The sequence below is a fragment of the Undibacterium sp. Ji83W genome, assembly GCF_049340385.1.
In the GTDB taxonomy this organism is placed as follows: domain Bacteria; phylum Pseudomonadota; class Gammaproteobacteria; order Burkholderiales; family Burkholderiaceae_D; genus Undibacterium.
Genome location: NZ_JBMPOZ010000004.1, coordinates 1 through 115,343 on the forward strand (window position 1 = coordinate 1; position 115,343 = coordinate 115,343).

General features: G+C 49.6%; 102 protein-coding genes and 2 pseudogenes (1 of these 104 running past the window's edge). 51 read left to right on the forward strand and 53 right to left on the reverse strand.

What is annotated here, in order from left to right:
• Positions 1 to 245 precede the first annotated feature (245 nt).
• Together ACO0LD_RS09070 and ACO0LD_RS09075 are read left to right on the forward strand one after the other, a co-directional pair.
• Positions 246 to 1,025 carry a metallophosphoesterase gene (locus ACO0LD_RS09070; protein ID WP_423005917.1) on the forward strand — a complete coding sequence of 260 codons (780 nt, stop codon included), beginning with the start codon at positions 246 to 248 and terminating at the stop codon, positions 1,023 to 1,025.
• 183 nt (positions 1,026 to 1,208) lie between these two features.
• Positions 1,209 to 1,397, forward strand: a complete 189-nt coding sequence (locus ACO0LD_RS09075) for a hypothetical protein (RefSeq protein ID WP_423005919.1) — start codon at positions 1,209 to 1,211, stop codon at positions 1,395 to 1,397.
• Between the two features lie 154 nt (positions 1,398 to 1,551).
• Here the strand turns inward: ACO0LD_RS09075 and ACO0LD_RS09080 are convergent, their stop codons facing one another.
• The 4 genes from ACO0LD_RS09080 to ACO0LD_RS09095 form a co-directional block, all read right to left on the reverse strand.
• Complete coding sequence (locus ACO0LD_RS09080; RefSeq protein ID WP_423005921.1) at positions 1,552 to 2,223, reverse strand: hypothetical protein; 672 nt, start codon at positions 2,221 to 2,223, stop codon at positions 1,552 to 1,554.
• 24 nt (positions 2,224 to 2,247) lie between these two features.
• Positions 2,248 to 2,622, reverse strand: a complete 375-nt coding sequence (locus ACO0LD_RS09085) for a helix-turn-helix domain-containing protein (protein ID WP_423005923.1) — start codon at positions 2,620 to 2,622, stop codon at positions 2,248 to 2,250.
• A gap of 299 nt (positions 2,623 to 2,921) precedes the next feature.
• The gene (locus ACO0LD_RS09090; RefSeq protein ID WP_423005925.1) at positions 2,922 to 3,371 is read right to left on the reverse strand and encodes a hypothetical protein; all 450 of its coding nucleotides are present in this window, start codon (positions 3,369 to 3,371) and stop codon (positions 2,922 to 2,924) included.
• 88 nt (positions 3,372 to 3,459) lie between these two features.
• Positions 3,460 to 3,822, reverse strand: coding sequence for a hypothetical protein (locus tag ACO0LD_RS09095; RefSeq protein WP_423005927.1), 363 nt, complete (start codon positions 3,820 to 3,822; stop codon positions 3,460 to 3,462).
• A gap of 177 nt (positions 3,823 to 3,999) precedes the next feature.
• Between ACO0LD_RS09095 and ACO0LD_RS09100 the strand changes: the two genes are divergently transcribed.
• Positions 4,000 to 4,371: a helix-turn-helix domain-containing protein gene (locus tag ACO0LD_RS09100; protein ID WP_423005929.1), complete on the forward strand. Its 372-nt coding sequence runs from the start codon at positions 4,000 to 4,002 to the stop codon at positions 4,369 to 4,371.
• Positions 4,372 to 4,373: 2 nt separating this feature from the next.
• On the opposite strand, the gene ACO0LD_RS09105 is transcribed toward ACO0LD_RS09100, so the two are convergent.
• Positions 4,374 to 4,829, reverse strand: coding sequence for an HAD domain-containing protein (locus ACO0LD_RS09105; protein WP_423005931.1), 456 nt, complete (start codon positions 4,827 to 4,829; stop codon positions 4,374 to 4,376).
• Between the two features lie 555 nt (positions 4,830 to 5,384).
• On the opposite strand from ACO0LD_RS09105, the gene ACO0LD_RS09110 reads away from it, so the two are divergent.
• Together ACO0LD_RS09110 and ACO0LD_RS09115 are read left to right on the forward strand one after the other, a co-directional pair.
• A complete protein-coding gene (locus tag ACO0LD_RS09110; protein ID WP_423005933.1) occupies positions 5,385 to 6,164 on the forward strand; it encodes a Hachiman antiphage defense system protein HamA in 780 nt (259 codons plus the stop codon).
• Positions 6,148 to 9,660: a DEAD/DEAH box helicase gene (locus ACO0LD_RS09115; RefSeq protein ID WP_423005935.1), complete on the forward strand. Its 3,513-nt coding sequence runs from the start codon at positions 6,148 to 6,150 to the stop codon at positions 9,658 to 9,660. Before ACO0LD_RS09110 ends, ACO0LD_RS09115 begins: the two co-directional genes overlap by 17 nt.
• Positions 9,661 to 9,802: 142 nt before the next feature.
• On the opposite strand, the gene ACO0LD_RS09120 is transcribed toward ACO0LD_RS09115, so the two are convergent.
• The 3 genes and pseudogenes from ACO0LD_RS09120 to ACO0LD_RS09130 all read right to left on the reverse strand — a co-directional run bounded on the left by ACO0LD_RS09120 (position 9,803) and on the right by ACO0LD_RS09130 (position 12,287).
• Complete coding sequence (locus ACO0LD_RS09120) at positions 9,803 to 11,155, reverse strand: helix-turn-helix domain-containing protein (RefSeq protein WP_423005937.1); 1,353 nt, start codon at positions 11,153 to 11,155, stop codon at positions 9,803 to 9,805.
• 78 nt (positions 11,156 to 11,233) lie between these two features.
• Positions 11,234 to 11,554 carry a hypothetical protein gene (locus ACO0LD_RS09125; protein WP_423005939.1) on the reverse strand — a complete coding sequence of 107 codons (321 nt, stop codon included), beginning with the start codon at positions 11,552 to 11,554 and terminating at the stop codon, positions 11,234 to 11,236.
• A gap of 30 nt (positions 11,555 to 11,584) precedes the next feature.
• Positions 11,585 to 12,287 (reverse strand): annotated as a pseudogene (locus ACO0LD_RS09130) (DNA/RNA non-specific endonuclease).
• A gap of 582 nt (positions 12,288 to 12,869) precedes the next feature.
• Here ACO0LD_RS09130 and ACO0LD_RS09135 point away from each other — a divergent pair.
• The 3 genes from ACO0LD_RS09135 to ACO0LD_RS09145 all read left to right on the forward strand — a co-directional run bounded on the left by ACO0LD_RS09135 (position 12,870) and on the right by ACO0LD_RS09145 (position 15,112).
• Entirely contained in the window at positions 12,870 to 13,901 is a 1,032-nt protein-coding gene (locus ACO0LD_RS09135; RefSeq protein WP_423005941.1) for a hypothetical protein, read from the forward strand.
• Between the two features lie 141 nt (positions 13,902 to 14,042).
• The gene (locus ACO0LD_RS09140; protein ID WP_423005943.1) at positions 14,043 to 14,336 is read left to right on the forward strand and encodes a hypothetical protein; all 294 of its coding nucleotides are present in this window, start codon (positions 14,043 to 14,045) and stop codon (positions 14,334 to 14,336) included.
• On the forward strand, positions 14,333 to 15,112 hold the full coding sequence (locus ACO0LD_RS09145; protein ID WP_423005945.1) for a hypothetical protein: 780 nt from the start codon (positions 14,333 to 14,335) through the stop codon (positions 15,110 to 15,112). Before ACO0LD_RS09140 ends, ACO0LD_RS09145 begins: the two co-directional genes overlap by 4 nt.
• Before the next feature lie 146 nt (positions 15,113 to 15,258).
• Here the strand turns inward: ACO0LD_RS09145 and ACO0LD_RS09150 are convergent, their stop codons facing one another.
• Positions 15,259 to 16,389 carry a DUF3800 domain-containing protein gene (locus ACO0LD_RS09150; protein ID WP_423005947.1) on the reverse strand — a complete coding sequence of 377 codons (1,131 nt, stop codon included), beginning with the start codon at positions 16,387 to 16,389 and terminating at the stop codon, positions 15,259 to 15,261.
• A 472-nt stretch (positions 16,390 to 16,861) separates the two neighbouring features.
• Between ACO0LD_RS09150 and ACO0LD_RS09155 the strand changes: the two genes are divergently transcribed.
• The 3 genes from ACO0LD_RS09155 (at position 16,862) to ACO0LD_RS09165 (ending at position 24,304) form a co-directional block, all read left to right on the forward strand.
• Positions 16,862 to 17,413, forward strand: coding sequence for a hypothetical protein (locus tag ACO0LD_RS09155; RefSeq protein WP_423005949.1), 552 nt, complete (start codon positions 16,862 to 16,864; stop codon positions 17,411 to 17,413).
• Positions 17,414 to 17,742: 329 nt separating this feature from the next.
• The gene (locus ACO0LD_RS09160) at positions 17,743 to 22,107 is read left to right on the forward strand and encodes a hypothetical protein (protein WP_423005951.1); all 4,365 of its coding nucleotides are present in this window, start codon (positions 17,743 to 17,745) and stop codon (positions 22,105 to 22,107) included.
• A 163-nt stretch (positions 22,108 to 22,270) separates the two neighbouring features.
• Positions 22,271 to 24,304, forward strand: coding sequence for a hypothetical protein (locus tag ACO0LD_RS09165; protein WP_423005953.1), 2,034 nt, complete (start codon positions 22,271 to 22,273; stop codon positions 24,302 to 24,304).
• Between the two features lie 239 nt (positions 24,305 to 24,543).
• On the opposite strand, the gene ACO0LD_RS09170 is transcribed toward ACO0LD_RS09165, so the two are convergent.
• From ACO0LD_RS09170 to ACO0LD_RS09205, 8 genes are all read right to left on the reverse strand, one after another.
• On the reverse strand, positions 24,544 to 25,269 hold the full coding sequence (locus ACO0LD_RS09170) for a hypothetical protein (RefSeq protein WP_423005955.1): 726 nt from the start codon (positions 25,267 to 25,269) through the stop codon (positions 24,544 to 24,546).
• Between the two features lie 16 nt (positions 25,270 to 25,285).
• On the reverse strand, positions 25,286 to 26,374 hold the full coding sequence (locus ACO0LD_RS09175; protein WP_423005957.1) for a hypothetical protein: 1,089 nt from the start codon (positions 26,372 to 26,374) through the stop codon (positions 25,286 to 25,288).
• A complete protein-coding gene (locus tag ACO0LD_RS09180) occupies positions 26,374 to 28,626 on the reverse strand; it encodes a sensor histidine kinase (RefSeq protein ID WP_423005959.1) in 2,253 nt (750 codons plus the stop codon). The genes ACO0LD_RS09175 and ACO0LD_RS09180 overlap by 1 nt, the downstream gene beginning before the upstream one ends.
• The gene (locus tag ACO0LD_RS09185; RefSeq protein WP_423005961.1) at positions 28,623 to 30,020 is read right to left on the reverse strand and encodes an Eco57I restriction-modification methylase domain-containing protein; all 1,398 of its coding nucleotides are present in this window, start codon (positions 30,018 to 30,020) and stop codon (positions 28,623 to 28,625) included. The genes ACO0LD_RS09180 and ACO0LD_RS09185 overlap by 4 nt, the downstream gene beginning before the upstream one ends.
• A gap of 863 nt (positions 30,021 to 30,883) precedes the next feature.
• On the reverse strand, positions 30,884 to 32,491 hold the full coding sequence (locus tag ACO0LD_RS09190; RefSeq protein WP_423005963.1) for a TniQ family protein: 1,608 nt from the start codon (positions 32,489 to 32,491) through the stop codon (positions 30,884 to 30,886).
• Positions 32,492 to 32,500: 9 nt separating this feature from the next.
• Positions 32,501 to 33,409 (reverse strand): TniB family NTP-binding protein, encoded by a 909-nt coding sequence (locus ACO0LD_RS09195; protein ID WP_423005965.1) that lies wholly within the window; start codon positions 33,407 to 33,409, stop codon positions 32,501 to 32,503.
• Between the two features lies 1 nt (position 33,410).
• Positions 33,411 to 35,345: a transposase gene (locus ACO0LD_RS09200; protein WP_423005967.1), complete on the reverse strand. Its 1,935-nt coding sequence runs from the start codon at positions 35,343 to 35,345 to the stop codon at positions 33,411 to 33,413.
• A complete protein-coding gene (locus ACO0LD_RS09205; protein WP_423005969.1) occupies positions 35,332 to 36,021 on the reverse strand; it encodes a Tn7 transposase TnsA N-terminal domain-containing protein in 690 nt (229 codons plus the stop codon). The genes ACO0LD_RS09200 and ACO0LD_RS09205 overlap by 14 nt, the downstream gene beginning before the upstream one ends.
• A gap of 146 nt (positions 36,022 to 36,167) precedes the next feature.
• Here ACO0LD_RS09205 and ACO0LD_RS09210 point away from each other — a divergent pair.
• The 4 genes and pseudogenes from ACO0LD_RS09210 to ACO0LD_RS09225 all read left to right on the forward strand — a co-directional run.
• Positions 36,168 to 36,572, forward strand: a pseudogene (locus ACO0LD_RS09210) (ATP-binding protein); the annotation flags it as partial.
• A gap of 80 nt (positions 36,573 to 36,652) precedes the next feature.
• Positions 36,653 to 37,336, forward strand: coding sequence for a DUF2076 family protein (locus ACO0LD_RS09215; RefSeq protein WP_423005971.1), 684 nt, complete (start codon positions 36,653 to 36,655; stop codon positions 37,334 to 37,336).
• Between the two features lie 312 nt (positions 37,337 to 37,648).
• Complete coding sequence (locus ACO0LD_RS09220; RefSeq protein ID WP_423005973.1) at positions 37,649 to 39,301, forward strand: DUF1800 domain-containing protein; 1,653 nt, start codon at positions 37,649 to 37,651, stop codon at positions 39,299 to 39,301.
• Between the two features lie 52 nt (positions 39,302 to 39,353).
• Positions 39,354 to 40,556, forward strand: coding sequence for a DUF1501 domain-containing protein (locus ACO0LD_RS09225; RefSeq protein WP_423005975.1), 1,203 nt, complete (start codon positions 39,354 to 39,356; stop codon positions 40,554 to 40,556).
• Here the strand turns inward: ACO0LD_RS09225 and ACO0LD_RS09230 are convergent.
• Positions 40,528 to 42,771: an ATP-binding protein gene (locus ACO0LD_RS09230; RefSeq protein WP_423005977.1), complete on the reverse strand. Its 2,244-nt coding sequence runs from the start codon at positions 42,769 to 42,771 to the stop codon at positions 40,528 to 40,530. The two genes, ACO0LD_RS09225 and ACO0LD_RS09230, sit on opposite strands and share 29 nt — an antisense overlap.
• A 537-nt stretch (positions 42,772 to 43,308) precedes the next feature.
• Between ACO0LD_RS09230 and ACO0LD_RS09235 the strand changes: the two genes are divergently transcribed.
• A complete protein-coding gene (locus ACO0LD_RS09235) occupies positions 43,309 to 43,569 on the forward strand; it encodes a DUF1161 domain-containing protein (protein WP_423005979.1) in 261 nt (86 codons plus the stop codon).
• Positions 43,570 to 43,646: 77 nt separating this feature from the next.
• Here ACO0LD_RS09235 and ACO0LD_RS09240 read toward each other — a convergent pair whose 3' ends face one another.
• Both ACO0LD_RS09240 and ACO0LD_RS09245 read right to left on the reverse strand, forming a co-directional pair.
• A complete protein-coding gene (locus ACO0LD_RS09240) occupies positions 43,647 to 44,126 on the reverse strand; it encodes a GNAT family N-acetyltransferase (protein ID WP_423005981.1) in 480 nt (159 codons plus the stop codon).
• A 17-nt stretch (positions 44,127 to 44,143) separates the two neighbouring features.
• Positions 44,144 to 44,482, reverse strand: a complete 339-nt coding sequence (locus tag ACO0LD_RS09245) for a hypothetical protein (RefSeq protein ID WP_423005983.1) — start codon at positions 44,480 to 44,482, stop codon at positions 44,144 to 44,146.
• A 272-nt stretch (positions 44,483 to 44,754) separates the two neighbouring features.
• On the opposite strand from ACO0LD_RS09245, the gene ACO0LD_RS09250 reads away from it, so the two are divergent.
• The 10 genes from ACO0LD_RS09250 (at position 44,755) to ACO0LD_RS09295 (ending at position 54,563) form a co-directional block, all read left to right on the forward strand.
• Entirely contained in the window at positions 44,755 to 45,270 is a 516-nt protein-coding gene (locus ACO0LD_RS09250) for a hypothetical protein (protein ID WP_423005985.1), read from the forward strand.
• 136 nt (positions 45,271 to 45,406) lie between these two features.
• On the forward strand, positions 45,407 to 45,751 hold the full coding sequence (locus ACO0LD_RS09255) for a DUF1840 domain-containing protein (protein ID WP_423005987.1): 345 nt from the start codon (positions 45,407 to 45,409) through the stop codon (positions 45,749 to 45,751).
• Between the two features lie 4 nt (positions 45,752 to 45,755).
• On the forward strand, positions 45,756 to 46,649 hold the full coding sequence (locus ACO0LD_RS09260) for a lysophospholipase (protein WP_423005989.1): 894 nt from the start codon (positions 45,756 to 45,758) through the stop codon (positions 46,647 to 46,649).
• A gap of 188 nt (positions 46,650 to 46,837) precedes the next feature.
• The gene (gene rsmB / locus ACO0LD_RS09265) at positions 46,838 to 48,280 is read left to right on the forward strand and encodes a 16S rRNA (cytosine(967)-C(5))-methyltransferase RsmB (protein ID WP_423005991.1); all 1,443 of its coding nucleotides are present in this window, start codon (positions 46,838 to 46,840) and stop codon (positions 48,278 to 48,280) included.
• 56 nt (positions 48,281 to 48,336) lie between these two features.
• Positions 48,337 to 48,924 (forward strand): DUF4390 domain-containing protein, encoded by a 588-nt coding sequence (locus ACO0LD_RS09270; protein WP_423005993.1) that lies wholly within the window; start codon positions 48,337 to 48,339, stop codon positions 48,922 to 48,924.
• A 41-nt stretch (positions 48,925 to 48,965) separates the two neighbouring features.
• Positions 48,966 to 51,353, forward strand: a complete 2,388-nt coding sequence (locus ACO0LD_RS09275; RefSeq protein WP_423005995.1) for an ATP-binding protein — start codon at positions 48,966 to 48,968, stop codon at positions 51,351 to 51,353.
• 216 nt (positions 51,354 to 51,569) lie between these two features.
• Complete coding sequence (locus ACO0LD_RS09280; RefSeq protein WP_423005997.1) at positions 51,570 to 52,292, forward strand: response regulator; 723 nt, start codon at positions 51,570 to 51,572, stop codon at positions 52,290 to 52,292.
• Between the two features lie 22 nt (positions 52,293 to 52,314).
• Complete coding sequence (locus tag ACO0LD_RS09285) at positions 52,315 to 52,698, forward strand: GTPase (RefSeq protein WP_423005999.1); 384 nt, start codon at positions 52,315 to 52,317, stop codon at positions 52,696 to 52,698.
• A gap of 281 nt (positions 52,699 to 52,979) precedes the next feature.
• Positions 52,980 to 53,237, forward strand: a complete 258-nt coding sequence (locus ACO0LD_RS09290) for a BTH_I0359 family protein (RefSeq protein WP_423006001.1) — start codon at positions 52,980 to 52,982, stop codon at positions 53,235 to 53,237.
• A gap of 297 nt (positions 53,238 to 53,534) precedes the next feature.
• A complete protein-coding gene (locus ACO0LD_RS09295) occupies positions 53,535 to 54,563 on the forward strand; it encodes an adenosine deaminase (RefSeq protein WP_423006003.1) in 1,029 nt (342 codons plus the stop codon).
• Between the two features lie 76 nt (positions 54,564 to 54,639).
• Here the strand turns inward: ACO0LD_RS09295 and ACO0LD_RS09300 are convergent, their stop codons facing one another.
• Complete coding sequence (locus ACO0LD_RS09300) at positions 54,640 to 55,386, reverse strand: SDR family oxidoreductase (RefSeq protein ID WP_423006005.1); 747 nt, start codon at positions 55,384 to 55,386, stop codon at positions 54,640 to 54,642.
• Between the two features lie 104 nt (positions 55,387 to 55,490).
• Here ACO0LD_RS09300 and ACO0LD_RS09305 point away from each other — a divergent pair, with 104 nt between their 5' ends.
• Positions 55,491 to 56,405 (forward strand): cupin domain-containing protein, encoded by a 915-nt coding sequence (locus ACO0LD_RS09305; protein ID WP_423006007.1) that lies wholly within the window; start codon positions 55,491 to 55,493, stop codon positions 56,403 to 56,405.
• A gap of 31 nt (positions 56,406 to 56,436) precedes the next feature.
• Here the strand turns inward: ACO0LD_RS09305 and ACO0LD_RS09310 are convergent, their stop codons facing one another.
• The gene (locus ACO0LD_RS09310) at positions 56,437 to 57,603 is read right to left on the reverse strand and encodes an NAD(P)/FAD-dependent oxidoreductase (protein ID WP_423006009.1); all 1,167 of its coding nucleotides are present in this window, start codon (positions 57,601 to 57,603) and stop codon (positions 56,437 to 56,439) included.
• A gap of 17 nt (positions 57,604 to 57,620) precedes the next feature.
• The gene (locus ACO0LD_RS09315) at positions 57,621 to 58,640 is read right to left on the reverse strand and encodes a GlxA family transcriptional regulator (RefSeq protein WP_423006011.1); all 1,020 of its coding nucleotides are present in this window, start codon (positions 58,638 to 58,640) and stop codon (positions 57,621 to 57,623) included.
• Positions 58,641 to 58,775: 135 nt separating this feature from the next.
• Here ACO0LD_RS09315 and ACO0LD_RS09320 point away from each other — a divergent pair, with 135 nt between their 5' ends.
• The 6 genes from ACO0LD_RS09320 to ACO0LD_RS09345 all read left to right on the forward strand — a co-directional run bounded on the left by ACO0LD_RS09320 (position 58,776) and on the right by ACO0LD_RS09345 (position 62,443).
• On the forward strand, positions 58,776 to 59,042 hold the full coding sequence (locus ACO0LD_RS09320; protein WP_423006013.1) for a tautomerase family protein: 267 nt from the start codon (positions 58,776 to 58,778) through the stop codon (positions 59,040 to 59,042).
• Positions 59,039 to 59,470, forward strand: coding sequence for an MAPEG family protein (locus ACO0LD_RS09325; protein WP_423006015.1), 432 nt, complete (start codon positions 59,039 to 59,041; stop codon positions 59,468 to 59,470). The genes ACO0LD_RS09320 and ACO0LD_RS09325 overlap by 4 nt, the downstream gene beginning before the upstream one ends.
• 49 nt (positions 59,471 to 59,519) lie before the next feature.
• Entirely contained in the window at positions 59,520 to 60,101 is a 582-nt protein-coding gene (locus ACO0LD_RS09330) for a gamma carbonic anhydrase family protein (protein WP_423006017.1), read from the forward strand.
• Positions 60,102 to 60,243: 142 nt separating this feature from the next.
• Positions 60,244 to 61,398 (forward strand): HDOD domain-containing protein, encoded by a 1,155-nt coding sequence (locus tag ACO0LD_RS09335; RefSeq protein ID WP_423006019.1) that lies wholly within the window; start codon positions 60,244 to 60,246, stop codon positions 61,396 to 61,398.
• A 206-nt stretch (positions 61,399 to 61,604) separates the two neighbouring features.
• Positions 61,605 to 62,141: a DUF6985 domain-containing protein gene (locus tag ACO0LD_RS09340; RefSeq protein ID WP_423006021.1), complete on the forward strand. Its 537-nt coding sequence runs from the start codon at positions 61,605 to 61,607 to the stop codon at positions 62,139 to 62,141.
• Entirely contained in the window at positions 62,141 to 62,443 is a 303-nt protein-coding gene (locus ACO0LD_RS09345) for a hypothetical protein (protein WP_423006023.1), read from the forward strand. The genes ACO0LD_RS09340 and ACO0LD_RS09345 overlap by 1 nt, the downstream gene beginning before the upstream one ends.
• Positions 62,444 to 62,653: 210 nt before the next feature.
• Here the strand turns inward: ACO0LD_RS09345 and ACO0LD_RS09350 are convergent, their stop codons facing one another.
• The 6 genes from ACO0LD_RS09350 to puuE form a co-directional block, all read right to left on the reverse strand.
• Positions 62,654 to 63,187, reverse strand: coding sequence for a NuoB/complex I 20 kDa subunit family protein (locus ACO0LD_RS09350; RefSeq protein WP_423006025.1), 534 nt, complete (start codon positions 63,185 to 63,187; stop codon positions 62,654 to 62,656).
• Between the two features lie 106 nt (positions 63,188 to 63,293).
• Entirely contained in the window at positions 63,294 to 64,190 is an 897-nt protein-coding gene (locus ACO0LD_RS09355; RefSeq protein ID WP_423006027.1) for a lysostaphin resistance A-like protein, read from the reverse strand.
• Positions 64,191 to 64,315: 125 nt separating this feature from the next.
• A complete protein-coding gene (locus ACO0LD_RS09360) occupies positions 64,316 to 64,762 on the reverse strand; it encodes a carboxymuconolactone decarboxylase family protein (RefSeq protein ID WP_423006029.1) in 447 nt (148 codons plus the stop codon).
• A 98-nt stretch (positions 64,763 to 64,860) separates the two neighbouring features.
• A complete protein-coding gene (gene sigJ / locus ACO0LD_RS09365) occupies positions 64,861 to 65,802 on the reverse strand; it encodes an RNA polymerase sigma factor SigJ (RefSeq protein WP_423006031.1) in 942 nt (313 codons plus the stop codon).
• Between the two features lie 72 nt (positions 65,803 to 65,874).
• A complete protein-coding gene (locus ACO0LD_RS09370) occupies positions 65,875 to 66,966 on the reverse strand; it encodes a porin (RefSeq protein ID WP_423006488.1) in 1,092 nt (363 codons plus the stop codon).
• A 147-nt stretch (positions 66,967 to 67,113) separates the two neighbouring features.
• On the reverse strand, positions 67,114 to 68,082 hold the full coding sequence (puuE, locus tag ACO0LD_RS09375; protein ID WP_423006033.1) for an allantoinase PuuE: 969 nt from the start codon (positions 68,080 to 68,082) through the stop codon (positions 67,114 to 67,116).
• Positions 68,083 to 68,448: 366 nt separating this feature from the next.
• Between puuE and ACO0LD_RS09380 the strand changes: the two genes are divergently transcribed.
• Positions 68,449 to 69,294 carry a DUF817 domain-containing protein gene (locus ACO0LD_RS09380; protein WP_423006035.1) on the forward strand — a complete coding sequence of 282 codons (846 nt, stop codon included), beginning with the start codon at positions 68,449 to 68,451 and terminating at the stop codon, positions 69,292 to 69,294.
• A 282-nt stretch (positions 69,295 to 69,576) separates the two neighbouring features.
• On the opposite strand, the gene ACO0LD_RS09385 is transcribed toward ACO0LD_RS09380, so the two are convergent.
• On the reverse strand, positions 69,577 to 70,065 hold the full coding sequence (locus ACO0LD_RS09385; protein ID WP_423006037.1) for a GNAT family N-acetyltransferase: 489 nt from the start codon (positions 70,063 to 70,065) through the stop codon (positions 69,577 to 69,579).
• Between the two features lie 671 nt (positions 70,066 to 70,736).
• On the opposite strand from ACO0LD_RS09385, the gene ACO0LD_RS09390 reads away from it, so the two are divergent.
• Positions 70,737 to 72,626 (forward strand): erythromycin esterase family protein, encoded by a 1,890-nt coding sequence (locus tag ACO0LD_RS09390; RefSeq protein WP_423006039.1) that lies wholly within the window; start codon positions 70,737 to 70,739, stop codon positions 72,624 to 72,626.
• A gap of 62 nt (positions 72,627 to 72,688) precedes the next feature.
• Here ACO0LD_RS09390 and ACO0LD_RS09395 read toward each other — a convergent pair whose 3' ends face one another.
• From ACO0LD_RS09395 to ACO0LD_RS09410, 4 genes are read right to left on the reverse strand one after another with little or no spacing between them, the layout of a single operon-like run.
• Positions 72,689 to 73,693, reverse strand: a complete 1,005-nt coding sequence (locus ACO0LD_RS09395; RefSeq protein ID WP_423006041.1) for an ABC transporter ATP-binding protein — start codon at positions 73,691 to 73,693, stop codon at positions 72,689 to 72,691.
• A complete protein-coding gene (locus ACO0LD_RS09400) occupies positions 73,686 to 74,672 on the reverse strand; it encodes an ABC transporter ATP-binding protein (RefSeq protein WP_423006043.1) in 987 nt (328 codons plus the stop codon). Before ACO0LD_RS09400 ends, ACO0LD_RS09395 begins: the two co-directional genes overlap by 8 nt.
• A 12-nt stretch (positions 74,673 to 74,684) precedes the next feature.
• Positions 74,685 to 75,596 carry an ABC transporter permease gene (locus ACO0LD_RS09405; protein ID WP_423006045.1) on the reverse strand — a complete coding sequence of 304 codons (912 nt, stop codon included), beginning with the start codon at positions 75,594 to 75,596 and terminating at the stop codon, positions 74,685 to 74,687.
• Positions 75,597 to 75,601: 5 nt separating this feature from the next.
• Positions 75,602 to 76,579 carry an ABC transporter permease gene (locus ACO0LD_RS09410; RefSeq protein WP_423006047.1) on the reverse strand — a complete coding sequence of 326 codons (978 nt, stop codon included), beginning with the start codon at positions 76,577 to 76,579 and terminating at the stop codon, positions 75,602 to 75,604.
• A gap of 250 nt (positions 76,580 to 76,829) precedes the next feature.
• On the opposite strand from ACO0LD_RS09410, the gene ACO0LD_RS09415 reads away from it, so the two are divergent.
• The 3 genes from ACO0LD_RS09415 to ACO0LD_RS09425 all read left to right on the forward strand — a co-directional run bounded on the left by ACO0LD_RS09415 (position 76,830) and on the right by ACO0LD_RS09425 (position 79,435).
• Positions 76,830 to 77,303 carry a hypothetical protein gene (locus ACO0LD_RS09415; protein ID WP_423006049.1) on the forward strand — a complete coding sequence of 158 codons (474 nt, stop codon included), beginning with the start codon at positions 76,830 to 76,832 and terminating at the stop codon, positions 77,301 to 77,303.
• A 258-nt stretch (positions 77,304 to 77,561) separates the two neighbouring features.
• On the forward strand, positions 77,562 to 78,758 hold the full coding sequence (locus ACO0LD_RS09420) for a M20 aminoacylase family protein (protein ID WP_423006051.1): 1,197 nt from the start codon (positions 77,562 to 77,564) through the stop codon (positions 78,756 to 78,758).
• 95 nt (positions 78,759 to 78,853) lie between these two features.
• The gene (locus ACO0LD_RS09425) at positions 78,854 to 79,435 is read left to right on the forward strand and encodes an ATP-dependent Clp protease proteolytic subunit (protein ID WP_423006053.1); all 582 of its coding nucleotides are present in this window, start codon (positions 78,854 to 78,856) and stop codon (positions 79,433 to 79,435) included.
• 71 nt (positions 79,436 to 79,506) lie between these two features.
• Here the strand turns inward: ACO0LD_RS09425 and ACO0LD_RS09430 are convergent, their stop codons facing one another.
• From ACO0LD_RS09430 to ACO0LD_RS09475, 10 genes are all read right to left on the reverse strand, one after another.
• Complete coding sequence (locus tag ACO0LD_RS09430; RefSeq protein WP_423006055.1) at positions 79,507 to 81,231, reverse strand: methyl-accepting chemotaxis protein; 1,725 nt, start codon at positions 81,229 to 81,231, stop codon at positions 79,507 to 79,509.
• A gap of 93 nt (positions 81,232 to 81,324) precedes the next feature.
• Positions 81,325 to 83,040 (reverse strand): methyl-accepting chemotaxis protein, encoded by a 1,716-nt coding sequence (locus tag ACO0LD_RS09435; protein WP_423006057.1) that lies wholly within the window; start codon positions 83,038 to 83,040, stop codon positions 81,325 to 81,327.
• Positions 83,041 to 83,255: 215 nt separating this feature from the next.
• A complete protein-coding gene (locus tag ACO0LD_RS09440; protein WP_423006059.1) occupies positions 83,256 to 83,669 on the reverse strand; it encodes a hypothetical protein in 414 nt (137 codons plus the stop codon).
• A 12-nt stretch (positions 83,670 to 83,681) separates the two neighbouring features.
• Complete coding sequence (locus ACO0LD_RS09445) at positions 83,682 to 84,875, reverse strand: hypothetical protein (protein ID WP_423006061.1); 1,194 nt, start codon at positions 84,873 to 84,875, stop codon at positions 83,682 to 83,684.
• Between the two features lie 335 nt (positions 84,876 to 85,210).
• Positions 85,211 to 87,433, reverse strand: coding sequence for a TonB-dependent receptor (locus ACO0LD_RS09450; RefSeq protein ID WP_423006063.1), 2,223 nt, complete (start codon positions 87,431 to 87,433; stop codon positions 85,211 to 85,213).
• Between the two features lie 155 nt (positions 87,434 to 87,588).
• Complete coding sequence (locus tag ACO0LD_RS09455; protein WP_423006065.1) at positions 87,589 to 89,010, reverse strand: metallophosphoesterase; 1,422 nt, start codon at positions 89,008 to 89,010, stop codon at positions 87,589 to 87,591.
• Positions 89,011 to 89,025: 15 nt separating this feature from the next.
• Complete coding sequence (locus ACO0LD_RS09460; protein ID WP_423006067.1) at positions 89,026 to 90,171, reverse strand: serine hydrolase domain-containing protein; 1,146 nt, start codon at positions 90,169 to 90,171, stop codon at positions 89,026 to 89,028.
• Positions 90,172 to 90,242: 71 nt separating this feature from the next.
• The gene (locus ACO0LD_RS09465) at positions 90,243 to 90,563 is read right to left on the reverse strand and encodes an AzlD domain-containing protein (protein ID WP_422952498.1); all 321 of its coding nucleotides are present in this window, start codon (positions 90,561 to 90,563) and stop codon (positions 90,243 to 90,245) included.
• On the reverse strand, positions 90,560 to 91,285 hold the full coding sequence (locus ACO0LD_RS09470) for an AzlC family ABC transporter permease (protein WP_423006070.1): 726 nt from the start codon (positions 91,283 to 91,285) through the stop codon (positions 90,560 to 90,562). The genes ACO0LD_RS09465 and ACO0LD_RS09470 overlap by 4 nt, the downstream gene beginning before the upstream one ends.
• Before the next feature lie 604 nt (positions 91,286 to 91,889).
• Positions 91,890 to 92,717 (reverse strand): AraC family transcriptional regulator, encoded by an 828-nt coding sequence (locus ACO0LD_RS09475; protein WP_423006072.1) that lies wholly within the window; start codon positions 92,715 to 92,717, stop codon positions 91,890 to 91,892.
• A gap of 371 nt (positions 92,718 to 93,088) precedes the next feature.
• Here ACO0LD_RS09475 and ACO0LD_RS09480 point away from each other — a divergent pair, with 371 nt between their 5' ends.
• The 7 genes from ACO0LD_RS09480 (at position 93,089) to ACO0LD_RS09510 (ending at position 102,895) form a co-directional block, all read left to right on the forward strand.
• Positions 93,089 to 94,705: an ABC transporter ATP-binding protein gene (locus ACO0LD_RS09480; RefSeq protein ID WP_423006075.1), complete on the forward strand. Its 1,617-nt coding sequence runs from the start codon at positions 93,089 to 93,091 to the stop codon at positions 94,703 to 94,705.
• Positions 94,698 to 95,765: an ABC transporter permease gene (locus ACO0LD_RS09485; protein ID WP_423006077.1), complete on the forward strand. Its 1,068-nt coding sequence runs from the start codon at positions 94,698 to 94,700 to the stop codon at positions 95,763 to 95,765. The genes ACO0LD_RS09480 and ACO0LD_RS09485 overlap by 8 nt, the downstream gene beginning before the upstream one ends.
• Positions 95,766 to 95,771: 6 nt before the next feature.
• The gene (locus ACO0LD_RS09490) at positions 95,772 to 96,692 is read left to right on the forward strand and encodes an ABC transporter permease (protein ID WP_423006079.1); all 921 of its coding nucleotides are present in this window, start codon (positions 95,772 to 95,774) and stop codon (positions 96,690 to 96,692) included.
• 74 nt (positions 96,693 to 96,766) lie between these two features.
• Positions 96,767 to 97,924 carry a BMP family ABC transporter substrate-binding protein gene (locus ACO0LD_RS09495; protein ID WP_423006081.1) on the forward strand — a complete coding sequence of 386 codons (1,158 nt, stop codon included), beginning with the start codon at positions 96,767 to 96,769 and terminating at the stop codon, positions 97,922 to 97,924.
• A 390-nt stretch (positions 97,925 to 98,314) separates the two neighbouring features.
• Positions 98,315 to 100,015, forward strand: a complete 1,701-nt coding sequence (gene kaiC / locus ACO0LD_RS09500; protein ID WP_423006083.1) for a circadian clock protein KaiC — start codon at positions 98,315 to 98,317, stop codon at positions 100,013 to 100,015.
• A gap of 16 nt (positions 100,016 to 100,031) precedes the next feature.
• On the forward strand, positions 100,032 to 100,367 hold the full coding sequence (locus ACO0LD_RS09505) for a circadian clock KaiB family protein (protein ID WP_423006085.1): 336 nt from the start codon (positions 100,032 to 100,034) through the stop codon (positions 100,365 to 100,367).
• 269 nt (positions 100,368 to 100,636) lie between these two features.
• The gene (locus tag ACO0LD_RS09510; protein WP_423006087.1) at positions 100,637 to 102,895 is read left to right on the forward strand and encodes an EAL domain-containing protein; all 2,259 of its coding nucleotides are present in this window, start codon (positions 100,637 to 100,639) and stop codon (positions 102,893 to 102,895) included.
• 8 nt (positions 102,896 to 102,903) lie between these two features.
• On the opposite strand, the gene ACO0LD_RS09515 is transcribed toward ACO0LD_RS09510, so the two are convergent.
• Positions 102,904 to 103,830 carry a LysR family transcriptional regulator gene (locus ACO0LD_RS09515; protein ID WP_423006089.1) on the reverse strand — a complete coding sequence of 309 codons (927 nt, stop codon included), beginning with the start codon at positions 103,828 to 103,830 and terminating at the stop codon, positions 102,904 to 102,906.
• Complete coding sequence (locus tag ACO0LD_RS09520) at positions 103,827 to 104,645, reverse strand: class II glutamine amidotransferase (RefSeq protein ID WP_423006091.1); 819 nt, start codon at positions 104,643 to 104,645, stop codon at positions 103,827 to 103,829. Before ACO0LD_RS09520 ends, ACO0LD_RS09515 begins: the two co-directional genes overlap by 4 nt.
• A 275-nt stretch (positions 104,646 to 104,920) precedes the next feature.
• Here ACO0LD_RS09520 and ACO0LD_RS09525 point away from each other — a divergent pair, with 275 nt between their 5' ends.
• The gene (locus ACO0LD_RS09525; protein ID WP_423006093.1) at positions 104,921 to 105,256 is read left to right on the forward strand and encodes a hypothetical protein; all 336 of its coding nucleotides are present in this window, start codon (positions 104,921 to 104,923) and stop codon (positions 105,254 to 105,256) included.
• A gap of 60 nt (positions 105,257 to 105,316) precedes the next feature.
• Here the strand turns inward: ACO0LD_RS09525 and ACO0LD_RS09530 are convergent, their stop codons facing one another.
• Complete coding sequence (locus ACO0LD_RS09530) at positions 105,317 to 106,024, reverse strand: ArsR/SmtB family transcription factor (RefSeq protein WP_423006095.1); 708 nt, start codon at positions 106,022 to 106,024, stop codon at positions 105,317 to 105,319.
• A 6-nt stretch (positions 106,025 to 106,030) separates the two neighbouring features.
• Between ACO0LD_RS09530 and ACO0LD_RS09535 the strand changes: the two genes are divergently transcribed.
• From ACO0LD_RS09535 to ACO0LD_RS09550, 4 genes are all read left to right on the forward strand, one after another.
• Complete coding sequence (locus tag ACO0LD_RS09535; protein ID WP_423006097.1) at positions 106,031 to 107,305, forward strand: cytochrome P450; 1,275 nt, start codon at positions 106,031 to 106,033, stop codon at positions 107,303 to 107,305.
• Positions 107,302 to 107,646 (forward strand): antibiotic biosynthesis monooxygenase family protein, encoded by a 345-nt coding sequence (locus tag ACO0LD_RS09540; RefSeq protein ID WP_423006099.1) that lies wholly within the window; start codon positions 107,302 to 107,304, stop codon positions 107,644 to 107,646. The genes ACO0LD_RS09535 and ACO0LD_RS09540 overlap by 4 nt, the downstream gene beginning before the upstream one ends.
• A gap of 190 nt (positions 107,647 to 107,836) precedes the next feature.
• Positions 107,837 to 108,541, forward strand: a complete 705-nt coding sequence (locus tag ACO0LD_RS09545; protein WP_423006101.1) for a DUF6058 family natural product biosynthesis protein — start codon at positions 107,837 to 107,839, stop codon at positions 108,539 to 108,541.
• A 94-nt stretch (positions 108,542 to 108,635) separates the two neighbouring features.
• On the forward strand, positions 108,636 to 109,232 hold the full coding sequence (locus ACO0LD_RS09550; RefSeq protein ID WP_423006103.1) for a LysE family translocator: 597 nt from the start codon (positions 108,636 to 108,638) through the stop codon (positions 109,230 to 109,232).
• An 8-nt stretch (positions 109,233 to 109,240) separates the two neighbouring features.
• Here ACO0LD_RS09550 and ACO0LD_RS09555 read toward each other — a convergent pair whose 3' ends face one another.
• The 6 genes from ACO0LD_RS09555 to rpmH form a co-directional block, all read right to left on the reverse strand.
• A complete protein-coding gene (locus ACO0LD_RS09555) occupies positions 109,241 to 110,071 on the reverse strand; it encodes an AraC family transcriptional regulator (RefSeq protein ID WP_423006105.1) in 831 nt (276 codons plus the stop codon).
• 15 nt (positions 110,072 to 110,086) lie between these two features.
• Positions 110,087 to 111,493 (reverse strand): tRNA uridine-5-carboxymethylaminomethyl(34) synthesis GTPase MnmE, encoded by a 1,407-nt coding sequence (gene mnmE, locus ACO0LD_RS09560; RefSeq protein WP_423006107.1) that lies wholly within the window; start codon positions 111,491 to 111,493, stop codon positions 110,087 to 110,089.
• 381 nt (positions 111,494 to 111,874) lie between these two features.
• Positions 111,875 to 113,545, reverse strand: coding sequence for a membrane protein insertase YidC (yidC, locus tag ACO0LD_RS09565; RefSeq protein WP_423006109.1), 1,671 nt, complete (start codon positions 113,543 to 113,545; stop codon positions 111,875 to 111,877).
• A gap of 9 nt (positions 113,546 to 113,554) precedes the next feature.
• Positions 113,555 to 113,851, reverse strand: coding sequence for a membrane protein insertion efficiency factor YidD (gene yidD / locus ACO0LD_RS09570; protein ID WP_162044374.1), 297 nt, complete (start codon positions 113,849 to 113,851; stop codon positions 113,555 to 113,557).
• Between the two features lie 10 nt (positions 113,852 to 113,861).
• On the reverse strand, positions 113,862 to 114,296 hold the full coding sequence (rnpA, locus tag ACO0LD_RS09575; protein ID WP_423006112.1) for a ribonuclease P protein component: 435 nt from the start codon (positions 114,294 to 114,296) through the stop codon (positions 113,862 to 113,864).
• 39 nt (positions 114,297 to 114,335) lie between these two features.
• Positions 114,336 to 114,470 carry a 50S ribosomal protein L34 gene (gene rpmH, locus ACO0LD_RS09580; RefSeq protein ID WP_061535510.1) on the reverse strand — a complete coding sequence of 45 codons (135 nt, stop codon included), beginning with the start codon at positions 114,468 to 114,470 and terminating at the stop codon, positions 114,336 to 114,338.
• 494 nt (positions 114,471 to 114,964) lie between these two features.
• On the opposite strand from rpmH, the gene dnaA reads away from it, so the two are divergent.
• Positions 114,965 to 115,343: the start of a chromosomal replication initiator protein DnaA gene (gene dnaA / locus ACO0LD_RS09585; protein ID WP_423006114.1), read on the forward strand. Its footprint extends 1,016 nt past the window's final position; the window shows 379 of its 1,395 coding nt (coding positions 1-379); the start codon lies at positions 114,965 to 114,967; its stop codon lies beyond the right edge, outside the window.

Sequence of the window (115,343 nt, forward strand, 5' to 3'; positions counted from 1 at the left end):
CGTCTTGGCGTAGCGTTCAAAGCCACCTTCGGCAAAAGTTGTCTGTTTCATGGCATTCGGGATTCAATGAGAATAGGCTTATATTAACGTTTCTAAATCAATACTCGGATACTTAATCAGAGATTCCCTAGATATCTTGAGGGACGCTCAAATAGCGCAATTTATTTTTAACAATCCGGAGTCAGTACTTAATAGAAAATTTTTTCTTAGTCATAATACAGAATCGATAGTTATCAGTAGTTACCATGCGTATTTTGCCTTTATCAGATTTGCACCGAGAGTTGTGGCGTGAAGCAGCGCCAATGATTGTCCCAGCAGCTAGTCGCCCGGATGTGGTTGTATTGGCCGGGGATATTGACACCGGAGCAAAGGCTGTTGAGTGGGCTGCCCAAGTATTTGCCGGAATACCTGTGCTTTATGTCCATGGCAACCACGAGGCATACGGTAAACATCTGGACCATGTACAGGAAGATATTGAAGCTGCATGCGCAGTCGCAGGCAATGTTCATTTCTTGAACTGCAATGAATTTGCACTCGGTAACGTGCGTTTTCTCGGTGCGACTATGTGGACAGACTTCCGGCTATTTGGCGAGGGCGATCGGCAAATAGCCATGCGTGAGGCGGAAGCTGTGATGGTTGACTACAAGCGCATCAGGCTGGCCAGAGAGGGATATCGCAAGCTCAGGTCGGCAGACACGGCAAAATTTCACTCACTGCATAAATCCTGGCTAAAACAAAAACTGGATGAACCCTTTATAGGAAAAACGGTGGTCGTGACACATATGGCTCCCTCCATGAAATCAGTATCTGAACGCTATGCGCAGGACATGGTGTCCGCTTCCTATGCATCAAATCTAGACGAGATTGCTTCACAAGCAGATCTTTGGATACATGGACATATGCATGAATCCTTCGATTATCAGATTGGTGATTGCCGTGTGATTTGCAATCCATGTGGATATAAAACCAGGGCAGGTTCACCAGAAAATACCAACTTCGATCCCGACCTTATCATAGAGTTGTAGGGGTAATTACTTTACTGCGCCAGCCCAGCGCGATCCAATTGTGTAGAGCATTTGGAAGGGAATTGACACCGTTTATGGAGAGTTCGAGGTGAGTCTTTATGTCAACAGGGAGGCTTTCGAATAGGAAACCGACATCGCGGAAATGTTGATTTCGACCGCGACGAGGTTGATCTGAGCCCCTTAATGAAGATGAACCTATCGGCCTTGCAGTCCGCTACCAATAGGCCATGTCCAATAGGCAAGAACGTCTTTGCCGAGAAAGCTTATGGCGTGCTGGGGCCGCAAATCAGTCACCCGCCACCTACTCATGTCTTTGAACTTGATCATGCGATTTTGATTCCAGGCTTGAACGTATCACTCCTGGTAAAATAAATTTGACTTTACTGATCGCTGAACGCCCTGTGGCACGGCCTGACGGATTAGATCCAACTGACCGGACGTTAGTTCTCCGTCGTCGGCTTCATATACTGACGTAACCTCTTCTCGGATGCCATGACTGCGCTCTGCTGCGTCTGAGACAGGGAATTTACATTTTGACTGCATGTGACAAAAGTCCAATCGGATCATTCAACGGAAATTCGGTATGCCAGTTTTGCTGACTGTAAGCGTACCCTGGAAATTCCAGCGATAAAGATGTTTCTCGTTTCAAAATTCTCTTGGTCAACGTGGCAAGAACGTGCAAGTCTTCAACGCCACGGACCTCGATAGGCGCACAAATACTTACGTAACGCGACCAATTTGTCCAAGCGACCGACATGGTCGGCGTAATGATAATGGCATTATCTGGGTCATAAGCAATGCGATTCTTCGTTACACGTAACAGCTCAAAGTAATCATCATCTTTTCTAGGCATGGATGAATATGACACGATTTTCTTTCGCGATTTTCCGACCTTGCGATAATTCGGGTTGTATCCTTCCATAAGATCCGACTTACTTTGATTTTCTGTCTTAGCCAAAGCTCTATAGACACTCTCGTCTACCATACTTTTATATACATAGCGGGGATGTGTCCATGCAACATTTACCCGATAATCGTTAAGAATAAATAAGACGTCGTCCCACCAGGAGAGTTTTTCTGGATTTTCAATATCATATTCGTGGCGAACGATAATACCATTTTCAAAATGCTGGCCACGAGCATTTCTATGGTGAAGCTTGGCTTTTCGTTTTAACTGTTCAATGCGTCTGTTTTTCATTCTTTCTTTGCTCTCAGTATTGCTTTAGATTTGCTCATCACCTGGCTTGTTCTGGACCGCCGTATCGGTTTCGATATGGTTTACCTTCGCCATTCGTCCGCGTGGAATTCGAATCAGAAGCTTTGCATCTTGTAGTCTCCTGCCAAGCTCGTCATTTTTTGCCACCAAGTCGAAATCTTTATCCATGCCTAAGATACGCAGAGCCTGAAGGTATCTGCCAATAGCTATGGAGGCATCTCCCTTTTCAAGTCTATTCAACGTATCGCGTGAGACATTCATGCGCTCGCAAAACAGCACTGTTGAAATGCCTCTGCGTAAGCGAGCCTCCCGCAGCCGCTGCCCAAAGGTTTTTAGCTGTCGTTCAACTGAGGGGAATGGGCGTGGGGTTCTTGTTTTCATGGCCGATAATTTGGACAATATTGCCGCTCTTGTCCATTTAATCGGACATTTTATTGGGCTAGTAGATTTCTGTCGCGTGAAATACTAAGAACGTAATATTGATTTTGCACCGTAACAGCGGCAATGTTACCGTGCAATTTTGATGTTACGTTTAGTTTAATGGAAGCCAATTTTTAGGGAATGATTTTTTTTGCAAGAACAAGGATAAAACAGACTCAACCGCACTTGTTAACTGCAAAGTTAGTATCCTATCTTTGAGCTTATGGTGATCCAATTTCAGTTCATATCTAAGGATTCATCTACATGTACTCGTTTACTGAAAATTGACAATGAACTTCCTGTGCGTCTTCTATATCCAACTTAAGGCTGGCATCAAAAAGTTGCCGGCCATCTTGCAGTTTAAATATTTGCACCCAAGGTTCCTTTTCCCCAAAATTTCCATAAAGAATTTCCGATAGACTGTCCAACTCCCACATTTGAGATTTGTTCAGCCAACTTGGGGAAAGCAAAGAAATTCGGACTAACTGTAACTTCGCATCCCGCTTAATGGTCTGACACATTTCTATCAAGTCAGCAAGGTCGCTAACAATCTTCCGCGACGAAAGCCGCGAGGACTTTCCTTTTTGAATGTACTCTACAAAGTAGTAAGGAGAATTTATTTCCAGATCTACACATCGCCAGTGGTAGACAGAGTGTCCCTCTGAAGCAAAGAAATTTGGCTTCAGATAGGAATTATTGGTGGTAATCATAAATACGTGTTGCGAATTCTGTAAATCGATTTAATTATTCAATTTGTGGTTTCGCCGCCAAATAGCAGGAGCAATTGAAGATACTAGTCTAGTGCTTAGAAGGAGGCTTTCTATTATTTCTTCTTAAAAACCGGATGACCTTTCGCACACCAAGAAAAAGCAAGCCAAAGATAAAAATATTAATGATGGGATTAAACACATTCCCCAGGTTCAGGCCCAAGCCAGGAAACGCTCGCTGAAGAAAATAAATCCCGAGAAGATAGGCCAACGCGATTAAGCAAATCCAACCGAACCCTGTTATTTGGCCACCAGATTCATACATGACGCTGCCACAGATCCTGCATTGGTGTTGGGTCTTTTGGTAGCGTATTTTCCCCAGAAAAAATGGCTGGTAATGCCAAAGATGTGGTGTGCCTTGGTGCTTGCAGTCAGGGCATTCAATTGAGTCCATGTGAACCTCCTTCATCGTTCATTTTCTGACACTGGCTGGAAATCCCAAGTCGCGGACCAACAGAGCACACTAAGTCATTAGCCGATGTAAGTGATTCATCGAATACAGATGTAATTTGTCTTGTTTATAATCGACATATTACATCCTTCTTGTTTGAACGTAAAGAGCAGACCATATTTGTCGACTAAACTACCGGCAAATAATGTCGTGACCAAAAGAAAACCTTCTCAGCTTCCTTCTAGAATCGGCAAAAATGTGGCGACCAAGCGAAAGAACTTGGGGTTGACCCAGGAGCAGCTCGCTGCGCGAGTTGGAGTGGAAGTTGAAACAATCTCACGGCTGGAACGAGGTGTCCATTCGCCATCGCTGGCGATGTTGGAGATTTTGTCGGAGGAATTAAATATTGCTATAGCGGATTTGCTGGAAGAGAAAGCACTGGTGCCAACACCAGAGTCCGAGATAATTGCCACCTACTTGAACAAACTGAAGGTGAAGGACAGATTGTTTCTTACCGATTTCGTGAAGCTATATTTTCAGAGGCATGGCTGAAACTATTTCCGGATAGCTGCCTCAAGTCGCTGTCTCAGGCTCGCAATTGCAGCTTCATCCAGGCCAGTTGATGAATTAGTTTTCATTAAATTTGGCAAGAATGGTTTGTATAAATAAGGTTTGTCGTCGACAGCTATCCATTGTTGCCAAGGCATATCGGAATTTCTGATCCACGCTTCGATCTCCGCATGGCGTTGGTACCCAATTACTTCAAAAATACCCGGGATGTCTCTCCATGACGGCGTGACACCAATGATGCGTGCGCCTATGTCGTGTGAAAAAAACGATTTGAGTTCCGAGAGCGAACGGCTCTCGCGCCAGGTGCTGGAGATAACGATCTTCACTTCAGGGAAATCGCGAAGCATTGCCTCTAGTCGAGGCAAACATGAAAATAATTGAGCCTTGTCATAGCATGGCTCAGAATGTAATACGCCATCAAAATCTAAAAACAAAATCATTTGTTATCGCCGCTGATAAGAAAATATTAGAGCGCGCATCCTACAGTATTCTGACTCACTATGAAGATCACAGAAATGAACTAGGGTACATTGACAAATGCCGCGAAGGCCATTACGTTCGATTTCGGTCCGGTTACTGAAGTAACCCTGCGTTCCAGCATTCTTAACCGTTCGTCCGCATTCCCATTCATAGGTTTTATTCCTCATGTCCGTTCCTGACGTAGAAATACGACGCCACTTCCTCTGACTGGCAGCCGCAACCCTTTTTGCTCTTTGCTGTGCAGCCCCAATTTCGTTTAGGATTCGTAAATTATTGTAAATTTTTCCATCATTTATCAATAGATTAACATTTGTATCACGCCTAACAAGTCATAATCGTTCCATATTTGATGTCACGCAAGTCAAAAAGCAACTTGTTTATCAGCTTCCTCCTGTAATTGGTATTCTGACCAAACGTTCACCGGTCACGGCGCTGTTGAACTGGGCGTCGTTACGACAACAGGAAGCTTGCAAACTGATTCAGTAGCAATCGCATGAATAGGAGAAGGAGTCGGGATGGCGCAGTTCAATGATTGGTGTGTACCAGTAGTTATTCCTGTAGGGCAGCATCACCTACGGGTGCTGACAGGACAAGCAACTACCCTAACAACAGGGATCCAAGCTACTGCTGCCATCGTACCGCATCACTATGTCACCTCTGAGCATGTGGCGCGTGCCCTTGCCCGGCTAGGTAAGTCAGCAGCTGCAGAACTCATCCATGGTATGTTGCCGACCACAAAGCAGCTCCGTTCTGGTGATCTTGGCGAAATCTATGCCACCGAATGGATCGATTCTCAAAGCGGCGGTTACAGCGCGCCCATTAAGCGCCTGCGCTGGAAAGATCATCGCGACATGGCGATGCGCGGCGACGATGTCATAGGTATCCGCCAAGACCCCCAGACCCAGAGTCTTCACTTCCTTAAAACAGAAGCCAAGAGCCGAGCTCAGTTGACTACCCAGGTTCTGACAGAGGCGCGCGCCGGCTTGGATAAGGATGGTGGACGTCCATCTCCGCATGCACTGGCATTTATCTCATCGCGGCTACTTGATTTGGGTAACCTGCCGCTTGCAGATGCGATCGATGATGCTTTGCTTAGACATAACATCCCACTCCAGAACGTCAGACACTTGCTTTTCACATTTTCAGGTAACGCACCAGCTGCAATGCTAACAGCTTCTCTTCAGACTTATTCAGGGCAAATCATGCAGTGGGGGGTGGGTCTGCACGTGACTGATCATGGTGCCTTTATTGAAGCAGTCTACGGCCAAGTGATTGCCAATGCCAACAACCTCTGAAACGATTTCGGCTGCCATCGATGACGCAGCAAGAACAGGCTTTCGGGGGCGACTGATCGCCCGTGGGCAGGCCCGCGCTATTATTTGGCGCGATGGCGTACTTCCTCCAGACGCTCCCAACTTTGACCCTCAACTCAGCTATGACCTACATTCTTATGGCTATTCCCTGCTTGGTCTAGGCTTGCGCCTGCGTGACCTCAACGGAGATCCTGCAAAAGCGCGAATAGCCTTTGAGCAAGCTGCCACCGCACTTGAAGCGGTTATCGCGAAAGGGAGTCGCGACGAAGCAGATCGCGACTTCCATTTCATTATCGCTGCCGCTAGCTACCATTTGGCCCATCTTTCAGCCCGTGCATACTCACTATTGGCCATGGTTGGGGATGATGGGAATTTCGCGCCAACAGAGCGGGTCCTTGCTCAGTTGATGCGACGAAATTTCAGGGGGCTTCAAGCCAGCGTACTAGCCTACCGGGCATCAGGCGAAGGGAGCGACGCACGCATAACGGAAGGAATCCAGTCTAGCTTTGTTCAGATCGAGGCAACACCTGAACTGGCGGAAGATGGCCATGAGTTTCTTTTCCAAAGCCTGGATATCGCACTGGTTGACGCGTTTATGTCGGCCATGGCGCTATTCCTGCTCGCTATTGAGCGAGGTGAGTGGTCTTTGGTTGAGCAGGCACTCGAACGACTACGGACGAACCTGTCGATCTGCAGTGAGATGAATATGCTCCCACAATGGTGGGTGCACCGCATTGCCATTCATCTCCTTACCGACCTTTGGTCAAGTACCTTCCATGTAAGGGTGCCACTTCTACCGACTGGCGGCGAAGCGGCTGACTGGCCAAGACTGCGTGAGCTTTTCATAGCAGTATTGTTGCGTCGTCCTAAGGCAGAGATCGACTTGTGGCCATCCCAGTTGGAAGCAGCCCGGCGCGCAGTTGATCAGTCTGATGATCTGGTCGTTTCTCTGCCGACAAGTGCCGGCAAAACACGTATCGCTGAACTGTGTATTCTGCGCTGCCTGGCAGGCGGTAAACGTGTAGTCTTTGTTACCCCGTTACGTGCGCTGTCCGCTCAGACAGAGATGACGCTGCAACGAACCTTCGGCCCGCTCGGTAAAACGATTTCTGCCTTGTACGGCAGCATTGGGGTCAGCGGTTTGGACGAAGACACAATCCGTGAGCGCGATATCGTTGTCGCCACGCCTGAAAAACTCGACTTTGCGCTCCGTAATGATCCCTCCCTACTAGACAACGTCGGCTTGCTCGTTTTTGACGAGGGGCACATGATAGGCCTCAATGAGCGCGAAATTCGGTACGAAGTTCAGATTCAGCGTCTTCTTCGTCGTGCGGATGCAGACCAACGGCGGATTGTGTGCTTATCCGCAATTCTCCCTGACGGTGACCAACTTGAAGATTTCGCAGGATGGTTACGTCGCGATCGCCCAGGTGGATTGATAAAACATGACTGGCGTCCAACCAGACTAAGATTCGGCGAAGTTGTTTGGCAATCGGGCACCGCCCGATTGAACCTGCGCATAGGCGAAGAACGTCCGTTTGTTCAACGGTTTCTCACTGGTTTCGTACCTTCGACCCGTGTGCCGCCGCAAAGGAGCCGGACCAGGGTTTTTCCTTGTGATCAGCGCGAGCTTTGCCTGGCCACCGCATGGCGCCTTGTCGACGAAGGGCAAACTGTCCTTATCTTTTGCCCTCAACGGAGTAGCGTTGAACCATATGCCGATATGGTCGTCGATTTACATGGACGTGGCGCATTGCGTTCATTGCTTGTCGCTGATCCTACTATCCTTGCTACCGCAATAGCGCTTGGAGAAGAATGGCTAGGAGCTAATAGCCCTATCCTCAAATGCCTGCGTCTGGGTGTAGCGTTGCACCACGGTGCCTTGCCAACCGCTTACCGCAAGGAAGTTGAGAGTCTGTTGCGCAATAATATCCTCAAAGTCACCATTTCGTCACCGACCTTAGCGCAAGGTCTCAATCTCTCGGCCACAGCCGTGGTGATGCATTCACTCTATCGTGCAGGAGAGCGGATCAATATCTCCGAATTCAAGAATGTGATTGGTCGCGCAGGGCGTGCCTATGTAGATGTAGAGGGCGTGGTATTTTTTCCTATGTTCGATAGCAACGCCAGAAAGCTTTGGGCTTGGCACTCGCTGATCACCGATGCTGGGGGTCGAGACATGGAAAGCGGCCTGGTGCAGCTTGTCGGAGCTCTTCTGCAGCGCATGCTTGCCCACATAGGTGGAGATATTAACCAACTTGTCGAATATGTGACCAACAATGCAGTAGCTTGGACTTTCCCTGAAATTGCTAGCGAAACCCCGAAAGCTCGTGAAGTCGCTCTTGCTGACTGGAATCGCTACATCGCAACGCTTGATACGGCGGTGCTTAGTTTGATGGGTGAGAATAATATCTCGGATGAAGAAGTAGAAACGGCGCTTGATAACATTCTTCAGTCTTCGCTATGGCAGCGCCGCCTGCTGCGGCAAAACGGGCAGGTACAGGCAGCTTTTAAAGCAGGTCTTGTTGCAAGAAGCAGGTTTATCTGGAGTCAATCGACTCCTGCCAGCCGACGCGGCTATTTCCTGGCTGGCGTAGGGCTGCAGGCCGGTCAGGCACTCGACGCCATTGCCGCAGTCGTCAACTCACTTCTGATCCAGGCCAATGCTGCCATCCTCGTAGGAGATACTGAATCAGCAGTTAGCCTCATTACAAACATTGCGGAGCTTGTCTTCACTATTGAGCCGTTCATACCAGATCCTTTGCCAACCAACTGGCCAGAAATACTACGCGCATGGCTATTTGGCCAGCAAATCGCTACCCTTGCTTCTGACCAAGAGTCAGAAACGCTGCAGTTTGTAGAGGGAGGATTGGTCTATCGCTTGCCATGGGCAATGGAAGCGATTCGAGTTCGTGCAATAGCGAACGGCGACATCGTATCCGGTCTGCCTTTCCACGAATATGATCTTGGACTAGCCGCGGCTGCCGTGGAGACAGGGACATTGAGTCGTTCCGCCGCTTTCTTGATTCAGGCTGGATTCAGTTCTAGACTGGGCGCTATCAAAGTCGTAACGGATACCGGTGCAAATTTTGTGAAGAGTACTGAACTTAGGATGTGGCTCAGTTCTCTGGTCGTTATTGTGTGGAGTGCACTACCTGATTGGCCAACGCCCGAGACTAAGGCTATGTGGATGGAATTCGTACAGAGCTACGTTCCACGTAGCAGTAGTACTTGGGTAGAACGTCGGCACAGGGCAAGTGTGGTGTGGCGCAACGCCTCACCGCCACCAGGGACGCCAGTGCAAATTCCTCACTCAGACGGAGAACAAATTATTCTCTCTGCAGACGGAGCGACGCTCGGAATATTGCAAGCGCCGCTCAACCTCGGAAGAGTGGGATTGATAAGAGCTCAGGTTGCTCAAAATCTAGGGGAAATTGACATTACGTATTTTGGGCCTGAGGATCTGTTAAGAGTTTGAAACAACCTGCTTGCCGATATCGTGAGGGGCGTACGGCAAGCCCGAAGTGATGCAGCTATACGAAATAGTTTTAAACAAATGCAAAAGATGCAAATGCAGTGCAAATGCGTGACACAAGATTTGAATAGTCACAACTCATTTTTCATCCAAGAACCTTTGTTGGCACGATAACACTCTTCCAGTGGTCTGGCGGTATTTTCTTGTTGCTGGCTCCTATCCTCGCATAGAGATGTTTATCTTGCTGCATAGCCACGGGTTTCTCTACAGCGGGAGGAACTTCAATAATAACGATAAGCCCATTGTCGATTCTTGCATGATTAACATTCAAGACCAATTCTCCATCCACAAGTCCTTTTATCCGGCTTTTAAGTTCTCCAAGGTAGCGTTGTATGGATGCATCCGCTGCCGCATCAGCCCATTTGCAGAGATCCTTATCAATCCCGGTTGGGCTGCAATCGTCATCAATACCGAGATAAATATTTCCACCTTTGGAGTTTGCGAACGCTACTGCTGTGCAAACAATTTCGCCAAGCTTGGTCTTCTGGCGTTCGTTGATGTGTCTCTGCGCAGGGTCAACGAACGGTTTGAATTCCACATGTTGGCCTTCGCCGTCACGAATTGCCTTGCGCATTTGATCAATTAATGCGCGTTCCAATGACCCGAGACTATTCGAAGGAGCTTTGAACCTTGAAAATCTATCTTCTCTGTGGAAATCGTACACTGCTCCATTTTCGTCGATCAAATAATACTCAAGACGATCGTAATCACTAGGGATGTTTAACTCAATCTTTGAGGCCTGTATTAATCCATCTATATGATGGATTAATTTCTCTTCCCAATATGCCCCTTTTATTCTAAATATTCTTGAGCCAACTTCATCTCCATCTATTTCAACAAGAAGTTTGCTATCTTCTAAAAAAACAGAGCGAGATATAAATGCCCTTGATTCTGGAAAAAGGAAATGAATCTCACCGTTTCGTGCGTCACTGCTTCCGTGATATTCCGAAAACGGTAACCAGTCACGGGTTGCCTCTTCAACAGTCGGGTAATATGGCTGATCTGACGCTAACAGGATGGAATTAAAAGATCGTTGATGACTGCATCCAAATGATAGGTTGAATACTGATCCCGCACGAATCATGTAATCATTGTTTACGGGAACCATTTGGTGACAACAATGATTGTTTGTACTACGTGGGACAACAATATCTCCGAATTTTACTTTCTTTCCCTGAGTTTCGGTCGCTAATTTCCAGCATTCAGCAGAGGTCAGATAGCTCTCATAGAGTATGACCTGGCTATATTTTCTGGTTGATAAGCGTTCATCTGGCTCGGTTCCTAGCAAAAAACTTTCAACAACGCAGCACTCCAATTCCCAATGATTATCCACGCGAACCAATACTGCCCGGCATCGAAATATTTGGGTATCATGATTGAGTTGAAATCGATCTAAAAACTCTTTGGGCAAATTTCCATTGGTATATATCGGATCCATTTCTCAAGCTATTCCTTATTCAATAACGGCCCTCTAAATGCCGATGAAAAAGTCAACCGTATCACTAGCCTCTATTGATTACATATACTCTTTTGGCTTAAGTAATACATGCAAACATCGACCACAAAAACATGCAGCTGCAAAAAGCGAAATTGCAGTGACTAACATAAATCCGTTTGCAACAAATTCTTGAAATTTGACGCTTGCAGTCAAAATGCTGTCCGCTCGGGTGCTATCATCAGGTGACGTCAAAAGGCCAAATATAAAGCAGGCAATCGCGACTATGACACTCAATAAAATTGCGCGACGTGATACAGAATACGCTTCACTCACCGGATCACCATGCTCAATTTGAAATAGTACGATAAGGTTAAGAAACCCAGTAATTAGTCGATCCATAAAGCTTCTCCTCTTAAATTCAAACGGAATTCAGTTATTTAAAACAGGAATGAAATCCAAACCGGCTCTTCGGACCAGCTCCGTATAGGCAATTGGTCGTTCAATTTTTACTGTATCTGAGTTTTCTACCCAGTGCGCCCACGCCTTATTAGCGCTCTTGTCATATACCAATTTAAAGAGGTGTGTAGGCACCCAAACCTTATTGAGACCAATCAGAATCAAAGACCGGTCCAGTGATCACATACACGTCACCATGAGCGCGTAAGACGTACTTGCATGTCGCTTTTTCAATATTGGCCCAAGTTTTACGATTATTTTGTAGCGCTTGGGGAACCATGTTGGCAAGAGAAAAACTCAGTGCCATCCCTTCTTCTGTCGCCATGTCGCCGGCAGGTGCCATGTGCCCTCTGTCATAGCCAGAATTTTTGTAATCATCAAGTTCAACTCTCTCCGACCGAGGTAGCCTAGCATCAGCAAAAAAACGATTAGTCCTTTCATTGTCTTTAGCCGCCATGACGGACTCCCGAGTCAGTTTTTCGGCCACATAGACTGGCGTATGAGTTTTCCCAGAATGAAGCACTGCAAAAGAAGAGGAACACAATGCTTTGGTCTTTAAATCCTGCTTATACACAACTGCCGGAGGCTGGCCATTAGCAAAAAATTGGCGACATTCAGAAAACTCCTGGTTCGCGAGAGAAACACGGGCGACTAAAAAAAAGTAGTGGTAAAACATACTTTTTAGAACATAGAAAAAAATGATGTTCGAATAAAATTGACTACTAAATTGCGGCGCCCAATGCGTTCATTGTTTCAGCTTGCCGCTCAAGAGGCAATTTGATTGAACGAGAAAGCAGTTGTGTCAACTCCTCTTCACACAAAAAAATATGATCCCCCGAAGACGAAAGCGCAATTATCAGGTTGTCCGCCAGTCGGCGATAATTAAATTGCTGGACTTGGGACGAATACACCATATTGTCTATTTCTTTTTAATTAAATGCCAACACTCCTCTCGACTATTTGAAGAATAACTTATTAATTGCATTTATTGCAAATAATATCTGAACGACTTTAGTCTATAAATATTGAACAATTTAAAGACCATAACGTGTTGCAGAAAAACATTTATCGTCATAAAATTATTCGGTCACGTTGCGACAATCCAGCTGCGCAGACGTTCATGTCTGTATGGTAAAAAAGCAATTTCACTCCAAAAATTTCTGACAATTTCTTGTTGGTCGTAGGACTTGGTGATGGTGCGAGCAGTAGCGCCATGCGCTTCTTCATTTCTTCGACCCACTATATAAAGGAATTCGTCATGCTGCCAAACCTCAAGGCTGAAGCCCAAGCCCTTAAAAAAATTCTGGAAACCGAATTTGACTTAAAAATATTGTCTCAAGAGTGTCACGACATTGTCGCTCGCATGAAAACTGGAGATGACATCCGTGATTTCAGAAAACAGCTATCCACACTCTCTAATCAAATTTTTGGCAGTAATATAGTTCACATCTGTAATAGTGCTGGCGAGGTTGCCGGCGAAGATGAAATGTGTTGCTTCTTGCAGCGAATATTGAGGTTGAAACACGGGCATTTCAAAAACATATTTTCGGTGGAAGCAAGAGGGTATTACTCCACACTAGGAAACGTGAACGTGCCAAGATGCGCAATCATTCAAGCTGAACCATATGATGATAATGATGTCATAGATGACACTAAACCATTTTTGCACATTCATCACGGTTTGCCACTGAGCAAATTAAATGCTTTTGATGAAGTATTTGTTGCTGACACATATCGAACCGATGAGGCAAGCATAAACATACTCAAATGGTATGTTGAGAACATAAAATTTAAAACCGGCCTCGTTGCGGCTAGCACAAATTTTGGTCTGGCAACGATGTTTCATTCTCAAACAAAATTTTCTGTCATGTACCATCTTGCTGTTGGAAGTAGCTATCGCAGTACCGCCGTGCAGGTTAGCCATGCAATCAATAGCATACGTCGTGATCATCCTGACGCAATAATACTTTGCTGGTTATCAACAACACATCGCGGTGGAAATGCCCGCCAAGCCGTCTTTAAGGAAGCCTCATTTACTCACAAAATAGAAGTTGAAGGGGTGGGATACGTCGAGGACGAGAATCATAGAAAATTTTTTTCTTCTGTTACTACTATTCTGCAGGAAATGCAGGTTCCTATGATTCAGGTGCCGTACCTAGACTCGTTGAATATATTTGCGAATTCCGAAAAAAGAGTCACCACAAAGATGATTCGCATTTGCAACGATGCAACCAGAGAAATTGTCGCGCAATTGAATTCTTTAGGGTTTCCAGCAGAATGTGAGCTTTAGGCTTTGAAATCAGATTACCCGACTCTAATTTGCAGCAGTAGCAGCTTGATCTGGCGATTTCCCGATTTGAAGATGGTTAATGCCAGATCAAATTCAATTAGCTTTGTTAGTCTCCAACAATTTAGTCATTAAGAGGTCCAAATGAAGACAAAGAAATCAAACAAGACACCACCTAAAAAGAAACAAGAGGCTGCCAATTTCATTAAGGTCACAAAAGGTTCACTGACAATAGGCGGCGTAGTTGCCATCGTTATAGCTGCTGTAGTATCGACTATATTGGGCACTATTTACCTTTTACGCCATGAGCAGAGAGAGAACCAAGATCAATCGATGCCTGTCGCACAGTTTTCTGCAACTACATTTGGAAGCAACAGTCCGGTAATTGGTGTGGCAAAAGACGCGTCCATTACTTATGAAACGAAGGATCACAAATGAAATTGCATATTGCCGGGACGGCAGCTTTGACTTTCTGGTACACGTTGTCTTGCAGCGCACAAACTCTCAAATCAATGGGTGACAATTCTCCAGTATTTGCAACAGTTCAAGGTAATGTGGCTATTTCTTACGAAATTGATCAAAGCCATAAATCTTGGATCAGCATCATTCAACCTGCCACTTCCATGAAGCTTAATGCTTTACAGAGACACCAAGACGCACTATTACTCACGCAGAATCCGACAACAGTGAAAATCGCAGGGATTGAGTTTCTGCAATGGTCTGATGACACTGAAAAATTTATGATCATCAGATTCCGTAACATTGGAAAACTGCCTGCCCATAGAGTCGAGTATGGCATTACAAATCAAAAAATTGCCGGTCGAATCAACAAAATCCAGTTCTTGAAAATCCTTCATCAAAAAACTGTCCCGAAAAACTTGAGGCTTTATGACGGCATCGAATCCGGAGAAGATATAATTACCCCTCTCATTAGCATTTCTGACTTGCGGAAATATCTCAATGTCCCGAGAGATTACTGCATAGTTGCACCTCGGGTTCTTGACAGTTCAGATACCTATCCAGTACTTCCCTTTAAGCCGCAAACAGAGCGTCCAGCCATAGATATGCTACTCCCAATAGCATATACATACTGGTCAATCTTTGAGCAGAAATATATTATTAACAGTCCCATCGCTATTGTTGCAGTACAAAGAGATTCACTCGTCCTCCCAGAGCCCGGTGCTAGTGCGTCGTACACCAGATGTATCGACTGACGTAGTCAGTCAACATCCGCGACTCACAATTTGGTAGCGATACAAAATCTGGCAATCACTCCTGAATAAATTCAGAGACACCAAATTTTAACGATAAATTACAGCTATTTATATGATGTGCTATGCGTTTTTTGTGAATTAAAACTTCAAAGAAGATGACTCATTGGTGGCAAGTCATGCATGAAAGCATCATTCTTCCATTGACTGTCCATTGCGGTTGTGCGATGAATAAATGCGTTGCTAACATCATCTGAAGTATCAATTAATTGCCGTAGTAACGCGAAATTAGCGCTTTGTTTTTCGTCCCATAAAATTTTACATTTTAGAAGATCGGATAAAGAATTCTCTTCTACAAAATTTTGATATTTCCCAAGAAAGCCGGTAATTACATCCGCTAATTGGATTCCTGGCTCCGACTTAGAGTCGGAAAAAGAAAATTTAATCTGACTTGAAACATTTTTGAAATTACTACCGTTCAAATTATTTTCAATTTGAAATTCATGGTCGAATATATGAGTTGCATTCTTAAACAGCATTATGGGTCGAATATAAAAACCACTAAAGCTTTTAATTAGCATGCCTTCCTCTTCGTCAACCAAGAAAATCAGTTCTGCTAATTTCTCTGATTTGCGAATTAATTCTTTCAGCATCAGAGTTGAGAGGTTGTCATTTTCTGTGCTGTGGATATCAAGGAAAGCAGCGAGATCCATTATAAAGTCTGCGCTTTTTCCAGGTTGAATGTCAGGATAATGATGTGCCTTCAGCATTGCTAAGAACGCAGAAATATCAAGGTTTGCTACTCTATAAAGTTCATTCTTAAGAGGCTGACGGTATTGTTCATAAATTGCAAACTTCGCTTCAGCTAAGATAGAGTCAATAATGTCTACTATGGCCCAATAAATAATGTTCACACTGGAATAGTGAATAAAGATATCGTTTTCGATAATCCAAGATAAGACTATATTTAACTTGTATGACGACAAGACTTGTTCGAAATCGCCTTTGGCAATATGGGAAAATTTTATCTCGGGCGCATTTAATTGCATACCTAACTTAGAACGCAAAGAGCTGAAATCGGGGATTGATTTACCTTCTTCAAGAACTATTCCGCCAAGTATGAAATTTTTATATTCTGCAACATTGGCACCTGTATTGGTCAGATAAAATTTGCGAATATTATTGGTCTCATCGTAGTAAAAAGTGAATTTCTCGTCCACTCTACGGAGCTGAAACATTCTGACCATCATTTGCCTCTGTTGCTCTAAATTTGTTTTCATGAATATCTTCCGTTCGTAATTGTAAGAAGTTCTAAATATTGAATATTGCCGGAAATCAAACAAAAGATTTGAAATTTATGTCTCACTATTAAGTACCCGAGGGCATGCATTTAATCATTCTTTCAGGTACCGACAGAATCGTATTGATTGGCTAGACTACTATTTACATTCAAAACTAAGGCGATTCAATGAAATCCAATAAACCACATGACCCTCAGCAGATATGCGAATTAATTCTCGTAGAAGACAAACGCTACAACATCGAAAGAAACATTCTACCTAGCGAAAATGAAGTCATAGACCGCTTACTTGCTCGAGGGCAGAATTAAAAGACGCATACAGTGAACTTTATAACAAACTGCACCAATTTCATCCTGCACTAAATGTATTTCTCGGGCTACTTCTCAGCACAGCTGCATTTTGGAACATAGAGAGGATCGCGGAGGCAAGAGCAGCACGAAAAGAATTGAATATGGTCAATAATGAGATCGCAAAGAAAGCCGCAGAATTAGCTGAATTGATGAGGCGTCGTGACGACTTAAACAATACAACTGGTTTTAGTAGTAACACGCATTACAGCATCTGTGACGTAATAAAAATCGCGTCAAGGAATAACTCAAGGTTCGCCGTCTATGTTGAAGAGAAATTAGATATTTTAAGGACTCAATTCGACCTGAAATACTGGCCAACGATAGCTGAATGCGTAGAAGAACTCGCAAACAACGCCGAAGCTGCTAGTCCCAAAGCTTCGGATCGCTTGACTGCGGTTGCCACAGATGCAGTGCGCCCATCCCTAGCAGATTTTGTGAAGGCATTTTTTGAGGCCATCAATGAAAGCACTTCACGCAACTACGGCCATTTTCCCAGTGACTTTAAAGTTACGGATAATTCCCTCGCATCACTTGTAAACTGTTCATTGAATCTTAATCCCGAAGACTTCGTAGACGGTCCATACATCAAGCGGCTTCGTCAACGCCGTAATGAAGGTAAAAAAGAAAAGGGGGACCGACTAGAAATTAGGTAGACCAGATTTGATCGAACACCCACTGTCAGCTAGGTTCGATCACGCTTAAGTCTGCGTCCATCCGGAAACCACCATTCCGTTAGATGAGTCAAGTCCTAAGCTTCATTACAAACGGAATCGTGTGCTGGCGAGTTGCAAACTTAGCGCATATAGACTTGGACAGATCTTTTCCAGCTTGCGTGTGCTCTGCAACTATACATGGATGCACGTTCGGCATCTACTGTAGGGGGTATTGGGGGATGCTTGAAGAATCATCGTTATAATTCCAAGCGCACTTATCACAGTAGCAAAAAAATCTACACAATGGTCATCTCAGCTATTATAAGAGTATGGAAAAATATCTTGACCTAAACCGCAAGTTTGGCCACCTGATCAACTACTCATCGTACGAATTTGACGCGCTGGGCTTGCGAACAAAACGCCTTTCTTGGGAGCAAGTTCTCAAAGGGCGATATTCAGTCATTGTTGGCCGTGCTAACTTCGGTAAAACATCGGAATTCCGTGCGAAAAACCAGGCTTTCCGGGAGAAAGGGAGAGCTTCAATTTTTGTCGCATTGCACAGAGTCTTGAGTGAAAATGTCTTTGTAGATGCGCTGGAGACAGCGGAGAAGGAAGCTTATGATGCCTGGAAACAGAATCGCGGCGAGCTGGTCATTTTTGTCGATTCTCTCGATGAAGTAGCGCTCGCATCGAGAGATGGCATTTCCAGGGCATTGAGAAAGGTATGCAATGCAGTGGGGGCTGGGTCCGACGTCAGATGGGTTCTGTCTGCCAGGCCTGCAGTCCTGACGGACAGCGTTCTGAATCTGCTGCAACAAGAATTGCGCACGACTTTGTTTAAAAAAGGTGAGCAGTCAATCGAAGAAGCGTTTACCGACGAGGAATCGGAAGTTGGCAATGAGCCTCAGGCAAACGACTTCGCCAGAAATAATGGCGTCGGAGAGGCAGATGCAAAGGGTAAAGTCGAGAACAAGATTCTTGAACAGGATCAGTTGAAAATTTACGTGTTGCACCCATTAGACCGAGTTGCCGCTAGCCTTTACCTTCGCGAGCATGTCGGCATGCTCGAACCAAAGGAAACAATTCTGGCAGCCCGACGATATGGGCTGGCTCGTATGATAGATAGCCCAGGCGGACTTGATATCCTGGGGTATATCGACCCTGTTAAAACTCCTCCGCAGTCCCTTACTACGGTATTCGAACAGATTTCGGATGCAATTCAGGAACAGCAAAGAACCGACCCGCGTGAAGCGCTACTTGATGATGCAGAGCCGGAAGCCTTTAAAGAAGCGATTCAACGTCTGGCTGCCGCGTCAATGGTTTGTGGCTTGCCAAACATCGAGCTCTCTGACGCCGCCCTACAGTTTCAACCAGGGGTGCTTTCCGCGCGCCCCATCCTTGCACCAATGCTCCGTGAAGCATCCTTGAAGTACCTACTTGGTTCACGATTCTTTATAGATGCGGGACAGCAACAGGTGAAGCTTTATCCGGACGAGTTGTTCCCGTTCTTGGCTGCGAAGCGCCTTGCTGGCTTGGTGAAATCGCCTAACCATGCCCGGCTATTGCTTGACAATTTTTCCTGGAAGGCGCCGACTGGCGAATGTGGTGTCAATCGCGAGTTCCTAACGTTAGCTGGCTGGCTCTCAGTGTTCAGCACGCATTGCCGTAAGGTGCTGCTCGACACTGAACCTCAGGCAGTGGCGTTCTTCGGTGATTTGCGTTACCCAGGTGTATCCATGCATGACGCTACGACAGCATTAGAGCGGTCGATTAAACGATTGGTAGACGACGGTGATTCACTCGGGCGCAGACACTTCACCTTAACTACAGAGAATTACTGGCAAGGGATGAAGCCCGGTCTTGCACCAGTCCTTGAGCGCCTCTATCAGAAATATAGTAGCGACATCTCCGCTAGAGACGCCCTCCTTGATATTGCTGGCAATGCCGCCTCGGATATTTTCCGCGACACTGTGCTTGATGCTGCGGGACAGGATTATGAAAAACTGCTCGTTGACCAGCTTGGTCTGAATTACATCCTGTCTCTCGGCCAACAGCATGACTTTGACGCCTTAGCTACTGTTTTGCTCAAACAACCGGCACTACCTGAAGATCGTATCGCGACTGTGGTTAGCCATATTGCGTGGCGTTCGCTTAACGCAAAGACCATCGCGCTGTTGGTCGTCCAGCAATTTGAACGCGGGCGCGGAGGGTACTCACTCGACTGGGCATTGACCAGCATGGTCGCGGAAAACGCGAGTGAAGTCGAGCTGTACAGTCTTATTCGTTCACTCACAGTTCATCTCATCAATCGCGAGATCAAGCGTGGGCGAAGTTCCGAAGAATTTAGGTCAGACCAAAAATTTGTTGAGTTAGTGCTGGATTTGCTGGCCGTACTCGTCGAACGTTCAAGCGTAAGTGTGACGAAGACGGTGAGGCTGTGCCTAGTTGTAAACCGATTTATGGTGAAGAACTATTCCGGAAGTGCTGACCTCGCCCAGCTGAATAACTCCCTGCGTGGAAACAAGGTCGTGCGCTTGGCATTTCTTAGAAGTCTGGTTCATCTAACCGATAAGACATCTGCTGGAATTATGGATGGAGTGTTTCAGTATCATTCTTTGTACCCACTGGTCGATGGGGATGAGCTTGAGTTGAATGAACCTAATTTTACGCAATTGGTTGAGCGGTGGAAGAAAAGTGCCGAGAACCAGAGACATAAACCAGGGTCCGCCAGACGAAAAGAACAATTGGTCGACGAAAACTCCAGACGGGTAATGGTCGAGAATCTGGAGGGAATTCGGCAAGGCAATGATGACAAGACGCTTGCGTGGATCGGTCTGCAGCTATCTAGGACGATTCGAGAATCACGATACGGTGAGTGCAATTTTTCCGCGTTCAGAGAAGCTGCGGGTGACCAAATTGCCGATGCTATCTGCACTGGCCTCAGCAAGCTTTGGCGTCAACGAGATCCGCTGTCGAACGAAACCGAGCCGAACTCAACCTTTAACTTAACCGTAGCAGGGTTGCAGGGTCTCTTCCTCGACCTCGGTGACGGTGCCACCTTGCCTGTGTTAGCCAAGGTCGAGGTTCAGCGGGCCATCCGCTATGCGGCATTTGAAATCAGTGGCTACCCAAAGTGGTTCTGGAAGTTGGTCAAAAACTATGGTGAAATTGCAGTTGTGGAGTTGCTGCATATGTTTACTAATTCCGGACGTGGGGCGGTATCTATGGCTCACGCGGAAACTCTAGTTCGGAATCTCGACGATGCGCCTTCCGAAATACAGCGCCGACTTGCTCAAGCGGCTTGGGACTTTGTGCGTCGAACTCCATCAGTCGGGGAGTACACTGTAAAAATGGCGCTTAAAGTTGCCGCAGCCAATGCCGTCATCGAACAGGCCGACCTCGAAAGTGAGGCACTACGCCTAATGGAGAAAGCGTTTGGCGAAGAGATGCCAGCAATAGCAATAGATAATTTCGTATTCAATACAGATGCAGAACAACAGGCTCCACAGCAGAAAATCAATGAGCTCATGCGATTGCGCAACAACGCAGTCACGTGGGGCGGACTTTGGTTGTGCACTTACCCGAGAAGCTTCAGCGAGGCTTGGCAAAATTGGAGTGATGCAAATAAGTGTGATGCTCAGGACTTCATGTTGTCATTAGCGGTGGAACTCGGAGAGGAGCGCGGTGCGCGCTTGATGCAGGTTACTGATAAAGGTAGTGAAGGGTTTGAGGTCCTGAAAAAACTGTATCACTGGACGCATTCGATTATCAAGATTGCAGATGACCCCGAGCGTGAGAGATTTAGAGTTTATTCGCCAACACAGAGGGATCATGCCCAGGCACTCAGGGATGCCATCGTGCCGGCGATATCATATGCAAAGTCAGAGAAAGCGTATCAGATTCTTGAAGAAATCCGGTTGTCTTCCTCAGGCACCACTTCCAAATATTTGCGCTACATGCAGTTCATGATGCGTGAGGAGCAATATCCTCGAAATCAGATCGAGCAACGTGCCTACATTGAATTTGAACGGAACCTCGCATCGAAAGTATCTTCGTACATTAGTTTCGCGATGGCGGTGGAAAATGATTTGTTGACGGTGAAAAGCCAAATCGAAACGGGCGACTTTAGCCTTCGCAGGTTCTTCAATGGCATAAATTTTGATCGAATCAAGACCGACAACGATGGCCTCGCCCTAGAGGATGACTTCCAGTCGCTATTGGGCAGTGAGCTAAATCATGCGAGTCGCGGTAGGTACTCTGTGGCACTCGAATCTGTCCTACCCGGAGGTACGAGGCGCGACGTCTTGTGTCAAATGGACGATTACAAGGCCACCATTGAGCTGAAAATGTCCGAGCGCTGGACGGTCAACGATTACATTGAGGCATTGGAGAGACAGTTGCAGGGCCAGTACATGATGGCCGAGAATTCAAAGATCGGCTTTTTCGTGATTGTCCTGCAGAAGAAAACTAGGACGTGGAAATTACCTGATGGGAAACGAATTGGGTTCAACCTGTTGCTTGAACATCTTCAAAAAAGGGCGCGTGACAAAGAAGCTACAGATAGTGCTCTGTTCCTACGTGTTATTGGGATTGATGCATCTACGAAAGTAGACTTCCGTCAAGAGCACGCTGCGAATGCTGGTTCCGCTAAATACGCCATTGAAAAGGGTAATGAATGGTCTGGGCGTGGGTAAACAAAGGTGAAAAAGGAAGTCTTGCTTCTAAGGTAAGGAGGCAGACTATGTATGTTGCTTTGTGATAACGAAGGCAATAGGACATATTCTCTTAGGTGTAGGTTCCGGAAATCTCCGCCTTAGTAAATATTGATTTCTGTCAATCTCTGTCGTAGGGAATAAGATGAATTTAAGTGAATACAAGAAGCTGGTGGATGAGCATCTCACCACGGCTTCACAAAATATCGGACAGTTTTCTAATTCCCAATTAATTGACGACATCCGCAATTGCTTCTCTCAAGCGAAGTCTAATGAGGCACTAGCTCTTATTCGGAACCTACTTCATCAATTGGCTCTTCAACATCTTTGCGATCAGCAGCCTCTGCAGCCATATCAGAATATTGCCCAGGCATTGCGCACAGCATTAATTTCATATGGGACATCAACAAAAGAGGAGGTTGACTGGCATTCAGGAGTAGGTGCCGCCGTTCGCTATCACTTAAAGGTTCCTCCGAGTCTGCCAGACGATCAGAAACTTTTAGCTGATGCTCGTGCGCAGATTATTTCGAAGTCTGTTCTTGGTCTAAGAGCTTGCGGATATAAGATTCTTCTTAAATCTTCGGGAGAACTGTATATGCCAAAATCAGATGCTGCGCGCTTGCAAGAAGATATTGATGCACTAGCAAAAAAAATTGGTGGCGATGCATTGATGGCTACGGCATTGGCTAATATCGAACCAACATACAGCGCAAAAACAGATCGATTCAATTTAGGGAGAAGTGGGCAACAAGTGCGCCTTGATGCTGTCCCCCAGCTTCCATCGGCATTCCTATTTCAAATGGGACTGAAGTTTTTCCACTGCAAACAAGTCCCTGGCGTTGGACACGCAGAATTTTCTGAGCTCATCAAGTTGCTTTCCTTTGCCGTTGGCATACTCGACTTAGAATCTGACAGTATGTTCGGCCTGATATTCGCTCGACCTGAAGATATTTTAGAAACCACTCGCATTTCGTTGCTGTACGATGCCACTTTTTGCCTTACACAGGCCAAGCCAGCGCATGTGAAAGTTTTTCTCGATTGGCTGCTAACCAATGAGCAGTTTTCTAGTTTGACCTGCGAGGATGGTTTTATATCTTCACAAATTCTATCTACAACCAGGCATATTTTGCAAGAAACACTATCTGGTTGTGTGGGGATTCAAATAATTTCTGCTGAATTGCTAGCAAAGTTGACTGGTTTAGATATACATCTTACAAAACGGTTGCTTACTAACGTGTTCGCCCATCCATATGGCAAAGTGAACGAAAAGCTCATTTTTCCTCTACAAGATAGTAAAGTCGACTCAGCTTTTCGTCCACTTCTTACTGACGCGCAAGGTTCGTTTCTTCGTCTTCCACGCAATATTGCTGCTCGAGCAACCATGAATGCGGCAATAAATTGGTGTCAAAACGCATGGCCTGACAGCGAAGGTTTTCATGAAGCCTTAGGCTTGGCTCTAGAGCCGTTTGTTCGCGATCAATTCAAAGCTCGAGGTGTTAAATTCCAATATGGAGAATATGGTAGTAAATCGGATAAAGGTGAATGTGATCTGGTCATCCAAACTGATTCACATATTGTTTTTTTCGAACTCAAAGGCAAAGTTTTAACCAGGCAATCTAGGTCGGGCGATGTTGTTAAGGCACTTGAGGACTTAGCCGACTCACTTGCCCGACCACAAGCACAGGCTATGGAGCGACATGCCTTCTTAAAAGAACACGGAGCTATGGTTTTAGAATCGGATGAGGGCTCTTCAATCATTGAGCTTGGTTCACGGGAAGTTCTGAAAGTTTCCGTTACCAGAGGAGAGTTGCTAAGTCTTCATGATCGCCCATATCTTCAGCATTACTTAATCGCAGGATGTCAGCTGCGATTTGAAACATTAAATCCAAAAGAGCAAAGGAAACTCGACCCACTTCACAAATGGTTCGACAAATTCAAGGATGCAGCAAAGCGTGCGGGAGAATATGATCTATCAGCTCGATTCCCCTTTAGTAGATGCTGGAGCCTTTCATTATTTCAAGTATTACTTTTATTAGAGCGTACTACGAGCGCGGACACCTTCGTCAAGGAACTTCTTAGAACAGCCTACACGAGCACGCCAACTCGGGATTATTATGCTACCTATGAATATTTATTGTACCTCGACACATTGAAACCATCTGCTAAAGACGTTATCTAGTGGTAAAAACTACGTGACCGAAAGAGTCAAGCGCTAAGCTATACAGGACAATCGCATACAATCTGTTGATATTGCTATGAAAGTCAATCGATTCGTGGTGCGCAAATAGATAGCTTATACTTGGCTCAGTGCGAAAAAAATAGGCGGTGCAATACGGGGAACATGAGATGACTTAACAATTACACGAACAAACGTCGGGATGAAATCAATATCGGCATATCCACAACTTAGGGAGAATTTCACAATGTTGGATACCAATGCCTTGCGCGATAACATGAACGAGCCACTTCAGTAGCTAAACGAGGAATTTTAAATCCCGCACCTCGCATTGAATCACTTTTTGATAAAAGCGCACTAAAAGCATCGCGTTCTTGTTTACCAGAGTCTTTATATAGCAAATGATCAGCACACAGTTGTAAATAAAAGGAAAATACATCCATTTGCGCTGTAGGTAAGCGAACTGTTTTTAATACACCTTTAACGTTGTCCACCACCTCACAATGCACTTGAAAATGCTCAAAAATATTTTCTGAAAATTCACAAAAACTCTTCATTTGCGCATGGAACGCAGGATGCCCAAGTTCATCATGTGCGAAATCATAATGAGCTCCGTACACGTGAAAAAGTTGCTGGCCCGAATATCTGAAATATCCAACTTCTGTCGCGAACGAGTGCGTGTTTAATAGCGTTTTGTCACCCGTTGCGGGTCTGGACACTGTAATTCGTCCGCGTGCTACAACATACAACTCAGTTTTAATATCGTCCGCGCGTTCTGGAAGATTAAAAACTGCCGGCTTAATTTCAAAATTTATCAATCCATTTTGACTATCAAAATCTGGCTGAAATATCTCCCAGCCATCACTCGGCTTAACCAAAGCAGAAGGTTTGAGAATATTCAAGGCGGCAATAACTTCATCCCATTGCGCTACCAATTGCTGCAAAATTTTAGGAATTTCTTTGCTCATATCTATCCGTTGCTGGTTAAATTCCCAAAATGGGAGCCCATTCATCATAGAAGTCACGTTCTATGCGGCTTAGGCGCGCCCCTTGGGGGATCCAGCTGCTCGCACCAATAGAACAATCGGAGCGCTGACAAACAGTACGGCTTGTAAACGGGCACAGAAATCCACCAGCAAGTCCGTCACATCTTTTACAATCGTGCCGGGTGAGTACGACGTCCAAGGATTTTTCCAATATTGCTCGGTTTAACTCACCTTGTGTACTCGCACTAAATTTCTCGTCTAACTTTGAGCTTTCTTGATCTAAAAGATCATCAACTTTTGACAACCAAAAATAATCCTCTAATCCTGAGAACGGTCCGTCATATTTTGTAGCTTCAAAAAAAGTTTGTAGTTTCTCTTTGTCGGTTTCGTCAGTAGCTATATATGCGGATAACGCACGGAGAGAAAGTATTGGTCCAGGATATCGTAGGACTGCGTTGAGCAACAGGTGGCCAGCAATATATCCAAGTAACGTTTTTTTATCCTGTTCAGTTGGGGATTTATTTTCAGGTGCAGTACTCATCACCTTTTCCAAAATCGATGCATTTGTTGCCCCAACACGCACAGCGTATTGAGAAAACTGGCTTTCAAGTTCACGAACGTTCAGCAGCTCAGCTAATAGCGCTGCAGGGCTGCGTCTCGTTTCAAGTACCGAAGGTTTGTTGGCGATTGCTTGACGTATATCACGAAATCCCTTAAACACACTCGCGACAAAATGGGCAGCATTTTCATTCGTGGGAACTCTCAGCTCAAAAAGATTTGGTTCTTTGGGCAAATTACCTGGGTTACCACGTGAAAAATCTCCAACAGGGATATATTTCTGCTGACACCAACCTACAATACTCGATCCAAATAATCCAGTTTGCCCTTGTCTAGTAAGGTCATAGTCGGTAACAACCAAAATTGTTTCATCGGTTACTAACTCTTGAAATTTTTGAGAAGGGTCGTCATCCTTACTCGGTACCCATGTTTTGATTTCAACCTCATCGTTGGTCAGTTCCGCACGCAACTCATCTTCCAACTCTTTCAGGAGAGTTTGATTATCGTCAATTAAGAGTATTGATAACATTAATCTGATCCTTCTAAAGGTAGTCGTAAGTGAACACAAGTTGAAAATCCAGCAGGCGGGTCAACTACTTCCACTTTGCCACCATAGCTTTCTGCCCCTCTTTTTATCAAAGCCATGCCCAAGCCCAATCCAGATCCCAATGGATCTCTGTTTGACGATGTGGTCGTAAAAAGAGGCTCAAACACCCGCTTCCTTAATGAGCTTGGTATTCCTATTCCCGTATCAGCAACCTCCAAGTGATGCCAGTGTTGGTCATTCCAGGCACGAAAAGTAATTTTTCGATCGTCTGCACCAGATTTTGCCGTAACTGCCTTTATCGCGTTTGTGAACAAATTCAGGGCTATTCCGTTGTATAGCGAAACCGGTACTAAAGGTGCCATAAGCTCACCATCAATCCCTATATCAATTTCAATATGCCTGTCTGTAGCATATTTCCCGAAAACACGAATCACTTGCTGTAGCCTCGGGCGCACAGGATAGGGTCTCGTAGGCCGAACAGACGCGCCTTGAATATATCCTTGAGAGTATGTGACGAATTCACGAAGGCTAGCAAGGTGCTCGCTAATGCTATTATGCATTTCTTTCAGGCTTGGATCACTGCGCGTGAGAGTCAGAATTTTTCTTTGAGCTTTTTCCAATTCATTTAGCGCAGTCCCAAATTCGTGCGTCATAAAACCAGCAACAACACCAAGTAAGCTCATAACTTCCAGCGTCTCTTCACGCTGCCGTGCTTGCTCTTGAAATTTTTCCGCTGTGACCTGCGTTTGTGCCAGCGTTTTTACAATACGAACTTTCTCGTCGCGGCTAATATTTGGATTAGCTCGAATTTCGCGAATCGCTTCGTTGGTTTCGTTCTTAAGTGTGTTAAGTAAGCTTTCCTGTTTAGCACGATCCATTTCGAGCTGAAGTTCTCGATCGCTCGCGGCTATCGCTTCCACTGCACCGCGTATTAAATCTGTCAATTGCCGAAAAGTCTCATTGTCGACAAATCCCTCTCGATCAGCTGATGCAATAAGGCCTTCGTCATCGATAAGCGCGTCCTGACTGCGTCTTCCCGCTACTTGTACAACCCCAATCAATTGCTGTGAATACGGCATTCGCAGCATGTAATTTAATTTTGTTGAGTTTCTTGTTTGATCATCCATTGGGAAATGCTTCTTCGCAATAGAAGATCTCGGCTCCCTACTCCTTTTGACAGCATCTGCAGATAAACTTAACCAGTCATCTCCTTCTGTACCATATGGATGAACGCGAAATGTTCTATCAAATACAGCCACTCCTGAGTTTTCTTTGACCCAGGTTTTGGCAATTCGCCCATCAACAGGCATATTGATAAATGTGCCTTTGCGTTGCGGGAAAAATCGAATATCAGCGAAGAGTTTACCAATGTTGCTTTCGTAATTATCTACAATTTTCAAATTTGGTGAGGTTTCACCATTTCTGTAAACTTCAAGAGTCAACAGGTTTTTCTCAAGACTGACTTTTGCTCGCAAAACAAAATGATCTAATATTTCTAGTGATAAATCTCGATTCTCAGCATCAACAGATGGCAAAAATTTGAGTGAAAATCCTGGATCTTCTGGCCTTTTATCATTTCGAGCTTTGGATTTTTTTGCCGCAGTTTTTTGTAGAAGAGCATGAAAAGGTGTAACCACATCAATAGATGCAGTTCGGACCTTATAGTAGTTTATTTGATTTGTGCTTGGCCTCAAACGAGAGATGATAAGGCGCGTTCCATTTGCTACGTTGTCTTCAGCTCGATGTAACCGATATGGAACCTTCACCTTCCCTATGTCTTCATTTTTATCGAATTCTGGCCAATTAAAATTCGCAACCAAATGTGTTTTAAATCCCAAATTTGGATCGTCTGCGATTGACTCAAGACTTAGTTCCCGCCCCAAAAATCTTACAGCAAATCGACCAATCCCTTTTTCGCCAGTAATGACACGCTCATAGATTTTACTATGTCGCTGGGACTCTTTTGAACTAGTACCTATGCGCATCCACCCATTTGTGAAGTTTTCCAATGTCATCCCATGACCATCATCGCTCACAGAAATACGAGATCCGGAAATATGCTCGATGACACATCTAGTCGAATCAGCATCGTAAGAATTTTTAATTAATTCGAGTATGGCAATCTCAGGTTGCTTAACAAGCCTTTCACCCAGCTCTCGAATTACTCGACTTTCAATGGTAAAACCTAACGTTCCTTCTGCAAGTATTTCGGATGCTAGTATAGGCATTGTCATGGCTTTGCAACCTTACCGAATTTGATTGTTTCAATAATCGTGTTTAGCTGATTAATTTCTATTTTCTTCAGCCCATTAGAATGTGGAACAATACTGCCAGACAAATCCATCGATCTCAGGGCCTTTACAAATTGAATGGATTTTCTCTCGGAAAGTCCGTATATCCCACAAACTCCACCTAGAGCACGAACTCCGAACTTATTCAAAACTGTCTTAGGAGAATTCCCAGTAAAGCCCGTAGATATCAGAATTGCGGGAGTATCAGGCATTGTAAATTTCCACCAAATATCTCTTGAAAGACAAGTGCTCGTTTGATACTTGTCTGGTGACACATTATCTAAATAGGCTTGCAAGCGCGAAGATGGCTTCTTGTCTGTGCGAATAAGCCAGCACTTCAAACCAGCCATCTGAAAGTTTTTTCTAAATTCATTCTCGGTTAATGAATTAGCCGTGTCTTTCATGCATTTCAACGATGTAACGCAAGGGACGACATCATCTCCAACACGCAGCCCCATATGAACGCGCTCCCCCTCTGTGAGAGTTAGTACTTCTTGAGTACCAGGGCTAAGTCCCCGCTTAGCATAAGGAGAGCCTTTGGGCAGGGTAGAACGTTTCGAATATGCGATAACGCCAGATTCACCGCCACTTGCGGTTGATAATTTCTCGTAATTTCCTGACGTATTCTGTTCAAAAAATTCCCAAACACCGTCTTTCCGTTTTTTATCAATAATAGTAATTGATGATGTAGTGAGCACTCGGTGGAAAGTATCGTCAAGAAGACGATATACATTAACATTCCAACCCTTCTTTTTGATGTACTCCCTTAGAGCTCTTGATGATGGTCGGGAAACCCATTCGTAAGGAATGACGATAGCAACTAATCCATCATCTGAGGTACTCGCAATAGCCAGGAGAAAAAAATACTGCCAAGCGTTTGAAAGCCCAGAAATAGTTACGCCTGTTCTTTTTGCCAAGGTGGCAGAAACTCGCTGACGCCAGCCTATTGGCAAGTCCTGATTGCGGACATAAGGCGGGTTCCCCAAGCAAATTTGAGCATCGGTGACCTCATCTTGAAACGCACATTGGTTTATTAATTTAGCGTTGACAGGTAATTGAGCCGACTTGCATCGACCAGAGTCAATTTCATATCCAATGTATTCCTCATAAATACCACCGTGAGAAAATCTGCCATCACCAGCTCCAAAATCCACTACTTTCGAAACAGATTTACGGGAGCGTTTTATATGGTCCCAGACTGTCGTCACAATATCAGAAGGAGTATCTACCTGGCAGCGATCCAAATATAGATTGACTGCATCGTTGGAACCCCATTCCTCAGCTAGAAGTTGAAGATTGTTGCAGTTTTCTAATCTGGTCTCTGTTCTAAGATTCATCAGCCATCATTCTTGTTTATCGCCTAAGCAAAATTTATTTTTAATAAGGCATACATATTAACTTTTTTGCTGCTAACTGAAAACAACTCCAACGTATAAATCTATAACCTATGCGTGAATTAGGGTTCTTTAAATTAATTCGAAAACAAATTATTGATCTATATGATTTTTGGCAGCAAGAACACATACTCGGCTCTCTCACCAATTAAGTATGGCCTTGCATTCAAACGGTGTGTTCCGATTTCCCAGATTATTAGTTACACAAAATACTATTATCATAATCACGTATCTAAAGGTGACAAGATGCAGTAAGAAACTTGTATTTCTAGCGATTTCAACACAGGCACTTCTTTAGTCAAATTTAGCAAGCGCAAATGTGCTGTTTTGAAAAAATATTTCTTCAAAAAAATTATTTTAAGCGCAACATGCGCTAATGTTTATTCGAAATAGATAATACCTAAATAATAACAAATAATCTATTATTCCTGCAAAAGAAAAGCCATTTTTGACTCCCTCAATTGTCAGCAGAGAAGGTAATGAAAATAAAGCCGGCTCGCCTCTACTAACATCCAAACTCCCTGATGAATATTCATTAGATGACCGCCATTTCCAAAACATAAATATTTCCAAAAATCTATTGCCTGGCAAAGGACATTGGGTCAGTACGTTCTCCAAAGCGAAATGGCTTATATGTGATCAGTCAACTGTACAGTTGGATTTAGGATGACGTTTTCATATGTTAGAGCTAAATGTGCTCCCATAGGACCACTTTGCAGACACTGTCAGAGACAATTTCTACTACCCCCTCATTATGATTACTTTTTTTGCATATCCTGGGGACTCAATAAGCTCTAATTATTCTTTCATAATCTCAATGCATCGATGCAGGAGGCGACATCTATCAAACCAGCATCTTTCTTTATTTGACCGGCACGGATCCGTACAGATTCGAGGTGTATTGGCATATTCTGTCGAGAAGGGAAAACAATGCGCGGCTGATCAGGTTCAAGTTTGTCCCAGTCATCAATAATGAACCCCAAATACCATATGAGATGTGCTACTGGACTTGAGTAAATTCCGTTTTCAAATAGCTTTGGAACCCCCGCGCTGTCATGAGCTTGATTTCGACATCTGTCTAACGCATGCTCAACATCATCAAATGTCCATTTGCAAATCTCTGCTAATGTGCCCAAGCCAAGCGCCGTCATCAAAACAATAGTCCGGTCCCTGGCCAAACAAAATCGATTTCCTCGCGCCAGAGACGCGTTCTTTATCTGCCGGTCAAACTCCTCAAAAAACAATATCGTTTCTTCCACAGTGTAGATACTTCGCGCAACAGGGATTGTTGCATCAATAGCCTTACCCTCTGTAATTCCGATCGTTTTCTTAACAATGTTTTTTGAGAGCTGCACATCCCGATCTTGAAGGTGATCCCGAATATTAGCGATCTCGTCTCTATTAGTACGATAGCGGAAGCGACACAAAGATTCTCTGACTGCGCGATAAAACCAGTATGGAAGGTATGGCTGATCAATCAGAACGGTTGATTCGCTCAACCCAGCGTCTCTGCAGATACGAGTAAATCTCTCCGGCCAATCTTCCGTCAGCGTCAATGACATGCAGACAGCCTGGTGGCGGCAGCGCAATGGCATATTTTCAAATGGTGGGCGAAACTGGATAGTCAGATTTTCATCAAAGTCGATACCCTCTGATTTCATTGCCTGAATTAACCTCTTGCCCGTTCGAGGGCGAATCAGTAAGCTTACAATTTGACGCCAACCTTCAAAAAAGTGGAATGAATAATTGTGAGGACCTGTGTCAAGGGTAAGCAAATAACCATCTTCGAAGTCCTGCAACAATTTCTCTAGAAGAGAAACATCACAATGTGGATTTGAGGAATATTTCATTCCTTCCGTCTGCGCCAGGTCAAAGCCGCAGTGATAGCACTGAACAGCAGATGTCTCCGAGCGACCTCCAAAATTTTCATAAAAACTACCGATGACCGGCATACCGCATTCAGCACAGTGGTCATTCAAGATCATTTTATGCTTGGGACAAATGGTGCAAAAGGCCAGGCGCCATTGAGTACGAAAATAGGGGATGGGGTCCGTCTTGAGACATTCAGAACAAAACGGCAACCCAGTTTTCACTTTACTTCGTAGATTGCCCGGTGCCGGCAACAGCAAGTTTCCCCATCCCACCCTGGGTAAAGACTTAAAAACTTTACCCTCATATTTCTTAAGAGTCATTCCCTCAATCGCTGCGACGCTACATCCTGTTTTATCAGCTAGGTATTGAATAAATACACTGTTGGGAGCCCGGTCAATATCAGGTTCAATAGTGAATTGCTTTAATTCTCTCACAACCAAAAGTAGCTCTCTGAGCGAGATGCCGTGGTTCAGCGCCACACGACGCAGGTAGGAAGACAATAATTCGTCATCGAGTGGGAGGATACGAAGTGGCCAAACCATTCACAATTATTAAGCAAAATACCTATCTTCAACCTCTTTGGGAATACGCCACCCCATCTTACGGAAAGTGTTTTCGTGGATATACTCATCCCCAGATACGATTGCGTATTCAGATGCGATTTTCAGATAATCAATGATATGCCCAAAAAGACCACCAGTTTCGTCAAAAATACGTTGAACAATCGACTCATTAAGTAAATTAGACTGTTTTTTCAGTGGACAGGTTTCTTGCCATGACTTGATTACTGCCACGACATATTTCAAATCATCTTTATCGTTGATATGCCAACGCTTAAGCTCCAGTCGATGGAAACGATTAGATAATTGGGGGTCGGACGCAAATGCATTACTAGCCTCAGGGATGCCAGCAGCGACAATAGAAATACGAAGGCGGTTTCCTATCAGTTTTATTTGATCTCGCAATTCCCTTTGTTGCCGTCCAGATCCGCGGACAATGTGCTGAATTTCGTCAATAATTAAAATTCTTACACCAATACGTCGATAAACCTTTTCTATCTGCGCCATAAGTCGAGTAGGATTAGCGCCAACAGAAAACGGCGCATTCACAGCAATCAGCATCTCTTGCAGCAACGCCTGGGAAGTTGTAGTTGTTGGGGCATCAAACATCACGACTGGCCGAAAATCTGCGTCCAGCCTGCTGTCAAGTATTGCCGGATGCAATTCAAGAGCAAAGCGATTTAATAAACGCGACTTCCCTGACATTGACTCGCCAATGAGCTGCAAATTAGGCATACGATCAATCCTGGCATGCTGGTATAAGCGTTCCATATGGCTAAGGACAGCGTCCCCGCGCGGGTAAGTATACCAATGGTCTCTTTGAATCAACCTTATTCGGTCTTTGTCTGGGAGAATTGCATCTATGCGAGCACTTTCGCTGGTGAGGTGATTCAATTCCATCTTAAAATTTCCCGCTGACATCAGGCAAATCATTTAAATCAGGCAACTTGAAGCTAGGTGTTTCCACATTCTTGACTTCAACGTCTGCAGTTGTTGTTCTACGTTTTGTATCTCTATGCTTCTGGTCGTTTTTTAAGGCCTTTTTCTTGGACGGTGCTACGGACTTCACATTTTTCGTTTTTTCGATTGCATCTGAAATGATGGCGCGCTGTCTGTTAATCGAGTCATAGACTTCATGTTGAGCTGGCTTAAAAACACCTTTCTTCTGAAGCGTCTTTCTTTCGGCCTTGAACTGAGCTCTTGATGCCACAACTGCCGCAGTATATTTGGAAGGAACCCGGAACCACTTCTTCACTTCAGGATCAAAAAAATAGACTGCACTTATATCTCTGTCGTCAACTTTGAACCGATACAGTGGACTTTTTTTAGGGTTACTCTTATCTCGCCTTCCTAGCCATGGGTACAAGGCATCTGACCAATAAATTCGGCCATCAATGTTAACGCCAGCATTCTGAATCGTCCTTTCTTCTTCCGGCAAAAAATCTATTTTTACGCGCTCAGCGTCTGTTCTTCTGGGTGGCAGGCCTCTAATCATGCCGTCCTTGGGACGCAGAAGTCCATTTTCATAACGCAGTAAAGGAATATCCTTGTCGATGCCGGTATGTTCCGTATGGTGGTATTTGTTAATTTCCTCAAGTAACCAACGTTCCAGTTCGAGCATGGTCATCGATGCTGTCTTTTCAGGATTAAACTCTTTGGCCTTATCTGGCTTGTTTGTTGTAGCACCTGGCAATATCCGGAGCCTCTTTGCAAAAGTGCCTATTAATCGCTCAATATGACCACCGTACTGCGGTTTTGCCACAGGCCGGAACTGATGCTCAATGCCATATTCTTCAAAGGACTTCCTTATCCTTTCCCCCCGAAAATCAGCACCGTTATCAGTGTGGATTATCTTCATCACTCCCCAGACTGGCCATTGGATAGGCACATCTAATTTCCTCAGGAAGTCTTCTTTTGGAAGAATTGCATGGGCGATACAGGCACCAACTGATGTGGCAGAAGGGTGTTCCAATGTCAGGTAATAGCCCACAATTACCCGGCTGAATACATCAATTGCCAGGGTCAACCAGGCGCGATAAATTGGCTCGCGCGTAATATCGTGAACGACGATGACGTCGACAACGGCATGATCAATTTGCACAATCGCCAATGGATACAGGGCACGGATCGTATTTTCATTGGAATGATCAAATCTCGCCTCTGCTGCTTTTCGTCCCTTACGTGCTTTGAACAGTTCTTTTTGATTCGTCCAGTCGACTCTGAGCCGGAATGTACGGATGCAAGGAATTGGCAATCCCTTTGCATTGCAGATCGCCTTTACGGATGCATGGGCTTGAACAATCCCCGGTTCGCTTAGTTTCTCCAGGCCAAAGAGTGCTTCTGCGATGATGTTTTCAACTTCCTGATCCAGACGGCCACGACCACGGCCTCCTGGGCGGCGAGTCGGTAAGAGCGAAGATAATTTTTGGTTAGTCAGGTATTTATTGCGCCATCGGTACACCATTGCCAAAGTAAATCCCTCATCGGCAGCAGCTTTAGTAGCGATTTCCGTCCTGCTTCTCGCCGTGGAGAGCAAGATTTTGACCAGTTTCAACCTTGACCTTGCAATGTCCCAGTCAGAATCGGGAATTACATCAAGATCAACATCAGGAGAAATAATTTCTTCCGGAGGTTTTTCCTTGGGCACGCTTGAAAGTGCAGAGACGTCGACAATTTTGGTTTCCCTGCGTTCGCCATGTAAAGACCGGATAAGGACTTCAACGAGATTATTGAATCTCAGAATAACCCAAATTTTGTTTTCATAAAATACCTCGCTCCCCTCCAAAAGACTGAGTACGGAGTCCGCCTTGATTTCTGAGTTCTCAATCTTCGTCATAATTCTCAGTGAAGAATGAGGCGTTCAAATTGATCGGTTGATTCCAGTCTGTCATCAGCGCCTTATTGGCGACCATGGCCCAAAAAATGGCAGGGAAAGTGGCTAATTCTGATGTGTCAGCAGCGAATTGTTGAAAGATTTCTGTTCCAGTCATTACACCACCCTGGGCGTCAATGAATTTGATGACCACCTGCTCTTGGGAAGTTTGGGGTACGTTCAGGTATGTATAAAGGAAATCTGCGTTCTCAAAGAACGGTCCTTGAATATCGTCCTGCGTCTTGACCGAGAAGGCCCAGCGTTGCTTCTGGCTATACAGTCTAGCGGCGGCAAATTTTTGTTCGTACGTTTCTTTATTTTTCTCCAGCTCTTTTTTCTCCTTGATCTCTATCAAGGTTGGTGGAGGTATGACACTGTCTACGTCTGGATGGTAATAAACGATGAAATCGGGTGTGTACCTCGACTTACGCGACCCGTTTTCATTGCTTAACTGATAAGGTATTGTAACTGGTTGCCCGACATAACGATCGACGGTGTCGTCAAACTCTAGCAACAACATATAGTTGCGTTCCAGCAAGGATTCATATGGAACCATTTTGCCGTCGTTCTTCTTGCTGGGGAAAAGGCCTGACACTCCGTTATAGCGCCGGGGTATTTTACGAGCGGGAGAAGTAATCATAGAACGGGGTTCCAGAAGTTTATACTTTACTTATGTATTAAAGCATATAATTATCTCCAACTTGCGTAATTTTTATACTCACTTATGTAAAATTATGGTCAAAAATGGTCGTTTTTTATACTTATCTTATGTATGTTCATAACATCATAGCCCGCTACCAGGACAGGATATCCGGCCCCCTGCTTGACCGCATCGACATGCAAATCCAGGTCGGTGCCCTGCCCCATGCTGATTTGCTCAAGCAAGCCGATGGCGAAGCCAGTGCCAGTATACATGCGCGGGTAGAAACTGCCTTTGAACGGCAACAACAGCGTCAGGGCAAGGCCAACAATCTTTTATCAACCACAGAAATTGATCTGCACTGCCAACCGGATGAACAAGCGGGGCAACTCTTGCGCAATGCCATGACCAAACTCAACTGGTCAGCCCGCGCCTACCACCGCGTATTAAAAGTCGCCCGTACGATTGCCGACCTGGCTGGCTCTGTGCATATCACGACGTCGCATGTGGCTGAGGCTATACAGTATAGAAGGGCGCTCAGGGATCAGTAACTCTGTCCGTGGCATTGAAATTATCATCGCCATGACCAAATAAGGGACAGCATTATTGTTTCGTTCAACAGGAGTTGACCATGTCCCCGCAAGAAACCCAGGTTTTACAAAACTTTCTCGATCAATTGGTGAAAGTGCAAGACAGCAATAAGGATGTGCAGGCGCTCAGCCTGATCAATGAAGCGGTTAGCAAACAGCCGGATGCACATTATCTGCTGGTGCAGAGAGCTTTGCTGCTGGACCAGGCTTTGGTGAGTGCCAACCAGCGGATTGCCAGTTTGCAAGCTGAAGTGCGTGAATTGCAAACGCAGAGAAGCGCTACACCCGCCAACAACTTTCTCGACCCTGCCACTACTGGCTGGGGGAATAGTGTCAGCAGCCGGGCTCAGCCTGCGGCGAGCTATAGCGTTACAGGTAGTGCCTTACCACCGCCTTTGCCAACTGGCTATATGAATGCGGCGGCCCCTGTAGCTGCTCCAGCGTCCGGCTTTTTTGGTGGTGGTGCTGGCAATGTACTTGGCACGGTGGCAGCCACAGCTGCTGGCGTTGCAGCTGGAGCTTTTCTGTTCCAGGGCATAGGGCATTTGATGGGCAACCAGGGTAACCAAAATCACGCAGCGAGTGCTGACAGTTCTGCGGCGCAACTTAATCAGGGCGGAAGTGACTTGATACCCGGTTATTTTGATCACCCCGCAGAAACTACGCCAGCCGTCGACACTGCCAGCTTCGACGACGGTGCTGATGATATGCTGGATCTGGCTTGAGCCAGTTTTGAATTAAGCCTGTGACATGCCCCGGAATACTCTGGGGCAAATTTGTAAGTAACAATCTCATCACGAAACATAGCGCTGTGTAACAGCCTGATTTACCTGACAGATCTCAGCCTTCCCCATCCTCCTGCCTGCGGATCTCGCCCGCCCTGCTCAATGATGCTCTTTCGTGCTTTTATGGCATGTCGATTGCTTCTCTCTGCTGTTACAGCACGTTACGAAAATTTCATGAAATAAGTTCATACTGCGTATCACAATTCAGCACCGAAAGCGTTGTATGCTGATACTTATGCGTAAGGGGAAGACATGAACATCCAACTGAACTTGCAGCGTACCATCAGCGCCAGCATGCTGGTCTTGCTGGCAGCTTGTAGCACCCAGTCACAACAGTCGGGCGACAGCGGCAACGGGGCAGCCCCCGTTGGCAAAACACTGACGCAGGCGGCAGTCGCGCCCGAACAATTATTGAACCGCCTGACCTGGGGCAGCAACCCTTCCAGTGTGCAGGCTTTGCAGGCCGTTGGGCCTGATCGCTACCTGGACCAGCAATTGCGCATGCGCAAGGCGGTCTTGCCACCAGCGATACAGGCGCAAATTGATGCGATGACGATCTCACAACAGCCCTTGCCTGATCTGATGCGCGACCTGGAAGCCCGCCGCCTTGCCTCAGAACAGCAAAAAGGGACGGATGACACCCTGCGCAAGGAATACCAGCAAGAATTGACGCGCCTGGCCAGGGAAGCCTCTACCCGTGCACTCTTGCGTGATATTTATTCGCCCAACCAGTTGCAGGAGCAAATGAGCTGGTTCTGGATGAACCATTTCAATATCCATAATGGCAAGGCGAATGTGCGCGCCATGCTGGGTGATTTTGAAGAACAGGCAATACGCCCGAATGCGCTAGGCAATTTCCGCGACTTATTGCGTGCCACTGTGATGCACCCTGCCATGCTCAGGTACCTGGATAATGAGCACAATGCCGCCAACCGCATCAATGAAAATTATGGGCGTGAATTGATGGAATTGCACACCATGGGTGTGAACGGCGGCTATACCCAGAAAGATGTGCAGGAACTGGCAAGGGTGCTGACAGGCGTGGGCATTAACCTGAGCAAGGATGCGCCGCGCATGAAGCCTGAGCTGGAGAAAATCTACCTCAAGCAAGGCTTGTTTGAATTCAATCCGCAACGCCATGATTTTGGTGAAAAGCAAGTGCTGAGTAAAACCATCAAAGGCCGTGGCATGGCAGAACTGGATGAAGTGCTGGTGCTGTTGTCGAGACAACCGGCGACAGCCAATTTTGTGAGCCAGAAGCTGGCCAGTTTCTTTGTCTCGGATACCCCACCAAAAGACCTGACCGATAAAATGGCGCAGCGCTTCCTGCAAACCGATGGTGATATCGCGGCCACTTTGCGTGTCATGTTCAATTCTCAGGAATTTATCGCTTCGCTGGGCAAGAAATTCAAAGACCCGCTGCACTATATGCTGGCCTCAGTCCGTCTGGCTTATGACGGTAATACCATTGTCAATACTGGGCCCATGCTGAACTGGTTGAACATGATGGGCCAGCAATTGAATGGCAGGCAAACTCCAGATGGTTATGCGCTCAATGAGAGTTCATGGGCAAGTTCTGGCCAGATGACGGTGCGCTTTGATATTGCCAAGTCAATTGCAGGTGGCAATCCGGGCTTGTTCCGTATAGATACTCCGGCAGCCCAGCCGGCGCCAGCTATGCAAGGCATGCAAGCTGCACCACCCGCTCAGCCAGCACAAGTAGTACAGGCTGTTGCCCCAGCCCCGCAAGAAAAACCGCCGCAACCGGCACTGGCTGCATCGCCGTATGTGAAGAGCTGGAGTACAAAATTCAGTCCCGCAACCCAGACAGCATTGAATCAAACGCGTACGCCACAGGAATGGAATGCCATGTTCCTGGCCTCGCCTGAAATGATGCGTCGCTAAGTTAATTTCAGCGATTTAATTTCAAATTAATCGTCACGGAAAGGTCATCATCATGAACCGTAGAGACTTATTAAAAGCGCTGGCTCTGCTGCCATCGTCCGCCATGCTGGGTTTGAGTAGCCAGGTCATGGCTGCACCCGCCACCCAGAATCGTTTGTTGCTGGTATTTTTGCGCGGCGGCTATGACGCCAGCAATTTGCTGGTGCCTACTTCCAGCAATTTTTACTATGAAGCCAGACCGAATATTGCTATCGCCAGACCTGGTTCCATACCGGATGCGGCACTGGCACTGAATGCCGACTGGGGCTTGCACCCGGCCTTGCGTGACACGATTTATCCCATGTTCCAGCAAGGTGAGGCTGCGTTCATCCCCTTTGCCGGTACTGACGATTTGACGCGCAGCCATTTTGAAACCCAGGACAGTATAGAAATGGGCCAGCCTTTGAATGGCAGCCGCGATTTCCATTCCGGCTTTTTGAACCGCCTGGCCAAAGTATTGGGCAATAATGGCAAAGTCAGTGCCATGTCTTTCACCGATCAGTTGCCACTGGCCATGCAAGGCCAGGCGCGTATCGCCAACACCGCCTTGCGCAATGTCAGCAAGGCGAATGTTGACCAGCGCCAGCGCGACATGATATTGCAGATGTATGCCGATACCAGCCTGTCGCAAACAGTCAAAGATGGTTTTGCCATGCGCGATGAAGTGGCCCGTGAAATGGCGGAAGAAATGAATAGCGCCAACCGCAATGCCATCTCTACCAAGGGTTTTGAGCTGGAAGCGCAACGCATCGCCAAACTCATGCGCGACAAATATGCGCTGGGCTTTATTGATGTCGGCGGCTGGGATACGCATGTTAACCAGGGTGCGGCAACAGGCACGCTGGCCGTCAAGTTTGAAGAACTGGGCCGCGGGCTGGCAGCTTATCGTACCGAAATGGGTGATACCTGGCGCAATACCACGGTGGTGGTCATCAGTGAATTTGGCCGTACCTTCCGCGAAAACGGCAAGCATGGCACCGACCATGGCCATGGCACGGTGTATTGGGTTTTGGGCGGCGGTATCAAGGGTGGGCAAATCGCCGGTGAACAAGTCTCTCTTGAAGCAGGCAAGTTATTCCAGAACCGTGACTACCCTGTACTGAATGAATATCGCGCAGTCCTTGGCGGTTTGTTCAGCCGTCTGTATGGTTTGAATGCTGGCCAGATTGAACAGGTATTTGCCGGTGTCAAAGCACGTGATCTGGCTTTGGTGTAAACGACTCCAGCCCGTTCAGACCTTCTTTGTGTAAAGGCAGGTCTATATAAAAATGTGTGCCAGTATGCAAGACATCCTGGCCCTCACCCCCTTCTTGCGCAGATTCATGTCCCGCATCCTGGGACATGTAATAACCTATGTCACCATGCATTTGCTGGACGATGGCCTGGGATATCGCCAGACCCAGGCCAGTACCGCCCTTGGCGCGGGTATCTGAAGAATCGGCTTGAGAAAATTTCTGGAACAGACGCTCGCGGAAATTCTCTGGTATGCCCGAACCCTGGTCTATCACCTCTATGCGGATGAGATTGTCGCCTCTGGCAATGCTCAATACCTGCACCACCGCGCCCTCGGGTGAATACTTGCAGGCATTTGACAAGAGATTGGCCATGACTTGCTGGAAACGCCCGGTATCTACCATGACCAAGGCTTGTTCAACTTGATTGCCGAGTACGATTTCGGTATTCATGCTGTGGGCAAAACCCTGGTTATTATTGATGGCCGTTTGCAGCAGGTTTTGCAGAGGCAGGCATTCAAACACAAAATCCATCTTGCCAGCTTCTATTTTCTGGATATCCAGCAGATCATTGATAAGCCTGGTCAGGCTCTCGCTATTTTTGTGCGCCATACCCATAAGGGCCGAGATTTTTTCCGGCACTGCGCCCATGGCACCACCGGTGATCAGGCCCAGTGCACCTCTGATGGCTGTCAGCGGTGTACGCAGTTCATGGCTGACGGTGGAAATGAATTCGCTCTTCATGCGTTCCATCTTGCGGCGCTCGGAAATATCCCTGACGATGACGATCAGTTTGCGCCTGCCTGCATGGTAATACTCGGTGATCGCCAGCTCAGCCGGGAACAGGCTGCCGTCCTTGCGCATGCGCTCGGTCTCGGTGCGCAGGCAACCCGTTTCCAGGAATTCCCGGCGGCTCATGGCCAGGCCCAGCAAATCAGGCTGGCCGGGTGGCGAGAAAAATTTACCGTTCTTGCCGACTACTTCACTCGCTGGATGACCATAGATCGCCACTGCAGCGGGGTTCAGGGCTTCAATCTTGCCGGTGTCATCGATCATGATGATACCGTCCGCCGCATTCTGGAAAATCGCCTGCAAGCGATCAGATGAATCTTTCAGGGCGATTTGCTGCTCGGTCAGGTTTTTCAGCAAATGGGCCTGGTTGCGGTTGATGACTTCAGCCTGTTGTTTCAACTCAGTCGTCACCGCCAGATCCTGCTCCCGTCTTTCCAGCAAATTCACCAGTACGCTGAAGGCCGCCACGATGGCCAGTATGCCGCTCATGGCGATAACAACGATGCCAGTACTGATTTTGCGCCAGTCAGCCAGGTACAGGTCTTCATCAATAGAAAAGTTGATGATCAATGGATATTTTTCCAGCGACTGTATCGCCGCCATACGGGTGACAGGTTTGCCACCTTCTGACATGCGCGGGTTATTCATGATAACAACGCCAGATTTCTTGTTTCTCTCATGCACCAGCTCATAAGTGCTGCCTGTCAGGTTGCGCATGCCCATGACTTCACCCCGCTCTGGCCAGCGTGCCAGGTAGGTAAAGTCATTGCGCAGCAAGCCTATGGAGGCATGACCATCGGCACTGAGTTTTTCATAAAACTGTGAATAAAAGGACGGCGACATGCCGAGTATGACGACACCTATGAATTCGCCATCACTACCCGTCAGCCTGTGGCTGAGGAAGAACATCCATTTACCTGTGGTCTTGCTGCGTACTGAAGAACTCAGGAAAATACCTTGCACGGGATTATCGCGTTGCGCAATGAAGTAATCGCGGTCAGCCAGACTATAGGTAGGTGCCGGGAAATTGCGTGAAGTATTAATGACATTGCCATCCACATCCAGCACGGAAATGACTTCAACAGCAGGCGACAGCGCCGCTTTTTCACGCAGGAACTGGTGAAAATCATGGGTGGATAATTTGCCTGACAAATATTCTGCACTGACACTCCAGCGGTCCTGGATACGCTCGGCAATGCTGTCGAGTGCGGTGTAGGCAAAATCCATTTGCTGGCTGACGGTTTCTGCCAGCACGACACTGAAGGTTTCAGTCTGCTTTTCCCATTTGCCGATTTCCTGTATGCGCAGCATCCAGATAGCAATGGCAGCACCGACAATAATAGCCAGCACCAGACTGGCCGCCAGCGCAATGGCTAAACGGCTGGTAGGCAATCCTGCTGGCTTCATTTCATGTCGTCCGGTCACGCTCAAAGCTGATCCTTGTGCTCAAAGTCTGGCAAGTTGATAGACCTGCATGTTGCCCGATTTAATTTGACTGTTTCAATTGTCCAATAGTAAAGCATTGCTGCATTGTATAGATATTCTATTCCAGTCCTGAATGGAGACAGCTAAGTTCCTGTATCGACAAGAAAGCTAAAGAATATAGAAACCACGGGACTTTAGCAGCAAGTGGCAAATTGCAGACGATTTACCACGCTTTCTGTGAAGAAACTATTTATTTCTATCAAAAACGGCAAGGAAATGTTACGGTTTTAAGAAGATACGCCAGATACAAGCCTGCTCTGGCTTATAAGAACCTGTTTACGATCTGTAGCGAGCGAGCGTCAGCGGGGTTGGGGTAACAAAAGCGCAGCGCAAAAAGCGGAATGTACTCTGGTACATGAGCATTTTGAGCAGCACATGATCCCCGATCACGCTCGCGCAGTAAGATCGCAAACAGGTTCTAAGGGTATTACATAAAAACTTAGAAAGGGAGCAAGCAAAATGAGAAAAAGCATTTTGGTCAAAGGTCTGGTCATCAGTTTTTTGCTCGGCAGTGCACCGGTCTGGGCCGAGGTCACCTCTTGTGAAACCATCAAAGACAAGGTAGCGGCAAAGCTGGAGGGCAAGGGAGTGAACAACTACAGCCTGCAAGTCGTCTCCAAAGATACTGAAACCAAACACCGTGTTGTTGGTACCTGCGAAGGCGGCAAGAAAAAAATCATCTACAAGAAAGAAAAGGCTGGCAGCAAGGCTGAAGAATGAACTAGCCAGATAGCTTGAAGCGAAGCGGTTTGTCCAGGCAAGGCCAGATGGCAAAGCCGCTTTTCTTGTCTCTGGGATTACAATTCTTTGACCATATAAAAAGCTGGCCCTGTATAGCTGGCCAGTTTTATGGTTTGCTCTTCATTCAAGTCAGTCTGTTCAATAAAACCCAGGCCTTGCCAATAAGACCTGGTACTTTGTACTGACACCAGGCAGGCATATCGCCACCCCTGCTCGCCTGCATGCGCCAGTGCAGATGCCAGCATGGCACGCGCCAGCCCCTGTCCTGCTTGTGCAGGTGCTACAGCCATGTCATGTAAATAAAGGGCATTGGGAATGTGGGCTACCTGAAAATCCTGACCCAGGGCAGAGACTCGTCCATGCACAGAAGGGTAAGCAGCCAGATAAGCGACTACCTGATTATCGTGCTCTGCAACCCAGGTACAATCTGGTGCTGCAGCCAGGCGGCTGGCCAGCAATGCTGGGGACTCCACCATTGCGCTGACGTAGGCCAGGGTTTGAATGTGATAAACGGCAGCCAGATCGTCTGGCTGCATGGTGCGCACCAGCATTTCTACTTTGGTGCCTTGGCACTGGCCGAGGCACTGCTTTCTTCGGCTTTAGGCGGATCTGACTTTGCCATTTCTGGCTTGACGACATCTATCTTGTTTTCACGCATATAGTCATTCATTTCCTTCCATCCTGCGTACACTGGCGCTCTTGCGGCATCAGGATTGAGGGCATAACAGTCTTCTATGGCGCGACCAGCATGGCGACAGGCACTGCCAGTAGCGCGGGCATCTGACTCGCGCGCTGCCGCATCCCTGGCGGGATCAGGCAAACCCAGGCGGTCGCAAGCCGTCAGCGATGTCAGCATCAGCAAAAAAATCCCGGAGAACTTGGAAAATGACATCACAGCACCAAAAAAATTAAATGAGACCTGCATATTGAACTGCGTAGAAATGCATAGACTTGCTAATGATACCCCAGTGTATGCCCGTACAGAATGGCTTGTTGCTCAGGACAGAGGGGGAATTACCTGCCAGTTTTTTGGGCAAAGCAGCAATCTCATGTAAAAACAGGCGAATTCTTCCCAAAGGAATTATCATGTAGCGCTTGGTTTGTTGACGGCAAGAAAGCCGTAAACATGAATGCTATTTTGCAATCTTATAGAATTGAAATTCCATGAAATCTGTCATCCACCGCGCCTTGCTGCTTGGTAGCTACATTATCAGCCTGATACTGCTGAGCGCCTGCAGCCCTAAATTTGACTGGCGCGATGCCCGTGGCAACAATGCCCCATTTTCCATCCTGATGCCGGGTAAACCGCTGGGTGACAGCAAGGACATGCAACTGGAAGGCATCAATGTAAAAATGGACATGCTGGCTGGTGAAGTTGGCGGCATCAGTTTTGCCGTCGGTAGTACGAAAGTTGACGATGCCAGCAAGGCCAGCCTGATCATGGAAGCCATGAAAAAAGGCATGATCAAGAATATCCAGGGAACGCCGGAAACCACTAAAAGCGCAGGTACAGATATGCTGGAAGTGCGTGGCAAATTGCGCAATGGCCAGCCGGTCATGCTGGTGGGTCGTTTTCTGATACGTGGCCCCTGGGTGTATCAAATTATCATGCTGGGCCAGGAAAAAGACATGAAGCAGGATGTCATCGACACCTATATGACGTCTTTCAAATCCAACTGAAGCAATAATCTGAAACGACAATCAGGCAATTTGGGATTATTATATAAGTACGCGCAGCCAGCCCAGTGCCGCTAGCGCATTGCTGGTGTCTGGCCGCTTTATTTTCACATATCATAGAAAAATAGGGGAAATGCCCATGCTGATTACGTTCAAATCCAAAGCTGCTACAGAAATCACCATGTACAAAGAGCATGCACGCCGGATTCTGGATCTGCTACAAAAAGATGTAGAGCGCGGCATCATTACGCCACCGGAACTACCGCAAGCGATACAGAAAATTGAAGCTGCAGTTGCCGAAAGCAAGGCACATTCGATTTCTGAAGAAGTCAGCCGTGATGTCAATGCCCATCACAATGAAAACGGTGATGATAATGATCACGAAACACCAGAGCCAGTGAGTTTTGCCACCAGGGCTTTCCCGGTACTTGAAATGCTGCACGCCGCCAACAAGATGCAGCGCGAAGTGATGTGGGGCGTATAAAGCCATGACTTCCCACGTAGAAAATACCAGGGAATTTGAACTACAGACCGCCGATGGCAAGGCGATTTTTGTGCGTGACTGGCCACTTGCGGATGACGCCAGCAGTCAGAGCAGCCCGGCCCGGCAAGGGGTAGTCATCATGCACGGTCTGGGTGAACACTGCGGGCGTTATGCCCATGTCGCCAGGTTCTTCAATGCCCTGGGTTTTGTCGTGCGGACTTATGATCACCGTGGCCACGGCCAGTCTGCCGGTGGCAGCGGTGACGTGCCAGATTCGATGTGTCTGCTGCGTGATGCGCAGATGGTCATCAGCGACTTTAGCCAGCAACTGGCCGGCCCGCCCATATTGTTAGGACATAGCATGGGGGGCTTGTTTGCTGCCCGCTATGCACTGGAACAACTGACGCCACTACGCGCCCTGATCCTTTCTTCCCCGGCATTGGCGATACGCATGTCGAGCTTGCAGCATGGTTTGCTGAAAGTTGCTTCCAGCCTGATCCCCGGCGTCGGCTTGCCAAATGGTTTGCAAGCCCGCTATTTATCCCACGATGGCGAAGTGGTGCTGGCCTATGAAAATGATGCCCTGGTACATAATCGCCTGAGTGCGCGCCTGCTGACCAGCATGTTGCAGGCCATGGATTATTGTCATGCCCATGCGGCTGAATTAAACCTCCCCTTGCTGATGATGGTGGCAGAGGATGATCATCTGGTTGACCCTGCAGGTAGCAGGCGTTTCCTGGAAAAACTGGGTGAAATCCAGTTCAAAGAGCATATTTACACCGGTTTCTATCACGAAATATTTAATGAGCTCGATGCCACGAGGGTATTCGATGACTTGCGCACCTGGCTGGAACTCCAGCAATTCACTCCTTTGGAACAGATACAAAAAGCAGCCTGAAAGCAGTTTTATCTGACGGCGAACCGATAAAGACCTGCCAGTCGGGTACAGTTTCGCCTTGGAGAAAACAGCAGAACGCAGATAAGGACGACAAGGCTGTTACACTAGCGCCCTCTCGCCTTATCGGGCTGACCATGTTAAATTGCTACCAAGGCAATTTATTGCAATAAGCAAAACTATCCAGACATATGCAAGATCAACCAAGAAAAACCCTGGGCCGACCAGCCAAACCTGCCCGCGCTGCCAATAATACTGTCAGTACAGGTAGCACCAGTCATGGCATCAGCAAGCCACAGGTAGAGTTTGAGACCATAGAAATCAAAGCAGATTCTCTGGCTTTCAGTCTGGTTGGGGCAGCGCAGGCAGTTGCCTATGTGCTGGAAGGTACAGCCTTGCCACAAGCGCTGACCAGGGTATTCACACAAACCAATGCTTTGCCACAGGCACGCGGGGCGATACAGGATATTGCCTACCGCACCATGCGTCAGGTGGGCACGGTCGATGCCTTGCTGAAGATCATGACCAACAAGACGCCAGAACCAGCCTTGTTATATAGCATGCTGTGCTGCGCCCTGACCTTGCTGGTTGGTAATGACGGTGATGATGAAAAAGCCTATGAAGAATTCGTGGTGGTGGACCAGGCAGTGACTGCCGCCACTTCCAGCCAGCACATGGTATTTGCCAAGGGCATGGTGAATGCCGTGCTGCGCCGCTATCTGCGTGAAAAAGATGAATTACTGAAGCTGGTCATGAAGCAGCCTGCGGCCGCATGGAATTACCCGCAATGGTGGGTAGACCAGTGCAAGGCAGCTTATCCGCAAGACTGGCAAGCCATTTTAAGCTGTGGCAACCATGCCCCACCTCTGACTTTGCGGGTCAATCAACGTGCCAGTACAGTAGCCGCTTATCTGGAATTACTGGCCAGCCAACAAATTGGTGCCCGCCAGATAGGCCCGTTTGCCGTACGTCTGGACCGTCCCATGCCTGTGTTGAACATCCCCGGCTTTGAAGCTGGTGTTGTATCAGTGCAAGATGCCGCCGCCCAATTGGCTGCCCCGTTGCTGGACGTGCAGGCAGGCATGCGCGTGCTGGATGCCTGCGCGGCCCCTGGCGGCAAGACTGGTCACTTGCTGGAACTGGCTGATATAGAACTGACTGCGGTTGACACTGACCCTGCCCGTATCCAGCGCATTCATGAAAACCTCGCGCGTCTGAAGTTATTTGCGACAATCAAGGAAGGCGATGCCTGCCGCAACAACTGGTGGGATAGCCAACCCTATGACCGCATCCTGGCTGATGTGCCCTGTACAGCCTCTGGCGTGGTCAGGCGTCATCCCGACAGCCGCTGGTTGCGCCGCAAGACCGATGCAGCCCAGCTGGCTGCCCTGTCGGCCCGCATCCTTGATAATCTGTGGCGCATGCTGAAACCGGGTGGCAAGATGCTGATGGTCACCTGCTCGATCTGGCCGCTGGAATCCGAAGCCCAGGCAGCCGCCTTTGTCACCCGCAACGGGGCAGAACGCCTGGACGCTCCAGGCCAATTACTGCCCAGCATGGGCAATACGTCCGAAAGCAACAACGAACATGACGGTTTGTTCTATGCATTGTTTCAAAAACCACTGCAAAATTGACGAATGCCAACAAGTTCAAGCTATCATTAGCAGACTTTTGTTTCCGTATTGATTGCATGTTCAGACGTTTCGCTTCCCTGCTGCGCCAGTTTTCGCTGACTTTGATGTTGGTGCTGCTGGCAATGGCAGCGGCACCTGCAGTCCAGGCTGCCGATGTGGAAGTCAAAACGGCCAGGATAGAAGCCAGTGACGAGGGTTACCGCCTGGCTGCCACTTTTTCACTGGAACTCAGTGACAGCTTGCGCAAGGCTATCCGCGATGGCATCCCGGTCTCTTTCACCACGGAAGTTGAACTGACCCGTTCACGCTGGTACTGGGTGGACGAAAAGGTGGTGCGCAGCGAATACCTGGTCAGGATTGCCTATAATGAGTGGACGCAGCAATATACCGTCACCATTAATAATGGCTTGCAACAAAACTTCGCCTCTCTCGACACTGCGCTGAACCTGGTGACACGCCCGAACCGCTGGCTGATTGCCGACAAATCACTGCTCTCCAGTGGTGCCAGCTATAACGTTGCCTTGCAATTGCGCATGGGTTTAAGCAAGATCCCCATGCATTTGCAGATACCCAGCTTCAACGACAGTCACTGGAGTCAGAAAACCGAGTGGAAGCGTTTTTCCTTCAAGGCTGAAGACAAGTGACAAGATTTTTGCGGTACGCACTGATCATCGGTGGTGCTCTGATGAGCATCCTGCTATTTTTCCTGACCACAGTACAGGAAAATTCTGCGCGTTTTGAGCGTTACTATGAATGGCTGCTGGACGCCAATGCCGTGGTTGCCCTGGCCTTGCTGGTATTGGTGCTGACCCTGGTATTACGCTTGTTCCGCCGTTACCGTGCGAAGGAGTTCGGTTCCAAACTGATGACCAGGCTAGTGGTCTTGTTTGCCCTCGTCGGTATTTTGCCGGGCAGCGTGATTTACCTGGTGTCGGTACAGTTTGTCTCGCGCTCCATCGAATCCTGGTTTGACGTCAAGGTTGAGTCCGCACTTGATTCTGGCAAAAACATGGGGCTGACTGCGCTTGACTTCTTGCTGGCGGATTTGCAATCCAAGGCCAATGACATGGCTTCGGAATTGTCTGATCCGTCTGAAAGCTCGATGTCCATTCATCTGTCGCGCCTGCGTGAACGCATGCAGATACAGGAAGCCACCATCGTCAATAGCAAGGGCCGCCTGATTGCTTCTGCCAATGATAATGTCGGTAGCCTGCTGCCAGAATTGCCGACACCAGACATGCTCAGGCAAGTCAAGCTGTCACGCTATTACGCTGCCAGGGATGAAAAACTGATACAGCCTGCAGGTGACGATGACCCTGCCACTGCAAGTTCCGCCAACAGCACAAGTACCACCGCTACGGCAAGTGCAGCCAATACTGCCAGCTCAGTCACAGAAACCCGTGGTGCCACGCGCCCGGCACTGGCACCTGAACCTGCCCGTATCCTGCGCTCACGCGTAGTAGTACCGCTACGTATGACGACAGGCTGGATTTCCCTGCAAAATGAAGCACTCTACCTGCAATTGATACAACCAGTGCCTGCCAATCTGGCCATGCATGCCGAAGCCCTAAGCAATGCCTCGCGTGAATACCAGGTGCGCTCGATAGGCCGGGTGAACCTGAAAAAGATGTACATCATCACGCTGACGCTGACGTTGTTGCTGGCAATTGTTGCCGCTATCACCAGCGCCTTCCTGATTTCTGGTGAACTGGCCAGACCCTTATTGTTACTGGCAGAAGGCACCAAGGCTGTGACCGAGGGTAATTTCTCACCCCGCCCTATCGTCACCAGCACCGATGAGCTGGGCAGTCTGACCAAGTCTTTCAACACCATGACCCGGCAATTGTTTGACGCCCGTGCCACAGTGGAAAAAAACCGCAATGAACTTGAAAACGCCAAGGCCTATCTGGAATCTGTGCTGGCGAATATGTCAGCTGGTGTGATGGTACTGGACCAGAATGGCAATCTGGTGACCTGTAATGAATCAGTAGAACGCATCTTGCAGCGCAGGCTGGAAAGCGAAATCAACAAACCGCTGGCTGACATTGATGGCATGCAGGCCTTTGCCTTTGCAATTTCCAAGGCCTTCTCAGAGCAGCATGCACAGTCAGCCGCCGGTGGCGAAAACGAGCGCGAACAACACTGGCAGCAGCAGATTGAAGTGCCACGTCCCAACAAGGGCAAGAAAGCTGCAGCACCTGCTGCACCCGGTGAAGTGGTGGTCGCTGAAGATGAACAAAGCATTACCCTGCTGGCCCGTGGTTCTCATTTGCCAGTGGCATCGGGCAGTGGCTATGTGGTGGTATTCGATGACATCAGTAACATCATTTCTGCCCAGCGTTCTATCGCCTGGGGTGAAGTGGCGCGCCGCCTTGCGCATGAAATCAAGAACCCGCTGACACCTATACAATTGTCAGCAGAGCGCCTGCAAATGAAATTGCAAGACAAGCTCAGCGAAACCGATGTCCTGATACTCAACAAGAGTACCACCACCATCGTCAACCAGGTGACCTCGATGAAGCGCATGGTAGATGATTTCCGTGACTATGCCCGCACGCCACCGGCAGTTCTCATGCCTTTGAATCTGGCTGGCCTGATTGATGAAGTGCTGCATTTATATATTGCTGGTGATGGCCGTGATGCCATCAGGCTGACCATGGCGGCGGATTTACCCAAGGTCATGGGGGACGCCACCCAGATGCGCCAGGTAATTCACAATCTTTTACAAAACGCCCAGGATGCAGTTGCCGACAATACCAACGCAGCTTTTGTACCGCATATTGATGTAATCACCGATGTAGTGCGCTACACTGGAACTGACCAGATCGCCCACTCTGCGGTACGCCTGTCAATTATCGACAACGGCCCGGGATTTTCCAGCAAAATCCTGGCACGTGCCTTTGAACCCTATGCCACGTCCAAACCACGTGGCACCGGTCTGGGGCTGGCGATGGTGAAGAAAATCATCGAGGAACATGGCGGTAGAATCGATATTCAAAATCGTAGCGATACAAACGGTGCAAAAGTAGCGATTTTGCTGTTAAAGTTAGCACCGGATTCAAATACGGCGTAAGTTCGCCGTACTTGCGGTAATGGTTACGCAGTAGTAGTTGTTCCGATATTCCCAAAAGAGGCATACGGATAAAGAGCTGAAGGGGCACTTTGAAATTGTCATTCAACACAAGCATATCGTTTTCACCAGCCAGTCTGGAGCAGACTATAGGCCAGCTTGAACATCGAACGGTAAGAAGCACCCAAAAAAACATAGAGGCGGTAATAGGGTAGATTTATGGCAAATATATTGGTCGTAGATGATGAAATGGGTATCCGTGAATTGTTGTCTGAAATTCTCGGTGATGAAGGTCATGTCGTTCAGCTTGCTGAAAATGCTCAGCAGGCACGTCTTGCCAGGCAAGAAGCCAGGCCGGATCTGGTCTTGCTCGACATCTGGATGCCGGACACGGACGGTGTTACCCTGTTAAAAGAATGGCAGCGTGACGGCTTGCTGACCATGCCCGTGATCATGATGTCAGGTCATGCCACGATAGATACAGCGGTCGAAGCGACCCGGATAGGTGCCTTGAATTTCCTGGAAAAACCCATCGCCCTGCAAAAATTGCTGAAAGCGGTACAGCAAGGCCTGACCCGCAGCACCGAGCCGACAAAACCGGCAGCCCCGGCCTTGCGCGTGATCAGCAATGACAACCCGGCAAGCGCAAATATGTCTGGCAGCTTTGGCAGTGCTGCTCCGGCGTATGAAGCCAGGCATTTTTCTGCTGCCCAGCCTGTCGCTGCTGCACCAAATAATCAATTTGCCAGCCTGTCATTTGACTTGCCGCTGCGTGAAGCCAGGGATGCATTCGAACGCATCTACTTCGAATACCACCTGAACCGCGAAGGCGGCAGCATGACCAGGGTGGCAGAGAAAACCGGCCTGGAACGTACCCATCTGTACCGCAAACTCAAGCAATTGGGCGTTGAGTCCATGAAATACGCCAAGCGTGGCGAATAAGTCTTAAGTTATCAGTAGCAGTGTGAACATCGCAAAAGCGCAATTACACCTGATACATGGCGCGAGTTACACCCAAAGGGAGGCAGCAATCGCAGCCTCCCTTGCCTGTTTACTTGACAACAGCGCGGCCACAGACAAGAACATCGTCATCCTCGAAGGCTTGCCAGATGGGCAAGATATTCTGCACCCCAGTGACCTATTGCACATCAGCCGCATTGCCCCCGGCTGCTTCTGTTGCATAGGCAACCTCAGCCTGCGCGTCACCCTGAACCGCGCCCTCAGGCAAAAACCAGCTAATATATACCTAGGCATCGCCAGCGATGCCCATTTAGATAAACTCCTGCTAACACTCCAGGACCCCACCTACTCCAACTTGCTTGAGATCAATAACAACACTAGCTTGTGAACCAATGTTAAGTCGCTAAAGTCCAGACGTTGCCATGCCGTAATACTTAGTAGCAGCATAGTAACGAGGTCGCAAGTGTCGTTGAGGAAGCGTAGCGAGCGGCGCTAGTTTGAACCGAGAAGCACAGCCGTACAATAGTACGGCGAGCATCACAGGCTCAAAATCGCGTCGCGCAGTAGCTTCATCAGCGGCAATTGCTTGAAATTCGCTGTCATTGCATCAATGTAAGCACCATGAACGGTAACCCGAGGAATTTCCTCCAGCCAGAAAGGATGCATAAAATGAACATCATTTACAACAGCGATCAATATAGCGTCATCGAATATGGCGCAGATACTGACCACGAAGCCCTGCGCTTTGGCGGCTATGAAATTACCGACAAGGCAGTACGCCGTGAATGGTTTATTGGCGGCCCGCTGGCCATCAATTTTCGTAAAGACGTGACTGAACTCATCGCCAGTGAACCCAGCATAGAAGAAATCGATGATTTCCTTGGCCAGTTTGATGGTTATATGGGTCAAAGCGTTTTACTGCACTAATCAAGCTAGCGCCGCATCTCAGCTCAGGCATTGCAAGCAACATGACAACAAGTATGGATAATGGCTCTGGCCCTTGTCTGTACTTGGTTTTTGCTTTGGAAAATTGCAGATAAACATTGCCGCACGCACGCCAGACACGAATCCCAGGCACCTCAGGCGCGATAAGACGCTGCCGCAATATGCCGCTCTCTATACAGAACATCATCTGGTTTTGATATCCTGAAAAGGGTGCAGTGATATCTTCAGCGTATCATTGCCATACTTTTATTCAAAATTACCCCCTTCAGGTTCAAGATCATGAGTACTCAACTACACGACTTTATCCGTGGCCTGCCCAAGGCAGAATTGCATTTGCATATAGAAGGTTCACTGGAACCTGAATTGATGTTTGCACTCGCCCAAAAAAACGGCGTGCAATTACCCTACGCCAGCGTGGAAGAAGTACGCGCAGCTTATGATTTTGCAGACTTGCAGTCTTTCCTGGATCTGTATTATGCCGGTGCTGCCGTGCTGCAAACCGAACAGGATTTTTTTGACCTGACGCATGCTTATATAGAGCGCGCCCTGGCTGACAATGTGCGCCATGTGGAATTGTTCTTTGATCCGCAAACCCATACTGCACGTGGCATAGACATCAACACTGTATTCGCCGGCATCGCCCGCGCCTTGCGCGAAGCGCGTGCCAGGCACGGGTTTTCTGGCGCAATGATCTTATGCTTCCTGCGTCACCTCAGTGAAGAAGATGCCATTGCCACGCTGGAAGCAGCCTTGCCCTTGCGTGATGCCTATGCCGACCTGTGGACAGGCGTGGGTCTGGATTCTGCCGAAGTCGGCAATCCGCCTGAAAAATTTGCCCATGTCTTCACGATAGCGCAAGCCATGGGTTTTCGTCTTGTCGCGCATGCTGGTGAAGAAGGCCCGCCTGCCTATATCCATAGCGCCCTCGATGTCTTGCAAGTCGAACGCATAGACCATGGCGTGCGCGCAGAAGAAGACCCAGCTTTGATGGCCAGGTTGCAGCAAAGCCGCATGCCGCTGACGGTATGCCCGCTGTCGAATTTAAAGCTGTGCGTGGTCAAGGATATGCGCGAACACAATCTGGCGCGCATGCTGCGTGCCGGTTTGTGCGTGACCATCAACTCAGATGACCCCGCTTATTTTGGCGGTTATATGAATGCGAATTACATCGCCACTGCCGATGCGCTGGAGTTGGGCAAGGAAGAATTAGTGCAACTGGCCCGCAATGCTTTTGAAGCATCTTTTGTGACAGATGAACAAAAGCAGGTCTGGCTCGATGAGCTGGACGTATACGCACAACAGAACTAAAGCACTAAGTAGCATCAAGCTGAAAACATTCCTGTCACGGTAGCAACCGGAGCAGGAATGCTGGACACATCTCGCTTTAATCCACACTCATCAATGCCTGGGCATCCGCCCCCGCCGCAATGCGCATGGGGCTGGATGCATCTGTCGCGGCATACCACACTGCCTCTGCCACATCGCTCGCATGGGTCAGCAGCAACGGCGATTCTGCCCATCCGGCAAACACGCCCTGCGCCAGCTCAGCATAAGCGGGTGGGATACTTGCCTGCATGCGTGGCCTGGCGTTGTCACCAAAGCGCGTCTCTGGCGCTCGCCCCGGCAATACCAGCTTCACACTCACATTGAATTGCTGCAGTTCCAGCGCCAGCGATTCGGTAAAGGCATTCACTGCCGCCTTGCTGGCGGTATACACAGCCAGCAGAGGCAAGGCTTTCAAGGTCACGCTGGACGTGACATTGATGATGATGCCCTGCTTGCGCTGCCTGAACTGCGGCAGCATCGCCTGTGTCATGGCGATAGTTCCCAAAGTATTGGTTTCAAAGACTTCTCTTGCCGTTGCCATATCTGTCCCTTCCAGCGCGCCCAGCATGCCTATACCAGCATTATTGACCAGCACATCGACCTCTCCTGCCGCCTCAACCGCTGCTCGTATGCTGTCTGCATTGCTGACATCCAGGGCCAGCAGGCGCAAGTGTGCTGAGCGTGGCAGCAGGTCTTCGCGTGGTGTACGCATGGTGGCGATGACTTTCCAGCCGCGCTCAAGAAAGTATTGTGCCGTTACCAGGCCGAAACCGGATGAGCATCCGGTGATGAGTACAGTTTTCATGATGATACCCGAAAGTGTTTTTTGGAAATCAGACTATAATCAGTCATAGATGGACTATCCATAATCAATAGTCCATCTTTCATTAGCATTAGTCCGGGAATTTCATGAGCACAGATCCTCTTGCGGAAGTAGTCAGCCTGCTCCAGCCGCAGGCCAGGTATTCAAAAGTCGTCAAGGCTGCGGGTTCCTGGCGGGTGCGCCGCAATGAATCGGGGCAAACCTTCTACTGCCTTATTCTCGAAGGCAGCAGCCGTCTGACAGCTACCGGGCAGGCCCCTGTCCTGCTGCAACAGGGTGACTTCGTGCTCATCCCCGCCACCCAGGGCTTTAGCATGTCCAGCATGGAAGCACTGGCCGAGGAAGATGCCGATACCGAACCAGTCGCCTTGCTGCATGGTGAATTCAGGCTGGGCAGGCAAAGCGGGCCGCCTGAAGTGATACTGCTGGTGGGACATTGCAGCTTTGCTTCGCCAGACGCTGCCTTGCTGGTGTCGCTGCTGCCGCAATTGCTGCATGTCCGTGGTGAACAGAGGTTGAGCACGCTGGTGCAACTGGTCAGTGAAGAATCACGTGCGCAGCGGCCTGCGCGGGAAGTCATACTCGCGCATCTGCTGGAAGTCTTGTTCATCGAAGCGCTGCGCTCAACAACAGGGAGTAATGCATCGCCCAGTCTGTTACGCGGACTGGCAGACGAAAGACTGGCGATCGCACTGCGCTCCATGCATGAAAATATCCAGCAGCCCTGGACAGTGGCGCAACTGGCCAGACAGGCGGCCCTGTCACGTTCGACTTTTTTCGAGCGCTTCAGCCGCACTGTGGGTATCGCCCCTATGGAATACCTGCAAACCTGGCGCATGGCAAAGGCCAAAAAAATGCTGGCACAGCAAGAAGCCAGCATCACGGAAATTGCAGAACATGTGGGTTATGGCTCCGCCAGCGCATTCAGTGTCGCCTTCACCCGCCACGTCGGTATGCCGCCCACACATTTCGCCAGGGAGTCGATGAAAACATTAGGTTGAAGCAGCGCCTAAGGTAACGCGCAGGTGACACTCAGATCACATTCTTTTCCAGCAAAGGCTGATTCAGTAGGACGCGCTGCGCAGATAGGGGAGACAGATCCAGGCTGCTGTAAGCACCATCCACCAGTAGCTCTGCAATACCGCGCCCAGTAGCGGGTGCATGTTGCATGCCATGGCCACTAAAGCCATTCGCCAGCATCAAATTAGTTAATTGCGGGTGAGCACCGATGACGGCATTCTGGTCAAACACATGGTATTCATAATAGCCTGCCCAGGCTCTTTGCATGCGCAGGGCTTCAAAAGCAGGAACGCGGTTCGCCATGATTTGCCAGACCGTATCGAACTGCTCGTAGTCTGCTTCCAGCGGCGCGTCATCGGGATCCTCTTCTGGTGGCAAGCCACATATCCACTGCTGGCCTTCTGGCCGCAACCATAAACCGGATGGATCAATGATGAGCGGGCAGGTCGGAGTCTGCGCCGGGCTGGATACCACAAACACTGTGCGCTTGCGGCCAACCACAGGCAAATCAAAACCTGTACCCGCCAATAAGGGCCGCGCCCAGGCACCGGCTGCATTGACGGCGACATCACACTGGATGACCGTGCCATCCTGCAAGCGTACGCCCGTTACTTTGCCCTTGTCGTGTTCAAAGCCTTGCGCATCAGCCTGCAGGTAACTGGCACCCAGGCTGCGTGCCTTGCGGCGAAATGCCATCAGCAAGGCATAGCCATCAAACCAGCCTTCACCGCTGAGACCCAGTGAACCCAGTGCCAGGTCATCGACGTTCAGCCAGGGGAATTTTTGCTTCAGTCCATGTTGATCAAGCAGGGCGACATCAACATTTTCATGCTTTTGTATCTCATGATTTTCACGCAAAGTGGCCGCGCCACCATCGCTGGCAAGATACAGGTAACCATGTTCGCTGAGACCGAGTTCCGGCAACTCACCATCAACTGCCAGATGCTGATGCAAGTCACGCAGGAAGGCGATACCAAATTGTGACATCTGTATATTCAGCGGCGTGCTGAATTGCTGGCGTATCGAACTTGCAGACAGGGCAGACGAGGCATGGGTATAGCTGGGGTCACGTTCCAGTACGGTGATCCTGCCCTGGAAGCGTGGATGCACTGCCAGAAAATAAGCCACTGCGCTACCGATGACGCCACCACCAACGATCACTATATGTCTGTTATCCATTGCCACCCTTATGCACTCTAAAATCTTAAACCAAACCTGCGCCGGTAATCCTTGGGCGTTACTTGCGCCCATTGCTTGAAGATTTTACTGAAGCTCGATACATCTTCATAACCGCAACGCGCCGTAATATCTTCGAGAGACAAACGGGTGGTTTCCAGCAGGGCCTTGGCGCGCTCTACCCTTAATTGTTGCACATAGTGGATGGGACTGAGTTTCATGGATTCCTGGAAGCGCCTGAGCAGGGTGCGCTGGCTGACGTTGCAATAGCTAGCCAGGTCGGCCATGGCCCAATGTTGATCCAGGCGCTTGTTCAGCCAGCGCCGCGCACGTTCAATGACTGCATGGCCCTGGTCCTGCATGATGGCCTTGGCGACATAAGGAGCCTGGCTATTTCTATTCGCGTCGACCACCAGTATCTTGGCCGTCATCTGGCGCAGCTCTTCCCCCGCAAAATGGCCCACCAGCCATAGCGACAAATCAATATACGAAGTTACGCCACCAGACGACACCAGTTGGCCATCCTGCACAATCAACTCTTCCGCTTCCAGTAAAACCTGCGGGAATTTCTTGCGGAAGTAAGCACTGAGCCACCAGCTGGTCGTAGCGCGGCGGCCATCGAGCTTGCCTGTCCGTGCCAGCAGGCTGGTGCTGGAACAGCTGGAAATCAGCAGGCTGTCATCCCGCAGATAAGTTTCCATCAGCGCTTGCTCTGGTGCCAGTGCATCCAGCAGGCCATCAAGCTGGCTGCTGTCTCTATGATCTATGCCCGGCACCATGAGGGCATCCAGCTTCTGCTTATGAATTTGTGCGTATATATCGCGCGCCTGGAAATGCAGGCCATCTACTTCTTGCAGTATGTCGCCACGGGCGCTGACCCAGAATGCTTCGAAATGCACAGGCTTGGCACCAGCCGGGCGTATGCCTGCCAGGGTATTGGCAATGGTAAATACATCCAGCGGCATCACCGCCCCGCTGCGCAGGCAGCCAGGATAGACCAGCACGCCTATGCGGACAATCCCATCCTTTGTTGTCTTCATCGTCATTTGGTTACCCGGTCCAATTTGCCCCGCCTGTCCAATAAACACCTTTTTCTGTCGATTCAGCCAATGGTACTGTTTTTCTACAAGACGCACAATGGGGTCTCTTACAAGCAATCACACAAGGAGTACGACATGCCCTACGTTCAAATCAATACGATTAAAGGAATGCTGAACACTGACCAAAAACAGCGCCTGCTGGAAAAAATTGCTGATGTCCTGGTGGAAATTGAAGGCGGCGGTAACCCGGAATTCAAGAAATCTGTCTGGATCAATATTCAGGAAAGCGAGGCAGAAGGTTGGTCCATGAGCGGCTTGCGCCCTTCGACCCAGCAAATCGCGCAATTTGTGGCGGTCAGAGATACCCGCAGCAGTCCACAAAATACGGAGGTCGCACCATGATGAATTACCCTGCCCTGCCCAGCTTTGTACTGGCCCTGCTAGCGCTCTTCCTGAAAGCCAGCTTATTAAGCGGCGTGCAGATCATCAGCCGCGTACGCAGCCGTCGCTATCTCTTGCCTGAAGATGCGGGCATGGTTGGCCTGCGCCCGGTGGAGTCTGAGGCGGAACTGGTACAACGCTGTGCCCGCGTCTGGCGCAATGATGTAGAAAACCTGCCACTCTTCCTGGCACTCGCGCTGAGCTACGCCTTGCTCGGTGGCGACCCATCCAGCGCCAACTGGCTGTTTGGCAGCTATGTGCTGATACGCTATTTGCATACCATCGTCTACCTGCGTGGCTTGCAACCCTGGCGGGCAATGTTGTACTTGTCTGGCATGCTGGTGTGCTGGATGATCGCTATCGGGATACTTCAGCAAATGCACCTGTAAAGCAGTATGCTGCTGTCTTTCATTAGTGGTTTTTTTGGGGAGGGAGCACATGGCTTTCATCGGTCCGGATGTCACACTCGACAAGCCCGCGTATATCCACGACACGGCGCAGCTGTATGGCAAGATCAGCGTGGGGCAACATGCCTCGATCTGGATGAATGTGGTGGCAAGGGCGGAGCATAAGGAAATCATCATCGGCGCTTACACCAATATCCAGGATTTTGTCATGCTGCATATAGGTGACCAGACCCCGACCATCATAGGCAGCCATTGCTCCATCACCCATCACTGCACCATCCATGGTTGCACCATAGGGAATAACTGCCTGATAGGCATCAATTCCACCATCATGGATGGCTGCGTGATCGGCAATAATTGTATTATTGCCGGGCATACTTTCCTCAAGGAAGGCACTATCATCCCTGACAATTCCATCGTCATGGGTACGCCAGGTAAAGTCATACGCACGCAAAACAATTATGTGCGCAACCGCCTGAATGCCTATATGTATTACAAAAATGGCCTGGCCTATGCACGCGGTGAGTACAGGGAATGGGCAAGGGAAGAATTTCCGGCAGAAATCATGGCAGAAATTGCCATATTGAATGCCCAGCTTGCTGCAGGGGAATGACAATTTAAGTTAAAAACGGGCAACAAATTCAGTATAGCTGGCGCTTGGGATTGACATGCCCACGGCAAATATACACACTGAAACTTCTGGCGCATCATGAACCTCAAGATGCGCTATTTCAGTTTGAATCGAAAGGGCAGCCGTGGCGAATACCCTGAGCAAATTCTTTAACCGTCTGTTCGGTGCAGAACAGGCAGCGCCTGTGATCAGCCCGGCCAAACCTGCGCCTGAGCCAGTAGCTGCGCCCAAAGCGCCTGAACCAATAGCGACGATCAAACCCGAGCCCGTGGTCATTGTGCCCCAGGCTGAACCAGCCCCCGTGCCAGAAGTATCCACAGCCAACACAGTCAGTGCAGAAAAACTCGTCGCCTGGAAACCTGCCCTGCCTGTCGACAGCCTGTTCTTTGACTGGGTCATGGGCTACCCCGGTGAGGGTGGCAGTATTGAAACAGAACAAATTGTCATGCAGGCACTGTACAAATTGCTGGCGTCTGACCTGAATGATGCCGTCATCGTGCCGCGCGTACCCAGTGTCATCCCGCAATTGCTGAACAGCCTGCGCAACAAAACCATTTCTGCCGGTGAATTGTCGCGCCAGATCGTCAAGGACGTGGTGCTGGTAGGCGAAGTCATCAATACCGTCAACAGCGCCCTGTACAACCCGGCGGACCGCATCAACAGCCTGGAAAAAGCTGTCATGGTCCTGGGTGAAGAAGGCTTGCGGCTGGTGATCGCCAAGGTCGCTTTCCGCCCCATCATCAACCTCAATGCCGGGCAATTTACGCGTCGTGCCGCGCCCCATATCTGGGGTCAGTCAGAAAAATGTGCGGTCGCCTGCCATACGCTGGCCCGTGATATTGATCCCTTCCATGCATTTTTGACTGGCTTGATGAAAAATGTCGGTCTCATCATCGCTTTCCGTTTGCTGGATCAGACTTGTGAGCATGGCAAGTTCAAATATTCACCCGCCTTCCAGCCTATCTTCTCGTCCGTCGCAGCGACCCTGTCGTACCGCATTGCCCAGCGCTGGGAATTCCCTGAGCATGTGATCCTGGCGCTACAACAACAGGCAGGTGGTCGCAAAGCCATAGAATGGAGTCCGCTAGGTCATTTGCTGCATACCGCCGACCTGATCGCTAAAATGCGTTTGCTGGTCAACCATGGACAATTGAATAGCACGGACAAAAAACTCAGGGTAGGTCTGAACCCGGCTGAAATCAGTTGCTTTGATCACTTGAATGAAATCCAGTTATATGACACGACCGGGGTGCAACAGCATCCTGAAGCACAAACTTAGGGAACCTCTGATTAAGTTACTGCGCGACGCTATTTTGGGCCTGCGATGCTCGCCGTACTATCGTACGACTGCGCTTCCAGGGTTTCAATTCGCCAAACTAACGCCGCTCGCTACACTTAATCAGAACTTCCTTATTGAGTCTCGGTTGAGTGTGGGACAATAGTGGTTACGGCGTATATTGCCCAACCCACTAAAGAAAACTCACCATGAATATCCCCGGACTTGGGCCAGTAGAAAAAGATGAAGAAAATGGCTGGTACATCAGCGAACCCATACTCATCCCCGCCTTGCAAGAACAAGAATATGAATTCCTGCTGGAAGGCTATGACGAAGCTGACGATGCCAGCAAAGCTGATTTTCACAATGCCATCGCCAACTTCATCAAACTCGACCCGGCAGTTCTGAGCAAAGCCGAAGCCGATATCTTTGCCTATTACCAGGACGTAGCAAACTACCGCAAATCTGAAAAACTGGATGTGGTGCACATCGCCCAGCCAGCCGACGTCTGGCAACACATACAGTATGGCTATGAAGCACTGGTGTCACAGCGCCCTACCGGCGACAAGACCGTCTATGTTTCAGTTGAATGTGATTGCGACTGGGATGAGGAAAATGGCTTGCAACTGGTTTTCCGCAATGGCACAGAAATCAGCAAGCTCGGCCCTTTTGATGATTACCTCAGTAATGCCGATGCCTTTGGCGAAGCCAGCCTCGATAAAGTGGTTTATCAAAGCCGGGGCTGATGACAGCAAGTATAGAAATCAAGCCCAAAAATGGAGATCAAACCATAAGCTGGGCTGATTTTGCCGAAGCCGATGAATTATCCCAATTGATCTGGGATGGTTTGTCGGAGGCAGATGGCGCATGGCATTACATGAACTTCACATCTGACATGTCCATCTGGGAGTCAAGGCATGATGGCAGTGCCATCACCATGTACTACCAGGGCGAACGCCTGACAGAATTGCTGGTTACTCCCGGCCTGGCATACGACTATCTCCTGCCTCTTGTCTTGCGCTTCAAGTTGATTGCCAATATTACTTAGCGCTCTATCATTTTTTTACTAGAACTCATTTCATAAATAGGGATGAGTGCGAACAAGATGATTTGGGATGCAGTGCAAGGCGTGACGCGAAGCTAAGGCTGGTGCCTTAGCGAGGGGCACAACGCAGCAATGCGCCCAAATCGTCAGTTCCCGGAGGGTTTGCCTCATAACGCGCGCTGGACTGCGTTGGACTCGTTATCAATAGCACCGCTATTGACAGCCTCGTCCGCCTTGCCAGCCCCCGTTATGAGGCAAACGCATCTCACCCCTATTTATGAAATGAGTTCTACGTATTTTTCTCTGCAATTGTATGATCCCGTAGATCAGGGCCTCTGCTGTCGGCGGGCAACCGGGGATATACACATCAACGGGCACGATGCGGTCACAGCCACGCACCACTGAATACGAGTAGTGATAATAGCCCCCACCATTCGCGCATGAGCCCATGGAAATGACGTAGCGCGGCTCTGCCATCTGGTCATAAATGCGGCGCAAGGCAGGAGCCATCTTGTTGGTGAGCGTACCGGCGACGATCATCAGGTCAGCCTGCCTGGGGCTGGCGCGCGGTATCATGCCAAATCTCTCCATGTCATAGCGCGATGCAGCTGCCTGTATCATTTCCACGGCACAGCAAGCCAGGCCAAAGGTCAGATACCAGAGGCTATTTGTCTGTATCAGCCTGCTCACATCATCCAGACGCATCAGCAAAACATTGTCCTCTTTAAGGACTTCCAGCTCTTCCATCTTGACTCCCTGTATTGGCAACAAGGCTAGTCTAGACACAGTAGTTAAAGCTTACTTGTACCCGTACGACGAATTTGTACCGACACGTCATCCCTTTGAAAAAAAATCAGGCCAGCCGTGGATAGGTAAACAAGAGGAAGTGGCATAGATTAAAAGCAGCATGCGTAATTATTACCCATTCCAGCCTGCGGGTCTGGTGATAGACAATCGCATAGCCCAGCCCGGCAACTGCCGCTAGGGCCGCATACTGCATACCACCACCAAGATGTGCGAGACCAAACAGCACTGCTGACACCACAATCGCCAGATAACCAAAGACTGGCTTGTTACCAAGGCGGTAGATCGCGTCCTGTATCAGTCCACGGAAAAAAGCTTCTTCCGCCACACAAGTCAAAAACAGGTTTATGGCCAGGAAGAACAAAGTCGCTTCTGGTAATTTTGGGGAGAAACTGAAGAAATGCGTGGCCAGACCTAGGACAATCAAGACTGCAATAGTCAGCAAGGCAGGCAGGGCAATACGCTTGCCATCGACCAGGAATTGCTTGAAGCTGCTGGCGCGTGCGCAAAACAGGCTCAGCAACAAATAACCCGCCATCCCCTTATCGAAATTGGCATACAGGGTAAAAGGAATCGCGTCATCGCTGAACCTGACTTTGTCCAGCAACAGGATATTGTGAAAACCTGGCGCCTTATGCATGGCCAGCACCAGAGCCACCACCAGCGCCAGGACACCGGCCAGTATGCGCAGGGAAAGTGGCAGTGTATTCCTGACACTTGCCCACAGTAAAAGTGCCAGTACCAATAGCACTACAGCTGCCACTGGCGTGATAAGGCCGCTAACCAGGGCGGAGACGCCGGCAAGCACGGCGAGCAGGTGACCAGGCACCAGACTTTTGAGTGGTCCGGGTACAGTCATTTTGGGCAGCCATGCAGCCACGATGGCTGCGTACAAGAAAATATAAGGCAGTATCTGGAGGAATTGCAGCTCAGGCACAGTCGTCATGGGGAAATTATCCTGTCGGGCGGTTGTTTGCTTTTTGCAAGTCCGCCAAGGATAGATAATTTTATAAAAATGTCAATATTTATCCCTGGCCTTGCAACACACATTTGCCCAGCCTGATTTCCGCATCAGTTACGCATGCTAAAACTTGCCCCGCAAGCAATCGCCACCCTGTTCCACGCATTCATGAGGCCGATGACAAAGGCCAGATCAACCAGTTCTTTTTCCATGAAATGTTTAGGCAATTCTTGTTGCAGCTCTTCATCAACATGCTTGCCAGCTATGCCAGTCAATGCTTCACTCCAGGCCAGTGCTGCCCTTTCGCGCTCGCTAAAGCCAGGCGCTTCGCGCCAGCACACCAGGCTATTGAGGCGCTGGAATTTCTCGCCATGTTCCAGCAAGTCATGCGCATGTTTGTCTACGCAAAATGCACAGCCATTGATTTGCGAGACCCGCAAGAACACCAGGTCGATAAGGGATTTGCCTAGGCTGCTGGCATCCAGCACCGTGTTCACGCCCGCAAGAGCTTGATAAGCTGCAGGTGCCAGGCCAGGGAAATTGAGTTTGAGTGTCATGATAATTTTCCAGTTTTTGAATGAGTCAGCGAAATTGCTTTCTTCATCTATAAGACGCTGGAGGAAATCGGTTTGTGACAGACGGCTTGAATAATTTCTTAAATATTTTGCGATGGCAAAGTCATGCCCTGATAAGCCTGCAATTTATCTGGATTGCGTATGGTGTACAGATCAAGAATTTTTTCACCATCGCTGACGATGGAGATAGTTGCATCAAGTTTGCCGTCTATAAAGCGCAGCAGGCCAGGTTCACCATTGATACTGACTTCAACAAACTGCATGCGCTGCGGATAAGTTCTGGCGACGACATGGTAGAGGCGGGCTATGCGTGCTGCGCCATGCAGGATGCGGTTGACAGAGGCAATCTTACCGCCGCCATCGCCTATCATTTGCGCATCGTCGGCAAACAAGGCACTGAGTTCTTTTAAATTGCCGCTTTGTGCCGCCAGACTAAAACGCTGCAGCAGTTGTCTGTGATGATCACGGCTGACCGCAAAGCGCGGCTTTTCTTGCAGCACCCTTTCTTTTGCACGGTGTACCAATTGGCGGCAAGCTGCTGCCGTCTTGCCCAGCATGCCTGCAACTTCAGGGTAATCCACATCGAAAACCTGGTGCAAAAGAAAGGCGGCGCGTTCTTCTGCGGACAAACGTTCCAGCATGGTCAAGAATGCCAGCGAGACATCACTGCTGAATTCAGCCATCAGTTCTGGCGTCTGGCTATCGACTTCTATCATGGGCTCGGGCAACCACGGGCCAGTATAGTTTTCGCGCTCGCGCTTGAGTACCCGCAATCTATCGATGCAAAGACGGCTGATGACCGTCACCAGCCAGGCCTGGGGTTCACGGATTTGCAATAACTCTTCATCCGTTAGCGCGTGCCAGCGCAGATAGGTGTTTTGCACCAGGTCTTCGGCCTCAGCCCGGGACGCCAGCATGCGGTAGGCAATGCCAAACAGGCGGGGTCTATGGTCAGTAAAGCTTTGCAGGCGGTTCATCATGGTGGCGTCCGGTATGTTCATGATGATAAGACGAAACAGCATCGCTGTTTGTGACAGCGGATAGAAAAAAACCGCAGATTTTTTCTATCTGCGGTTTTTTTCAACTTAAGTAACTCAGAATCTGTGGCGTATGCCAGCAATAACGCTGGTGGCACGGTCTGCCGTACTGATCTTGTCACTCATCAGCACTGCATACACATCTGTACGCTTGGACAGGTTGTAGTCATAACCAGCCGACAGGGTATCGCGCTTGTATTCTGTGTTGGCGGTCAGCGTGCCATTACGTTTGGTATTCGCGTAAGCCAGCAAGATGTCGCCGCCACCCGCCGGGATCTTGGCGCCCAGGCTATAAATCTTGTCATCCATCTGCTTGCCTGCCGCCGTGTCATTTTTACTGGATGTATAAGTGGCATACAACTTGGCGGCTGTCAGGTCATAGCTGGCACCGACGAAGTAAGCTGTCTGGCTATTGATCGAGGCAAAATTCACGGGCGCGGATGTGGCATCTACGATTGCCGAACCGCCGAGGGGATTTGACACCTGGACTTTTTGATAAAAGGCACTCAGGGCCAGCGGGCCATTGAAGTACAAGGCATTCAGGCCTATGTTGCGCGTGCCTGTGTCACCAGCTTTTTCACCAAACTGGTAATGCATATTGGCACTGAAACCTGAGAAATTGGGTGTGCTGTAAATGATTTCATTGCTCCAGCCAGAATCACCAGCGGCAGAATTGGCCCAGGTGCGCGAAGCAAAGCCACCGGATGGGACATACCAGTGCAGCACCAAAGGTGATACGTCGAAAGAATCACCAAAGGGATTGAAAATCACGACGGGCAAGAAGCTGGGTGCCAGGTCACGCCCCAGAGAAACGCGGCCAAAGCTGCCAGACAAGGCAACATTGGCATCACGAGAAAACAAGGTATCACCACCAAAGCGGCCAGACTCACCAGTATCAGGACGCAGGAAGGCCGTGAGCGCAAATTCTGCCTTGAGGCCACCACCAAGGTCTTCTACCCCTTTGAAACCAAACCAGGACGTGGTCATGCCACCGGGTGTGATGGCAGCCGTGCTGGCCTTGTCGCCACTCATTTTGACTGAGCCCACCGACAAATCCACCAGGCCTTGCACGGTGACACTGGATTGCGCCAGCGCACTGCCGGCACACAAACAAGAAGCGACTGCCAAAACCATGAATTTCATCTGCATTTTCATCTTTTTTTCCTTCTCTCAGGTTTAACAACGATTTTTTTCAGCGTGGTGGCAAATCAAACTTTGTCAGCTCAATCAAGGGCAGGCAGGACTTGGATACATCCGGCCAGTCAACAGGCGCTGGATTTATTTAGCTAGCTGCATTTACTTAACGACATAGGGATGTACTTGTTTCCAGTGTTCTGCGATATCGATGCGGCGGCAGACCCAGACCTTGTCATGCGACTGCACATAATCCAGAAAGCGCTGGAAGGCACGGAAACGCCCGGGCCGCCCCAGCAAGCGGCAATGCATGCCTATGGATAGCATTTTTGGTGCATTGTCACCCTCAGGATCACCTTCGGCATACAAGAGGTCGAAACTGTCTTTCAGGTAATCATAGAAATGCTCACCTGTATTAAAACCCTGGGGCGTGGCGAAGCGCATGTCATTGCTGTCCAGGGTATAGGGCACGACCAGATGTGGATGCTGCTGACCATCGCTGGTCGTCACTTGCGTCCAGAACGGCAGATCATCGCCATAGTAATCAGCATCATAGGCAAAGCCGCCATGCTCCACCACCAGCTTGCGGGTATTCGGTGAATCACGCCCGGTGTACCAGCCCAGCGGCGCTTTGCCAGTCAGCTCGCGCATGATTTGCACGGCTTGTTGCATGTGTTCGCGCTCTATGGTTTCGTCCAGTCCTTGATAATGTATCCAGCGCAAGCCGTGACAGGCAATTTCATGACCCAGCTCGCCAAAAGCCTGGGTAAGCTCGGGATGGCGCTGCAAGGCCATGGCGACACCAAACACTGTCAGCGGCAACTGGCGCTTTTCAAATTCACGCAAGATGCGCCAGACACCAGCGCGGGAACCATACTCGTAAATGGATTCCATCGACATATGGCGCGCTTCATAAGCTGCTGCACCAACGATCTCGGATAAAAACTGCTCGGACGCACGGTCGCCATGCAGCACACAATTTTCGCCGCCCTCTTCATAATTCAGGACAAATTGCAGAGCTATCCTGGCCTGGCCTGGCCATTGTGCATGCGGGACATGGCGGCCATAGCCTATAAGGTCGCGAGGATACTCACTGGATTGCTTATTCGGCTGCTTGCTGGACTGCGTCATACTTTTTATTCTCCGGAGTACATACTGCTCAGGGCAGGCTAATGTCCTGACTTTTAAGGTCCTGGCTTTATTTGTTTTTGCTGAAGCTGCTTTTTCTGCTGGTGAATGCAAGTGACGTGCCATCTTTGCATTTCATCCAATCATTTTTAAATCCGTTTTTAAATCCGTTTACGATTGTCAGCATTTTTTCAGCGATACATATACTGTTTTTAGTATATGTTCTATTAAGAGGCAAATAAGCAACAGCGTTTTCTTAGCTTAAAAACCTGGAACCAAGCAAGTAAATGCTGTGTAAGTACCCTGTAACAAAGGCAACCGTATTACCTTCGCGGCGACAAGCGCAGCAGGCTTGTTACAATGCAGCCCATGCGCCTGCAATCCATAGACCAATTCCTCATCCAGCCACCTCAACCCAAAAACCTGACGGGTTTTCGTCGTTTTTTACTGGAGTTCTGGTATTTCGGCATCAAGGAGGTGCGCTCCTGCCTGTTCGTCGGCCTGTTTTTTGCGTCGATACTCATCGTGCCCAAGGCTGGCTTGTTTGGCTTGCCGCGTTACGATGTGCTGTTTTTGATTGCGCTGCTGATACAGGGCGGCATGGTCTGGAGCAAGCTGGAAACCATGGATGAACTGAAAGCCGTGACCCTGTTCCACATCGTGGGTTTTGCGCTGGAAGTGTTCAAGGTGTCGGGCCAGATACAAAGCTGGGCTTATCCTGAATTTGGTTACACCAAGCTATGGGGCGTGCCGCTGTTCAGCGGTTTCATGTATGCCAGCATAGGCAGTTATATCATCCAGGCCTGGCGCTTGTTTGATTTGCGCATACGCCATCATCCGCCTTACTGGATGGCTGGCCTGATAGGCATACTGATCTACCTGAATTTTTTTACTCACCATTATATTGGTGACTATCGCTGGTATCTGGCTGCTTGTGCACTGGGCTTGTATGCGCGTTCGTCAGTGGTGTTTCGCCCGCTGGATCGTGACCGCAGCATGCCTCTGCTACTGTCCTTCGTGTTGATCGGTTTCTTTATCTGGCTGGCAGAAAATATGGGGACCTTCTTTGGTATCTGGCGTTACCCCAACCAACTGGGTGCCTGGTCTACCGTGCATGTGGGCAAATGGAGTTCATGGTCTTTGCTGGTCATCATGACCTTTACCATTGTTGCCCATCTCAAGCATATCAAGCGACATATTCATATCGCGGAATAAATCACCGAGCTGATTTCTAAAGTTTCCAGGCAAAAAAATAGCCCGCTATTAGCGGGCTTAAATCCAAACCTTAGGAGGTGTTGGAGGAGACAGATACTACTTTAATGCGGTGCAGCATATCTGTATGCTTTATTATCCATATATCAGGTATACACATTTAGAATATCTCTCAATACATGAATACCACTTAGCTTTATCATGGCTTATTTGTAGCTTATTTATTGATTTTTTACTGAAAAACATGCATACCAGTAAGATTCAGACTACTTCTAGAGTAGTTATTCAAACTTCCTCCAGGAGTTTCGCCATGATGAAATCGTCTATATATTCCTGCTCATCGCTACGTTTGTAGAATTGACGTAATCTGCCTTCAATCTCAAAGCCCAGGCGCTGGTAAAAAGCCAGGCCCCTGCTATTGTCAGCTTCCACAATTAATTCCACCCGCCTTACTCCCATAGCCTCCAGCGTCTGTATCGCCTCAGCCAGCATGGCCTGGGCTACGCCTTTACCCTGAAAATGCGGTGCTACTGCCAGTGTCCCAAGCTGAGCAACATGAGCAGCACGACCGGGGTAGCGACTGATTCTGTAAAATCCGGCAATTTCTTCCTGGCTAAGATGGACAAAGAATGCTTTGCTTCTCAGCAACTCATCAAAAATGAGTGAAAACTGCTCCAGTGGCATGGGGTCATAACCAAGAAAACGAACCACTGTTTCGTCCATATAGATGGCATACACAGAATGTAGATCATCCCGATTTGCTAGTCTTTGCATGAAAGTCCTATTTATTTTTACAGCACAATTCCAAGGAAATTATCACAATATACACTCAATAGTGATATGTCGATTTGGGTGCTGCACAGAAAAAGCAAGTCGGGGAATATAGGGAATGGCAAAAAAAAACCCGCAAACTTTGCGGGTTTAAATCCAAACCTTAGGAGGTGTTGGAGGAGACAGGTACAACTATATCGCAGCGCAACAAATTTACCAAGATCTATTTATGCATATCAATCATTCATAAATCACATATCAGGATATATGAAATATTTCCATGTGGAATAGAAAAAATCATGAAATTGACGAATGCAGGGCGAAGAATTAAAAAAGCAAAAAAAAACCCGCGACCTTGCGGTTGCGGGTTAAATCCAAACCTTAGGAGGTGTTGGAGGAGACAGGTACTACTTTATCGCACTGCAGCAAATAAGTCTTCTTTATTTTTGACATAATCGTTATCACTGTTTTAGATATCTCTCGCCTTATCCATGGTTTTCACACATGTCTGCCTGGCTGTAACCCTGAGTTTGGCATCACCATAGCCAGGACATGTAATTTACATAATTATTGTAACCAGGTAGCTCATTACTCCAGCCTATAATGCCAATAATGAAATTTTTCTTATCAAAAAGATTTTCTATCTCCCTGGCTGACTACACTTAACTCTATACATGTCATTTCTACGCCCGCACTTCCTGCTCAAACAATCCGGCAAACCTCTTTTCTATATTAGCCTGGCGCTCGCCTTTTCCTGCGTGGCGACCATGGCTAGTGCGGCAGATCTGGGTGCTCGCAATCTTGGCTTTGAAGAATGGCAGGCTGGTCAAAGTCTGCCGTCTGGCTGGAAGATGTTGATGGAAGCACATACCGTCAGCGCGGACTGTGAGCTGGCGAAAGAGGGCAAATGTTCAGTCAAGATTGAAAGTAACGAAAAAACTCCTAAAGGGGCAATGACCGTCATTGGACAAACCCTGGTCGCCAGCACGATAGGTGGCCATCCTTTGCGCTTGTCTGGCTGGATCAAAACCAGGGATGTCAACAAAGGCCGCGCCGAACTCTTGTTTCAGGTCGATGGCAAATTAAAGAAAGCCGTAGCAGAGGCAATGCTGACCAAGCGTGGCCCTACCGGCAGCAAGGACTGGCAACGCTTTGAGATTAAAGTGCCGGTGGCAGCAAATGCCGCCTTGGTACACTTTGGTGTAGGCCTGGTGGGTGAAGGCACTGCCTGGTTTGATGATATAAAACTGGAGGTCGATGAAAGTATTGTGGTACCTGATATCGCGGAAATAAAAAAGCCAGCACGTCCACAACAATCCATGCAATTGCTGGACGACCAGAGCCTTGCTTTGCCTGCCGGACTCATCCCAACCATACAAGCTGCATGGCAAACAGGCATACAAAAAAACGCCCACAGCCTGCGCTCACTTTTTAGTGATGACTTCAGTGACCTGCAATTCCTGAAGCCCTTGCTGAAAGACAAGCGCATCGTGCAACTTGGTGAAAGCGCCCATGGAGTTGCAGAATTCAACTGGATGAAAACCCGCTTGATTAAATTCTTGCATCAGGAAATGGGATTTGAACTCATCGCCATGGAAGCATCAATGACTGCGGCCGATGCGGCCAATGCCAATCTCGATAAAACTTCTGGCCTTGAAGCCATGCTCAGCAGCCAGTTTGGCACTCTCGCCACCGATGAAACCCTGGACTTGTTCAATTACCTGAAGCAGGGAGCAGCAGGCAAACCCCGCCTGATACTTGCCGGATTTGATAATCAGGATAGTGGTTATCTGGGGCATCAAAACATCATCGCCAGGTTCAAGTCCATCCTATCAGTGGTAGATCCCGAGCTAGCGGGGCAAGTAGATGGCATTGAAGAAAAATTGAATGCCCTGCTCAACAAGCAAATACCGGTGACTGCAGCAAGTGATTTGCCTGGGCACTATGAACTCATCGCCGATACGCTGCTCAGGAACCGCACAACACTGGCGAAGCAGTTTCCAGCATACATGGTAGATATGACGATACAGGAAGCACGCTCAAGAGTGACGTTCAGCCAGCAACTGGCTTTCTCGCCCATGAGCAATGAATCCACAGAGATGCGCGACCAGCGCATGGCAGAGAACCTGAACTTCCTGGCCGACACTGTCTATCCGAAAAAGAAAATCATCGTCTGGGCACATAATTTTCATATAGCCAATGACTGGACCGACAAAACACATGCAAAAACCATGGGCGTATGGATGGCAGAAAAACGCCGCAAAGAAATATACACCATAGGTCTGTACATGGGCCGCGGTGTTCTGGGCAACTATGGCAAGGAAAGTTACGCTGAAATTGCAACACCACCAGCAGGCAGCATGGAAAGCATACTGGCAAATGGCCGTTTGAAAATGAGCTTTGTGGATTTTTCACTAGCCAAACCAGATGCCAGTAACAGCTGGATGTTCACGCCTGGTCATGCACGCTATTGGGGTATGACACCAGAGGGGATTACTCCAGCCAAAGCCTATGATGCTGTCATCTATATCGACAGAGTTACTCCCTCAGAGTATCCGAAGTAGGCAGATACGGCCCCTGGATAAGCGCTATAAAACATCTGCACTGACGCCCACCTGCATGTTCCTCAGGTGTTTAAGTGACACGCTGAAAAATGCGAGGGAGCCACTTCCCTGAGCAAGGGCTGCTCTGTCACACATCTCGGCATGGCATGCGGGCAGCGTGGATGAAAATGACAGCCAGTCGGCGGATTAAGCGGTGAAGGAATTTCGCCTTTGATAGCGACATATTCCATCTTGCGCACTTCCAGCCTGGGGGCAGATGCCAGCAAGGCTTGCGTGTAGGGATGGTTAGGCCGTTCAAAAATTTCTGTCGTCGCGGCGGATTCAACCACGCGGCCCAGGTACATGATGAGTACGCGGTCAGACACATGCCTGACGACGCCAAGGTCATGGCTGATGAACAGATAAGTCAGGTTCAATTCATCACGCAACTGGATGAATAAGTTCAAAACCTGCGCCTGTATCGACACATCCAGCGCCGCTAAAGCTTCATCGCACACCAGCAATTCAGGCTTGACGGCCAGTGCCCTGGCGATGCCTACGCGGGCACGCTGACCGCCAGAAAACTGATGCGAAAAACGCTTCAGCACCGCCGGGTCCAGCCCCACTTTTTGCAGCAGGTGTTCTACATATTCCTGCTGTTCTGCCGCCTTGATGATGCCATGCACAACCGGTGCTTCACCCACGATATCTTGCACGCGCAGGCGCGGATTCAGCGAGGCATACGGGTCCTGGAATATCATTTGTACGGCCAGCTGCATTTGCTTGCGTTTGGCCTGGTCCATGTCTGCCAGGTTTTCACCACGCCACCAGCGGGTACCGTCAGATAAAGTGTGCAAGCCCACGGCCATGCGACCTAGTGTAGATTTGCCGCAACCGGATTCTCCGACCAGACCGACAACTTCACCCGCTTGCAGACTCAAATCGACTTGATCAACGGCGTGGACAATTTGCTGTTTGCTGTCTGCACCAAACAACTGAGTCAATTTATCAGTAAATGCGACAGGTTTGGCAAAGCGTTTGCTGACCTGGCGCAGTTCCAGCAGGGCTGGCTGGCGGATATCAGTCATGCGTCACATCTGTCACTGTGTGCATGGGATGGAAGCACAATACACTGTGGCCCTGCAGATTTTCTGTCACCGGGTCTTGTTCACAAACAGAGGTCGCACGTTCACAGCGCAGGCGGAATGCACAGCCCCGAGGCAAGTTCAGCAAGGACGGAGTTGACCCTGGAATCTGACGCAGGCTTTGTCCATGCAGGTTGCGTGATGGTGATGAAGCGATCAGGCCATGGGTATAGGGATGCCAGGCCTGTTCCAGTACTTGTTGCACGCTGCCGCTTTCGACTATCTTGCCGGCATACATTACGGCGACAGTATCAGCCAGACCAGCCACCACGGACAGGTCATGAGTAATCCATATCAATGCCGTGCCAGATTCGCGGCACAGCTTTTGCATTTCATACAGGATCTGCCCCTGTATGGTGACATCAAGCGCGGTAGTCGGCTCGTCACAGATAATCAGCTCTGGCTCATTCAGGAGTGCAATGGCGATTGCCACCCTTTGCCGCATACCACCGGAAAACTGGTGGGGATAGGACTGCAGTCTTTCATCTGGTGAGGGTATGCCAACCTTGACCAAGGCGGCGCGTGCCATGTCGCGTGCTTTTTCGCGACTCACATCTTGATGGGCAAAGATGGTTTCCATCATTTGCGTATCGATGCGCAGGACTGGGTTCAGGGTCATCATCGGGTCCTGGAATATCATGGCAATGCGGTTGCCGCGAATTTGCCGCATGGCTTCTGCCGTCAGGCTGCGCAAGTCCTGGCCCTTGAATAAAACCTTGCCTGTCGTGACTTTACCGGGAGTATCGATCAGGCCCATGATGGAATAGGCCGTCATGGATTTGCCAGAACCGGATTCACCGACCAGGCCCATGATTTGCCCGGGCTGCACACTGAAGCTGACATTATTCACCGCGCGCACAGTACCGGCACGGCTGGCAAATTCAGTCTGCAGGTTTTGCACGTCCAGAGTCGCCATCGTCATATTTTTCTCCACCTATTGCGTCTGCAAGCGCGGGTTGAGCACATCGCGCAAATGGTCAGCCACCAGGTTGATGGATACCACTGTCAGCAACAAGGCCAGGCCGGGATAAAAACTGATCCAGTACTTACCGGACAACAGATATTGATAACCATTGGCGATCAGCAAACCCAGTGAGGGTTCTGTCACTGGCAAACCCAGGCCCAAAAATGAGAGCGTAGCTTCAAGCGAAATTGCAGATGCGACCTGCAAGGCCGCAATGACAATCAATGGCGGCAGGCAGTTGGGCAACAAGTGACGCCAGATAATGCGCGCCGGTGACAAGCCCAGGCCGACTGCTGCTTCTATATATTCTTTTTGCCTTTCCACCAGTGCCGCACTGCGGGCAGTACGCGCATAGTAAGCCCATTGCACCAGCACCAGCGCAATGATGATCTTGCCCACGCCCTGCCCTGTCAGCGCCAGCAAGATCATGGCGATCAGGATGGCGGGGAAAGATAACTGTATGTCAGCAATACGCATGATGATGGCTTCGACACGACCACCCAGATAACCTGCCAGCAAGCCAAGACTCAGTCCTATTGCCAGCGCAATCACAGTGCTGGAAAAACCAACGATGAGCGAAATACGCAAGCCATAGAAGATGGCCGACAGCATGTCGCGGCCCTGCTCATCGGTGCCTAGCAAAAAGCTATGCTTGCCATCGGCAGAGAGTTTGCCAGGTTCCAGGCGTGAATCCATGACATCCAGCGCCATCAGGTCATACGGGTTTTGCGGTGAGATCAGTGGCGCAAATATCGCCAGCAAGACCAGCAGCAATAAAACCAGGCTGCCCAGACTGGCGATGCGGCTGGCAAAGAAGTCGCGCAAGAAACGCTGCAGGGGCGTTTCAATTTTTGGAGTGATCGTTTCAGTCATCGCGGTCATAAAAATCAGCCCCGGCTTTCTGACAGACGCACGCGCGGGTCCAGCAATGAATACACCACATCCACCACCAGATTGATGAGAATAAACAGGCTGACAATCAACAGCAGGTAGGCAACGATGACTGGTCTGTCCAGCACGCGTATCGAATCAATGATGAGCTTGCCCATGCCCGGCCAGGCGAACACCGATTCAGTGACAATCGCAAAGGCGATGATGGAACCGAATTGCAAGGCAATCACAGTCACGATAGGGATCAGGATATTCTTGAGTACATGCACGCCGATGATGCGGCTATTGCGCAAGCCCTTGGCGCGGGCAAAGCGCACATAGTCTTGCAGCAGCGCTTCTTGCGCACCTGAGCGCGTCAGGCGTATCACCATGGCGATATTGAAAAGCGCCAGGTTGAGCGCAGGCAAGAGCAGATGCTTGAGGCCATCAATACTCAAAAAACTCACGGGCACGCCCAGCAAGAGTGTCGTCTCACCACGCCCGCTGGAAGGCAGCCAGCCGAGTTGCACGGCAAACACCATGATCAGCATCAACCCGACCCAGAAAGTAGGTAAAGAGAAGCCCAGTATCGATACCGCCATGATGCTTTTTGCAGCAATGCTGTCTGGCCGCAAACCAGCCAGCAGACCTAGTGGTATGCCCAGAACTATCGCAAGCAAGATGGCAAATACGGCCAGCTCCAGTGTAGCGGGCATGCGTTCCAGGATCAGGCCCAGTGCCGGTGTCGCATAAGCGAAGGAACGCCCCATGTCACCAGCCAGGGCATTTTTCAAAAATAACCAGTATTGCTGCGGCAGACTCTGGTCCAGGCCAAAGGCGGCGATGATACGCAGGCGCTCTGTCTGGTCTGCCTCAGGGCTGATCAGGATATCGATGGGGTTGCCTATCGCATACACGCCAGCAAATACCAGCAATGACATGAGCAGCAAAACAGCCAGGCTTTGCAGCAGGCGGCGCAAGATGAAAGCAGGCATGTATCAGACCTGCCTTGCCATCATATGCAGACATAAGCGCAGATACAGGGAATCCCCATGGGCTGGCCCATGGCTGGTTTTCCGGCATGAATAATTCATGGATATCTTCATCGCTTCTGTATGCTGTTTTAATGAGGTTTTAGCGAATTTTACAGGCTTTACACTAGCCTCGTGCGGGCTGTGCCATCTGCTACACTAAGAGGCTGTTGCGGGCCTTGCCTGCAGATCTACTCGCATAAACTGAGCTTACATGTCCATCAAGCGTATTGCCCTGCGTATTGTCCTGCATCTTTTCCTGATATTAGTCGTCCTGCTATTGCCGCCTTTGGTGTACGACTACATCAGTCACACCAGTCTCAGTACAGTGCCTGGCATGCTGATGCTCGGTGGCCTCAGCTATCCTGTTTACTTTTCTTACCTGGTCACCCGCATGCATAGCGTCCGTGCCAGATTCATATTGCTGCATCTGATCGCCATGCTGACGATCTCTTTCTTCACGCTTGAGGCCAGTGATCGTTCTACTCCATTCATCGTGGCTTTGCTGCCCGCCATCCTGGGCCTGATCACACTGCCCATGGCCGCTGTAGCCAGGCTACGCAAACAAAGACCGCTGGCAAGCAACTGCCTGTTGAGCACCCTGGTGTCCGGCCCTATAGGCCTGGCCCTGAGCATGCTGGCCATTTACGGCATGGGCATGAGTGCCATGTCTGGCATGCGCTGGTAAGGTAAGCTGGCCATGGCATTTAGTCAAAGCAGTTTTGGTAGTATGGATATGCAAATCAAGATGTAAGGACTACAGCCACCGGTTTGCCCGGAATCTGGTATCTTTCTCTATACGGAAGAAACTTGTTTGCTAGCGCCGATGTTGGCTTGGCTATCATTTTTCTTATCAACAGGATAACATCCTGAAAAGAATAGTTTGCGCATATCTGCCACTGGCTCATCGCCAGCTCAATGATGCAACGCAATCCGGAGACAAAAAATGAAACTGATAGACCCTATCGTCCAATTCCAGGCTGAAATCCAGCAAATCCGGCGTGATATCCATGCCCACCCGGAACTTTGCTTTGAAGAACACCGTACCTCTGAAGTCGTCGCGCAAAAGCTGGAAGCCTGGGGCATACCCATCATTCGCGGCCTGGGTGGTACTGGCATCGTTGGTGTACTCAAGAATGGCAGCAGCGAACATGCCATAGGCATGCGTGCCGACATGGATGCCCTGCCCATGCAGGAAATCAATACCTTTGCCCATACCTCCAAGCATGACGGGAAAATGCATGCCTGCGGACATGATGGCCACACTGCCATGTTGCTGGGGGCCGCGCATTACCTGTCCAAGTACAAGGAATTCGATGGCACGGTTTACCTGATCTTCCAGCCTGCTGAAGAAGGTGGCGGCGGTGCCCGTCGCATGATAGAAGACGGCATGTTTGAGAAATACCCCATGGATGCAGTATTTGGCATGCATAACTGGCCGGGTGCAGCGGTGGGCACTTTTGGCGTTACGCCAGGCCCCATGATGGCTTCGTCGAATGAATTTGAAGTCATCGTCAGGGGCAAGGGTGCCCATGCGGCGCAACCGCACAAAGGCATTGACCCTATCATTGTGGCGATACAAATGGCGCAGAGCTGGCAAACCATCGTCAGCCGCAATGCCAGCCCGCTGGAGTCAGCCGTCCTGTCGGTCACACAAATCCATTCCGGCAGCGCCACCAATGTCATCCCCGATGAAGCAACGCTGATAGGTACGGTGCGCGCCTTCAGTACGGAAATGATAGACCTCATCGAAAAACGCATGCATACCATCGCCGAACATACAGCGGCGGCCTTTGATGCCCAGGTGGATTTCCGCTTCAAGCGCAATTACCCGCCCCTGATCAATCACGCCAAGGAAACCGCCTTCGCTGCCGAAGTCATGCGCAGCGTGGTGGGCGCGGATAATGTCGATGCCCAGGTAGAACCCACCATGGGCGCAGAAGATTTTTCTTTCATGTTGCAGGCCAAACCGGGTTGCTACGCCTTCATAGGCAACGGCGACGGCGGTCACCGGGACATGGGACATGGCCTGGGACCTTGCAATCTGCATAATCCCAGCTATGACTTTAATGATGATTTGCTACCCATAGGAGCAACTTATTGGGTTCGATTGGCAGAAGCCTACTTGAAAAAAAGCACATAAGCAGCCATCTAGGCAGCCTGAATGACCTAAAATCATCACCTAAATTTACCGCAATTCAACCAGCTAATTCAACCAGCTTAAATAAGAAGACTTTCATGGCCGACGAAAAAGAGAATAACGAATCCCAAGCACGCAGCCCTTTCCTCGAAGAAAAGGCCTTTAAATCCCGTACTGTGCTGGTATTTGGCACGATCAACGACAAACTGGCATCTGAAATCTCCCAGCGTCTGATCGCCCTGTCGGCAGAGTCCAAAGAACCTATCACTATCTTGGTATCGTCCCCCGGCGGCCATGTCGAATCCGGTGACGTCATCCATGACATCATCAAGTTCATTGATGCACCGGTAAATATGGTTGGCACTGGCTGGGTAGGTAGCGCCGCTGTGAACGTTTTCCTGTCGGTACCCAAGGAAAGACGTGTCTGCCTGCCAAACACCCGCTTTTTGATCCACCAGCCTAGTGGTGGTTTTGGCGGCCAGGCAACGGATATCGCAATCCAGGCCCGTGAAATCGTCAAGATACGCGAGCGCATTGCCGCCTTGATCGCCAGAGAATCTGGCCAGACGCTGGAAAAAGTGACTACCGATATAGACCGTGATTTCTGGATGAGTGCTGCCGAAGCCAAGGAATATGGCCTGGTGTCACGTATTATTATCAATCAAAGCGAACTGTCTTGAACCTTCTTTTTCAGGCTTTAGTTTGAGTATGAAAATTGCCACAGCTTGCTGTGGCAATTTTTTTGTAAGCACTAGAATTCTTCCCAATCATCCGCTGCTGCTGCCACTGGCTCTTTTCTCGTCGCTGCTGGCTTCACGGTTTTAGCAACCGGCTTGGGCAGGCTGCGCACTACAGGTCGTTCACTGGCACTTTTGACTGGCGCTGACCTTGCAACTACGGGCGCTGGCTTGCTACTGTCCACATGTGCATTATCAAGTTTGAAGACGCTGACGATACGGCTCAGGTTTTGTGCCTGTTCTTGCAGGGCACCAGCTGCTGCTGCCGCTTCTTCCACCAGGGCAGCATTTTGTTGTGTCATTTCATCCATCTGCGTCACTGCAACATTGATTTGCTCTATACCCGCACTTTGTTCCGTGCCCGCCGCCGTGATCTCGCTAATGATGTCACTCACGCGCTTAACGCTATCGACAACTTCTTTCATGGTTTCACCAGCCTGATCAACCAGGCGTGTGCCCTGCCCGACCTTCTCGACAGAATCATTGATCAATTCCTTGATTTCCTTGGCGGCACTGGCTGAACGCTGCGCCAGGTTGCGTACTTCTGATGCCACCACGGCAAAGCCGCGCCCCTGCTCACCGGCGCGGGCAGCTTCGACTGCCGCATTCAATGCCAGGATATTGGTCTGGAAAGCGATACCATCAATAACGGCAATGATATCGACGATTTTTTTCGAAGATGCATTGATGGACCCCATGGTATCCACCACCTGCGACACCACGTCACCGCCTTTTTGCGCCACCGCAGAAGCCGAATGCGACAACTGATTGGCCTGGCGGGCATTATCACTATTGTGCTTGATGGTGGAAGTAATCTCTTCCATGGATGAAGCGGTCTCTTCCAGCGAGCTGGCCTGGTTTTCTGTGCGTCTGGACAAGTCCAGATTACCATTCGCAATCTCGGAAGTGGCCGTGGCGATTTCATCCGTACCCTGGCGTACTTCAGTCACTACCTGCAACAGACTCTGGTTCATTTCCTTCAGGGCCTGTAATAACAAGCCGGTTTCGTCACTGGTATTCGACTGGATATGACTGGTCAAATCGCCAGCAGCCACAGTTTGCGCTACCCTCACTGCATCCTGCAAAGGACGCGAGACGATGCGGGCGATCGCGTAAGCGAGCAACATGCCCAATGAAATACTGACGATCAGCACAGCAATAATCAGGCTACGCGAAGTCTGATAAGACTCCATGCCAGTCTGGTATGCACTGACCCCCCCTTCAACATTGGTCTTGACCATGGTATCGACCAGGCCACGAACCTTGGTATTGATTTTGGATGAATCACCCCGCATCAGGGTCATGGCATCCTTGCCATTACCTTCACGCGCCAGTGCCATGATTTTGTCCGAAATCTGCAGGTATTCCCCCATGGCCTTGCTGTACTCTTCAAATTGCTTTTTTTCTTCAGGAACAGAAATCAGGCGCGCATACTCGACTTCGTTTTCCTTGAGACCGACAACCGCTTCCTTGGTACGGCCTATATATTTTTCTACTTCTTCGGGGTTTTCAGCCGAGACCAGTTGTGCTTCCTGCGAACGTATGCGCGAGACCCTTTCCTTGATGCCCATGGCGGCATTCACGCTGGGCATCCAGTTCGTGCCCAGTTCATAGGCATTTTGATTCACCTTGGCCAGCATGGTGATAGAAAACACCCCCAGAAAAACCGTCAGCAACAAGAGCAAACCAAATCCTACAAATAATTTGGCTGAAATTCTCAGGTTATAAAATGTCTTCATCACAACTCCCGGTTAAAGAGCAGGCAACATGCAGAGGGAAAACGCTGCCCGGTCAAATCAGAAAAACGTCTTTAAAACGCATTTAGAACGTATTTAAAACTCCTCCCAATCCTGATCTGTTTTGGCCATTTCACGCTCTTTTTGTACAGCTTTCACTTGTGGCAACTTGCGCATGCTGCTGCCCGGTTTCTGGGTTTGGGCAGACAGTTTTGCAGCGGGTTTTACTACCTGGGATTGATAGCCAGAACCAGCATGGACATTATGGAGTTTGAACACGCCAACAACGCGGCTCAAGTTGGCAGCCTGCTCCTGCAAGGCACCTGCTGCCGCTGCCGCCTCTTCCACCAGCGCTGCATTCTGTTGCGTAACCTGGTCCATTTGTATGATGGCGGTATTGATCTGGTCTATGCCCGAGCTTTGCTCGGCACCGGCAGCCGTGATCTCGCTGATGATATCGCTGACACGCTTGACGCTGTCCACTACTTCCTGCATGGTAATACCCGCCTGATCAACGAGCCGTGTACCCAGATCGACTTTTTCTACCGAGTCATTAATGAGCGTCTTGATTTCTTTGGCGGCGCTGGCTGAGCGCTGTGCCAGGTTGCGCACTTCTGATGCCACTACGGCAAATCCTCGCCCCTGCTCACCAGCACGCGCCGCTTCGACCGCTGCATTCAGGGCCAGGATATTGGTCTGGAAGGCGATGCCATCAATCACCGCAATAATATCGACAATCTTTTTCGATGATTCATTGATGGACCCCATGGTATCCACCACTTGCGACACCACGCTGCCCCCTTTTTGCGCGACTGCAGAAGCAGAATGCGATAACTGATTGGCCTGGCGCGCATTGTCACTATTATGCTTGACGGTGGAAGTCAGTTCTTCCATGGAAGAAGCGGTTTCTTCCAGTGAACCAGCCTGGCTTTCCGTGCGTGCCGACAAGTCCATATTGCCATTCGCAATTTCAGTCGAGGCCGTGGCAATCAGATCAGTACCTGTCCTGACTTCACTGACTACCGATAACAGACTGGCATTCATCTCTTTCAGGGCTTGTAAGAGTTGGCCGGTTTCATCCTTGGTTTTGACCTGGATATCGCTGGTGAGGTCACCGGAAGCCACAGTCCTGGCAACTCTGACGGCTTCTTGCAGAGGGCGGGCAACCACCCTGGCAATCCCGTAAGCCAGCAACAGGCCAAGGACAATGGTCACGACAATGAGGCTTAGTATCAAGATTCTGGAATTGGCATAAATTTGCTCACCCAGGCGATATTCGGCGATACCGCCATCGGTGTTGACCTGCACCATTTTGTCGGCCAGCGCCAGCATATCTGCATTCAGTTTTGATGACTCGCCGCGCAAGGTCGTGCGTGCTTCTTCCATATTGCCGGCAGCTGCCTGGGCTGTCAGTTTTTTTGCCTCGACTACATAGCGTTCCCATAGTTTGCTGTAGTCGGCAAAGAACTTTTTTTCATCAGCCGTACTAATGAGCTTGACGTAGTCCTCTTCATACTTCTTCAATTCAGCAGCATAGTCGTGCCAGCGCTTTTCGTATTTTTTCAAATTCGCTTCATCACCTGCAGACATGACTATCTGCATTTCCTGGGTACGCAGGCGTGAAATTCTTTCCTTGATACCCATGGCAGCATTCACGCTGGGCATCCAGTTGGTGCCCAGTTCCAGTGCAGTACTGTTCACTCGTGACAATTGGTAGACTGAAAAACCGCCAAGAAAAACAGTGAGCAATAAAAGAAGTATGAAGCCAACAAACAGCTTGGCAGATATCCGCAGGTCATAGAACAATTTCATGGCGAGTCCTTTTTGGAAAAGAACAACAAAAATTGCAGAGAGGAAAAACAGGAAGGGATGATATGACTATATATCTAGTTGTAGAAGGAAGTGTTGCAGATTGCAAATTTGCCGTTGGTAATCAGAAAAAAATCATAAGAAATTCAGCAAAAGCGTAACAAAAAAAGAAAGCTGACCAGCAGCTTTCTTTAAGGTAACGACAATATAAAAAAAGATCAAGGCAAGACTGTGACCACCTTGACAGTAGCATCCACAGCCGAGCGTTCTATATATCCTATCCCGGTTGGATTGGCAGCCACGGCTTTTTTCACTTCCGCACTACTATGCAGTTCTTTTGGTGCCGTACCCTTGCCCGTAAAAACCAGCTTGGACCAGATAGTCTTTACTTCAGACAAATCCTTGTCTGCAACTTTCTTGTAGAACTCAGCACGCAGGGGCGAATTATCTGGCAGGTCCACAGGCGTGAACATCGGCGATTTACCCAGGAAGAACTGAGAAGCCTGGGTAGCCGTCATTGCCGTTGCCGGATTAGCAGTATTCACGATGACGACCAGTTCTGCGGCATGTGCCATAGATGCGCCAGTCATGACGGTTGCGGCCAACAATAAATGTATAAATAACTTATTCATCGTGCCTCTCCATCAAAATACAAAATCAACTGCTGCTGCAAACACGGTCACCGGGCCTTTGAAGCCGGGCTTGGCATTGATAAATACGCCAGGGCCATTGTCGGGTGACATTCTGTCCAGCTGCAGTTTCAAGGCGGCAGATTTATGGAAATCCCAGCGCACACCTATGCTATTACTGGACTGTATAGGTGAAGCGGATGCCAGCGAATTTGCACCCAGGGTGTAAGGCAGCAGAGGGCCGGCAGATGGCAAGCCAGCGACAGTGCGCGGGCTGTCTTGCGTGGCTGATGCGTGCACGACATAAGGCAGGAAACTACCCATGCGATAACCAAACATGGTGTACCAGGATGTGGTGTCAGCGATAGACAGGCTGGCAGATTTACGTTTGCCATACTCAGCCTGCACCACCATGCTCTTCCAGTCCACACCCAGGCCAACGGAGGTAAAAGAAGCCTTGGTGTCATTTACTGCAATCGCATTCGCAGCAGAGGCAAAACCAAACTTCGTCAAACCAGAAACCAGAGTATTCAGGTTGGTGGAATTATCGACGGTGACATTCGCATCAACGCGGCCAAATCGGAAAGTGAAAGGACCGTTTTCAGCAACGATATTGACACTTGATACCTTTTTGAACTTCGCCGTAAAGCCACCACGGTTATCTGCATCAGTGACGCCATAAGCAACTTGTGCAGTCACGGCAGTATCACCAAAATTGGTCTGGTACAGCACATCAGCACCATCCAGGCTTTCCAGCGTGACCTGGGTATACATTTCTACCGGCGGGCGCAACATGGTGTTGGCGTAGCCGACATTGCGGTAATCAGAAATCATGTAGACAGGCAGGCCAACACGACCCACACGTATGTTCAGGTTTTCAGACACCTTGGCTTTGGCAAATGCCCAGGCCAGTTCTGCACCAAAATTGTCCGTCACATTTTTACGTACCAGACCCTGACCAGTAAAAGACAACCAGTCATTCATTTTTGCTGTGACTTGCAAACCCAGGTTGGAATCCACCCCGGTTTTTGCGCCACTGGTGACACCAGCCAATTGATTTGGACGGGCAAATTCTGCGTCCGAAGTGTTGCTGCGTGTCAATGCAACTGTACCAAATCCGCTGATGGTGATGTTCGATGTGTCCTCAGCCCAGGCGGCTGATACTGCGGATGTCATCGCTAATAGAGTGATAAAAGGCTTCAATTTCATGCTATCTCCTTGAAAGTTTCTTCATTGTAAGTTTTATTTATCAGGCTGATTTAGACTGTTTCCTCGGGGAAATTTTTAAAACAATTACACAGTGGCAACTTAACAGATAGCAATAAAATACTGACTTATTTGATGTCTACTAGGGAGTGCTTGAAGGAAAGATGCCTATTGACCAACTTTTTCAAACTAGGTGATGGCAAGACTTGCAATAAGTTATTTCACCATTTCTTGCACTTTTCGTGGTGGAACGCTGACAATTTTGATAATTAAAAAACAAAAATGGCAGACCTTCCAGGTCTGCCATCACCAAAACAGTGCGGATAAATTGCGAAGATTTAAAAATCTGCAGTAACCGAGAAACTCCAGCTGCGTGCAGGGACAAAAGTGTATTGGTCAAAGACCACGCCTTTGCTATTGGCTGATATGGACGTCACATCCTGCTTATCGAACAGGTTATTGATACCTACCTGGGTTTTGATATTTTTCAGCATCGCACTATCCAGCTTGAGGCGATAACCGAGTGTGAAATCTGTGGTCGTGTAGGATGGAATTTTGTAAGCAGATGGCTCACCATCTTTGGCATATTGCGCGCCCGTGGTTTTCGCGATCAAGGATCCATACAAACCATTCGCTTTATACAGCACGCCAAAAGCAGAAGTGGACGCTGGTGCTTTGGCAACTTGCAAACCAGTGTCTTTTGCTTTCGCACTATTCAACGATGCATTGGCATGCAGGGAAAAACCGCTACCAACATAGTAAGTGGCTGCTGCTTCTATCCCCTTATACACCACGCCACCCTGGTTGTAGTACACCAGATCGTTGCCGGTACCAGTAGAAGCTATCTTGTTATTGAAGTCTATGTAATACAGGTCAGCGTCCAGAGTCAATGCTTTGGATTGATGAACGGCACCGAATTGATAATTGGTCGAAGTCTGCGGTTTAGGCGTACTCTGGCCGGGATTATTTACATAAAACATGGACAAATCGGGGACTAGAAATCCTTTGGCAACTTGCGCATAGGCTGACCATTCTTTATTGATGCTGTAGTTCGCCGTCAGGAAAGGCAGAGTCGTCGTATAAGTCTGCTCAGTCGTGGTTGGTATGCGTGTAGTCTGGTTGATCTTGGCGTCCAGCGAGCGCTGGAAGTTCACATATTTCAAACCCGGTGTGATGGTCAGGTCTGCCATGGCAGACCATTCAAATTCGACGAATGGCTGGTACTGCCGCCAGTTGGACCCCTGCTCATAGGAGACATTTTTTGGAGCAGTCGATTCCTTGGGATTGGGTACGCGCAGAGTCCAGTCCAGGTCATAAGTATGACGATTGGTGCTGGCATTTTCCAGCCAGATACCCACACGTACCAAGCCTGCATCCAACTGGTTTGTCGCCTTGAAAATATCACCGTTGACGCGATAAGCATTCAACTTGTTGTAGCCGGGAACATTCTTGTTACCAGTTACATCAGCCTTGGTGCCATTTGCCGTGGCACCGCTGGCATCCTGACCAGAGTAAGTGTCATTGGTATAGGAATATGTGTACAGAGTATTGTCCACATTCCAGCCCGCCAGCCTGGATTGCAGGCGTATGTAGTCAAAATCCGTACTCTTGTTATTGAAGTTATAGCCGAAATAATTCTGGCTGGCAGGATCATTATTGAGGGCATAATTTTTACCAAACTGAGCAACCTGGCTCAGTGTCACACCGCCTTTGTCCGGTGTGTAACTGGTGATTTTATTATAGGTAGAAAACACTGTCAGCACTGTTTCCTTACCCAGGGTGCGTTGCAATTTGAACTGGTAATTATCTTCTGTCACACCGCTATAGGTCAGATAGCCATCCGTAGTCAGGCGCGAAGCATTGAACATGAAACGGGTGTCGCCAAAATACGAACTTGTACCGCTATCGAGTTGCACACCCAGCATTTTAGTGTTCCAAGACCCGAACGTTGCATACGGGGAAAAATGGAAATCATGCGACAGCTCTTTGGAAAACAGATTGATGGAACCACCAAATGTTGCCTGCCCCAGATTGCTGGCATTGCCAGGGCCGCGCTCTATCACCATGCCGCCTATGATGCGCGCAGGGAAATAAGAAGTGGAATGATGAGTAGGATTATTGGTATCGCCGAAAGGGATACCGTCATATGTCACATTGTATTCACCATCCTGAAAACCGCGCAATGTCACCTTGGTTTCTGCCAGCCCGGGACCATTCGCCGATACGCCAGAACCTATACTGGGCGCAATGCGTGTCACAGCATTAAAGTCAGCCAGCGGCGTTACAGATTGTTCTATGAAAGTTGCCGTAATAATTGATTGTGGCTGCGTGGCCTTCAATGAAGTTTGTACAGGAGCACGATTGCCTACCGAAGAACCGCTAATGACGACACGCGATTTAATGGCATCAGCATCCAGGGCCGAAGGAGATTCTGGCACGGCTTCACTAACGGTACTGGTAGTTTGCGCCTGTGCGCCATGCTGTGCCATACAAGCGAGCGCCAGTAAAACCTGCGCCGTCATGATATGCATGGAGAAATGTTTTTGCTTGCGAGTCATCATTTGCCTTCCAATGAACTTGGTGGGTAGAAAGCCCGCTAGTGTAGGAAGACGATGTGACAAGAGAGTGTAAAGAGGATGACAGTTCTGTGACACTACAACAAAAACGGAGCATGAAGCTCCGTTTTTTTCCATGCAAAAATAGAACGAGTAATACCCTATTTCGCCATTTCCTTGCATTCAGTTTTCTTGCCTTGCATGCGACATTCAGTGATCAATTTGCCACGCTTGTTCCAGGCCTGGACCTTCCAGCTTTGCTGCTCACGTTCCATGACCATGAAGCCTACTTCATTGGAATTACTGAAGTAATCAAGCCTGGCTTCTGTATAAGGTGTGGAATTGGCTGCCAGTGGCACAGGCAGTGGTGTATCAAGAGAAGAACCGCCATTGCCAGAAACAAATTGCACAGGATGATCGGTGCTGAAAGTCAGGGCTTCAAACAAATGCACATGTCCGGACAAGGTCGCTTGCACCTTGGATGGGAACAGACGCGTGGTATTCAAAGTCTGCATGATGTCTTGCATGGCGAGATTGCCAGGAAAAATATTCAACGGCCCGTCTTTTTTACGCTCGGCGGCAAAAGCCAGCACAGGATGGTGATCAATGAAGATATTGAAATCTGCACTTTCTGCCAGCGTGTTGACGGTCTTGAACTGCTCCATATAGAGCTGATAAGCCGCATCGGTTTTTGCCAGCGGCTTGATAGGCACTTTGGCTGAATCAAAGATAATCAGTTGCGCCTGCTCGCTGCCTATACGACCCAGCGGCACGGCATAAGGGTCGCTATAGTCGCCACGCATGTCATTTCCTTCGTCGACACAGTCGCGCCCTCTCTTCAAAGGACGCGGGTCCATCATTCGCCACCAGCCCTGGCCTGCGCGGACACAGGTTTCATGATTGCCGCGCACGACTACCCAGGGTGCAGCCTTCAGCAAAGCCTGTGCAGGTGTGAAGAAATCTGCCTGCCAGGTATCCCAGCCGTAACCCCATGGGCTGCCTGCGCATTCTTTATTACCTTCAGGGCAGGCATTTTCGCGGTAGTGGTAATCACCGACATGCACGACCAGGTCAGGCTTGAAACGCGCTGCCGTTTCCACCATTTCACGGAAAGCCCATTTTTCACTGTCATTGCAAGACTGGAAGTAATTGTCAGCCACTTTCAAACGGCAACCGGTATCACCAATGACGATGATTTTTTGTGCGACAGGTTTGGGAATGGGCAAATCACGGCCAGCAATGCTGGCCGTTTTGGTGCTTGCCAGTAAAGGCGCTTCGCAAACCAGTACAGGGAAGGCGGAGGGCTTGCTGTCTTCCGGTTTGCTGGCGGTCTTGCGCAAAGGCAGGGTGTTTGCCCCAGCCCTGTGGTTCATCGCGACCAGGTTACCGTCCTGCACAAGGGAAGGACAGATATTGTCTGTCGTGACAGCGCGGGCTATGGCCTGGCCATTTTCACCCAATACTACCCAGGCAGCCTGTATTTTTGCATCGTGTTGCGTAGGCAGGCTGCTACAGGCCGCCAGCAAACTGCTGATGGCAGCAAGAGCGAGCAGTCGTCGTCCTGGCAAGCTGTGTATTTGCATATTGTTCTCCATTCTTTATTTCAATCCCAATGCTTCGTAGGCCAGTCTCTTGAAATCAAAAGAAAACGGATGCCAGAAACTCATTAATCTTTGCGTCATCAGTACCCCGGCGATATTGTGGCGTGGCGATATCCACCAATGCGTGCCGGCGATACCACCCCATTCAAATTCGCCAACGGAAGCTGGTGGGTCTATCGATGAAGGCTTAAGTGTCACCGCACCACCGAGGCCAAAGCCCTTGCCCGGTACATCACCTACTCCTGGGAAAGCGATGCCTGTACCAGCAGGCAAATGGTTTTGCATCATCAGCCTGATCGTCTCAGGCCTGAGCAAGGTATCGCCATCCGGCATGAAGCTGCGCATCAGCGCCAGCATGTCCTGCATGCTTGATACCAGGCCACCACCGCCAGACAGGCGTGCCACTGGCGTGGTGAATGCGCCGGGGTAAGGTGACTTGTCGAGCTTGCGCAAGCCACGCTGCAGGATATTTTGCGGGTCAGTACCGGCATAGTAAGACGCCAGTCTGTCCAGTTTATGCTCAGGCACGACAAAGCTGGTGTCATGCATGGCCAGGGGATTGAATATGCGCAATTGCAGGAAGCGGTCAAAGTTCATGCCGCTGACGACTTCTACCAAACGCGCCAGCACATCGGTGGCGATCGAATATTCCCAGGCCTCACCAGGATGAAAGCTCAGCGGCAATTCTGCCAGCACATCCATCATCTCTGCCAGGGTAGTAAAGGCATTCATGACCCGCTTTTCATTGTAGGCCTTGTACATGACCGTACCATGATCCAGCAAGCCATAACTGAGACCGGCGGTATGGCAAAGCAAATGCCTGATGGTGATCTTGTTGCGTGCTGGCTCGGTATCGTCAATGCGCGTCGCACCGGGTTTGAGCACCTGCAGGTGCGCGAGCTGGGGCAGGAATTCTTCAGCGGGTTGATCAAGTTCCAGCTTGCCATCTTCCATCAACAGCAGCACCGCTACTGAGGTGATCAGCTTGGTATTTGAAAACACGCGGAACAAGTGGTCATCGCGCATTGCTGTCTGGCTTTCGCGGTCGGCCCAGCCTGTGCAGTGCTGGTGCACCAGTTCGCGCCCGACCAGCACCGCAGTCGAGACACCGGACAGGATTTGCCTGTCCACATATTTTTGCATCGCCGCGTTGATTGGGCTGAAATCGTAAGTCATTTACCAGATATTGAAGATACAAAGGGTATATCCTACCCTCAACTCAACATATACTGCCAGCTAAAGAATACGGTCAGACCGACGATGATGGTTGCCAGTTGATGCCTGGTCACTGCGCACAGCAAGGCTGCTACAGTCGCAGCCACCAGTTGCGGATTACGCCAGCTCAATTCCAGCTCCTTGCCATGCGGCGACAGGATCATGGGGACGATGATGGCAGTCAGCACCGTCACAGGCACAAACTCCAGCGCCTTTTTGAGGTTACCGGAAAATGCCACACGGTCACCAAGGATGAAGATCAGGGCTTTCACCAGAAAGGTGATGACTGCCATGCCGAGTATGGTCAAAGTGATATTCATGCCTGCTCCACTACGATTTGTTTTTCTTTATTGAAACGCGATGCCAGCATGCCAGTCGCCACCCCACAGGCAATCGCCACCAGCAAACCCAGCTTGTAGGGCAAGTGCTGCAAGGCATAAGCAGTGCTGCCTGCGACGATGGCTGCCAGCAAATGCGGGCGCTTGAACAATTGCGGCACGACGATCGCAATAAAAGTTGCCACCATGGCAAAGTCCAGGCCCAGGGTCTGCAACTGCGGGAATATCGCTCCAAACATCAGCCCTATCAGCGTCCAGACTTGCCAGTTGGCATACATGGACACGCCAGAACCCAGGAAATACCAGTGCCCCATGGCATCTTGCGGATGCTGGCGGTAATAGCGATCTACCACGGCAAAGGTTTCATCTGTCAGCAAAAAACCCAGCCCCCAGCGCCAGCGTCTTGGCAAATGCCTGACGTGTGGCATCAGTGCAGCTGCATACAACATATGCCGCAAATTAACGATAAAAGTCGCCAGCCAGATCACCAGCATGCCAGTGTGGCTGGCAATGAGGCCAGTCGCAATGAACTGGCTGGACCCGGCAAACACCGCCAGCGACATCAACTGCCCCTGCCAGGCTTGCATTTGTGCCGTGGCGACCAGGGTGCCAAAGATCATGCCAAAGGGGGCGGCACCGACCAGCATGGGGACGGTGTCGCGGATACCGGCGGTGAAGTGCTTCATTCTTGTGCTTGAGGGCATGGGGTGATTCCATATTGCGGATGGCGATTGAATGGGATCTTGCCTGTTAATTTGGGAATGGGCTTGTACGTTCTTGCGATTTGGGGGCGTTATTTGAAATAAAATGCATGAACTTACGCCATCAACCTGGCTGACGGAATCTTAAGTTACTGGCAATATTATTGGCGTCATTCCAGCTTGGGGTTAGCTGGAATCCAGCGGCGTTCGCGGCATATCGTGAACTACATTAACTTCAGATTCGTAATGTTTTACGCATTTGTTTTTGAATTACCTGCATACGTCATTCACGATTGCAGGCCGGGGGTAGCCCGGCAGCTACTCACTTTTCTTGCTGTCGCCAAGAAAAGTAAGCAAAAGAAGGCGACCCAGGCGTCGTCGCCCCCTGAAGGGGGTGCCCGTTTGTGCAGTACAAAAAATGGGAAGATCCGAAACTCGCCTGCGGCTCAGACAGCGGCTCTTCTTTTTCCATTTTCTGTACTGCACAAACGGCGCCGACACATGGGAACTGCAAAAGTCAAAAGCAAAGGTCAACAACAACCCCAACGTCAATACGACCGCTAATTGCTTTACTTAATACACGACAGGTCGAACCGTCAAAATCCATTCAAACCCGCCATCTCCCCGGCGCAACCCCAAACGCCTTCTTAAAATGCCGCGTGAAATGACTCTGGTCGGCAAATCCGGTCATCGTCGCAATCTCGGTCACCGACAGATTCTGCCGCAGCAGACTCTGCGCACGGTTCAGTCGCAGTTGATTGCGCCAGGCATGCGGTGGCATACCAGTCGTTCGAGAGAACAAACGAGCGGCGTAAAAGGATGAAAGGCCTACCTCTTGCGCCAGTTCAGTCAGGCTGATCGCTGCGCTAAGGTCTTCGCTAAGCCGGGATTTCATCATTTCTACCCTGACTGCATCGGGCAGGATGGCTTGCATGGTAGGGCGAGTACGGGCGTAGCGCGACAGCATCAGGGCAAAGCCTGCGGTCAGGGCATTTTCCGCGGCGAGCGGATCGCTACCCGCTTCCAGCAAGCGGTGTGCAAAGGCAAGTTTGGCAGAGACTTCGGCATCCTCAATTACTCCATCAGGTAACCAGGGCACGCCGACAGCGCTGCCTGCCATGTCGCTGGCGAGTTGCTGCATCCACTCTACCGATGGGTAAAAGGCGCGGTAGGCCCAGCCATGCTCAGTTGCTCTTTCACCCGTATGCACTTCGCCGGGATTGATGGCAGCGATACAGCCAACCGAGGCCAGGCAACGGCTGCCGCGATAGCGGTAGGTTTGTGCGCCAGACTGTATGACGGGGATGGAAAAGCTTTCATGCCAGTGCGGGGCAAACTCTTGCGCGAAGTATTCAGCCGTCAGCAACTCTGCATCGGGCAGCAGCGGGCTGCGCCAGAAACGGGCATCGTCACGGAAGGTAGCTGGTTTGTCCATGCAAGAGAAAATGCTGTAAAGGTCTGATTATTAAAGGCTATTCTATACCGACGCTGACAATCTTACATTTAGCGCCACCATACATTTGCCTGAAAACAATTCATCAGCAAAATTTTGTACGCAAGCTCGCATGCCTCTTTTCTGATGCTGGAAAACAACGTAAAACAGTCACATGAAAAATTTAAATGATTTCTTCCAATTTGATATCGGGCAAACAAATTTCATCTTGTGCCAAATGACAAATAGATTTTGAATTTGCGCTGGGCAGCCACTTATAATGTCAGGCAAATGTCCAGCATGTCGCTAGCGTGATGTGCAGCTATGGACTTACTTCTACTCTAGAATTTCAAACACCGGATGGAAAGGTCAAAGTGACTTCTGCTGCTTCACCCATAGTGCCCAGGCTGGAACTGACCGACATCTGTAAACGCTATCCTGCAGTTGTCGCCAATGATGGTGTCAGGCTGCAAGTGGCACCGGGCGAAATCCATGCGGTGCTGGGTGAAAATGGTGCAGGCAAATCTACGCTGATGAAGATCATCTTTGGTGCCGTCAAGCCTGATTCAGGCACGGTGCGCTGGAATGGACAGGAAGTCAAAGTAGCGACACCGCAAGATGCGCGCAAGCTGGGCATTGCCATGGTGTTCCAGCATTTCTCTCTGTTCGATACCCTGACCGTGGCCGAAAACATCGCCCTGGGTCTGGACCAGAATGTGAATATGCTGGAGCTGGCCGAACAAATCGCCAGGACAGGTGAAAACTATGGACTGGAGCTGGAACCACACCGCCATGTGCATACCTTGTCAGTTGGTGAAAGACAGCGCGTTGAAATCGTGCGCGCCCTGCTGACCAAACCGCAATTGCTGATACTTGATGAACCAACCTCGGTACTGACGCCGCAAGCCGTACAAAAACTGTTTGTCACCCTGCGCAAGATTGCCGCTGAGGGTTGCAGTATCCTGTATATCAGCCACAAGCTCGATGAAATACGTGAGCTTTGCCACAGCGCCACCGTCATGCGAGCAGGCAAGGTCACAGGTCATTGCGACCCGGCGCAGGAAACTGCTGCCAGCCTGTCGCGCATGATGATAGGTGAAGACTTGCCGCCATCTGCCCATACCGAGCCAGTTACCCTGGGTGAATCGCGTTTGCGTATACATCAATTGAGCCTGCCCAAGGCACATGCCTTTGCTACGGCCCTCGAAGACATACAGCTGGAATTATTCGGCGGTGAAATCGTTGGTATCGCTGGCGTATCCGGCAATGGACAGCAAGAACTGCTTGCCGCCTTGTCTGGCGAAGACAGGCGCGCAGCGCCACAGATGATAGAACTGAAAGGCAAGCCCGTAGGCAACCGTGGCCCTGAGAGCAGGCGCAAGCTGGGCCAGAGCCTGGTGCCGGAAGAAAGACTGGGCCGTGGAGCAGTGCCTGAGATGAGCCTGACTGCCAATATGCTGTTGTCGCACCAGCATGAACCCTTCGTCAATAAGGGCATGATCAATTTTCGCCATACGATACAGGCAGCGGCGGACATCATTGCCCGCTTCCGCGTCAAAGCGGGCGGGCCTGCAGCACTGGCACGCAGCCTGTCGGGTGGCAATCTGCAAAAATTTATTGTTGGCCGTGAAATCACGCGCCAGCCTGATGTCTTCATCGTCGCCCAGCCAACCTGGGGTGTCGATGTGGGGGCGGCAGCGCAAATCCATGATGAGATACGCAAGCTCAAGCAAGCTGGTTGTGCGGTGCTGGTGATCTCGGAAGAACTTGATGAATTGTTTGAATTATGTGACCGCATGCATGTCATCGCCAAGGGCCGTTTGTCGCCATCGATAGCAACCGCCAGCGCGACCAGGGAAAAGATAGGATTGTGGATGAGTGGTTTGTGGGAAGAATGGACAACAGCAGAAACCGTGTCCCTCGGTAAAACCGGCGGCAGCGGCAGCCGCAAAAAGAAACCATACAGCAACGAGCGGGGTGAACATGCTTAAGCTGGAATTGCGTGCCGCCAGCTCGCGTAGCATGGCTTATCTTTCTCCTGTACTGGCTTTGCTGCTGACCATCTTTTTTGGCGCCCTGCTGTTCATGGCACTGGGCAAAAACCCTTTGACTGGCTTGCAGGTATTTTTGATAGAGCCGATACGCAACAAGGCTGCCATCGCAGAATTATTATTGAAGACCACGCCGCTGGTCTTGTGCGCGCTGGGGCTGTCAGTCTGTTACCGCGCCAATGTCTGGAACATCGGTGCCGAGGGGCAGTTGATAGCGGGTGGCCTGGCGGCTGGCAGCACCATCTTGTTTTTTGATACTGGCACGCCCGGTGTGTCAGGCGGCATGGTTTTGCTGCTCGCAACCTGTGCAGGTGTAGTCGGCGGAGCCTTGTGGGCATCCATCACAGCCTTGTTGCGTGACCGCTTCAATGCCAATGAAATTCTGGTATCGCTGATGCTGACCTATATCGCGCAATTGCTGCTGATGTATGCAGTCAATGGTCCGCTGAAAGACCCGCATGGCATGAACTTCCCGCAGTCCAAGGTGTTTTCCAGCGATTATCTGTTGCCACACCTGTTCTCGGGCAGCCGCCTGCATATAGGTTTTATCGTCATGCTGGTTGCCAGTGGCCTGATGGCAGTGTTTGTGTATCGCAGCTTTGCTGGTTACCGCTTGACGGTAGGCGGGCTGGCACCGCTGGCAGCGCGTTATGCGGGTTTCTCCAGTCGCCGCGCCTTGTGGACATCATTGCTGATATCTGGCGGTTTCGCTGGTATGGCAGGTGCTTTTGAAGTGGCTGGCCCCATAGGCCAGGTCTTGCCTTCCATCTCGCCCGGTTATGGTTTTGCCGCCATCATTGTGGCCTTCATTGGTCGTCTGAATCCCATAGGCACCATCTTTGGTGGTCTGGTGCTGTCGCTGTTTTACCTCGGTGGCGAGATGGCACAATCGCGCCTGGGCCTGCCTTCTGCCATCACTGGCCTGTTCCAGGGCATGTTGCTGTTTTTGCTGCTGGCTTGCGACACCCTGATCAATTACCGCCTGCGTTGGCAGAAATAAGCGACCATGGAAAATTTTGCAGCACTTATAGCCGCCTCCATCAACTCCGGTACACCACTACTGATCGCAGCGCTCGGCCTGCTGATCAATGAGCGTGCAGGCGTGCTCAATCTTGGTGCCGAGGGCATGATGCTGGTGGCTGCCATCACCGGTTTTGCCGTGGCCCACCAGACCCACATGCCCTGGCTGGGTTTTGTCGCAGGCGCAATTGCTGGCATGCTGATGGCAACCCTGTTTGCCTGGCTGGCACTGGTGCTGGTGACCAACCAGGTGGCAACTGGTCTGGCGCTGTCCATCTTTGGTGCTGGCCTGTCGGCCTTCATAGGGCAGTCTTTCGTTGGTCAGTCCCTGCCTGCCGGGCCGCATGGCATACCGTTTTTATCGGACATCCCCTTCCTTGGCAAAGCCTTGTTTGACCAGCATCTGGCGGTGTACTTTGGCCTCTTGCTATGCGGCGGCATAATCTGGTTCCTGTACCGCAGCCGTGCTGGCCTGGTCTTGCGGGCAGTGGGTGAATCGCCAGAATCTGCCCATGCACTGGGCTACCCTGTGCGCAAGATACGTTATCTGGCCTTGCTGTTCAGCGGTGCCTGCTGTGGCATCGCTGGTGCTTACCTGTCAGTCGTGTATACACCGATGTGGGTGGAAGGCCTGGTTGCCGGGCGCGGCTGGATCGCGCTGGCATTGACGACCTTCGCCACCTGGCGTCCGGCACGGGTCTTGCTGGGTGCTTTACTGTTTGGCAGCGTGACTATTTTACAGTTTCATTTCCAGGCGATAGGCATAGCCCTGCCATCGGAAATTTTATCCATGCTGCCGTATCTAGCGACGATTATCGTGCTGGTGCTGATCTCGCGTAACCCTGACTGGATACGCCTGAACATGCCAGCTTCACTGGGCAAGCCTTTCCGCCCGGGGTCTGCTTAAGTATCTATATATAGATGTCATTTGCTGTGCGTTTTTTTTGATTAAAACTGAAAATCAAACCAAGGAAGCTATCCATGAAAATCTCTCGCAGAAAAACCCTGGCAGCCGCGCTGTCCCTGGCTATCGTCGGTCTTGCTGGCTGTGGTCAGAAAGAAGAAAGCAAATCTGCCAGCGCCAGTGCAGCCACGCCTGCACCAGCCAGCACCGCTGCCGCACCTGCTGCGGCAGCACCGCTGAAAGTCGCTTTTGTGTACGTAGGCCCGGTTGGTGATGCAGGCTGGACTTATGCCCATGATGCTGGCCGCAAAGCAGTGGAAGCCAAGTTTGGTGACAAGGTGAAAACCAGCTTCGTTGAAAACGTACCAGAAAGCGCAGCAGACGCAGAACGCGTGATCCGCGACCTGGCCAATCAAGGTAACAAGGTCATCTTTGGCACCACCTTTGGTTATATGGAAGCCATGCTGAAAGTCGCCAAGGATTTTCCTGATGTGAAATTTGAACATGCGACTGGCTACAAAACTGCCGACAATATGGCGCAATATGATGTACGCACTTATGAAGGTGCGTACCTCGCAGGTGTGGCCGCAGGCAAGATGAGCAAGTCTGGCAAGCTGGGTGTGGTTGCCTCCATCCCTATTCCTGAAGTACTGCGCAACATCAATTCCTTCACCCTCGGTGCCCGCTCAGTCAACCCCAAAGCCACCACCAAGGTAGTCTGGGTTAACAAATGGTTTGACCCGGGCAAGGAACGCGAAGCCGCCACTACCCTGATAGGCCAGGGTGTGGATGTGCTGATGCAAAACACTGACTCTGCCGCCGTCGTGCAAACCGCAGAAGAAAAAGGCGTGTATGCCTTTGGCTGGGACAGCGACATGAGCAAGTTTGGCGCAAAAGCCCACCTGGCAGCATCCGTGATTGACTGGGGCGTGTACTACACCAGGCGCGTGGATGAAGTGCTCAACAAAACATGGAAATCAGACACCACCTGGTGGGGTCTGAAAGAAAACATGATAGACCTGAAAGCCTTCAACGCCAGCCTGTCAGATGAAGTCAAAAAACTCATCGCCGACAATCGCCAGGGCGTCATCGACGGCACAGGCCCGATCTGGAAAGGCCCGGTCAAGGACAACACTGGCAAGGAAGTATTGGGCAAGGATGCGGTGGCGGATGACAAATTCCTGCATGACATCAAGTTTTATGTGGAGGGCGTGGAAGGCAAGGTTCCGGGTTAAACAACAGGCTGCTTGTTTGAACCAGTCTTCCCGCTGTTTCATACAAAAACACGAGCTGCTCAAGCGCCAGCAGCTGATTGACTGAAATTGAAGATACCTCCAGCCAATAACTGGAGGTATCTTTATTTTATCTACTGCTGCGACTCATCACCAATCGCATGGATGTTATGGCAGCACGATAAATTCAGTGCTGTCCGCAGAGCCGTGGCTTTACTTCGTAAATTAATTAATAATTTGTACATCATCGATACGTGGTACATTGAATTGCAGTCTTTTCAATCTTCACCAGTCTCACTATTCGTGCAGCGTTTTTTCGCGATGATGTTCCAAAGACAAAATCTCCCATAGTTACATACACAAGTATTGAGTAACATCAAAGTGGGAGTGCTATTGAATACCTCAAATACACAGTCATTGGCGAAATCCCTGACTGGCATACGCGGCCTTGATGAAATCACCGAGGGTGGATTGCCCAAGGGCCGTCCCAGCCTGATATGCGGCAATGCCGGATGTGGCAAGACTATCCTGGGCATGGAATTCTTGCTGCATGGAGCGCTTGATTATGGCGAACCCGGCGTCTTTGTTTCATTTGAAGAAACCGCTGAAGACCTGGCCAGCAATTTCAATACTTTAGGCTATGACCTCAGGGATCTGCATACCAGGAAGCTATTATCCATTGAGTATATCTACATAGAACGCAGTGAAATAGAAGAAGCTGGCGACTACAATCTGGACGGACTTTTCATACGACTAGGTCATGCGATTGATGCAATTGGTGCGAAAAGAATAGTACTTGATACCATAGAAGTGCTATTTGGCGGTTTGTCCAATGCAGCCATCCTGCGTGCAGAATTACGCCGCCTGTTCAGGTGGCTCAAGGAAAAAGGCGTGACGGCCATCGTCACAGGTGAACGCGGTGAGCGTACCCTGACCCGTTATGGCCTGGAAGAATATGTCGCCGATTGTGTGATCCTTCTTGATCTCAGGGTTGAAGAACAGATTGCCACACGGCGTCTGCGCATAGTCAAATACCGTGGCAGCGAGCACGGTGCCAATGAATACCCCTTCCTCATCGACATGCAGGGCATCTCGATCTTGCCGATCACTTCGCTTGGTCTTGATCACACAGTATCGGATGAAAGAATTTCCAGCGGGATTCCGCGCCTCGATACCATGCTCAGCGGCGAAGGCTATTTCCGTGGCAGCTCGATTCTGGTATCCGGCACTGCTGGCTCAGGCAAAAGCAGTGTCGCCGCCAAATTCGTGGAGGCGGCCTGTGGTCGTGGCGAAAACTGCCTGTACTTTGCCTTTGAAGAATCGCCACAACAAATCATGCGTAATATGCTCTCCATAGGGATAGACCTTGCCCCCTGGGTGGAGCATGGGCTGTTGCGCTTTCATGCATCGCGCCCTTCTGTACATGGGCTGGAAATGCATTTGGTCACCATGCACAAACTCATACTTGAATGCAATCCGGCCCATGTCGTAGTGGACCCGATATCGGCTCTGACGGTGGTGGGTTCAGACACTGAAGCCAAATCAATGTTAATACGCCTGATCGGTTTTCTCAAGACCCGCAAGGTGACGACTTTGCTGACTGGCTTAACCCATGTCGGCGATAAACTGGAAGCAAGTAATGAAGATATTCCTTCCTTGATCGATACCTGGTTGAGCCTGCGTGATATTGAACATCAGGGCGAACGTAATCGCGGCATGTACATCTTGAAATCACGCGGCATGGCACATTCCAACCAGATCCGCGAATTCATCTTGAGCAACAAGGGCATAGACCTGTTCGATGTCTATCTGGGCCCGAAAGGTGTCCTGACTGGCGCTGCCCGTGTCGGACAGGAAGCACTGGACAGATCAAACATCGTATCGCGTCAACAAGACATACAGCGCAAGAAGCGCGAATATGAACATAAGCGACAGGCGCTGGAAGCCAATATTGCGGCACTGCGCGAAGAATTTGATACTGCTACCGAAATCATAGAAAGCCTTTCAGAAGAAGAAAAGCAAAGGGATGCAGTCATTATTCATGACCGCGCCGATATGGCGAAACTAAGACGTGCTGATTTGACTGCTCTTTAGAGAAGAGGTCTACGCCATGCTTGAACTAATTAAAGGAACCCTGAAAATGCCACTATCCATGAACAATACTGAGAATAAGAAATGGATGCTACGTCTTTACGTAGCCGGCCAGACCCATAAATCCATCATCGCACGCGCCAATCTTCACAGAATTTGTGAACAGCATATGCCAGATAAGTACCATGTCGATGTCATCGATTTACTGGAAAACCCGCAGTTGGCAAAGGAGGACCAGATCATTGCCATCCCGACCCTGGTACGTAATATGCCCGCGCCCATGAGAAAAATCATCGGTGATCTTTCCAATACCGAAAAGGTATTGATGGGTCTGGATCTTTCTGCTGACACGTGAGTGAACGCAAAAAATGCATCTGTAAATCCTTGCCCTTCGTTCTGACGACTAGTGTATACACAGCAAAGAGTACAGAAGGTTTTTTGTGAGCATGGGATGCACATTATGTTTGAATTATGAATCTTTATCACACCTCCTTCTCAGAAAAAGAGTCGATGTGATTGTAACGGCGACTTTGGTGTAGAAGTCTTCACTTCTATCAAAGGCGTGATTGACAAATTGCCTGATACACCGTGTCTGCCGCAGGAAGTTGATCAAATGGAGTACCTATGAACAATGCTTCAAGCGTGCATCATTTACTGCCGGAATCATCAACCGAAATGGACGGTTTGCGCGCGCGCCTGCGCGAAGCGGAAGAAACCCTGGATGCTATACGCTACGGGCGCGTTGACGCCCTGGTCATATCAAAAAATGACGAAGAAAAGATTTTCACCTTGCAAGGCGCCGAACACACTTATCGCATGATGGTCGAAGCGATGAACGAAGGCGTGATAACGCTGGCGAGTGATGGAACCATACTGTATTGCAATCGCTGTTTCTCCGATATGCTGAAAATACCCCTGGAGAAGATCGCCGGGAATTTGTTGCAGAAATATGTTGCCCCGGCCAATATTGCCGTGGTCGAAAAAATGTTGCGGGGCATCGAAACCGAAAAAGCAGAGATATGGCTATTCGATGCCAACGGCAAGAACCTGCCGGTTTTCCTGTCGCCACAGATACTGCAGATCAAAGATGAACCCACCGTCATCTACATGGTCGCTATGGATTTGACCTCTCACAAACAATACGAGGCCAGGCTGGAATATCTGGCCAACTATGATGCCCTGACTGGCCTGGCAAACAGGAACCGCCTGCATGACCGCCTCAGGCAAGCTATCGTATCTGCAGAGCGTTATAAACACCAGGTCACAGTGGCTTTTATTGACGTCGACCTGTTCAAGTTCATCAACGACAGTCTTGGGCATCATGTGGGTGATGAATTGCTCAAAGCAGTGGCTGCGCGATTGAAATCCTGTATGCGCGAAAATGACACGGTGGCCCGCCATGGCGGTGATGAATTCGTGGTGATAATTGATCATTCAGATGAAGCGGTAATCTCCCTGTTGATGTCGAGGATACTGGCTTCGGTCGCTGAGCCCATCATGGTAGAAGAACGTGAATTGCAGGTTACCTGCAGCATCGGTTTCAGCCTTTATCCTATTGATGGACTGGATGCCGACACGCTCTTGAAAAATGCCGATGCGGCGATGTACCGCGCCAAGGAACAAGGGCGCAACAATGTGCAATTCTATACAGAAGAACTGAATCAAAAGATACGCAAAAGGCTCTCCATAGAGTCCATGCTGCGGCATGCATTGGACCGTGATGAATTTTTCCTGCAATACCAGCCCCAGGTTTCCCTGCAAACCGGAGCAATAGTCGGCGTTGAGGCATTGATACGATGGAATCATGCATCGGAAGGCATAATTTCTCCGCTAGACTTCATCCCCCTGGCAGAAGAACTGGGCTTGATCGTCCCTATTGGTGAATGGGTACTTCGTACTGCCTGTGCACAAATGCAGGCATGGCATCAAGCCGGTTTTCCCAAGATCAGCGTTGCAGTCAATCTGTCCGCACGTCAATTCAAGCAACAGGATCTGGCAGAAGTCATTGCCCGTATATTGCAGGAGACTGGCCTGGACCCTGCTTATCTGGACCTGGAACTTACCGAAAGCATGGTGATGCACAATGTTGAGTCAGCGGTTGCGATGCTGAACAAACTCAAGTATATGGGCATCAAGTTATCTATCGACGATTTTGGAACAGGGTATTCGAGCCTGAATTATCTGAAACGCTTTCCTATCGATTTTTTAAAAATCGACAAATCCTTTGTCAAGGACATCACCTGCGAACCAGATGACGCCGCAATTGCCTGCTCAATCATTGCTTTGGCACATAGTCTCAGGTTAAAAGTGATCGCCGAAGGCGTAGAAACTGAAGGCCAGCTTGCCTACCTTGCATCCCATTCTTGCGACGCAATACAAGGTTATTATTTTAGCCGCCCGATGTCACCCGCAGCATGCGAACAATTTTTCTCGCAGGGCAAACAACTGGCCGTAAGCCTGGACAAGCTATCCACCTCCAGAAAAACAATGCTGATTGTAGATGATGAAACCAGCATAGTAACTGCTTTGCAGCGCCTGTTCCGTCCCGATCACTATGATATTCTTGCGGCTTCAACTGCCCGTGAGGCATTCGAATTGCTGGCTTTACATGACGTGCAGGTCGTCATTTCTGATCATCGTACAAAAGATATGAACGGTACCGATTTTTTGAGCAAGGTCAAAGATCTCTACCCAGATACTATCCGCATCATGCTTTCGGGCTATACCAATCTCGATTCCATCATCACTGCCATCAATTGCGGGGCCATTTACCGTTTTTTTACCAAACCCTGGGACGATGTGATATTGCGCAAGGACATACGCGAGGCATTTGAACACTACGGGCTCTTACACGAAGCAAAATCTGTAAGTGAAGTAGGTTAAGGTAGGCCCTACACCATCACCTTTGCCGAAGCCTCCGCCACTATCCGTCTCAACCATTGCACCTCCGCCGCCGCATGGGCGCGTTCATGCCAGAGCATGAAGAACTTCATCTTTGGTACGGTAATGGGCATGGGCAAGACTTCTATCGGCCAGTCTCTGGCGCATTGCACGGCGAAGCTGCGGCTGGTGGTGAAGATGAGGTCGGTGCGTGAGAGTACGTAAGGGACCATGCCAAAGTAAGGGATGGTCATCTGTATCTTGCGTTTCAGCCCCTGCTCTGCCAGCGCGGTATCGATGATACTGCGGTGGCCCATCATGTAGGGCGTGGGGGCCAGGTGGGCCATTTCCAGATAGTATTTGATCGACAAACCCTTGCTGACTACCGGATGTTTGCGATTCACCATGCACACTACTTCGTCTTCAAATAATTGCGCCAGATGCAGGTGGGGCGGCAAGTCTGGCCAGTTGCCGATGACGCAATCTAGTTCGCCACTTTCCAGGCCGGCAGTATAATCAAAACCAGCATTCAGGGCATGCACGGTCAGCCCTGCATTGGGTGCCTGTTCGCGCAGTTTTTCTATGATCAGGGGGATCAGCAAGGCGCTCAGGTAATCCGGTGCGCCGAGGTGGAATATGCGTTGGGTTGAGGCTGGCATGAAGGCCGGGGCCGGGCTGGCGATGCTTTCCAGCACGTTCAGACCCTGGCGTGCCAGCAGCAAGAGTTCTTCACCACGCTCAGTCGCGGTCATGCCATTCTTGCCACGCACCAGGATGGCGTCACCAGTAATTTCGCGCAGGCGTTTCAGCATATTGCTGATGGCGGGTTGTGATTGCCCCAGCTTCATGGCGGTACGGGTGACGCTGCGCTCAGTCAGCAGGGTATGCAGGACGCGCAATAAATTGGTGTCGAGCTGATCCATCAAACGCTGGTTCATGCTTTTACCTCAACTGAGGGAGATGAGGCTAAGGGTAAATGCAGCGGCAAAGGCAATACATCACCATCGACAAACACCAGCATCTGGCCAGATGCGCATTGGGTCCAGTTTTCATTGGTGGTCAGTGGTTCGGTGACGATGATGGCAACCTTGTCGGCAGGGGTGGTCACTTGGGAAAAATCCACGGCCACGTCTTCATCCGTCAAGGCGGCTGTACTGAAGGGATGCTGGCGCACGATGTAGTAAAGCTTGGTCGAACAATGAGTGAACAAGGCTTCGCCATTCGACAGCATCATGTTGAAGGTGCCATAACTGGCGATTTCTGCCGTTATCTCGTGCATGAACTGGGCCAATTGTTGCACCGATGGCAATTGCTCGCCAAAGTGACGGCGCATGCGTTGAAGCAGGTAACAGAATGCCCGTTCACTGTCGGTATTGCCAACCGGCTGGAAACTGCCATCAAGTACAGGCGCAAATTCCTTCAAATCGCCATTATGGGCAAACACCCAGTAGCGTCCCCAGCATTCACGCACAAAGGGGTGACAGTTTTCCAGGCTGACCTGGCCCTGGGTTGCCTTGCGTATGTGGGCGATGACGTTTTTGGATTTGATGGGATAGCGCTTGATGAGCTCGGCCACTGGTGATTCCACCGCTGACTGGTGATCAACAAACAGGCGTACGCCGCTGCCTTCAAAGAAAGCGATACCCCAGCCGTCCTTGTGCTCGTCCGTCAAACCGCCGCGTGTTGCAAACCCGGTAAAACTGAAGACTATATCAGTTGGGGTATTGCAGTTCATTCCTAGTAATTGACACATGATGCATATAGTGAAAACAGTTTGCACATACCTTACCATAGGCAAACCCGCTTATTATTCCCATCTATATAAGATTTTGAAGTTTGCTTATGTTATTTGCGACCAGCTTTGATGGCAAAACAACGATCAGCAGCATAAGCAGGCAATACCAGCCTGAAAAAATGCCCCTTTAAAGATGCCAGTGGTAAATGTTTTACATTTTGACCGTAGACTAAGCTCATATTGAGGCAGATAATCTGAACGTGGCCTGAAATCAGGCTGATAAAGGAATAATCATGCAAAATTTCAGCACCGATGCCTTATTGCTGGCAGTACCTGAATTAAAGGATGTTGCGCCCAAACACTACCCTGACCTGGTGTTATTGGCCGCGCAGAAAACATTCAAGACGCGCAAGCCGTTCTGGCGTGAATTCATGACGGCTTTGACAATATTCGCAGCAATTTATCTGTCCAACCGCATCGCCGCGCCAGACTCGATATGGATTAGCTGCGTGCTGACTGTCGGCCTGGCCCTTGTTTCCATGTTTGCGATAGACCTGATGTACTTCCGCAAGTTAAAGCCAGCGATCATTGACAGGCTTGCCAAGATCAAACCTGGTACGAAAGAATAAGCAGAATAAGTAGCGTAAGCGCAGCTCAGGTCCAAGCTTGCAAATCGCAGGCCTAAGGTTTCAGGTTTTTATGGCAAACACTTTTTGAAATTCACGTTTGCCCTTGCTGGTCAGTGCCAGTGCCCGGCTATCAAGGTCACGTTCCAGCCAGGCGTGGTTTAGCAGCAAATTCAATAAAGCCGCACCCAAAGCGCCGCCCAGATGCGGCGTGCGCTCACTCCAGTCCAGGCATGAACAGGCGAAACGCCGTCTGGCCTTGCGGGTAGTGGCAATATCCAGGCCCAATTCTTCCAGGCCTTTGCTGCCTGTGCTGGTCAATTCATAGGCGGTTTCCTCACCTTCTACAGGTCTGATCCAGGCTTGCTGCATCAGGTAGTCATGCACACCCACTGCCACCTCGCCCGCCATATGGTCATAGCAGGTACGCGCCTTGCGCAGGCGGTCTGGCGTATTGGGTACAAAGCGTGATTTGGGCAGACCGGCGATCAGTAACAGGGATTCCAGCGCAATCGCGACTTCATTGCTGGCGAGCTGGTAATAACGGTGCTTGCCCTGCGCCACCACGGTTACCAGATGCTGCTCCAGCAATTTGCTCAAATGCACACTGGCAGTGGAGGGGCTGACCTCGGCCACGACAGCCAGCTCAGTGCTGGTGCGGGCGCGCCCGTCCATCAGGCTGCACAGCATGCGGGCGCGGGCAGGTTCGGCAATGGCACCTGCCAGCTTGGCCAATTGGGTATCGGCGTAATCTATATTGTCTGCATTCATAGTTTGATGGTAGACGAATTGTTCAATGCAAACAAGCCCTATACTGCATTTCATTACCTCACCATCCGCCCTGCCATGACACAGACTATCAACATCCTGAATGCCGCCTGCCACACAAATCCTTATCCTTATTACGCCAGCTTGCGTGAAGGGTCTGCACTGGTTTTTGATGCAGAACTCAAATGCTGGATAGCCAGCCGTGCCGCAGTCGTAAAGGAAGTGCTGGAATCCCCAGCTTGCGCTGTCAGGCCAGTTGCAGAAGCTGTGCCACGCAATATTGCAGGCGGCACGGCAGGAGAAATTTTTTCAAACCTGGTACGCATGAATGAAGGCCAGGCACATGCCCTGCCCAAGCAAGTAATACAAAGCTCATTACGCAAGCTGGACTTGTCTGACATCGCTGCATATACGCAGCAGCATGCTACTCAACTCGCCAGTAAGTATGAGCTGACAACCGGAAGCGGGCTGACACAATATCTGCTCGACTTGCCTGTGCATGTCATGGGCAGTGTACTGGGGTTTGAAGAAAATGCTTTAGCTGCCCTGGCAAACTGGATGGCAGATTTCGTGCGCTGCCTTTCGCCACTGAGCACAGCAGAACAAATCGACACGGCACATATTGCAGCAAAAGCTTTGCAAAACAGTTTCCGTCAACTGCTGCAAGACAGCCAGGTAAAACCTGGAGGATTTTTGGCAGCTCTGCAAAGCGAAGCAAGACAATGTGGCTGGCACCATGCTGACAGCATCTTGTCCAACCTGATAGGCTTGCTGTCACAAACTTATGAAGCCACTGCTGGCCTGGCGGGCAACAGCCTCACTGCCTTGCATGCTCACCCTGACATACTGAAGAGCCTGCGTGATGGTGGTACAGACTTGCCACAAAAATTAAGTCAACTGGTAGCCGAAATCGCCCGCCATGATGGGCCTGTGCAAAACACCCGACGCTTCGTCAGCCAGGCTTGCGAAATAGCTGGTCAAGGCCTGAAAGCGGGTGATGTTATCGTCGTCTTGCTGGCCGCTGCCAATCGTGATGCGGCAGTTAATCCTGATCCTGATACTTTGCAACTGGACAGACCAGACAGAAAAGTGTTCACCTTCGGCCATGGTCGCCACGCCTGCCCAGGTCAACACATTGCAGAGCAAATCACTGGGAATTGCCTGCACTATCTGCTGAGCAAACCAGTATTTGATTTTTCTACATTGCACTGGGCATACCGTCCTTCACTGAATGGCCGCATTCCCGTATTTACTCACAACAACCACAACAATGAGACCACATGATAGCCGTGATTTTTGAAGTCATACCGCATGCAGAAAACAAGCAGGAATATCTGGATATCGCTGCAGGGCTTGCGCCCTTGCTCAGGGAAATGGATGGTTTCATTTCCATAGAACGTTTCCAGAGCCTGATTGATCCCGGCAAGATTTTGTCCCTGTCATTCTGGCGCGATGAAGCGGCAGTCGCGAACTGGCGCAATACTGAAGAACACCGGGCAGCGCAGTCACAAGGACGCGGCCATGTCTTCTCAGGCTACCGTTTGCGCATTGCATCCGTAGTGCGTGACTATGGTTTGCTGGAGCGTGAACAGGCACCGGCAGATAGTCGTCATGTGCATGGCTAATGTAATTAAGTGCACCCCAGATTGATGGCGTAGTATCCGGAAAAACCAGAAACAATTTTCATATCAATAGGACTTACGCAAAATCGTCCCAGCAAGGCGTCAGCGACGAAGACAGTACTTTGGTACGACTAGGAGTTGCAACGCAGTTGGGGCAGTTTTTCGGAAGTCCTAATCAAGAAAGAAATTCAACATGTCTGAACTACAGCTCTACCTGAATACGCATTTCCTGAACAAGGCACAATTCGCTGCGGCCTGTGCTATTTCTGAAGCAGAATTAAATGACTTGCTGGCGGCACAAATACTGCCCGACCCTTCTTATGTAGTCTCAGAAAAGGCCACCATCAACTCTGCCGTATTTGGTGAGTCAGATGCCGCCGATACTGTTGCCGGTGACTATTTTCGTGATACGCATATCACCTGGTGCAACAGGGCAAAACAGCTGGTGGCCGAACACGGGTGGGCAGCAGCACCAGAACTGATGAAGCAAGAATTCATGCGTGACTATATCGCTGCACTGACAGAATTGAATGCCAGCGTATGGCATTTGCAAGACTGCTTCGAAGCGGACGGCACGGCAAACACCACGGGCCTGATGAAAAATGCGGAATCCCACTGGAAGCATTTCTTGCTGGGCACTTTTGGTATCTGTACTGCGAATCCGGTATCTGCAGCCGAGATTGCGCGCAAAGGCGTTTTACAGGAAAAACTTAGCCACCTGACCGCCAATGGCAGCAAGACTGATTTCAGTGCGACTGAAGCGAGGGAAATCCTGCCGGTAGTCGATGCCTTTGCAAACGCCGCCATGTGGTTTTCACCCGCAGAATATGCGCGCTCCAGTCGCAAACGCCTCGTCGATGATATGCGACCGCGTTTGCAAGCTGCAATAGCAACATAAGCTCGGCAATGCAGTCAGGGTAGTTTTATTCAATACGCAGCAAGCGTAGCCCGGTATAAATCTGTCTGCCGACTCACTTATACAGACTACGCTTATGCTCACCTTCAATCTTTATCTCTCCATGGCTGCCTTTGCGCTGGCCGCCTCCATTTCACCCGGCCCTGTGAATATCGTCGCTTTGCGCTCAGGCACGCAATATGGTTTTCGTGCCAGCCTTGCCCATGTCAGCGGTGCCACCATAGGCTTTACCGTCTTGTTATTCCTGACTGGCCTGGGCCTGCATGAGTTATTGCTTATCATGCCCGCACTGACAAAAATCATACAATGGGCAGGTGTTGCTTTCCTGCTGTTCCTGGCTTACAAGCTGGCTGTCGATAACGGGCAGTTGGAAGTCGATGAAAATGGCAAGGGGCCATCCGCCTGGTATGGTGCGCTCATGCAATGGCTTAATCCAAAAGCCTGGCTGGCATCCATTGCAGGCATGGGTGCCTATGCGGCAAATGGTGATGCCAGCATGGTCTGGCACTTCACCATCATCTATTTCTTCATTTGCTATGCGTCGATAGCCGCCTGGGCATATGCAGGCACGGCCTTGCGCCAGCTATTCAAAAAGCCTGCTCTGATGCGTGCCTTTAACCGCAGCCTGGCTGTGATGTTATTGATCAGTGCAGTGTATTTGATGCTGAGTTGAGCCGGATTTCATGCCTGATACTGTCCTGGCGTCGCCGCCAGCAAGCGTTTGAAAACCCGCTGGAAATGCGCCTGGTCAGCAAAACCTGCTTCCAGCGCAGCATCAGCAATGGACGCACCTTGCCGCAATTTTTCTTGCGCATATTGCACGCGACGATTGATCAGGTAAGCATGCGGCGTCATATCATATTGCTTCCTGAAGGCACGAAATAAATAGGAGGCCGACAAACCTGCGTGGGCAGAAATATCATCGAGGCTCAGGTCTTGTGTACAGTGCTCATGGATAAAATCAGCAGCCAGCTTGAGTTTGGCATTTTCCAGATGCAGTTCTGCCGGAGCAGACTGCAAGAGTCTATGCAATTCAGAGAAATACTGGATCACACTGCCCTGCTTGCTAATGAGTTCAGCTTCAGGATCGTTCAGGGTTTGATATAAATCGAGCAGGCCTTCATACAAGAAAACATTGTCAGACACTGCACTGGTATAAGCATGAAATTCTGGTTTTTTTACTTGTCCCAATTCAGCTTGCAAAGCTGCCAGCCAGTTGGCATCAACGTACAACATGCAAAATGACCATGGCAAATCATCGACTGGCTTACAGATATGCACCTGCCCCGGATTGATGATCACCAGCTTACCTACTTGCACATGATGCTGCGCACCAGCCACGACAAAATTGCTTGCGCCCGCAGTCACAGCACCTATGCTGAAAGTCTGGTGTGCATGTTTGTCATAACTGGCTGAACGCCCTTCTGCCAGATAGCGCGCCTCGATAAAAGGCAATCTGTCGTCGCGCCAGAAGCGCGGGACTGTATCTGCCAGAGTCTTGAGTTGCGCCATGTTTTATGCAAGGGTTTATTTGCCGATACAAAACCGCGAGAAAATCACACCCAGCAAATCATCGGAAGTAAATTCACCAGTGATGCTGTTCAAACGGTCTTGCGTCAAACGTAGCTCCTCTGCAAACAAATCCAGCGACTGGTCATTTTGTGCTGCATATTCTGCGGCATTTTGCAGGTGTTCATGCGCGTGCTTGAGGGCGATCAGGTGGCGTTCGCGGGCCAGAAAAAGCGATTCACCGGTTTGCTCCCATCCGGCAATGCGCAGCAATTCCTTGCGCAGCAGATCTATGCCTATGTGTTCATGCGCGGACAGATAAATATGCGTGGCATCGGACATTTCATCGACGCTGGCATGGTGACCGGACAAATCTATCTTGTTCCAGATGCGTATCACTGGCACGCCTTCCGGGAAGCGGGCAACGATGGCATCGTCAGCGCGGGTCGGGCCGCGGCTGGCGTCAAGCAGGTGCAGGATGACATCGGCTTTTTCCACTTCTGCCCATGTACGTTCTATGCCTATACGCTCTACTGTATCGATGGCATTGGCGACCTGGCCTTCTTCGACTTCATCATGCTCATGGCGTATGCCAGCGGTGTCGATGATGTTGAGCGGTATGCCTTCGATATGGATAGTCTCGGTCACCTTGTCGCGGGTAGTACCGGCGACGGGGGTGACGATGGCGACATCATCGCCAGCCAGCACATTCAACAGCGATGATTTGCCGACGTTAGGCTGGCCTGCCAGCACCACGTTCAAACCGGCGCGCAGCAAGGCACCTTGGGCCGCTTGCTCGAACACTTTTTGCAGGGCAGCCTGTATGGTCGCCAATTGGCCACGGGCATTGGATTTTTCCAGGAAGTCGATTTCTTCTTCCGGAAAATCCAGCGTCGCTTCTACCAGCATGCGTAAATGCACGACTTTTTCTACCAGTGCATGGATGACCTTGGAGAAAGCACCAGACAGGGATTGCGATGCTGACTTGGCTGCGGCCTCGGTCGAGGCTTCGATCAGATCAGACACGGCTTCTGCCTGTGCCAGATCGAGCTTGTCGTTCAAAAAGGCGCGCTGGGTAAATTCACCCGGCTCAGCCAGCCGCAAACCTGCATCCTTGCCCGCTTCCAGACAACGCGACAACAGCATTTGCATGACAACCGGGCCGCCATGGCCTTGCAGTTCCAGCACATCTTCGCCGGTATAAGAATGCGGTGCCTTGAAATAAATGGCGATGCCCTGGTCAATGACGGTGCCATCTGCCTGGGTAAACGGCAGGTAACTGGCATGACGCGGCTTGAATTGGGTAGTGCCAAACAGGGCAGCGACGACAGGGGCAAGGTCCTTGCCGGAAATGCGCACTACACCTATGCCGCCACGCCCTGGGGCGGTGGCAATGGCAGCGATGGGAATGGGTTCGTAGATCATGTTGAAATTCTATCTGTGCTTGCACACTATGAGTGCAAATTAGTCTGCGGGTTTGTGACGGAAATGCGACAGGGTTTATGTCTGTAATGTGGCAATTCCCTGGGTTTAACCCCCTTCCCCTTCAAGGGGAAGGCAGGGATGGGGATGGGTTTCTTTCGTAATTTGAGTTTGCGATTAATCAACCGAACCCCATCCCCACCCTAACCCGTCCACTGCGCCACTTGCAAGTGGCTTAGAGATTTGTGGCGCAAAGCATGCTTTGCGAATTCCCAAAAATCTCCCCTTGAAGGGGAGGGAATGAAGAACTAGGCCACAACACCACCAAAAACAAAAAAGCCCGCAAGCAAACTTGCGGGCTTTCTCATTTGCTCAGTTTTACGCTCAAGCCTTATGCTCTGGCGGTATCAATTTATTGTTGATCACCCATTGCTGCGCAATCGACAAGATATTGTTGACTACCCAATACAATACCAGACCAGATGGGAAGAAGAAGAACATGACCGAGAATGCCAGTGGCATGAACATCATCATCTTCGCCTGCATAGGATCAGCCGGTGCTGGATTCAACTTGGTGGTGATGAACATGGAAATCGCATACACCACTGGCAAAATATACCAAGGGTCAGGTGAAGTCAGGTCAGTGATCCAGCCCACCCATGGTGCGCCGCGCATTTCCACGCTGGCTTGCAAGACCCAGTACAGTGCCAAAAATACAGGCATCTGGATCAGGATAGGGAAGCAGCCGCCGAGAGGATTGATTTTCTCGGTTTTGTACAACTCCATCATGGCCTGGTTCATTTTTTGCGGATCGTTTTTGAAACGCTCACGCACAGCCTGCATTTTCGGTGTTACTACCTTCATTTTTGCCATGCTGCGATAACCGGCAGCCGACAAGGGGAACAACGCCAGTTTGATGGCGATCGTGAAGACCACGATAGTCCAGCCCCAGTTACCCAGCATTTTGTGGATTTGCTCCATGACCCAGAACAGCGGCTTGGCGATGATAGTCAACACGCCATAATCTTTAACCAGCTCAAAACCAGGGGCAATTGCTTCCAGTTTGGCAGATTCTTGCGGGCCAGAATACAGGTGTGCATTCATGGTCACTGTTGCGCCCGGTGCCACTGTGCCCATAGGCAAGACATTACCGACTGCATACAGATTGGTATCAACCTGCTTTGTGAAGATTTCGCGCTTGGTCTTGTCTTGCGGGATGAAAGACGACACAAAGAAATGCTGCAACATCGCTATCCAGCCATTGTCCGATGCTTTGGCATGGCCATCAGTACCCTTGGCGATTTTTTCAAAATCCAGTTTCTGGAATTTTTCTGCATCTGTATATACCGCCGGTGCATAGAACTCGCCGCTGCCAGAGAACATGCCGCCGCTTTCAGGCTTGGTGCCGTCATGCAGCAATTGCAGATACAGGGAAGGCGTGATCGCTGCCGCGCTGGTATTGGTCACATCATGGCGCACGTCGATCAGGTACTCACCTTTTTTGAAAGTATAAGTCTTGGTCAGTTTGACGCCACTTTGCTCAGCTTCCAGCACCAGTTGCACCTGGTTGCCGCCTTCCAGGGTACGAACGCCTGGTTTGGCGATAAAACCGGACTTGTGATTAGGGAAAGCGCCGCCCAGCAAACCGGTTTGCGCCAGATAAGTACGCTTGGCTGAATGATCAAACAAAACCATGTTTTTTGTATGATCAGAGCCGTCTTTATGTTTCAGCAATTCCAGCTTTTTCAGCTCGCCACCAATGGTATCAATTTCTGCCTGAATGACATCGGTAGTAATGGTAATGGTTTCGCTCTTGATGACAGGGGCGGCATTTGCATCAGCGCCTGCCACAGCAGTGGCGCTTGCAGCAGCACTAGCGCTACCTGCTGCGCTGGCAGCGGTGGCCGTATTACTGGCAGAAGCCGATGCACTGGCCACTTTTGGTGGCGGCGGGGCAAACATAGACGGCTTGCCGCTATATACACCCCAACCATTCCAGAGCATGATCAGCGAGAAAGAGAAAATTACCCACAGGACGGTACGTTTGATATCCATTTGTGTATGTCAGGAAAGGGGAGAAGAATGTCCAGTGTGCTTGCCATCATGGCAGCACTGGGCAGATGTGGGGGTGGTTTGCGATTTTTCACTAGCGGGTGGCACATTATCCACGCCACCGGGGTGCCAGGGATGGCATTTGCACAAGCGCTTGCCCGCCAGCAAGCTTCCCTTGGCGGCACCGTGTATCTTGATGGCCTCTGCCGCATATTCAGAGCAGCTTGGATAAAAACGACAGTTCTGCCCCAACATGGGACTAATTGCCAGTTTATAAAATCTGAGCAACAGGAGCAGCAGGGTTTTCATCTCAAATGCCCTAAAGTTGACTTACCGGCAGCTTGGCACCAGCCAATGCGCAGGCCGGTGCCGCGAACAGACGCAGGATTTCCGCCCTGAGCTCACGCTTGAGCTGGGCGGTCGTCGCCGGCCCCGCCTTGCTATTAACAGGGCGGGACAGCCGCACGATGCAATCCACATTCAGCAAGGCTGAATGGCGGAATATCTCGCGGGTGACGCGCTTGATGGTATTGCGTGTCACGGCACGTGGCGCAAAACGTTTGGCGGCCACCACACCCAGACGGGCATGCGGCAAATCATTGGTTCTGGTGTACAGCACAAAATGCGCGGTCTTTTGCACGGGGCGCAAACGAAAAACGGATGAAAACTCATCCGTTTTAACGATGCGCCTGACGCGGGCAAAATCTGCGCCGCCTGCACCTGCCTGAACTGGCTCAGTTATATTATTGATCATGCGAATTCAGCAAGGCTGCGCAGATCAACGAACTGATAATCAAGCTGCCAGGCGTTTACGGCCTTTGGCGCGACGTGCGTTCAGAACAGCGCGGCCACCGCGGGTTGCCATGCGTGCGCGGAAACCGTGAGTGCGCTTGCGGCGAACGACGGAAGGTTGGTAAGTACGTTTCATGTTGGTCTCGCTAATTGAGCAATAAAAAAAATCGGAATTACGGATAAAGGCTGTCTTGGGTGCGACTTCGGCTTGCACATTTTCGTCAGGCCTTTCGCCTTTACTGCCCCAAAACCGCTGCTCATGGTGTTATGCATCAATCCATCAAAAAAACCGATAATTAAAGCCGCACCAATAAAAGAGGGGTAGGGAACCCTGAATTAGACACCATTTTTGCTTTGCGTGTCAATCACTTAGCGCAAAAATTAATCAACCAGGGCACACCTATTGGTGCAATGCAAAGAATAAATTTAAACCCAAACCTGTGGATAACTCGGTCAAGCGGGGTTAAAATAGCGGATTAGCGCGGCACCGTTTTATGTCTTTCAGACAACTCACCCAGCGATAGAGGTGCAAGCCTCTCGGTAGTTCTTATTAAAGTCTTACTTACTAAGATCGCAACGGTAGAATTTAATTCGGCACCGCGCATTTGCATTTAATAATTAAAGTCATACATGGAAAATTTCTGGCAGGCCTGTTCGTCCCAACTTGAGCAAGAGCTTCCACCACAGCAATATAGCGCCTGGATCAAACCGCTATTCCCGCTTGACTTTGAAAACGGCAAGCTGCGGATCGCTGCGCCCAACCGTTTCAAACTGGACTGGGTCAAAGCGCAGTTCGCCAACCGCATCACTGACCTGGCTAACCAATTCTGGGATGAAGAAGTGGAAGTGCAGTTTGTGCTCGACCCGCGTGGCAACAGAAAACCTGCTCCTGCAGCGGCGGCCACACCACGTTCACAAGGTTTGAATGCCGACCTTGATGCCCAGGGCAGCGTGCCAGAAATGATGTCTGAACCTGCTGCGCCAGAAGTATCGCCGCGCCGCGAACAAA

Excerpts from the sequence above, each read along its gene's own strand:
- ACO0LD_RS09220 (WP_423005973.1), top strand. The coding sequence starts at position 37,649 with ATGAACATCCAACTGAACTTGCAGCGTACCATCAGCGCCAGCATGCTG.
- rnpA (WP_423006112.1), bottom strand. The coding sequence starts at position 114,296 with ATGATCAATAATATAACTGAGCCAGTTCAGGCAGGTGCAGGCGGCGCA.
- sigJ (WP_423006031.1), bottom strand. The coding sequence starts at position 65,802 with ATGCTGTTTCGTCTTATCATCATGAACATACCGGACGCCACCATGATG.
- ACO0LD_RS09150 (WP_423005947.1), bottom strand. The coding sequence starts at position 16,389 with ATGAAAACAAATTTAGAGCAACAGAGGCAAATGATGGTCAGAATGTTT.
- ACO0LD_RS09205 (WP_423005969.1), bottom strand. The coding sequence starts at position 36,021 with ATGATTACTTCTCCCGCTCGTAAAATACCCCGGCGCTATAACGGAGTG.
- ACO0LD_RS09390 (WP_423006039.1), top strand. The coding sequence starts at position 70,737 with ATGTCATTTCTACGCCCGCACTTCCTGCTCAAACAATCCGGCAAACCT.
- ACO0LD_RS09350 (WP_423006025.1), bottom strand. The coding sequence starts at position 63,187 with ATGGAAGAGCTGGAAGTCCTTAAAGAGGACAATGTTTTGCTGATGCGT.
- ACO0LD_RS09275 (WP_423005995.1), top strand. The coding sequence starts at position 48,966 with ATGAGCATCCTGCTATTTTTCCTGACCACAGTACAGGAAAATTCTGCG.
- ACO0LD_RS09250 (WP_423005985.1), top strand. The coding sequence starts at position 44,755 with ATGAAATCTGTCATCCACCGCGCCTTGCTGCTTGGTAGCTACATTATC.
- ACO0LD_RS09435 (WP_423006057.1), bottom strand. The coding sequence starts at position 83,040 with ATGAAATTGTTCTATGACCTGCGGATATCTGCCAAGCTGTTTGTTGGC.
- ACO0LD_RS09170 (WP_423005955.1), bottom strand. The coding sequence starts at position 25,269 with ATGAGCAAAGAAATTCCTAAAATTTTGCAGCAATTGGTAGCGCAATGG.
- ACO0LD_RS09545 (WP_423006101.1), top strand. The coding sequence starts at position 107,837 with ATGTCTGAACTACAGCTCTACCTGAATACGCATTTCCTGAACAAGGCA.
- ACO0LD_RS09230 (WP_423005977.1), bottom strand. The coding sequence starts at position 42,771 with ATGAAGCCAGCAGGATTGCCTACCAGCCGTTTAGCCATTGCGCTGGCG.
- ACO0LD_RS09425 (WP_423006053.1), top strand. The coding sequence starts at position 78,854 with ATGGCCGACGAAAAAGAGAATAACGAATCCCAAGCACGCAGCCCTTTC.
- ACO0LD_RS09145 (WP_423005945.1), top strand. The coding sequence starts at position 14,333 with ATGAAATTGCATATTGCCGGGACGGCAGCTTTGACTTTCTGGTACACG.
- ACO0LD_RS09235 (WP_423005979.1), top strand. The coding sequence starts at position 43,309 with ATGAGAAAAAGCATTTTGGTCAAAGGTCTGGTCATCAGTTTTTTGCTC.
- ACO0LD_RS09315 (WP_423006011.1), bottom strand. The coding sequence starts at position 58,640 with ATGAAGACAACAAAGGATGGGATTGTCCGCATAGGCGTGCTGGTCTAT.
- ACO0LD_RS09495 (WP_423006081.1), top strand. The coding sequence starts at position 96,767 with ATGAAAATCTCTCGCAGAAAAACCCTGGCAGCCGCGCTGTCCCTGGCT.
- ACO0LD_RS09225 (WP_423005975.1), top strand. The coding sequence starts at position 39,354 with ATGAACCGTAGAGACTTATTAAAAGCGCTGGCTCTGCTGCCATCGTCC.
- ACO0LD_RS09120 (WP_423005937.1), bottom strand. The coding sequence starts at position 11,155 with ATGGATCCGATATATACCAATGGAAATTTGCCCAAAGAGTTTTTAGAT.
- ACO0LD_RS09405 (WP_423006045.1), bottom strand. The coding sequence starts at position 75,596 with ATGACCGCGATGACTGAAACGATCACTCCAAAAATTGAAACGCCCCTG.
- ACO0LD_RS09280 (WP_423005997.1), top strand. The coding sequence starts at position 51,570 with ATGGCAAATATATTGGTCGTAGATGATGAAATGGGTATCCGTGAATTG.
- ACO0LD_RS09190 (WP_423005963.1), bottom strand. The coding sequence starts at position 32,491 with ATGGTTTGGCCACTTCGTATCCTCCCACTCGATGACGAATTATTGTCT.
- ACO0LD_RS09110 (WP_423005933.1), top strand. The coding sequence starts at position 5,385 with ATGGCGCAGTTCAATGATTGGTGTGTACCAGTAGTTATTCCTGTAGGG.
- ACO0LD_RS09510 (WP_423006087.1), top strand. The coding sequence starts at position 100,637 with ATGAACAATGCTTCAAGCGTGCATCATTTACTGCCGGAATCATCAACC.
- ACO0LD_RS09295 (WP_423006003.1), top strand. The coding sequence starts at position 53,535 with ATGAGTACTCAACTACACGACTTTATCCGTGGCCTGCCCAAGGCAGAA.
- ACO0LD_RS09485 (WP_423006077.1), top strand. The coding sequence starts at position 94,698 with ATGCTTAAGCTGGAATTGCGTGCCGCCAGCTCGCGTAGCATGGCTTAT.
- ACO0LD_RS09415 (WP_423006049.1), top strand. The coding sequence starts at position 76,830 with ATGTCCATCAAGCGTATTGCCCTGCGTATTGTCCTGCATCTTTTCCTG.
- ACO0LD_RS09240 (WP_423005981.1), bottom strand. The coding sequence starts at position 44,126 with ATGCAGCCAGACGATCTGGCTGCCGTTTATCACATTCAAACCCTGGCC.
- ACO0LD_RS09550 (WP_423006103.1), top strand. The coding sequence starts at position 108,636 with ATGCTCACCTTCAATCTTTATCTCTCCATGGCTGCCTTTGCGCTGGCC.
- puuE (WP_423006033.1), bottom strand. The coding sequence starts at position 68,082 with ATGACGCAGTCCAGCAAGCAGCCGAATAAGCAATCCAGTGAGTATCCT.
- ACO0LD_RS09380 (WP_423006035.1), top strand. The coding sequence starts at position 68,449 with ATGCGCCTGCAATCCATAGACCAATTCCTCATCCAGCCACCTCAACCC.
- ACO0LD_RS09420 (WP_423006051.1), top strand. The coding sequence starts at position 77,562 with ATGAAACTGATAGACCCTATCGTCCAATTCCAGGCTGAAATCCAGCAA.
- ACO0LD_RS09105 (WP_423005931.1), bottom strand. The coding sequence starts at position 4,829 with ATGATTTTGTTTTTAGATTTTGATGGCGTATTACATTCTGAGCCATGC.
- rpmH (WP_061535510.1), bottom strand. The coding sequence starts at position 114,470 with ATGAAACGTACTTACCAACCTTCCGTCGTTCGCCGCAAGCGCACTCAC.
- ACO0LD_RS09085 (WP_423005923.1), bottom strand. The coding sequence starts at position 2,622 with ATGAAAACAAGAACCCCACGCCCATTCCCCTCAGTTGAACGACAGCTA.
- yidC (WP_423006109.1), bottom strand. The coding sequence starts at position 113,545 with ATGGATATCAAACGTACCGTCCTGTGGGTAATTTTCTCTTTCTCGCTG.
- ACO0LD_RS09215 (WP_423005971.1), top strand. The coding sequence starts at position 36,653 with ATGTCCCCGCAAGAAACCCAGGTTTTACAAAACTTTCTCGATCAATTG.
- ACO0LD_RS09340 (WP_423006021.1), top strand. The coding sequence starts at position 61,605 with ATGAATATCCCCGGACTTGGGCCAGTAGAAAAAGATGAAGAAAATGGC.
- ACO0LD_RS09115 (WP_423005935.1), top strand. The coding sequence starts at position 6,148 with ATGCCAACAACCTCTGAAACGATTTCGGCTGCCATCGATGACGCAGCA.
- ACO0LD_RS09290 (WP_423006001.1), top strand. The coding sequence starts at position 52,980 with ATGAACATCATTTACAACAGCGATCAATATAGCGTCATCGAATATGGC.
- ACO0LD_RS09445 (WP_423006061.1), bottom strand. The coding sequence starts at position 84,875 with ATGAAATTGAAGCCTTTTATCACTCTATTAGCGATGACATCCGCAGTA.
- ACO0LD_RS09195 (WP_423005965.1), bottom strand. The coding sequence starts at position 33,409 with ATGGAATTGAATCACCTCACCAGCGAAAGTGCTCGCATAGATGCAATT.
- ACO0LD_RS09440 (WP_423006059.1), bottom strand. The coding sequence starts at position 83,669 with ATGAATAAGTTATTTATACATTTATTGTTGGCCGCAACCGTCATGACT.
- rsmB (WP_423005991.1), top strand. The coding sequence starts at position 46,838 with ATGCAAGATCAACCAAGAAAAACCCTGGGCCGACCAGCCAAACCTGCC.
- ACO0LD_RS09155 (WP_423005949.1), top strand. The coding sequence starts at position 16,862 with ATGGTCAATAATGAGATCGCAAAGAAAGCCGCAGAATTAGCTGAATTG.
- ACO0LD_RS09460 (WP_423006067.1), bottom strand. The coding sequence starts at position 90,171 with ATGCAAAAATATGTGGACAGGCAAATCCTGTCCGGTGTCTCGACTGCG.
- ACO0LD_RS09260 (WP_423005989.1), top strand. The coding sequence starts at position 45,756 with ATGACTTCCCACGTAGAAAATACCAGGGAATTTGAACTACAGACCGCC.
- ACO0LD_RS09330 (WP_423006017.1), top strand. The coding sequence starts at position 59,520 with ATGGCTTTCATCGGTCCGGATGTCACACTCGACAAGCCCGCGTATATC.
- ACO0LD_RS09530 (WP_423006095.1), bottom strand. The coding sequence starts at position 106,024 with ATGAATGCAGACAATATAGATTACGCCGATACCCAATTGGCCAAGCTG.
- ACO0LD_RS09300 (WP_423006005.1), bottom strand. The coding sequence starts at position 55,386 with ATGAAAACTGTACTCATCACCGGATGCTCATCCGGTTTCGGCCTGGTA.
- ACO0LD_RS09125 (WP_423005939.1), bottom strand. The coding sequence starts at position 11,554 with ATGGATCGACTAATTACTGGGTTTCTTAACCTTATCGTACTATTTCAA.
- ACO0LD_RS09185 (WP_423005961.1), bottom strand. The coding sequence starts at position 30,020 with ATGAATCTTAGAACAGAGACCAGATTAGAAAACTGCAACAATCTTCAA.
- ACO0LD_RS09490 (WP_423006079.1), top strand. The coding sequence starts at position 95,772 with ATGGAAAATTTTGCAGCACTTATAGCCGCCTCCATCAACTCCGGTACA.
- ACO0LD_RS09525 (WP_423006093.1), top strand. The coding sequence starts at position 104,921 with ATGCAAAATTTCAGCACCGATGCCTTATTGCTGGCAGTACCTGAATTA.
- ACO0LD_RS09470 (WP_423006070.1), bottom strand. The coding sequence starts at position 91,285 with ATGCCCTCAAGCACAAGAATGAAGCACTTCACCGCCGGTATCCGCGAC.
- ACO0LD_RS09160 (WP_423005951.1), top strand. The coding sequence starts at position 17,743 with ATGGAAAAATATCTTGACCTAAACCGCAAGTTTGGCCACCTGATCAAC.
- ACO0LD_RS09355 (WP_423006027.1), bottom strand. The coding sequence starts at position 64,190 with ATGACGACTGTGCCTGAGCTGCAATTCCTCCAGATACTGCCTTATATT.
- ACO0LD_RS09095 (WP_423005927.1), bottom strand. The coding sequence starts at position 3,822 with ATGGACTCAATTGAATGCCCTGACTGCAAGCACCAAGGCACACCACAT.
- ACO0LD_RS09255 (WP_423005987.1), top strand. The coding sequence starts at position 45,407 with ATGCTGATTACGTTCAAATCCAAAGCTGCTACAGAAATCACCATGTAC.
- ACO0LD_RS09515 (WP_423006089.1), bottom strand. The coding sequence starts at position 103,830 with ATGAACCAGCGTTTGATGGATCAGCTCGACACCAATTTATTGCGCGTC.
- ACO0LD_RS09090 (WP_423005925.1), bottom strand. The coding sequence starts at position 3,371 with ATGATTACCACCAATAATTCCTATCTGAAGCCAAATTTCTTTGCTTCA.
- ACO0LD_RS09320 (WP_423006013.1), top strand. The coding sequence starts at position 58,776 with ATGCCCTACGTTCAAATCAATACGATTAAAGGAATGCTGAACACTGAC.
- ACO0LD_RS09465 (WP_422952498.1), bottom strand. The coding sequence starts at position 90,563 with ATGAATATCACTTTGACCATACTCGGCATGGCAGTCATCACCTTTCTG.
- ACO0LD_RS09505 (WP_423006085.1), top strand. The coding sequence starts at position 100,032 with ATGCTTGAACTAATTAAAGGAACCCTGAAAATGCCACTATCCATGAAC.
- ACO0LD_RS09395 (WP_423006041.1), bottom strand. The coding sequence starts at position 73,693 with ATGACTGATATCCGCCAGCCAGCCCTGCTGGAACTGCGCCAGGTCAGC.
- mnmE (WP_423006107.1), bottom strand. The coding sequence starts at position 111,493 with ATGATCTACGAACCCATTCCCATCGCTGCCATTGCCACCGCCCCAGGG.
- ACO0LD_RS09140 (WP_423005943.1), top strand. The coding sequence starts at position 14,043 with ATGAAGACAAAGAAATCAAACAAGACACCACCTAAAAAGAAACAAGAG.
- ACO0LD_RS09270 (WP_423005993.1), top strand. The coding sequence starts at position 48,337 with ATGTTCAGACGTTTCGCTTCCCTGCTGCGCCAGTTTTCGCTGACTTTG.
- ACO0LD_RS09135 (WP_423005941.1), top strand. The coding sequence starts at position 12,870 with ATGCTGCCAAACCTCAAGGCTGAAGCCCAAGCCCTTAAAAAAATTCTG.
- ACO0LD_RS09455 (WP_423006065.1), bottom strand. The coding sequence starts at position 89,010 with ATGCAAATACACAGCTTGCCAGGACGACGACTGCTCGCTCTTGCTGCC.
- ACO0LD_RS09410 (WP_423006047.1), bottom strand. The coding sequence starts at position 76,579 with ATGCCTGCTTTCATCTTGCGCCGCCTGCTGCAAAGCCTGGCTGTTTTG.
- ACO0LD_RS09200 (WP_423005967.1), bottom strand. The coding sequence starts at position 35,345 with ATGACGAAGATTGAGAACTCAGAAATCAAGGCGGACTCCGTACTCAGT.
- ACO0LD_RS09180 (WP_423005959.1), bottom strand. The coding sequence starts at position 28,626 with ATGACAATGCCTATACTAGCATCCGAAATACTTGCAGAAGGAACGTTA.
- ACO0LD_RS09385 (WP_423006037.1), bottom strand. The coding sequence starts at position 70,065 with ATGCAAAGACTAGCAAATCGGGATGATCTACATTCTGTGTATGCCATC.
- ACO0LD_RS09175 (WP_423005957.1), bottom strand. The coding sequence starts at position 26,374 with ATGTTATCAATACTCTTAATTGACGATAATCAAACTCTCCTGAAAGAG.
- ACO0LD_RS09080 (WP_423005921.1), bottom strand. The coding sequence starts at position 2,223 with ATGAAAAACAGACGCATTGAACAGTTAAAACGAAAAGCCAAGCTTCAC.
- ACO0LD_RS09325 (WP_423006015.1), top strand. The coding sequence starts at position 59,039 with ATGATGAATTACCCTGCCCTGCCCAGCTTTGTACTGGCCCTGCTAGCG.
- ACO0LD_RS09450 (WP_423006063.1), bottom strand. The coding sequence starts at position 87,433 with ATGATGACTCGCAAGCAAAAACATTTCTCCATGCATATCATGACGGCG.
- ACO0LD_RS09070 (WP_423005917.1), top strand. The coding sequence starts at position 246 with ATGCGTATTTTGCCTTTATCAGATTTGCACCGAGAGTTGTGGCGTGAA.
- ACO0LD_RS09165 (WP_423005953.1), top strand. The coding sequence starts at position 22,271 with ATGAATTTAAGTGAATACAAGAAGCTGGTGGATGAGCATCTCACCACG.
- ACO0LD_RS09520 (WP_423006091.1), bottom strand. The coding sequence starts at position 104,645 with ATGTGTCAATTACTAGGAATGAACTGCAATACCCCAACTGATATAGTC.
- ACO0LD_RS09310 (WP_423006009.1), bottom strand. The coding sequence starts at position 57,603 with ATGGATAACAGACATATAGTGATCGTTGGTGGTGGCGTCATCGGTAGC.
- ACO0LD_RS09345 (WP_423006023.1), top strand. The coding sequence starts at position 62,141 with ATGACAGCAAGTATAGAAATCAAGCCCAAAAATGGAGATCAAACCATA.
- yidD (WP_162044374.1), bottom strand. The coding sequence starts at position 113,851 with ATGAAAACCCTGCTGCTCCTGTTGCTCAGATTTTATAAACTGGCAATT.
- ACO0LD_RS09475 (WP_423006072.1), bottom strand. The coding sequence starts at position 92,717 with ATGGACAAACCAGCTACCTTCCGTGACGATGCCCGTTTCTGGCGCAGC.
- ACO0LD_RS09370 (WP_423006488.1), bottom strand. The coding sequence starts at position 66,966 with ATGCAGATGAAATTCATGGTTTTGGCAGTCGCTTCTTGTTTGTGTGCC.
- ACO0LD_RS09540 (WP_423006099.1), top strand. The coding sequence starts at position 107,302 with ATGATAGCCGTGATTTTTGAAGTCATACCGCATGCAGAAAACAAGCAG.
- ACO0LD_RS09430 (WP_423006055.1), bottom strand. The coding sequence starts at position 81,231 with ATGAAGACATTTTATAACCTGAGAATTTCAGCCAAATTATTTGTAGGA.
- ACO0LD_RS09555 (WP_423006105.1), bottom strand. The coding sequence starts at position 110,071 with ATGGCGCAACTCAAGACTCTGGCAGATACAGTCCCGCGCTTCTGGCGC.
- ACO0LD_RS09305 (WP_423006007.1), top strand. The coding sequence starts at position 55,491 with ATGAGCACAGATCCTCTTGCGGAAGTAGTCAGCCTGCTCCAGCCGCAG.
- ACO0LD_RS09075 (WP_423005919.1), top strand. The coding sequence starts at position 1,209 with ATGAAGATGAACCTATCGGCCTTGCAGTCCGCTACCAATAGGCCATGT.
- ACO0LD_RS09400 (WP_423006043.1), bottom strand. The coding sequence starts at position 74,672 with ATGACGATGGCGACTCTGGACGTGCAAAACCTGCAGACTGAATTTGCC.
- ACO0LD_RS09245 (WP_423005983.1), bottom strand. The coding sequence starts at position 44,482 with ATGTCATTTTCCAAGTTCTCCGGGATTTTTTTGCTGATGCTGACATCG.
- ACO0LD_RS09360 (WP_423006029.1), bottom strand. The coding sequence starts at position 64,762 with ATGACACTCAAACTCAATTTCCCTGGCCTGGCACCTGCAGCTTATCAA.
- ACO0LD_RS09535 (WP_423006097.1), top strand. The coding sequence starts at position 106,031 with ATGGTAGACGAATTGTTCAATGCAAACAAGCCCTATACTGCATTTCAT.